A 90,000-nucleotide genomic window follows, 5' to 3' on the forward strand; every position below is an offset into this window, starting at 1 on the left:
GTTGGTGCCCCGGCGTTTTCAACCGAAGCATGATTTCACCAAAAGACAAAAATTCAGCCATGGGGAGGAGCTTTCATTCAGCGAGTGGCCTGCGCGATTGCCAAAGCCTCGCTCGCAAGGGTTGTGATTTGGGAGTAGTCGCCGATGGCAACCGCCTCCTTGGGTGTGAGCCAGCTGCCGCCACAGGCGAGCACACTTGGCAATTCGAGGAATTCGGAAAGGTTTGCCGCTGAAACGCCGCCGGTGGGCATAAACCGCATTTCGCGGAATACCGAGCTAAGCGCTTTGATCATGGGCACACCGCCTGCAAGCGATGCCGGGAAGAATTTCACGTCGCGAAGGCCAAGAGCATAGGCCCGCTGCACTTCGCCCGCTGTCATTGTGCCGGGGAAGAAGGGGATGTTTTCGGCCAGACAATATTCGGCGATTTCATCCACCAGACCCGGCGACACGATAAACTCAGCGCCGCTCGCCCGGACCGATTTCGCCTGATCCAGCGTTAGCACTGTGCCAGCGCCCACGATCAACCCTTCGGTCTGGGCAAGGATCGCTTCCATGCCCTTTTGCGCGTCCGAACTGCGCATAACCACTTCGATCACGGTCAAACCGCCCGCGCCCAATGCGCGTGCGGTTTTAACGGCCCGGTCCGCATCATTCTCGCCAATAAGCGGAACAACCGGAGCCGATGCAAGACGCTCTGAAAGCGAGATGCTCATGGGTATAGCCTTCTTCCAACTTCGCTTACGAAAAGGCGAGACCGCCGTTGATATCGACATTTGCACCCGTGATGAAGGACGCTTCGTCAGAGGCGAGATATGCCACAAGATCAGCGGTTTCCTCAGGCCTGCCCTGGCGGCGCAAAGGCGTTGAGTTAGCGACGTTTTCGCGCGCTGCATCAGGTGTAAACTTGTCATGGAACGAGGTCGCGATCATGCCGGGACAAAGCGCGTTTACCCGGATACCCTTGGGGCCAAGCTCTTTTGCAAGACCGCGCGTCATGGTCGAAACTGCGCCTTTTGATGTGGCATAAGCAATCGCGCCCCCGCCGCCGCCATCGCGGCCAGCAAGCGAGGCAAGGTTCACAATCGCAGCCCCCTCTGCCATGAACGGCACAGCAGCCTTACAGGCAAGGAACGTAGATGTGACATTGAGCTGCATCACGAAGTTGAAGAACTCTTCATCCATCTCGCCAAGCGTTTTGCGAGCGACAAGGCCGCCCGCATTATTGACAAGCACGTGGATCTCGTCGCCAAACGCTTCCCGTGTGGCTGCGATAAGAGCGTCGACATCGGCGGGTTTGGTCACATCCGCCTTTACCGCGACCGCTTTGCCACCGGCCGCTTCAACGGCTGCAACGGTGGCATCGGCATCGGCCTGATTGCTGTTGTAGTTGACGACAACGCTTGCCCCTTCGGAGCCCAGCTTGACGCAAACTGCGCGGCCAATGTCTCGGCTACCGCCGGTGACCACGGCCACTTTGCCTGCAAATTTCATTTTCGTTTCCCCTTATTAGGAATGTTATTGGCCAATGGCCGATTTCGGTTTTAAAGGTTTGATGTCCGGGCACAGGATCAGGATTGACAGGACTGTCATGATCGCGAGCCCTGCACCGACCAGGAAGGCCGGCACGTAGCTGTTCACGGTGATAATCGGGATCAGGAAGTTCAGCAGAACCACCGCCAACTTGGCAGCTGTTCCGGCGAACCCTGCAAGCGAACCGACCGATTGACCGCTGTAAAAATCGCTTGGCAGGGTCTGAATGTTGCCAATCGCCGTTTGGAAACCAAACAGGATGACCCCCATGATAAGCACGGCGACCAGAGGCGTTGATGCCTGCGTTGTCGCAAGCAGCGAGATCAGCATGATTGCGCCGCCAAGCGTGATAACCGACTTACGCGTCCGGTTGACTGTCCAGCCAGCCTTCAAACGGTTGCCCGCAAGCAATCCGCCGAACCAGGCACCAAACATAGCGCCCACGTAAGGGATCCATGCGTAAACCGCGATTTCCTCTACGCCAAAGCCGTAAGTGTTCAGCAAATAAATCGGCAACCAACCGACAAACAGCCACCAGATCGGGTCGATAAAGAAGCTTGCAGCGATAACGCCCCAGCTTTCCTTGCGCGAGAGGATTTCCTTTGAAGTCGGCGCATATTCGGCAACTTCATTGGTTTCGGCATTGCGTTGACCTGTCAGGATAAACTCGCGCTCTTCAGCGCTGATCCAGGGGTGCGCATCCGGGCCGCTTTTGTAGACGATCAACCAAGGGATCAGCCACAAGAAGCCAAGCGCCCCAACAGCGACGAAAGTCGCCTGCCAGCTGCCAAGAAAGACGAAAAGCAGCCCGATAATGGGCGCAGAGACGATCCCGCCAACAGCTGCGCCTGAATTGAAGATGCCTTGTGCAAGAGCACGCTCGTTAATCGGGAACCATTCGGCATTGGCTTTGGTTGCGCCGGGCCAGTTGCCCGCTTCCGACACGCCCAGAACCGCGCGGAAAATCGCAAAGCTCAAAAGGCCCTGAGCCGCCGCATGCAGCATGGTCGCCGCCGACCAGACAACGATGGAAAGGACAAAGCCGAGCCGCGTACCAATCCAGTCGAAAATCTTGCCAAAAATGCTCTGACCAAAAGCATAGGCCAAGGTGAACACATTGAGGATGATCGCATAATCAAATTCGCTGAGTTCAAGGTCTTTGGAAATTTCAGGCCAAAGGAAACCAAGCGCGCCGCGATCAATGTAATTGATGACGGTCGCCACTGCGACCAGCAGGACGATCCAATAGCGAAGCTTATTGCGAAACATGGATCACGCCCCCTCGCCAAGAAAGTCTTCGAGTAGCGGGTTGAAGCTGTCGCTCAGAACGCCGGACTCAAGGCGCACGGCCCCGTGGTCCAAATGCGGTGCGATGCAGAAGCTGTCTCCGGCCCCAAGATCCTCTTTTGGCGTTTCCTTCGCGACCACGAAGGACGAGCTTTGCTCCTTTAATATCGTTGCCAATTTCAGCTATCCTCTCCAGAAAGTGCGACCACGCTCGCAAATCCAGTCCAGGCGATTGTCTCGCCGTTCAATGTCACGCTGTGCGCGCCTTCTGGATCGGGATTGTGCGAAACTGCGATCGCGTAGCGCTGCCCTGATTTCAGGGTCAGTCGCACTATATCAAAACCACCAATAGACACGTGGTCGAGATCAGAAACGAGGCTGCGGCTGTCGAGCGTTTGCTCTGCTGCGCCGTCGTAACTTCCATGCGCCTCTAACAGGCTTGCAAAGCTTGCCTCGCCGTTGCGCTGAGCGCGCAAGATGATGAGCGGTTCGCGGCGCAGATTGAACTCAGGGTCGTTTGCCCCGCTCTCGCCCAAAATGGCGCGAAGCGGCCCGTTTCCGGCAAAGCGATAGGTGTAGAACCGCCCGTCCAAAATCCATGTCAGCGCGCCTTTGCCCGCCTCTAAATCAGCTTCGGCATCGACCCATATGTGCTGGTAGCCATTGTCATTCCCAAGCACTGGGCGAACATCGACATTCACGCTTGCATCAAAGTCATATTCCATGATGTGACCGGAATAATGCAGCGGCAGATCGTACAGGTGCGATGCCTCGCTTTGCGCATTCACAAGGTCGATCACCAAGGGCGCTTCGAGCCCGGGGATCATGGGCATCAACATGGTGCGTTTGATGCTGACGCCGGGATAAGCGCTATCGATTACCCCGCTGGAGACTTGCAGCGAGGGTGCGTCGGAGAAATAGAGTTGTTCTGGCCATTTGGTGTCTGCAAACTGTGCATCACCATCAAAATGGCTTGTCTCATCCACGACCAGCGCGTTGTGAGCGACCGTGCTTTTTGCCCAAGTGGTGTTTTCGGGCAGATACCGTCCGCCGCGCTTTGCCTCGATATTGAGGAAGCGCGCCGCGCCATAATCGCGCACAATCTCATTGCCATTGTCGTAAAGCTGCCATGCAAGCTTGTCGAAATGGCCGTGGCCCATCCCTTGCGAGCTGTTCTTTGCGATGAGAACGGTGTGGCTGGGTCCTTCACCTTGGCGAAGAATGGCAACAGCGCCCCGCGTGCCTTCCGGCCCATCGCTGAGTAGCATTGAACGAAAATCAAACGGTTGCGCCTTGCCCGCAGCAAGATCACGCGACAGCGCAAGGCCATTCTCGGTTAGCACTGTGCGGCCCTGGAAATCGGCAATGGATAGCAGCGCCGGGTCGCCCGTCTGGCCATAGGCAATCGCCACGCCTTCATACAATTCCGCCGTGCGCAGGCTCTTGTCCCTGATCGCGTCATTGAACGGGAAGAAATATCCCTGATAGCTCAGTTGAACCGTGGTGCGCAGCGCCTTCAGCAAGATCCCATCGCGGTGTTCGAAAACCTTGCGCTCTGGCTGATTGCGTTCAATCGCATCGGCAAAAACCATGAAAGGAAGCAGCGCAAACCGCTGATAATATGGCCCTTCGGTGTAATAACCGTCTGGCGAGAACAACAGATCAGCCTGCCGCAAAAAGCCAGTCTTGCCGCTTTTATCAGAACCCATCAGCGCACGCTCAACCATGTCAGCATCGCCGAGCAGATAGCCGGTCATCCCGACCCCGGCCGTTGCCCAGGTCGCGTGGTTGTGAATGCGATCAAAGGTGATGACCTGATCCTGCGACAGAAAGTTTGCCGCGCGGCGAAACACATCGTCGTCGATCCGCTTACGGTCCGCTGCGCTCAACGTGTCGCGAATGTCGCGGTATCCTTGAACCGCGTGGACCAGCCACATCGCATCGTTCAACACCTGCCAGAAAAGACGGCCCGAATACTGGTTGGCTTTCGCAGGATGCTCACCCAGCGTTGGATAAAGCGCAGCGTATTGAAGGAGCATTTCGCGCAGAAAATCGCGGTATTTTGCCTCACCAGTGATGCGATACAGCTGTCCGCCTTGATGCAGCGCGCGAAAATTGCGCTTGTGCTGTTCGTGGGTGTAGCCCCCGCCCGGATCTTTCGGCTGAGGCACAACAACACCTTCAGCCATCATCGCATCGACAAAGGCGCGCGAGCGCTCCAATTCAGCGGCATATAGCGGCGGAAGAGAAGAGGCCGCCTCACGCCCCTCAGTTGAGGCGACCTCTTGGGATACAGCAGCACACACAGCCTGCGGCATAGCCGAAACCGCGAGAGCCGCTGTGAGAAGAACAAAGGACCTCATTGCGCAGGCGCATCCTCAAAGATATTGCCTGTCCGATCGGAGCGGTGCTCGCCCTCAAAGACCAGCTCATCAAGAACCATCTCAGGCGTATCGGCAAAGGCATTGTTCAAGAATTGGGTCTTGGGCGTGCCGACGGTGTGGACCACGCGAAGCGGCGCTGAACTGCGGACCGCGTTTTGTTTGATCGCAGCGATTTGCACACCGTGGAGATTGACAGAGGCACCCGACGAATTGGTAGGCGCAAGACCGACATCCAAAATCGCATTGTTGGCAATCGTCACATCGGGACCAAAGGTGCTTTCATCGCGGCCACCGCGATAAATATCGGCAATTGGGCCGCCAATGCGAGCAAAGGCGTTCTCGCTCATGTCGAGATATTCGACATTGTATTGGCCGTAGTCTTCTGTCTCGGCCTTGGCGGATACGATAGTCCCGGTGATGTCGGCAAATGCGCTGTTTCGGATGACAACACGCTCCGCCAGCGTGCTTTTCCCAAGGGTCAGAACATTGAAGCTTTTGTTGACGACAAGGCCACGCACTTCGACACCGTGCATCTCGACCGAGAAATTCGATTTGATCGGAAAAGTGGTGGTGCGGATAACCGAATTGCCGACCGAATCCGGCGCCAACGCCCCGTCGATGACGACGTTTTCCAGCTTGAGATTGCCGCCTTCGCGAAGCTCGAACAAGGATGGGCGACCAAAGGTGATGACAGGCCTTTCATCCGCCTCGCTTGGCGCGGCCTGAATTGTGAGCGCAACCTCCACCGGGATCGTGCGCTCAACCGTGTATTCGCCTGGCGAAAGCTGCAACACATCGCCGCTTTCAGCCGACAGGATCGCATCAACCAGAGTGTCATTGCCCGGCTCAACCGCGATCACTTTGCCCGAAAAGTCAAAAACCGGGCCATCCTTGGGCTTGGGGTAATAGGGCGCACCAACCTGATCGAGAGTTACCGGCGCAAGATCATGTGAGACACCGATTTGGGCAAGAGCGGGATCGACCGGGTAAAGCAGACCATTTTCAGCGCGCTCCATTGCAAAGGCACGCTGCTCAAAACTGGAAAGCTGTCCAGCAACACCACCTGCGCCCACAACATTGTTTGAAAAGGCGATTTTGGAGATATCGCCATAAACCTCAAGGAAGGAATCCCCTTCAAGTCCCGCCATCAAATTGTTCGCAAATGTCGTATTGCTTGGCGCTGCTGAACGCTCTTCATCGGCGCCAACATTGAAGGCAAGCCTGCGACTATCGACTATAGTATTGCCTTCGATAACCGCGCCTTCGACCTCGACATAGCGGTTGACCGGTGAATTGGGCACGCCATTCATAATCGCAAGCGCGCTGGAAAAGGCTTCGCCGCGAAGCCCCTCCATATAATTGCCGCGTACCGTCTGGCCGCGATTGATCACCCGGATGCCGCCTGTGTGGTCCGCACCTCCACCCAAAAAGACATTGCCCTCAACGACATTGTTGTCGCCATGACGCAGCGTCAGCGTGCCGCGTGACCGCAAGAAAACGTTGCCTCGAAAGACATTGCCACCCGACTTGGAAGAGATGATCTCCACCTCGCCGCTGGTCCGGTCGAAGATATTGTTTGCCACCACTGTGTTCGAATTGAACATCGAATAATGGCTGGTGCCGATCCGAAGGGTCTCCCCGCCGTTTGAGCCAAGCACGGGGCGCGGCCCGAAATAATTGAATTCAATGCGGTGATCGTTCTCGCGGCTGCTTTCGCTATCAAGCCGGACCGCCAGCGTCACACCCTTGTTGGTCTTGCCAATCAAACTGTTGTGATCGAACCGATTGTTCTGGCCGTAAATGCCAACCCAATAATCGCTTTCATACCGGTCAGGTTTGCTAAAGCCGTCGATCACGACCTCACTCACCCGGGAATGGCGCGCCAGATCCTGCTTGTTGCGGCGGAATGAAATGACCTCGCCGCGCGGACTATATCCATCGCGGAAGACGAGGCCGGAGACGTGGATGTATTCACCGCCGATGCGCAGGCTCGATTGCCCGGTCAAAACGACTTTGCCTGCGTCTTGCGATGTCACGATGATCGGATCAGCAGCAGTGCCCTGTCCGGTTATCACGAGGTCAAAATCGCGCCACTCACCGTTGGCAAGCACGATTTCATCACCAGCTTCGACAGCCTTTGCAGCGTCAGAGAATTGGTCTTGGTTGTGAACGAGGATGCGCTCAGCAGCAGCCGGGCTGTGAGCCAGCCAAAGCACAGCGGTCACAAGGCTAAGCCTTGCAAGCATACCAACAATCCCCTCGTCCAAACTCTTATCGCACGACTATAGGCTCGCGCCTTCGTGTGTCAATCAATCTGGCATATTATTTTAGGGCTTTTGTCGCACCAATTTGGTTAGCCAATTTTCGAGGCAGCTGCAAAGCGCTCGCGGCTCTTGGAGGCCTTTTCCTGAAGCTCCTGCATCGCCATGCGCTCGGTTGCATCAAGCATCGCCTCGATCAGGCGATGGAAGTGTTCGCGCATGGCAGCTCGGGCCGCAGATGGATCACGATCACGCAGCGCAAAGAAAATCGCCTCATGCTCCTCCGTCCGCGTTTCTGCATCGTGCACACAGACCGCTTCGTACGTGGCCTTCACCTCAGGGATTTCTTCGCGCATTCGCCATAGTTCCCCGACGGTGTGAACCAGTGCCGCATTGTTTGACGCAGCAGCAATGGTGCGGTGAAACTCTTCGTCCGCAGCATTCGCGGCTTCCTCATCGCCTGTGCGCATCTGCTCAATCAGACTGGAGAGGTGCTGAACCACGGCATCGGTCATATTGTGTGCCGCCAAAGCAGCGGTTTCAGACTCGACCAGAAGGCGCGCCTCCGTCACCTCAAACGCGCTCACCGATGGCAGCGCGGCGACGCTTTCGGGCGGCGCCTCACTCACATACACACCCGAGCCGGTTTTGATTTCCAGACGGCCAACAGCCTGAAGCGCGATTTCAGCCTCGCGAATGGTAACACGGCTTACACCGAGCCGCTCGGCCAGTTCTCGTTCACCTGGCAAACGGGTTCCTGGCGGGAATGCCCCTGCATCAATAAGTTCAGAGATTTGCTCAGCCACAGACTGGAAAAGGCGCTTACTGGTCATTCTAACTTCCAATACTCTCTAAGCTCTGGTCTCCGTACCTTGGCACTTCATAGATAAGACAGCCCTATCGGTCAAAAGGACCGGGCCACCGTGCGGGCTTTGCGCACGGCGGCTCTCGATCGTCAGAAACGCGCCCTTACACCAGCAAAGAAGCGAGGGCCGTAAACCAGGACCTGGCCCAAGTCGTCAGGGGCACCGCGGAAGTCGGTTCGCGGCTCGTTAAACAAGTTCAACCCTTCAAGGCTGAAGCGCACATTGTCATTCAACTTATAAGTGATGCGGGCCTCAAACACGGAAACATCATCGACATAGCGGATACGCCCCGGTGTCGCGATGAATTGCTGGAAGTAATTGCTACGATATTTGTAGATGCCTTGAAAATCGAACGGGCCAATTTCGTAATAGGCTTGCGCTGACAAGACATGCTTTGAAAAGCCGAACAGGTTTGATGGCGGGATGAGGCCGTTGACGGTGGTAGAAGTCCGGTCGTCAACTGGTGTTGAAATCGCCCCCAACACATCATCTTCAAATTCGAAGTCAGAATCGGCGTAGTTGTAGCTCAACTTGAAGCCCAGCCCATCCAATGGTGCCGGCAGATAGCTTAGGCGATGCGCAGCGGTGACCTCGATGCCGTAGATCGTGCTTGTTTCATCAGTTACATCGATTGACGTGACAAGCAGATCAGCTGCCGCCCCGCCAACCGTGAATGTTTCGAAAATCCCGGTGGTTTCAAAACCGCCGTCAAAGCTTTTATAATAGGCGTTGAATGCAAGAATGGTGTCATCATTAGGATACCATTCAAGGCCTACATCAACATTCCAGGACAGCAATGGATCGGTCGCAGGATTGCCTGTTGCAGACACGTTGTTCACACCACTGACAAGCGCCTCTTGCGGGGTTGCAAAATCGTCTTCGTCGTTGACGTTCAAAATCCGGCCATCCCCAAGGCTGGAGGGGTCTGGCCGCGACAACGAACGATAGAGCGCGAAACGACCAAGCAGATCGGGCTGCAATTCGGCAACAAGGTTCACGCTCGGCAAGAACTCGGTGTACGACGCCCTGCTGTTGACAACGCTCAGGTTATTGGGGTCTTCTACAAGCGCGAAACCTTCGTCGCCATTGCCGTCCTGATCAACCAACTCGATGGAAAGCGCAGTGCGGAAAGCGCGTGAACGCACCGATGTGTTTACCACCCGCAAGCCAACATTGCCGCGGATCGGCATTTCACCAAGCAAGCTGTCAAAATCGGCCTGAACATAACCGGCCCATGTGCGCTCGGTCACGTCGGTGTTCTGGATCGAATCAAAGTCACCCGTGGGATAAATCGGCACACCGTCTGAATCGAAGGCCAGCCCTTGCGGATCTTCACGCTCCAACACCTGTGCAACACACAAGGCATCAAACGAGGCAAACGAGTTCGCCGTGCCGATCGTCGCCCCTGTCGCATCGATATTTGTTACAAGCGGGTTGCCGCCTGAAATCGAGGACAGAAAACCACTTTCCGCAAAGTCAAAGCGGCATTCCTGGTTGGCAACGGCTAAGGCTGCGCTGCTGTAGTTTTCCTCAAACCGGCTTGTTCCATTGGAGGCGCCAGGAACATCGCGATAGACCAATTCTTGATAGCGCGTGCCTGCCTGGAACAGATTGAAGAACCCATCCATTTCATAGGCGGCATCTCCGCGCAGAGCCCAAACCCGGTTAAAACGGTCCTGCTCAAGATCGGCCCGCAAACGCGCAGCATCGCTAAACAGGTCGGGGTTGGTGACATCGAAGTCGCGAACGATGAAATTCAAGCCTTGCGAGCCGTTCTGGAAAATTTGGATCACCGATTCAGGACGATCAGGGCGCGACGAACCATCGTTTTCCTGGCCGCCTGTAAACGCGCCATCATTGCCAAAGATGTCTTCTTCATTATTGCTGCGGAAACGAATTTGCACAGCCTCTTCAATACGCTGCGTCTGCGAATATGATGCATCAAGAGAAACGGTCAGCCGGTCCATCGGACGAAAATCAACCGAAAGGCCGCCGCCATAGTACTTTTCATCGCGCTCAATATACTCGCTCACCGCCTCAATACGCTGCTCGCTGGTAAATTGACGTAGAGCGCCCGACTCTGTGAAGATAAGATCAAATCCCTCGATCCGGTTCGGCGCACCCTGCGCGTCAATCCGGCGCCCTTCGGCAAAGTTCAGGTCCGAACGCCGCTCTTTTGTGGCACGGCTCGAATATTGGAAGTCGGCGTTGATATCGACATCCGGATTTGGCTGATATTGAACCGCACCAAAGAACGCATTGCGCACATCTGCCGTACTGTTTTGACGAAACGCATAGCTGTTGCGAGCAATGACGAAGGGCAGATCAATGCTCCCATCGCGCAGGCCATTGATCGTACTGGCGTTGGTGTCGCAGTTGCCGTCATCGTTCAGACCATCGGAGCTGTTGCCGATAGGCAATGATGGATCAACCACACAGGCACGGATCGTGTTGGAGACGTTCGCCTCCTGCTCTGGATTGTTGGAATCGCGGCGCTCAAAGCCAAGCGAGATACCAAACTCACCATCGCCGACATCGAATTGGTCAATGTAACTCAACGAGCCGCGATAACCGAGGTCATTGAGGCGCTGGTCTGATGCGATGTCAAAGTTGTCGGGGTTGTATTCGGCCTTAAGTTCGCCTTGAACCCGGCGTTTCCCATAATCGACAGGACGCGTTGTCTCGAGCACGATCTGACCTGCGACACCGCCCTCGATGTAGCTAGCGGCCTGGGTTTTATAGATCCCGATCTTGGTGAAAAGCTCAGAAGGAAATTGACTGAAGTTGACAGAGCGATCGCCGCTTCCGTTAGTGGCAATCCGGCCATTGATCACAGTCGAGCTTAGGAACGGGCCAAGGCCACGGATCGAAATCTCGGTCGCACCACCATTTTCACGGTGAGACCCCGCACCCGTCAAGGTTTCCAACGCTTCGCCAATGGACAATGCTGGCAGGTCACCGATCTCATCGGCCGTCAATGCATCAAACACTTCGGTTGAGTTGCGCTTTTCATCGATAGAATTTTGGATGACCGCCCGGAAACCCTCGACAACGATGCCCTCACCTTCACCGTCGGTTACATCAACTTGCTCATCCTGAGCAATCGCGGGCGTCGCTAACAGCGAGGCTCCTGCAAGCAATCCAGCTGACAAAGAAATGCGCGATGACGCGCGGCGACCAATTACGCAAGCTCCCATGTGCCCCTCCCTAAAGGCTTATTTCCACCTATTGGGATACCCCCAAAGCACTTTGTGTCAACCTTTGACGCATACCAAAAATTACCATTTGACCTAACCAATTTAATCTCGACAGGGTCGCATGAAGATTGACGCAAGCCCACGGTATAGATCTATCTATCTGTTATAAGGCGCTTTTTAAAGCCACTGCTTCATCTGCATGAGTGTTGCGCGGATGGAAGGCCATACGCCAGTGAGTGGTACATTTTTGATACAAAGGGATGAATATCGCGCCGCTCTGAAAGGCATTCCGCGAAAGCCGACCGCCCGAAAACCCCAGCATTCCGGGCTTTTTGAAGCAAGTATCTAAATTGGCATTACAGGCTATTGATTATAGGTATGTCAATTTGGTTGACTCTGATTTTCGAATCCCTAGCCTATTGTGTGATCAGCCAAAATAACTTGGCGGTGGGAGAGAGAAATGAGACATGAAGAAGGGGGCGCAAGCCTTCTCGCTGGACGATCACGCCTTATGAGCGGCCTTCTCGTCGGTTCAGCCCTTGCATTGATACCATCAACCGCAATCGCACAGGACACAGGCGCTGAAGATGCGGTCTCCGAAGGCGAAGGCAACGCGATCGTCGTCACTGGCATTCGCAGTTCGCTCCAGAGCGCATTGAACGAAAAGCGCAACGCAGACAGCCTCATCGAAGTCATTCAAGCAGAAGACATCGGTAAGCTCCCCGACCAAAACCTCGCAGAAGTTCTTGAGAACGTAACCGGCGTTCAGATTACCCGTACAGCGGGCGTGGGCACAGGCGTTCAAATTCGCGGTACATCGGCCAACCGTGTGGAAATCAACGGTGTTGGCACACTGGGTTCCGGGTCGGGCCGTGGCGGGATCAACTTTGAAGATGTGAACGCAGCTATCATCGGTTCGGTCGAGGTCATCAAGGCGCCAACCGCCGATACGATCGAAGGATCTGTTGGGGGTACCATCAATCTTCGCACAATCCGTCCGCTCGACATCAACGACCGCATTCTGACCGTCCGCGCACAAGGCGAATACAGTGAGTTGTCGGAAACGGTGACACCGCGCATCGCTGCAAGCTTTGGCAATCGCTGGGATGTTGGCGACGGCGAATTTGGCGTCGTTCTGGCTGGAAGTTATACTAAGCAAGAAGCCACTTCGTTGCGGCCACGTGTCGACCGCGATGGCGGCCTAGTTGAAAACGTGAATGCCGATGTCATTCGTGGAGGCAACCTGCAAGATCCTGCAGATCGTCCATCTGCACAAGATTTCGATTTCGTCGGGGTCCAGTTTCTTAACCAGGAACGTGAGAACTTCGAATTCACAACCATCAATATCGCTGGCTCACTTGAATATGCGCCAAATAGTGATCTCAAATTCTTCATCGACGGGTTTTACAACGATCAGGAGCGCCGTCAGGACAGTTCGCGCGTACAGGGTTCTGGCGTAAGCAACCTGCTTGATTTCGCTGTGCCGGCGACGTTTGACACTGTCAATTTTGGCGCTTTGGACGGGGTTCAGCTAGGAAGCATTCAGGTCGCAACGTCGGGCGTTATTCCGGTTAACCTTGCCGCCGATCCTGATGATCCAAACCTGCGTTTTTCAAGCGACACCGGCGCGCGTGTCACGGAAAACTCGCTTTTCCGGGCTGGGTTTGAATGGCAAGCCGACAAATTGTCAGTTCGCGCCGAAGTCTCGACGACAAGCTCTGATACGGTCAATCCGAATTTCAGCACGACTGTAAACTTCATCAATCCCAACGCACCGCTCAATGCGCTTGATGCCAATGGCAATCCAACAAGCAGCACGCTTAATGAGAACGCCGTGCCGTTTATCTACGATCTGCGCGGCAATTCGTTGACGTTCGGGATCGATTTTGCATCACCTTTCGCGCCAACGGTTGCGGATTTGCTCAATCCAAACAACGTCGCGTTTGAAGCGCTTCAGATCGGCCGTGACACGACCGAAAACTCCGAAGATGCCTTCCGTCTCGACCTTTCGTACGACACGAGCGATTTCGTCAGCTTCATCACCTCGGTCGATACAGGCTATCGTTACAGCAAAACGTCGAGCGCATTCCAGGATGTGAACTTCAGCCGTAGCTTTGGTCGTCTTCTGGACGTGCCGACAGGCGAATTCTTTGCAGATTTGCTTGTTCCTGGACCGGACAATTTCGACAGCTTTGACGGCCGCGAACTGGCAGTGAACAATTTCCTTGTGATTGATCCGGACCGCGCGTTCAGCGACCCGGATGGAACCTTGGCGATCCTTCAGCAGGCGTTCGTCGATTCAGGGGCGAACGGTTCCATCGGTGATGCGGTTGCAAGCGATCAAGGCTTCTTCGACATCGATGAAAAAACGCATGCCTTTTATGCGCAGGCCAATTTCGAATTCGGAGCAATACGCGGCAACGTTGGCTTCCGTTACATCGACACGTCGATTGACTCGCTGGGTAACAATGTCGATTCGGTAACCGGCGCAGTCACCCAAGTCGTTACCTCGGGCAGTTACAGCCAGTTCCTGCCCCGGATAAACCTCATCGCAGACGTGACCGATGATCTGGTCTTCCGCGCAAGCTTTGGTGAAGACGTCAACCGGCCCAGCTTCACCGATCTTTCAACCTCGGTTACCTTTGGTACGAGCGAGAACGCAGCGGTCAGGTTTGGTAACCCGGGTCTTGCCCCTGAAACCGTCCAATCCTTCGATGCCTCGATCGACTGGTATTTTGCGCCAGCAGCGGTGCTCAGCATTGGTGTGTTCCACAAGGATCGTTCAAACCTGTTCGTAGAGCAGCTTGAAGACGTGGCCCTCGATGCCAACGGTTTTGCGGACATCACCGACCCGTGTGAAGGTGGCGGTATCTTTAACCCGATTGCACAGCGCAACACGCTGTCCGATCAGGTTGGCCAAGGCATCTGTGTGCCAATCATTACCCAGGTGAATGACACCGACAACACGACCCAGACCGGAATCGAAGTTGCATTCCAATACGATCTGGCCCGGTTCGAGGACACTCTTGGTTTTGCCTCTGGCTTCGGCATTCTGGCAAACTACACCTACCAAGATTTCGGTGGCGGCGATGCAGTCAACACTTCTGCATCACGCGGGACCGACATCTTCAATGCGATCAACGGCATCTACGATGACGCAAACTTCGTTCCTGTCACCGCAGCTCAAGGTTTGTTGGACTTCTCCAAGAACGCCTACAACGTCACGTTGTTCTACGAGAAATACGGCATTTCGGCTCGCGCACGCTATACGTGGCGTGACGCATTCCGGACGCTTGATACAGCGGCAGGTGCCTCGCTTAACTCAACTCTGGGCTTCCCGGTTGTAACCGCAGCGCGCGGCCAGCTTAACGGCAGCATCACCTATGATCTGACAGAGAACATTGTTCTGGGCGTCGAAGGGGTGAACCTTACCAAATCGAACATCCAGCAGTTTTGTGTGAACGATGATGCGCTGCTGTGCTTTGAAGGGCTGCCGGATCGCCGGCTTACCTTCGGCGCCACCGTACGCTTCTAACTCCTCCTTCAAGGAGGCGATTTTTGAAAACCGAACAGGGCGCTTCGTTTGTGCGGGGCGCCCTTTTCATATCTAGCATTGAACCTCGCGATTGTTCAGCCTGTGTTGGTATGAAATCCCTTATGAACAAGGCACTTGGATCAAGGAGTGACTAAAGTGAATATCTCTAAACAGCTTCGAACAAGCAGTCTGGCCGTCACCGCAAGCATCCTTGCATTGGCGATCCCAGCCGCGTCGTTGACTGCAGATGATAATTCCGCTGCGCCCGGTAGTGTATTTGACCTGAGCTATTGGAAGATCACTCTTCCAACGGACGATGATGGCGACAGTAAACCGGACGAAATTTCGGTGAAGGCGATACAGGATTACTTCCATTCTGATTTCTTCTACCTAAACGATGAAGGGCGCATGGTCTTTGCCGCGCCCAACAAGGCCCCAACCACGGCGAATTCCACCAATACCCGCAGCGAACTGCGCCAAATGTTGCGCGGGGCGAACACCCGGATCGGGACGCATGAGCCGGGCAACAACTTTGCTGTTGAGGCGCGCAAAAGCTCTGACAAATTCGGCGCGATTGGCGGCAAAATGGAAGCCACCTTGCGCGTCGACCATGTTTCAATGAACGCAGGCGACCCTTCCAAGCGCCCTGCCTACTCTGCCGTTGTCGGGCAAATCCACGCGCTCAAATACAAAAGCACGCGAAGCGGGTTTGGGTACGGCAATGAACCAATCAAAATCTACTACAAGAAGTTTCCAGACCATGAGACCGGCTCGGTCTTCTGGACCTATGAACGCAACCTTGAAAAAGACGATCCTGATCGCACCGACCTTGTTGTGCCGGTGTTTGGATATACGTGGGACAATCGGGAAGACCCGGGCGCAAATGGCATCGCTCTTGGCGAAGACTTTAGCTACACGATCAATGTCCATCGCAATACGATGTACCTGACCTTCCATAACGAGCGGCTTGGCACGGTTCAGCAAACGCGCAGCCTTGTGAGAGGGGCCGATGCGAAGGACAATCCCTATTCCTACGGCGGAGACTCGCTCTATTTCAAGGCCGGTATCTACAACCAGTGCAGCACGCGAACGGGTACATCGATGTGGTATGCTGGGTGTCCTGGAACGGGCAATTGGGAACAGGACAAGGCCGATGGCAATTATGCGCAGGCAAGTTTCTCAAAGCTGGTCATCGACCCCTCTACACCGCCCGAATAACCCTCAATACTACCCTAACAAAAGCGCCCCGATCTCGTGTGAGACCGGGGCGCTTTTGTGGTGGTTTGCCGGGAATTAGAACCCGATTGTGATCCGCGCAAAGCCTGCGTGCGTTTGCGATTTGTCCCCATAGAACCCATCGTACGCGATGCTGATCTCACTGTGCTGTGACAGCTCAAAGCCTGCTTCGATCTGGGCAAACACACCGTGCTGCGACTGAGGGGCGCCCGCCACCGTGAACGCATTGCCTGTGTCAAAGCGCGCCGTGGCACGCGGCTCTTGCTCGCGCAGACCATATTGATAGCCAGCATTGCCGCGCATTTGGAACGCGCCCTCGTCCGAATTTGCGAACCGCATGCCAAGGATTGCAGCGCCAGAGTTTTCGCCGCCATCATCAAAGCTCAGAGCAGCAGCGCCCCCTGCTTCTGTAAAGGCATCGGTGTTCGCTTCGCCAAAGTTGAAGCCAACATATGGTTCTGCCTGTCCGCCGCCAAGCTCGATCGGATACCCTGCTTCGAGGAAGCCGAAGGTTACCGAACCGTCGTAGTCTGAAGCAAGCGTGTCAGTGAAATTGGCAAAGGCGACACTGCGGTCAACTGATACATCGGTTGTGCCATAACCGCCGCCCGCCCGGATCCGGAGGCCCAGCGCGTCCACACCGATATAGGCGAGAACCGAGAGCGTTTGCGCTGTGCCAACGCCGCGCGTTGCCGCATCAAGCTCAAGATCGGTTTCCTGATAGCTTGCCGCGATACCAAGGCTCGCATTGTCGCCAAGGCCCACGTCAGCGCCAAGCAGCATGCCAAAGCCATCGCGATCAACGCCGCTGGCATTGCCGTCGCTGTCATTGCTTCCAGTAAAGCCCCAAGCCTGGCCCCAGATGTGGCCGCCGCTAAGATCGCTGGCAATGTGGCTTAGCACTGCGTTACGGACCAGGCGTTGGTCTTCGGTCAGAACACTGCGCACACTGGCGTGCACTTCGCCTGAGAGTTGATCGAACGCCGCAGCGGCTGATGCTGCATCAAGGTTGATCAAGCTGTCTGCAAGAGCGCCACCGCCCTGACTGTCAAGCGCTTCGCCAACCGCAATCTGGTTGGCTGTCACACCTGCTGCGGCAAAGTCGATGTCATTGCGGGTAAGTGTCAGAAGGACCGATGCGTCTTCGTAGCTGAGGGTCGGGGTAAGGAAAGCAAGGTTGCTTGTCACCCCGTCAAACTCGCCCGTGACACTGCCCCCAGTGGTCAGGATCGTATAGTCGGTCGAAATACTGTAATCCGTGCCGCCTGCAAGAACGTTGACCGTGCCGCCGGTGATGGTTGCGTCACCTGTGGCCGCGACCAGATCGCTCGACCCATCTGGCAGGACTTCAACCTCAAAGACGGAGCCCGCAGCAAAGCTGATATCGCCAGTAACATTGAGCGTCCCGATGCTGTTACCAGGGGTAAGCGTGCCGGTGACATCGATACCGCCCAATTGGCCATCACCGCCAAGACTTGCGCCCGCATTCACGGTGACTGCCGAAGCGATGCTGCCGTTGACGATAAGCAGACCGCCATCGACAACCGTATCACCGGTGTATGTGTGGTCACCGTCAAGGACGAGCGTGCCTTCATCAAGCTTGTTCAGCCCGCCTGCACCGCCAATCGGCGCCCCAATCGTGGCAGTCAGGCTCGGATCGACACGAACAGCTGTAAGAGCTTGCCCAATCGTCAAAGCCCCACTTCCCGCAGCAATAGTGTAGCCGTCGGTCACAAATTGCAGACCTGTGAACGCGATCACATCATCAACCGTGACCGTGCCGCCAGCCGCGCCGCCGAACACTGCAAAATTGTTGTTCCACGCCGCATTGAATGCGCCGTTGGCATCGGTGAAGTTGGTATCCGCAAGGGTCCAGCTTCCGCTGCCGCCATCAATCGTGCCATTGCCAGCCAGATCGCCGCCGTCCCAGAATTGAATAGCAGGGATCGCCCGGTCAATGATGAGGTTGACCTGTCCCGCCTCGGTGACCTGGATGGTGCCTTGTGCCGCGTCAAACCCTTCGGGCAGAACGTCCACCAACAGGCCATTGTCGGTCAGTGATCCGGTGTAGTTGATCAAGCGATAAACGCCGATCCCGAACCCGCCCGCATTGCTTGCATTCAAAAGGCCATCAAGCGTCAGGTCGCCGTTCACTTGGATAAGGTCGCTGCCCATCGCGCTATCAGGCGCGCCAAGGTCAAACGCCAGATTTGTATTGGCACCCAGCACAAGATCACCCGTGGTCAAAGTGCCCACGGTGCCATTTGTGCCCGGCGCAAGGGTTGCACCATCGCTAGCGGTCACACCAGCCGCAGTGCCTGAACCGGCAAGGGTTGCCCCTGCGCCCACCGAAGTATCGCTAACCAGCGAACCATCGAGTTGAAGAGTGCCACCTGAAACAGAAGTCGCGCCAGTGTAAGCGTTGTCGCCCGACAGAACGAGTGTGCCGCCTTCAACCTTCTCGAGCCCCCCATCACCAGTGACGGGTGCATCGATTTCAGCTGAGATACCGCTGCCTACGCGAACAACACTGACATCATCGACAAGCACGAGAGAGGCAGGTCCATTTTCGCCGCCTTCGCCTGCTTCGATCGAATACCCATCGACCAGGAATTGCAGCCCGATCGTTTCAACCGCATCCTGAAGCGTGACAACCCCTCCGGCCTCGCCGCCAAATACAGCAAACGAGCCATTCCAGAGGGAATTGACGGTGCCATCGGCATTAGTGAAGTTGTTTGTGACGTTGTCCCAAACGCCTGCGCCTCCATCAATTACGCCATCGCCTGCAACGTCGGCCCCGTCAAAGAACAGAACCAGATCGTCCGAAATGGTGTTGAGCGAAGTGACAACGAAATTGACTTGCCCGCCCACTGCGGTTTGCACCTCGCCCTGAGAGGCTTCAAAGCCCATCGGCAAAGAGCCCACATCAAGGCCATTGTCGGTCAGCGTTCCGGTGTAATTGATCAAGGTATAAACTCCCAGACCAAACCCGCCCACATCAGTCACATTAAGCGTACCATCAAGGGTCAGATCGCCCCCAACGGTGAGCAGATCGCTTTCAGAAGCGACGCCTGGTGTGCCAAGATCAAAGTTGAGGAATGACCCTTGCGAAAGGATCAATGAATCCAGGGACAATATATCAGCATCGCCCGCATTACCGGGGTTGATCGCCCCGCCACTGCCGACGATTGTATCGCCTGCACTGCCGTTTCCGCCCAAGACACCGCCATCGCCCACGGTGATTGACCCCACGCCGCCTGCGTTGACGAACAATGTGCCCGAATTGAGAGCAACCGAGCCGATACCGGTCGAAAGCGACGACAGGTTAAAGACACCGCCATCGACATTGACCTGTGCAAAATCAAACGCCTGAACAAAACTGGAATTTTCCGAAGAGCCGCTAAGGTTCAGGATATTGACTGCTGCCCCGTCCGCGCTGCCTTGGAGATCGCCTGTAACAGAAGCGCCAGCGATGACATTCAGAGTATTTGTGCCTGACCCTTCGAATTGGACGGCTTGGCTGGTGCCGGTGGTAGTGCTGGTTGCGCCCAAGGTGACGCTTGCATCCTGAGTGCCTGACATGCGGATACCATCGCCGTCCGCGCCAGCAATCGTGCCATTGTTGATGACCGTCCCGCCGGTTGCCGATTGGATACCATCATTGCCAAGGATTGAACCGGTCGCATTGTTGGTGATGATCGCGCCGATAGCGTCATCATTGACGAGGATACCATCTGCCCCGCCCTCGATTGTGCCAGAGTTTGTGATGACAGTATCGGTGGGCGCTGTGTCTTCGCTGATGTCAATTCCACCCAAAAGGCGAACTGTGATTGTATCACCGTCGAGGCGGATGCCTTCATCGTCACCAATGATCATGCCGCCTTCTTCGTTGACGACAGTCACACCGCTGCCACCGATCAAAATTCCAGCCTCGGACTGACCATTGATCGTACCCGCATTGGAGATGGTGACGCTGTGATCTGCGTGCGCGCCGTTGATCCGAATAGCGTTGCTTGCCCCGGTAATCATGCCGCCCGCTTCGTTCGTAATCGTCCCGCGCAATACGGCATCACTTTCGGAACGGATCGCTGCGTTTGACGAGTTATCGCGGGCAGCAGAGATTGTGCCGCTGTTGGTGACATCAACTTCGATGACGCAGTTGATCCGGTCATCCTCGCGGCAACCACGGTCTTCGCCGCCGCTTGAACCGGGGTCGCCGTTGAAATGCAATGCATCGGCGTCGCTGTCAGAGCCAGTGTTGGAAATGATCCCGGTGTTTACCAATCTGAACCGGGCAATCCCTTCTTCATCACCCACCGTACCCGACGATGGATCAGTACCCAGAAGCGAATCCACGCCAATCGTGGCCCCGCCAACGCTGGTGATGGTGCCATTATTCGTCAGTGAGTTAAGCTCACCATCGGCATCGCGGTCAAAATAGACAACCGCTTCGCTTGCCTCGCCGGTGCCTTCAATCAGGCCATCATTGGTAATAACGGCCGCATCGCCTTCGTAAAAGACGACCCCATCCACGCCCTGAAGCACGCCGGTCGAAGCGATGTTGATGATCACGTCATCTTCAGAGTTGTCGACAAAGATGACAACATCCTCGTCATCGCCGTCATTGTTTATGTGCGTGCCCGCAAGGGTGATGACCGTCCCATCGTTGGTGTTGTCCTCAAGCTCGATATTGTCACCGCTGTTGACGGTTTGCGTGACGCCCACGGCTGAAGTTACCGTTTGACCGCCTGGGTTATCAACCGGCGTGTCATCGACGATCACAATTTGCGCATGAGCAGGGGCGGCAAACATACTCGCCAGCGCAATGCTCGACATTGATGCCCCCACGAACAGACCTGCAAGAGAACGCTGCGGTGCCTTATCTTTGCTGGATTGCGCTACAAACTTGCCTGAACACTGGTCGCCAGCACGCGTTGCTTTGTCAGCCATCTCTCTTCCCCTCATGTCCGGCCCGCCTTTTGGCTGGGCCCGGTGTCCTCGGGCATAAATCTTTGCACGCACCGAACGCGCGCTGCCCCTTCGGAGTGTTATGAAGGTTGTTCAGACCAATTCAACCCTTTTCATAATACCTGTTGGTAAATCCTGCATCGCACGACAACATATCGCCAACATTGGTTCAATCGTCCTTTGAGCGGCTCACCTAATCATGGATATTTTCCAACCGATAGAATGTCGCTTGATCAAAGTCGGTGGGGTCGCCTGTATTGTTCTGGGTGTAGACACCAGCCTTGAAATAGTTCCACTCGTCAATTGTGTCGTATCCGCTGTTCTCGGCGGCCATATCGACGAAGTTGTGACCGATAATCTCACCGTCCTCATCGCCGCGGCGGATAATCACATCGATGCGTGAACCTGCATTGGTGATTTCATAAGAGAATACTTCATCAAGCGCGATGCCATTGAAGGGGTCATCCCTCACCTCCGGCTGACTGTCCCGGTCGCCAACTTCAGGGCCGACGACCATGAAATAAATGTCGTCCCCGCCCCGGATTTCATGGGCGAAATAGATATATCCGCGATCATTCTCAGGGTATTTGCGATAATACAACCGGATGGGTTCATCGCTTGATGCGTGGATTTGTCCAAACACCATGCGGCCAATATGAAAATCGGTGCCCGAGGTGCTGACATGGTTGATCGCAAGGGTGCCTTTGAGCACGCCGCCGCGCCCGCCAATGGGCACGCCAGGATCGGGCTGGTAGCCCAGCACCCAATTGTTGCGATTGACGCCTTGCGTGCTGATACTGCGATCACCATTGCGCAGCATCTCGCGCAGCTCGGAACGGGTGAACCGCGAGTTGGCCGACGTCGTTGCCCCTGCAATCGTGGACCGGAAAGTCATGCCTCCATCGGGCGCGGTAAAGAAGAATTCATCGGAGAAACCTTCCAAATCGCGGTCTTGAGTGCGCTGCGCAAAACCATCGGATGGGTCAACGGCAGGCGTATCAAGCGCCCAATCAAGGAGCGTGAAATTGCGCCCGGGGGGGACCGATGGATCAAGCCCGAAAATGCGGGTGTCAAACGGCTGTGCAACAACAGGCGTTGGCGTGCCATCAGAGCATCCAAAAACCGCAGCTTCAACAATTCCAAAGGGATTGCTATCCGAAGTGCTTTCCGCAGAAATCCGTACAAATCGCGCCGATGTATCGGTTACATCGAACCGCTCAAAACTAAGCGTATCGCCCGATGACTCGAGACTTGCACCAAGGTTTGTAAAGTTGGTCCCGTCGCTCGACACATCAAGCGAGAATGTCGATCTGCGCACATCGCCCAGATGAAATGCAAGGCCAACTTCGCGAACGAGAAACTCGGCTCCCAGATCAAGGGTCAGTGTCGCCGGAAGCGCGGATGCGCTCCAACGCGAATTTGCGCCAAGCCCATCATCAATCGCATTGTCCGCCTCAAAGCCGCCAGCCGATGACTGGCTCGCCTCAGCCGATGAAATATTGAGGAAGTTCAAACCGTTGCACGATACAACAGGTGTCGGTGTCGGTGTAGGTGCGGGCGTCGCCGTAGCGCTTGGCATGGGCGACGGCGCCGAAGTAGCCGTTGGTGCAGGCGATCCGCCGCCCCCACCGCAAGCCGTGATGAGCATACAGGTCGAAAGAGCGACAAAGCCTGATGAAAGGGCATGACTGAAATTCGGCGGCCTAAAATGCAAAGGAAACATCCTTCATCCAGTGTGATGAGCCCATTGGTACGTAAAGCTGGCAAGAAAGCAACCAAGTTGCATGCCAAATTGGTATGACAGTTTTTGCCGTCACACTTGGAAACCGCACCATTTGCGCCGCCCGCCGATAACGGTCGAGCAATGAAGGCTGCAATGCTCTGGCTGAGCAGGAAACGTATGGCTGGGCAGGAATCGCCAGGTTCGCGCAGCATTCTCAGCTTGCCCAAAAACTGTTCCCGGGCTTAGGCATTCAAAACAAGAGTTGCGCTTTGCCAATTCATTGGCCAGCATATCGGCAACGGTCGCAGTGTTAGGAATGCCAGCGATTTGGGTTGGCGGGGGAAATGCGTGAGCGGCAACAATTCCACTCCAGAAGGTTTGGCCTCGATTTTCGTGAGCTATTCGCGCGCTGACCGCGAGGATGTCCTGCCGATCATCGACGCGCTGAGTGAGCGCGGACATCGGGTCTGGTGGGATGGTTTGCTCGAAGGAGGCGACCGCTTCTCTCAGGTAACTGAAACGGCGCTTGAGACGAGCGACGTTGTCCTGGTGGTGTGGACCCAAACTTCGATCAATTCAGATTGGGTGCGCGATGAAGCCACCCGTGGCCGCGACCGGGGGCGGATGTTGTCGGTCTCGCTCGACGGAACACAGCCGCCGCTCGGCTTTCGGCAAATCCAGTATATCGACCTTACCGGCAGCGGTAGTGCTGCCAAACGGGCGCGCTTTGCCGATGTGGTCGCGGCATTGGACAAAGTCGAAGAGAGGGCAGGCGGAGAGCCAATTTTTGCAGCGTCACATGTGGCCAGTGGCACCAGCGGACTGTCCCGGCGCGCCGCAATCGCCCTTGGAGGGGGAGGCATTCTCGCTGCCGGAGCGGGCCTTGCGTTATGGCAAAGCGGAGCGTTCAGTGCTGGAGGCACGCCGGGTAGCCTTGCGGTAATTACTTTTGAGGACCTCACCGGAAATGCCTCACGCGGTTATCTGTCAGCAGGCCTATCAGAGGAGCTGCGCGCAATCCTGAGCCGCAATCGACAGCTGGCCGTCGCTGCGCAAACGTCTTCGGACAAGTTCAAGGACAGCGATCAAACCGCCAGCGAAATTGCAGCAACGCTTGGCGTTCAGCACGTGCTCGAAGGCAGCGTGCGCAGCGAAGGCGAAGAATTGCGAGTGACGGCGCGGCTGATCGACGGGCAAAGCGATCTTGACGTGTGGTCAGACGTTTTCACGAGCCAGATCGACAACGTTCTATCCGTCCAGAACAGGATCGCGACTTTGGTCGTCGATTCGCTCCTTGCCAGCTTTTCCGCAGGCGAAATCGCAGGCGCAGAACGGATCGGCGGGACCAAAAACGCGCAGGCGCTTGATCATTATCTTCGCGGGATCGGCCTCTATCAACAGGTCAGTTCAAAAGAAGAGACAGACCGGGCCGCGCTTGCCGCGCTTGATGAAGCGATCGCAGTCGATCCACAATATGCCGCCGCGCACGCATTCCGGTCGCGCGTATTGACCGCTTTGGGCAATCGCTATGCGAGCGGCAGTGAGCTTGCATCCTATTACGAACAAGCGATGGAGGCGGCGCGAACATCGATTGAGCTGGAGCCCGATCTTGCCCAAGGGTATGATTCGCTGGGCTCTGTGCTGGCCAATGGAAAGCTCGATCTTGCCTCTGCACGCCAACCTTATCAGCGCAGTTTCGAACTTGGGTATGGCAATGCCGATATTCTCACAGGATACACCTTCTTCGCTTCTTACATCGGCGATTTCGAAGGCGGACGCGATGCAATTGAGCGGGCCGAAAGGCTTGATCCCCTTAATGGCGGAGTGTTTCGGGCAGATGCCGTTCTGGAATTCGCCGCACGCGACTATCCCGCGGCTACCCGCGCAGCGCAAAGAGCGCTCGCGCTCAATGAGGAGATTAGCATCGCCAACCGCATTCTTGGCGATATTGCGCGGTTCGATGGCCGCATTGATGATGCGCGCGCGCTTTACGAACGCGAACCCAGCACACTTTCGCGCTTGCCAAGCCTGGCAATCCTTGAGGCGCAGGACGGCAACCGCGAGGCTGCCGATCAAGCTTTTGCCGAAATGGTTGAACGCTTCGGCGACAACAGCCTCTATCAACAAGCGCAGGTTCTGGCTCAATGGGGTCAGGGGGGCGAGGCTATTGCCGCTTTGGAAAAGGCTTTGGCTTTTGGGGATGCGGGGCTAGTCCTGTCACGATCAGACCAGAACCTTGATCCCATTCGACAGGATCAAGCCTTTGAGTCTATACAGAAGCGGCTCGGATTTGAGTTAGGATAAACAAGGGGCAAATTATGAGAAAACACGTTGCAATTGGATCGGCTTTTGCGGTTGCGCTTGGACTTGCGGCCTGCACGCCGCCTGCGGAAAGTGAAGGTGCAACTGAAGAAGCGGCGGAAGCTGTTGAAGCAGCGGACGCGGACGCAGTAGCCGATGGCACCATGACAGGAGAAGCCAGCGCCGAAGAGGCAGAAGGCGAAGGTAGCGATGCTACTGGAACCGACCAAGATGGCAATCCAATCCACGACTGATCACACGCAAACAGCAGTCAGGCCCGTAAGCACTTGTCTTTCGGGCCTGCTGGTGTTTTTAGCGGCGTGTCTGAGCGCGTTCTTGGCGGCGCCCGTGCAGGCACAATCCCCCCTTTCTCCCGAGCAGAGTTACGAACGCATTGTCGGCGAACTCTATCCGGATGAGATCGCTCCTTTCTACGATTTCTATGCAGAATTGGACGTTTACGACCGGTACGCATTGGCGCGCGTGATCGGACATCTTGACGAAGGCGAACGGGGAATGTTCGCACAGCTACTGGTCGAAACTGATCGGCCGACCGCAATCAAGACATTGCGATTGTTCGCTGGATACGATGATCAGCAACTTGGCCGCGTGACGGCTTTGCTGAAAGAGCGGGAATATGATCGCTGGCAAGCCATTCCGGTCCTTGTTCGTGCTGAAAGCTACGCCAATGCGCGCGATATGTTGCTGGGACGCGATGCGGGCAACCCTTGCAAGTTCTTTTCCGATGGCAATCCCATTGGTGATGGTACCGACCCCGATGCGTCCGCCGTGCGCTATTGCAGCGATGCCGAGAAACAATTTCTAGAGACCTTTTTCCGCGGGGATACCGGCTATGTCAGCAGGGGTTTACTCGCTCTTGAGGGAGAAATCCCGTGGCAGGCGCAGTTTTCGCTGCACGGCGCAAGCACCAGCGCATATTACAAGCGCAGCGAGCGCGACGCGCAAATTGAACGGTTCGGACGCGAGCTCAAAGACTGGGAAATCAACCACACTTGCGGCGCGGTTTATCTGGGCGCGAAGTTCCTGCTAACCGCTGCGCACTGCATCGGGAACCTTGAAGACGCAAAGTTTTTTGCCGGGCGCCGGGTTCATCTTGGATCGATCAATATCAACGGTCGGCGCAACCTGTTCGAAATCAGGAATGTGTTGGTCCATGGCGACTTTCGAAGCGACACGCTTCAGCACGATATCGCCCTCATTCAGCTGAACGCCGTGCCAACTGGATTTGGCAGTCGTCTGCGTTCGGTCAAACCAGCGCGCACCCCGGCACAGCCTTCAGGCAGCGTTCCACTGCTCCTCAGCGGTTGGGGCTACAACAAGCCCGCAACCAGTTCGAGCAACATTTTCGCGCTGGATGGACAGCGGCAAACTCCGGCGCAACCCTCCCTTTTGAAAGGCGAGGTATGGGTTCAGAAAAACTCGGTTTGCAGGTACAATCGCCACTTCATCCGCCGCCAAATTCAGCTTTCCCCTGGTCAGATTTGCGTAGGCTCCCCTACTGGGATCGACAGTTGCCGGGGGGATAGCGGTGGCCCACTGGTCGACACGCGCACAGAAACCCTGATCGGACTGGTTTCGGGAAGCGCTGGATGCGGGCTGACCAACACACCGTCGATTTTTACAGACGTTGGATATTACCGTGATTGGATCGACCGAGCGAAAGCTTCTGCCCCGAGCATGCGCGCTAACCGCAAACACCTTTTTCGGTAGACCGCCGATTTCAACTGGGTTTTGCAGTTGTGCTTGATCTTTCCCATGGATAGCATGAGATCAACGCGTTGCCGGCGGGGGGTGTATTGAGCGGGGGTGTATTGAAATTTCAACCAAAGTGAACTTGTCCGCCGGCCCGACCGCGACGCAATTGCCAATCCCCAAGTTTGCCGTCGGCGTCACAGGGCACCGCGCCGCGCACGCGTCTTTTCCGAAAAATCCGTCTGACCTCAGCGATGTGATTCAGGGGATTTTCTCGCTGATTGAGGCAAGCTTGGCCAAATCAAACGCCGCAGACCATTCACCAAGGCTCCTCACGCTATTATCCGATGGCACCGACCATCTTGCAGCCGGATTAGCGCTGGACCGCGAATGGGAACTGGTTGTCCCGCTCCCCTTTGGTCGCAGGCTAAACACTGCGATTAATTCCGGGGCCAGTGATCCAGGAACTGTCCGCTCGATCCTTGCCGGAAAAACCCCTGATGACCCAAGGACCAAGGCGAAGGTCGCTGCAATCGAAGCGCTGGCCAATCGAGGCGCAATCTTCGAATTGGCCGATAACGATGCAAGAGTGGAAGAGCTTTTGCTCAACGCAGTCGCCCTCAACGCCGATCAGACCGCGCACGATGAATTGGCTGCTGCCACGGCACTGCGAGCAGCGCTTGCAGGCCAAATCCTGATCGAGCAATCAGATGTGTTGGTCGCGGTCTGGGATGGCCAATCCACTGCCAATATCGGCGGGACAGGACACACCGCATTAATGGCCCTTGAGCAAGGCGCTCCGGTGCTTTGGATTGATCCGACCCAACCGAATGAATGGCAAATCCTCTCGTCGCCTGAGGAGCTGTCGGGGGGCCGAGTACCGCTTGATCAATCAGCCGTTCACACCCGTCTGGATCAGCTCGTTGCCGAAACCAGCACTCCGCTCGACGAAAAGACGAGCGCAATGCTGGCAGACCTCGAACTGAGGAAACAAAGCAGCCTCAAAAGCCACGCTTTCAGGCGCGTTCAGGTGCTGTTTGGCGAGCGCGGGATTGGCCGAAAGCTGGGCTCCATCCGGCAACGGTATGAGCAGCCCTCTGAAGTGTCGCAAGGAATGAGCGAGCCTGTTCTGAAAGCGCTTGCCTCGCTCACGCCCAAGGATGATCGACTGTCGCAGCGTATCACTTCGCAAATCATTGAGCGGCACATTTGGCTTGATGGTATCGCGTCGGACTATTCGGACCGTCATCGCTCCGGCATGGTTCTGAATTTTCTGCTGGGTGCAGGCGCAATCATTATGGGCGTGTCTTATCTGCCCGTGGTCGATCCCTCGTATAAGTGGATTTTTGCCAGCATCGAATTGGTTTTGCTGCTTGTTATCGTAGTCAACACCGCCATTGGCAGGAGGCGAGAGCTGCACACTCGCTGGTTCGAAACCCGCCGAGCGGCAGAGTATTTGCGCCACACCCCGATCCTGGCCGCACTGGGAGTGGCTCGGTCAAAGGGCGAATGGCCGCAAACAATCGAAAACGCATGGCCTGAAAGATACGTTCAGCATGTCGCGCGCGCGGTGAGTTTACCTCAAGCGCGCGTTGACGAGGCCTATCTTCGAACCGCCCTTAAAGCTCTTCGCACTCACCACATCGAAGAACAGCGCCAGTACCACAAATACAAAGCCGAATATCTTGAACGCGTGCACCATGGCCTCGATCATTTGTCCGAACGTCTGTTTGTCGGCGCGATTGTGATGGTGGCGACCTTTTTAGCGCTTACCGCTGCCGGGCATTTGGGCTGGATCAGTGAGGCGTTTGTGGCAGGATCAGCCAAGTGGTTCACTGTCCTTGCCGTGGCGCTGCCGACCCTGGGCGGTGCGTTCGCTGGCATACGTTACTTTGGTGATTTTGAACGCTTTGCAGATATTTCAAAAGTGACTGCGGCAAAGCTTGATGCGATTGCTGAACGCATTGATCTTTCATTGAATGCGCCAGAGGGGGCAGTGACTTACGACAAGGTCGCCGATCTTGCCAAAGCCACCGACCAGATCGTGTTTGACGAGATCCAAAGCTGGCAATCGGTCTTCAGCAGCAAGATCATGACCGTCCCTGCATAGTGCGCGCCAGCCAGGAAAGCGGCGCATCTGATGCTGCCAGTCTAATCGCATCCCGTCTGTAGTGGGCGTAGCCAGCCCTTATCCACCTTCATTTCAGGCGATGAGATATTACTCGGGCTTTGGTGGTTCTGGTGATGCAAATTGGAAGTCTGGCAGAGACTGAAAGGCGCCTCGCAGTGCCTCGCCCCAGCCGTTGGTAATCTGCTGGAAATAGGGGTCTGTGCGATGAATTCGTTGCTGCGCTGTAACGACGAAGCTGTCAGCCTCATAGACTTGTACATCGAGCGGCAAGTCGACCGCAAGGTTCGCTCTGATGGTTGAATCGAATGAGACAAGCATCAATTTGACGGCATCTTCAAACGACATTTCAGGATCGTAGGCCCGCACAAGGATTGGGCGGCCATATTTGGTTTCGCCGCTCTGGAAGAAGGGGGCATCATCGCTGGCTTCGATAAAGTTTCCTTCTGGATAAATCAGGAAAAGCCGCGGTTCGCTGCCTTTGATCTGACCACCCAAAATCAACGTTGCACCAAATGGCGATGCAGCTTCTTGGCCATCGGGCGCATAAGTTTTCACAACCTCGCGCAGTGTATCTCCCACAATCGAGGCAATCTGAAACATCGAGGGTGCCTCGAGTATCGACGGGCTGCGATCTTCTGGTGCTTTGCTGCGTTCATCAAGCAGGCTGACCACCGCCTGAGTAGTCGCCAGATTTCCGGCCGTGAGCAGCGTCACGACGCGCTCGCCCGGTTTTTGCCAGGTCTTCAATTTGCACACCTGAGAAATGTCATCGACGCCCGCGTTCGTGCGGGTGTCAGACATGAAGACGAGGCCCTTTTTGAGCCGAAGTCCAATACAATATGTCATTTTGAAATACCTTGCGGCTGCGAATTGCCCGCGTTCATCCGAGTTACTGCTGCACCTGTAATTGCACAACCATATTCTCGATTGTGTCACCATATCGCATACCGGAAATCGGCGAAGCATCGCGATAATCGAGCCCGGTCGCGACGCAGACATATCGTTCGTCGGGCGAATACCCGTTCGAAACGTCGAACCCGACCCAGCCGATGCCGTCAAAATGCGCCTCAGCCCATGCGTGGGTGGCGTCCTGATCAACCCGGTCATTCATCATCAGATAACCCGAGGCATAGCGTGCCGGAAAGCCGAGCGAACGCATCGCTGAGAGGAAAATGTGGGCGTGATCCTGGCACACGCCAGCGCCAATATTGAGTGCCCCTTCAGCGCTGGTTTCTGCGTTGGTCTGGCTGATTTGATAGGGAACACGTTCGACGATCAAAGCCGATAAAGCATGGGCCATGGCAATGTCGTTGGTGTGGCCACCCCCCAACTTTTCAAGCAGCGCCGCGATGTGCGGGCCGCTTTGGGTGAGCGGGGTTTCCCGGGTGAAATTCCAGAGCGCCATATGGCCTCTATGCTGGCCGACAACGCCGCTGCTTGCGGTCACGTCAACCTCGCCGCGACAATGAATGGTGATGCGTTGGCTACCCGGTTCAATGCTGATCAGTTCGACATGATTGTTGAACTGGTCAGTGAAGGAGAGCTCTTTCTTGCCGCCCTTGACAGTCAGGTCCCAAACACGGGTTTGCTGACCCTCGCGCGATTTAGGGGTCAGCCGAACCTGCAACAGGCCATAATCGACCGGCGCGTCATAGTGGTATTGTGTGGTATGATTGATGATCAGTTGCATGGGTTATTCCAGAAACCGGTAATCATGTTCAATCTGCGCAGCGAGCCGGCTGTTCTGCGCAGTGAATTCCTGAATGAATTCATGCAGGCCCTGATCGAATATCTGGTCAATTGAGGCTTTGCGCAGACGTTGTGTCGACGCTTTTGCCGCCTCATGCGAAGCCAAGCTCACTCCATAATCCTGTTCAAGATAGCCGAGATTGTCGGAAATCTTCTGGCTGCAGAAGATCAAAGACCGCGGCATCTTGCTGTATAAGATCAAGAACTCGGCGATGTTTGATGGGCTGATTTCAGCGCCATTGAGCCAGCGATATGCGCGCTGGGCCGACACGGTCCGCAAGATCGTTTCCCACTGCATGACGTCAATCGCCGAGCCGACTTGCGCAATCGACGGCAGGAGCAAGTAATACTTCACATCGAGAATACGCGCCGTGTTGTCAGCGCGCTCAATAAATGTGCCAAGGCGGATGAAATTGAAAACATCATTGCGCAGCATCGTTCCGGCAGTGGCACCGCGGACCTGCGCGCTCATCCTGCGGATACTCGCAAGCACGTCTGGCAAATCCTGCTCGGCCACTGGAGCGGCCAGAATCTGTTTCAAGGTCATCCAACTTTCATTGGTCGCCTCCCAAACCTCCCGGGTGAGCGCGGTTCGCACCAACCGGGCATTGTCCCGTGCCTGTTTCATGGTCGAGATTACGCTCGATGGATTGGTCGGATCGCGCAACATGAAATCGACCACCTCGGCAGAGCTATAGTCGTCATGGCGGTCATCATAATCCGCCAGTGAGCCTGCCGTTGTGAGGATCGACTTCCACTCGGATTTGGCTGTTGCTGAACGCGTCAGGGCGATCCGAAAGCCTGCGTCAATAAGCCGGGCATTGTTCTCGCAGCGCTCAAGATAACGGAACATCCAGAACAGACCGCCTGCTGTTTTTCCTAGCATCGTCTACTCCTCCAGCACCCAGGTGTCTTTGGTGCCGCCTCCCTGACTGGAGTTCACTACCAGTGATCCTTCGGTCATCGCGACCCGCGTAAGGCCACCGGGCGTGATGTCGATCCTTTCTGGCGACACCAGTACAAAAGGCCGCAGATCGACGTGCCGCGGAGCCAAGCCCTTCTCGGTAAAGATCGGCACAGTCGAGAGCGCCAAGGTTGGTTGCGCAATATAGTTTGCAGCGTTTTCGAGCAGTTTTGCGCGAAAATCCTCGATCTCTTGCTTGCTCGCAGCAGGACCAACCAGCATTCCGTAGCCGCCTGAGCCATGCACCTCTTTCACAACCAGCTCTGCCAGATTGTCGAGGACATATTGCAACTGATCCGGTTCGCTGCATCGCCATGTCTGCACATTGTTCAATATTGGCTTTTCGCCCGTATAAAATTCCACAATGTCAGGCATATAGCTGTAGATCGCTTTGTCATCTGCGATCCCTGTCCCCGGGGCATTGGCAATGGTTATGCCGCCTGATCGGTACACATCCATGATCCCGGGCACGCCCAGCATGGAGTCCGGATTAAAGTTCAAGGGGTCGAGATATTCGTCATCAACGCGCCGATAAATGACATCAATGGGCGTGTATCCTTGCGTGGTGCGCATGGCGATGCGGCCATCGACGACCCGCAAGTCATGCCCCTCAACCAGCTCTGCACCCATCTGGTCAGCCAGATAGCTGTGCTCAAAATAGGCGGAGTTGTGAATGCCCGGCGTCAGCACCGCAACGACCGGTTTTCCAGCACAGGCGGCCGGCGCTGATGCGGCGAGCGACCGGCGCAGATTTGTCGGGTAATCACTGACCTGCTGAACCGCGATACGCGAAAACAGCTCGGGGAACATTTGCAGCATCGTCTCACGATTTTCCAGCATGTAAGAAACGCCAGAAGGGGTGCGGGCATTATCTTCCAGAACGAAAAATTCGTCCGGCCCGGTGCGCACAATATCTGTGCCAACTATATGCGTGTAGACACCGCCCGGCGGATTGACGCCCACCATCTGCGGCAAGAATGCCTCGTTATTCGCAATCAGCTCAAACGGGACGCGGCCAGCCCGCAATATCTCCTGACGATGGTAGATATCGTGAAGAAACGCATTGATGGCGCGCACGCGCTGTTCAATCCCACGTGATAATCTGCGCCATTCCGACGCAGAGATGATCCGCGGTATCACATCAAAGGGAATGAGCCGCTCATCAGCATCCTCTTCGCCATAGACGTTGAAGGTAATGCCAGTCGTGCGGAAGAAAGCTTCTGCCTGCGCGGATTTTTTCAGAATGCGTTTGGGTTCTTCATTGTCAAGCCATTCCCCATATGCAGCGAACGGCTCTCGAAATGAAGCGCCTTGCGCGCCATTAGAATCGCCAAGCATCTCGTCGAAGAAATCGATCGCAAACCCCCTTAGGATGTAAATCAGATCGAAGGTAAATCCCGCGATCCACGGAATGGCCACAAGCAGCCGATGATATGCTGCTTATTGTCCTCCTCCCTGCCATCAAAGCTAGCCGAAGCCAGACAAGTTGTGAAGGGTGATACCCAACTGTCGACTTAGAGTTGGACGTCACATCGAGCGCCATATATTTATGGGCCGCCCCTTTAATGCTTACTGAAGCCAGCGATGTCAAAGGTCCTGATAATCAGTGAGTTCTTCGTTTGGGGGAAGCTATCGTCATTGGCGCTTGCGCGCCGGACGGCTTGCTCGGACCTGTTGAGCCGGGCACCGCAAGGTCCACGCCGGAACCGAGTAGGCCGCGCAATCCTAGGTTTTCAGGGGTTTTCGCGAAAATCAGCGAACGGCTGGAAAAGGGTGATTGGCGGAGAGACAGGGATTCGAACCCTGGGTACTCGTGAGAGCACAACGGTTTTCGAGACCGCCCCGTTCGACCACTCCGGCATCTCTCCGCATGTCCTTGGCGTTTCGCAGAGGTCTAAATTGCACAAGGAGGGCGCCCGTTAGACCACGTATGCGCAAATGCCAAGCCCCTTGGCAGCGTTAGGTTGCAACAAAAACGGGCATATCTGGGACGCTGGCCCGCAAATCGCTTGTTTTGCCCGGGTAAGGGTCCATATTATGGCTGTTATGGAACGCTCTCATTTCTTCTCCAGTCAAGCAGGACGCAGCATCAATGCGCCGCGCCTGACCAAAAGCCGCTTTGGCATTGGCGAAGTGGTTCGGCACAGGCTGCTCGATTTCCGGGGTGTCGTCTTCGACATCGACCCGGTCTTTGCCAACAGCGAAGAATGGTACGAGGCCATCCCTGAAGACATGCGCCCGCCGCGCGAACAGCCGTTCTATCACCTGCTCGCAGAGAATGAAGAATCAAGCTACGTCGCTTATGTCAGCCAAGGCAATCTGATTGACGACAGCATCGGTGGGCCGGTTGATCACCCAACCGTGCCGCAACTGTTTGAGCAATTCCAGAACGGCCGCTATCGTATGCGCCGCTCGCTCACCCACTAATCTTCAGCGAGCGCGCACCTTGCCTAGTTCTTAAGGGCCTAGCTCTTAAGGGCCTAGCTCTTGAGGCGCCAGCCAGAACGCAGCACCCAATACACCGCCAAAGCAAAGACTGCGTTTAGCAACGCAAGCCCGATTGCAGCGAGCATAACCGCATCGCTCGAACCGATGTCACTTTGCCCCAAAAAGCCATAGCGGAAGCCTGAAATCACGTAGAAAAACGGGTTTGCAAGGCTCACCGCCTGGAAGGCAGGCGCAAGGTTGTCGATTACATAAAAGGTGCCCGAGAGCAGCGATAGCGGGGCAACAATGAAATTGCTGATCGCGGCATTGTGGTCGAATTTTTCAGCCCAGATCGACGTCGCCAAGCCAATGAGCCCAAGCATCACGCTTCCCATCAGACCGAACCAGATCACCGCCCAGATGTGGGCAACCCCAAGTGAAACCCCCGGCCACAGCAGCATGGCGAGCGCAACCGCCCCGCCAACCATGATCGCACGCGTTACAGCAGCGCCGACGATTGCCGCCATAAGCTCACCCGGTGATAGCGGGGGCATCAGGTAATCGATGATCGTCCCTTGGATCTTTCCACCGAGCAGCGAAAAGGAGGAATTGGCAAAGGCATTTTGCATCATTCCCATCACAATGAGGCCTGGCGCCACAAAGCTTGCAAAGTCCACACCCAGTACTTCGCGCCCACCGCGGCCCAATGCGACCGTGAAAATCACCAGAAACAGCAGAGTTGTGACCGCAGGAGCCCAAATCGTCTGCGTCTGGACCTTGAGAAACCGGCGGACCTCCTTCATATAGAGGGCCAAGAGCCCGACGCGATTGATTCCGGTTATCATCGGGACACCGCGAGGGGGAAACCGGGTGCTCCCGGCTGCATTGCTGTCTTGGGAAGGTGTGGCACCTGTCGGTGTGGCTGAAAGATTTCTTTCCATAGCGCATGCGCCTAAGGCCTCTGGCACAATGTGACAAGCTGCCTATCTAAAGGTGGCAGATAACGAACGGACGATTTATGAGTTGGACTGACGAGCGGATCGATACGCTCAAAAAGATGTGGGAAGGCGGATCGACCGCAAGCCAGATCGCTGAAGAGCTTGGCGGGGTAAGCCGCAATGCTGTGATTGGCAAGGCGCACCGTCTGGGCCTGAAATCGCGGCCGTCGCCGGTAAAATCGGGCGACAAGAAGAAGAAAGCGGCAGCCAAAAAGCCCGCGACCAAGGCGGCAGCACCTCCAAAGAAAGCAGCACCCAAGCCTGCGGCGAAACCTGCGCCCGCAGCAGCAAGTGCGCCTGCCACCAAGGCAAGCGCCCCGGTTAACAGCCAGCCTGTCCCCAATCCTACACCTGATCTTCCCAAGATCGTATCGGTTGGTCCAGGCGGCTTCTTGCGTCAGGGGCCGGGTGATCAGCAACCGCCGATCCCCCCTGCTCCGCCGCGCCGCCTTGTCCCGGCAAAGCCTGATCCATCGATCAAAGACAAGACCAGCCTTCTGGATTTGTCGGACAAGGTTTGCCGCTGGCCCATGGGACACCCGGGCGAGCCTGACTTCCATTTCTGCGGCAATGCCGTGAACCCGGGCTTTCCTTACTGCGTTGAACATTGTGGCCGCGCCTATCAGGCACAGCTTCCGCGTGGTGCCCGCCGGCCCCCGCCGCCGCTGCCATTTGGCGGGCCGCGGGTACGCTAAAACGGGCGTGCTAGGGGCTTAACCAGTCTCGCCCTTGTGCATCACCTATTTGCCCCGCCGGACCGTCTGGCGGGGCATTTCCATTAGAACACATTTGCAAAAAAGGGCAGTTCATGCCGATCTCGCTTCACGCCAGTTTTGTCCCAAGCGGTCTCCAAATGATTGGAACAGCGAACCACCTCGTCGACAAAACCGAAAGCTGGTGCGGACAGCAGGGGTGCGATGCAAGCACAATCCTTAATGCGCGCCTCATCGATGACATGCTGCCTTTCACCTATCAGATCAAATGCGTTGCCGAGCACACGGCAGGCGCGCTGGCCGCAGTGAAAGAGGGCGTTTACAGCCCCGATCTCAACCCTCCCCCGGGAAGTTTTGATGGCCTGCGCGAAAAGCTTGCCGGTGCGAAGGCCGCGCTCGAAGCACTTAGCGAAGACGAGATGGAAAGCTGGATCGGGCGCGATATGCGCTTTGAGTTCAAAACCACGCGTATGGATTTCACGGTTGAGGATTTCCTTCTCAGCTTCAGCCAGCCCAACTTCTATTTCCACGCAAGCGCCGCCTATTCGATTGCGCGCCATCTCGGTGTCAGCATCGGCAAGACCGATTTCCTCGGGCGGATGCGCATCGCGAAGGCGTAATTTCATGACCAGATCAGTTTTCACATCGGCAGCCTTTGCCGCGCTCCTCCTTGTGCCCACACCAGCTCAGGCCCAATTGCCAGAGCCCGTGCGCGCCATGATCGATGCCGCCATCGCGACCGGTGACGAGGCGAAAGTGCGCACCGTCATCGACATCGCCCGCATTACCAATCCTGATGATGGCAAAGAGCTGGACACGATCCTTGCCGGTTTTGAGACCCGGCTTGCCGCGAACGAGGCCGCACAAGCCGCCGCCGAGGAAGCCGAGATCCGCTCCGCTGGCATCTTCGAGAACTGGTCAGGCAAAGGCGAACTTGGCGCGTTCATGTCGTCGGGCAATGCCGATAACACCGGCGTCACCGCCAGCCTTGCGCTTACCAAGGACGGCATCAACTGGCGCCACAAACTCGCAGGACGCGCCGATTACCAGCGCTCCGAAGGGGTCACCACCCGTGAGCAATTCCTCGCCGCCTACGAGCTCAACTACAAGATCAGCGACCGCCTCTACGCCTATGGCCTCACCCAATATGAGCGCGACCGGTTCCAGGGATTTGCCGCCCGCTATTCTGCCTCGGGCGGCCTTGGATATGACGTCCTCACCGCTGGCCCGACCCTCTCTGTTAAAGCAGGCCCCGCATGGCGGCGCACCGAGCTTATTGCCGGGACCACCACCAGCAATATCGCAGCCCTTGCCGCAGCAGACTTTGACTGGGAGCTTTCCGACAAACTCTCCTTCACACAAGATGCGAGCGCCTTCATCCAGAGCGGGTCGAGCACTTTGATCTCCGATACCGGCCTCCAGGCCTCCATCTCTGATGCGGTGTCATTGCGCCTGTCCTACACGGTTGAACACGACACCGATCCACCCGCCGGCGCGGTCAAAACCGATACACTAAGCCGCATCACGGTCATTTACGGGTTTTGAGCCGGAGATGCCCACCCCGCTGCGACTAATGCTCACTTAGCGGTTCGCAAAGTCTCGCTCCCCTCCCGCTTGCGGGAGGGGTTGGGGGTGGGCCCTACCCTCCCCGCGTCCTGCCAAACCAGATCACATGATGCGCGCCCTTGTTGTTCGGGCGTGAGCGCACACGGCGTTCCTCGACATCCAGGCGCGCCTCTTGCATGCGCCGCCTGAACCCGTGGTCGGGCGCGGCTGACCAGACAGAGACGATGCCGCCCGGCTTCAACGCATCGCGCGCTTTACCAAGGCCAGTGCGCGAATAGATGCGGTTGTTGTCCGCGCGCACCATGCCATCAGGCCCATTGTCCACGTCGAGCAGGATCGCATCGAACTTTGCGCAGGTTCCGTCATTGGCGTCGTCAATCAGCGCCGCCACATCGCAGATTTTGAGGTCAAGGCGCGGGTCTTCGAGGCAATTTCCCGTCAGCTCTGCCATAGGCCCCTTAGCCCATTCGATGATCTTCTCGGAAATCTCGGCCACCACAACTTGCGAATTTTCGGGCAACCTTGCAAGCGCGGCTCGCAAGGTGAACCCCATCCCATAACCACCAATCAGGATGCGCGGGCGAGGCGCCTCCAACCGGTCAAGCGTCAGTTCCGCCAGCTGCTCTTCGGAAAAGCGCATCCGCGTGCTCATCAGCTCATTATAGCCCAGCACAATCATGAAGTCGGAGCCATGGCTGAACAGCTCCAGCGTCTCGCCATCGTCGATTTGGACAGTGTCTATAAGCTCACGTTTCAGCATTCAGGATCGTCCTTTGGGGTTTTGCACTAAGGTATTGAAGGTCCAGAGTTTAACGCAAGTTTTGACACACTTGACACACTGTCCAGGGTTCAAAAACCTTTGGGGGAGAATGCGGGGGCGTCGCCGTTTGAGTCATCGCACGGCCATAGCCGATTTGGCGAATGTAGGAAATTGCCCACCCCCAGCCCCGATACCTGTCCTTGCGAAAGCAGGGCGCAAGCGGGAGGGGAGCAAGTTGGCGCGAAAACAATCCCCTCCCGTTTACGGGAGGGGCAGTGAGACTTGCGAGCTTGCTCGCTAGTCGCAGCGGGGTGGGCCAGTAGCACCCTATCCAAAACAAAACCCCGCCAAGATTGCTCCTGGCGGGGTTTCGTATGTCTTTCGCGAAAGGGCTTAGTCTTTCAGGAAGTCGGGCATTGCTGTTGGACCGCCGTCACCGCCCTTATCGCCGCCATCACGGCGACCACCACGGTCACCGCCGCGGCTGCGACTGCCGCGTGGGCCACGGCGATCACCACCACGATCACCGCGATCACCGCGATCACCGCGTGGTTTATTCTCACGCGGTGGGCGTGTGTCTTCGAGTTCTTCACCCGTTTCCTGGTCAACGACGCGCATCGACAGGCGGACTTTACCGCGCTGGTCGATTTCAAGGACTTTGACCTTCACCTCTTGGCCTTCGGAAACGACATCGGTGACTTTCTCAACGCGCTCGTTCTTCATTTCGGACACGTGGACAAGACCGTCCTTGCCGCCCATGAAGTTCACGAAAGCGCCAAAGTCGACGATGTTGACGACCTTACCGTTGTAGATTTTGCCGACTTCGGCCTCTTCAACGATGCCTTCGATCCATGCCCGTGCCGCTGCGATTTCATCGGCGTTGGAAGAGCTGATCTTGATCGTGCCTTCATCGTCAATGTCGACTTTCGCGCCGGTTTCGGCAACGATTTCGCGGATGACCTTACCGCCTGTACCGATGATGTCGCGGATCTTCGATTTGTCGATCTGCATAGTCTCGATACGCGGTGCGTGCTTGCTGACCTCGGTGCGGGCACCGGTGAGAGCTTTCGCCATTTCGCCAAGGATGTGCGCACGGCCAGCTTTCGCCTGCTCAAGCGCTTTGGTCATGATTTCCTGCGTGATGCCGGCAACCTTGATGTCCATTTGGAGCGAGGTGATGCCTTCTTCCGAACCTGCCACCTTGAAGTCCATGTCGCCAAGGTGATCTTCATCACCAAGGATGTCGGAGAGAACCGCAAAGTCCTCGCCTTCAAGGATAAGGCCCATGGCGATGCCCGATACCGGACGCGTCAATGGAACGCCTGCATCCATCATCGACAATGCGCCGCCGCAAACGGTGGCCATCGAAGATGAACCGTTGGACTCGGTGATGTCTGACAGAACGCGGATGGTGTAAGGGAAGTCCTCAACCGTTGGCAGAACCGGACGAAGCGCGCGGAATGCAAGCTTGCCGTGGCCGGTTTCGCGGCGGCTGGTGAAGCCGAAACGACCCACTTCGCCGACCGAATAAGGCGGGAAGTTATAGTGCAGCATGAAGTTGCTGTAAGACAGGCCTTCGAGACCATCGATCATCTGCTCAGCGTCTTTGGTGCCAAGCGTGGTGGTGCAGATTGCCTGCGTTTCACCGCGCGTGAACAGAGCCGAACCGTGGGTGCGCGGAAGCAGACCAACCATGGCTTCGATCGGGCGAACCTGATCAAGCTTACGGCCGTCGATGCGGGTGCCATCCTTGATGATCGCGCCGCGAACGATTTCGCTTTCCAGCTTCTTGACCGCTTTGTTGGCGACCATTTGCGTTTGTGGCTCTTCGTCTGCAAACGCTTCTTTCGCTTTGGCGCGCACTGCGTTGAGAGCGTCCGAGCGGGCCGATTTGTCGGTCAGCTTGTAAGCGGCTGCAATGTCATCGCCAACGATGCCGCGCAGCTTTTCCTTGATTTCGGATGTGTCGTCAGAAACGTCGACTTCCCAAGGCTCTTTCGCAGCTTTTTCAGCCAGATCGATGATCGCGCCGATAACCTTGCGGCTCTCTTCGTGAGCGAACAACACAGCGCCGAGCATTTGCTCTTCGGTAAGCTCTTTTGCTTCTGATTCCACCATCATCACAGCGTCTTGCGTCGCAGCAACAACAAGGTCCAAGCGGCCATCTTCGCCAAGCGCATCTTCAACCTTCGGGTTGAGGATGTATTCGCCGTCATTGTTAAAGCCAACGCGCGCTGCACCGATTGGGCCCATGAATGGAACGCCCGAAATGGTGAGAGCGGCAGAGGCTGCAATCATCGCAAGGATATCTGGCTCGGTCTCGCCGTCATAAGACAGGACCTGACAGATCACGTTGATTTCGTTGTAGAAACCTTCTGGGAAGAGCGGGCGGCAAGGACGGTCGATGAGACGCGATGTGAGCGTTTCTTTTTCCGTCGCGCGGCCTTCGCGCTTGAAGAAGCCACCCGGAATACGGCCAGCTGCTGAGAATTTTTCCTGATAGTGTACGGTCAGCGGGAAGAAGTCCTGGCCTTCTTTAACTGACTTGGCGGCGGTCACGGCGCACAGCACCACGGTTTCGCCATAGGTTGCCAAAACGGCGCCATCTGCCTGACGGGCAATACGGCCTGTTTCCAGAGTGAGGGTTTTTCCGCCCCACTCCAGCGATACGGTTTTCGTGTCGAACATGGATTTTCCTTAAATGACCCGCTTGGCCTTATTGCTCAGGCGGGGCCTACAGTTTTTCCGGGTTTAACCGCCCGGATGGCGGTGTGTGGGGCTTTTGAAACATATGCCCCAGAGCTCAGCCTTGCCGAATTGCAAAGCCTTGCCCCCATTCAAATCGTCACCCTGACTTTTACAGGGATGACGCCTTAATAGCAAAACGGCCCCCGTTTGGGAGCCGTTCGCTTGAATTATTTACGCAGACCCAATTTCGCGATCAATGCGTTGTAACGCTCGACGTCTTTCTTCTTGAGATAGGCGAGGAGGTTGCGGCGCTTGTTCACCATCATAAGGAGGCCACGACGTGAGTGGTTGTCCTTGTGGTTGGCTTTGAAGTGCTCGGTGAGGTTTTTGATACGCTCGGTAAGGATCGCGACCTGTACTTCTGGCGAACCGGTGTCGCCCTTGGCTTGCGCGTTGTCCTGGATGATCTCTGTTTTACGCTCGGGTGCTACCGACATAGTATTCTCTTTCTACTCAGCGACATCGGGAAGGTTGAAACCCCTGACCACTTTGGTCGCACCATCCGAAATCTGAACCAGCGCCACCGGAACATTGTCCAGCATCGCACAATACAGCCCGGATGGTTGGGGCAATCCAGACACGACCCGGCCCTGTTGGACCGCCTGCGCGTCTGTCTGGGTGAGGTGAAGGGCCGGGATGTCGTCCAGCCCTGCCTCTAACGGCAGGAGGAGGTCAGATAGTTGCGCGCCATTAGCGATTTCGTTCAACTTGTCCAGCGAAATCGCTTGGGTCTCGGTGAAAGGCCCGGCTTTGCTGCGACGCAAATAGGTAACATGACCGCAAGTTCCAAGGGCACGGGCGATATCGCGGGCAAGGCTGCGGATATAGGTGCCTTTGGAGACATGGGCTGTGAGGGTGATTGCATTCACTGCGTCACCCCGGCGCAGGCCGGGGTCCAGTTTAGCTGGATCAGCGCCTTGCGGCTCTGGATCCCGGCCTTCGCCGGGATGACGGACTGAAAGAGAATGGATGGTGACCGCCCTTGTCTTCATCTCCACAACCTCCCCCGCCCGCGCCAGATCATAGGCGCGCTTGCCGTCCACTTTGAGCGCGGAGTATGCCGGAGGAACTTGCTCAATGGGTCCGGTGAACTGGGGCAGAACCGCTTCGATTTCGGCAAGGCTGGGGCGCACATCGGACCGGTCAACCACCTCGCCCTCGGTATCGAGCGTCGCGGTTTCTTCCCCGAACTTCACCGTAAACTCGTATATCTTGCTCGCATCGAGCATCCGCCCAGCCAGCTTCGTCGCCTCACCCAAGGCAATCGGCAGAACCCCTTCAGCAAGCGGATCAAGCGTACCGCCGTGCCCTACCTTGGTCTTGCTAAAGCCCCCTTGGCGCAAATTGCGCTTCACCGCCGCCACGGCCTGCGTCGAGCCTAGCCCGCGCGGTTTGTCGAGGATGATCCAGCCGTTTGGTGCCGGAAGCTTGGGGGGCGTCGGATCACCCATGCCACTCATCCTTGAGAAGGCCAAACACCGCCGTGTCGCGGCGATATCCGGTCCAGGTCACCATATTCTGGCGCATGACACCCTCTTGCTGCGCGCCCAGTTTGAGCACGGCTGCTTGCGAGCGCTTATTGCGGGTATCTACCCTGAACTCGATCTTGTGAAAGCCGCATTCAAACGCGTGTTCGATCATCAGCTTTTTCATCGCCCGGTTGAAAGCACCGCCGCGCACCTCTGGCACGATATACGTCCCGCCGATTTCGACCACACCATACTGCGTTGGCCGGATATAATTGGTCAGCCCCGCCAATTCACCAGAACGTGCGTCGATCACTGCGAAATTCACCCATTCAGGCGAGCTGCGAAACATCGCCAGCGCGTCATCAAACCCGTCACCGCCAAGGTTGACCGGATAAATGCCCCAGATCTCCTGATCCAAACGGCAGGCGGCGCGCAAAGGCTCGATATGCTCATCGGCCAGCGGCTCCAGCCGCACGGGCGCGTGCTCCAAAATGGTCGACAATGCCGTCATGGGCGCAGCCTTTACGCCAGCCTTTACGCAAGCGCCACCCAATTGGCGACACCTTCGTAAAAGCTCATCACCGCCGCCACGAGGGGCAGCACCGTGACTTCGAGCCATCCGGTTCCGAACACCCAGCTAAAGCCGATCACGCCAAGGATAAGCACCATGCCAAAGCGTTGCAGCTTCTCCCAATGCTTGCGCAAGGGTTTGGGCAAAAGCCCACCCAAGATATGGGAGCCATCAAACGGCGGGATGGGAAGCAGGTTGAACATACCCAGGAACACATTGATCAGCATGAACAGGTAAAGCCCCGTTGCCACCGGCAATGTCGTCCCGTCAGGCGCGATCAGCATGGGGAAGCCCGCGCCGCCCTCTGCCCAGCCTGCGCCCGGTGTGCCGATGATGCCGAACGCAACCGCCCCCACAAATGCGAGCGCGAAATTCATCGCTGGCCCCGCGGCTGCAACCGCCATCATGCCAAAACGCGGGTTGGCTAGCCGCCATTTGTTGACCGGCACAGGCTTTGCCCAGCCGAACGCTGGCGCTCCCATCAAGAGCAATCCACCCGGCACCAACAATGTGCCAATCGGGTCAACATGGCGAATGGGGTTGAGCGTCAGCCTTCCGCGCTCGCTTGCGGTGGGATCGCCCAAGGCTTTGGCCGCAAGCCCGTGCGCCACTTCGTGAAACACGATGGCGATGACAAGGCACGGGATAAAGACGGCTGCGAAGCTGAGAGTATCGAACATTGCCGCCTATGTAGGGACGCTGGCGACCGCCTGCTAGCCCGGCCTGCTACCCAAGCGCGCCCGCTTCGCCGCGCAAGGCTGCGCTGAAATGCTTGCGGCACAGCGCCACATAACGATCATTGCCGCCGATCTCGGTCTGCTCGCCCTCTTTCACAGGCGCCCCGCTCGCATCGACGCGCAAGTTCATCGACGCCTTGCGCCCGCACCAGCACACCGCCTTCATCTCAACCAAGCTATCTGCAATACCCAAAAGCACCGCAGAGCCGGGGAAAAGCTCCCCCTGAAAATCGGTGCGAAGGCCATAGCACAGCACCGGAATCCCGTGTTCATCGGCTAATGCTGCCAATTGCCACACCTGATCCGGCGTCAGGAATTGCGCTTCATCCACCATCACACAGTCAAGCTTTGCGCGCCCATGCTGTTCAAGAATGGCGGATTTCAAATCGGTGTCTGTTTCATACAGATGCGCGCCTGCTTTCAATCCGATGCGGCTTTTCACCTGCCCCGCAGAGCGCGTATCAAGCCTTGCGGTCCACACCATGGTCGCCTGCCCGCGTTCACGGTAGTTGAAGTCCGCCTGTAGCAGCGAGGAGCTTTTGCCCGCATTCATGCTGGCATAGTAAAAATAGAGCTTGGCCATATGCTGATTGTAACCCTCTGATCCCGTTCGTCCTGAGCTTGTCGAAGGGCGCGCGCTGTGGCTCATCCTTCGGAGTCGAAGACGGCGCGAAGCGCCACCAGCTCAGGACGAACGGTGATGGGTTAATGTCTGTGACATAATGAAATTGCAATGCTAGCTCTGAAGCAATTGCAATATCGACTATCAGGGGATCACACACATGGCATCGGCTGCCGAGGCGAACACTCATCAAAGCATGACCGGCTTTCTCGGCTGGGTTGAACGCTCAGGCAACAAATTGCCCGACCCCGTATTCCTGTTTTTCTATTTGATCTTCGCACTGGTTGCGATTTCGGTTCTGCTCGCGGCCCTTGGCGTTTCCGCTCTGCATCCAACGCAAGTTGACGAGGCCGGAAACCCGGCTGTGATAAGCGCGGTGAGCCTGCTCTCGCCCGATAATATTCAGAAACTCTGGGTCGAAATGCCCAAGACTTTCACCCACTTCCACCCGCTGGGATATGTCCTTGTGGTGATGCTGGGCGCTGGCGTGGCGGAGCGTTCAGGCTTTTTCGCGGCAGGCATGTCGAGCGCTGTTAAATCTGCGCCGACCAGCCTTTTGACCCCTGTGGTGGCTCTGGTCGCGATGATCGGCAACCACGCAGCGGACGCTGGCTATGTGGTGTTGATCCCGCTCGCAGGCATTCTGTTTGCGGCCGCTGGCCGTCACCCCTTGGCCGGGATCGCAGCCGCATTCGCGGGCGTTTCTGGGGGGTTCTCGGCCAATATCTCGCCGGGTCAACTTGACGCCCTGTTGTTTGGCATCACCGAAGAGGCTGTTGGCGCGAGCGCGCTTGACCCATCATGGGGCGCGAATTTGGCGGGCAATTGGTACTTCATCGCCGCGATGACCGTGCTTTATCTGCCGATCATCTGGTACGTTACCGATAAGGTGATCGAACCCAGGCTCGGGCCCTGGACCGGCGGCGTGAAGGCAGGTGCCAGCGAAGACAATGCTATTGTCGAGGCTTCACCTGAAAACGCAGGGCGCGGCCTTCGCAATGCAGGGCTCGCGGCGCTTGGCGTGGTGGTGCTTTGGGCCGTAATGGTGTTTGCGCCGGGCACCCCGCTTATCGATGAAGCGGCCTGCCTGACAGAGGCGGGGACGCGCATTCCCGATTGTTCAATCCACGGCGAACTGCGCCCGTTCTACCAATCGCTGGTGGCGGCGTTCTTCATCCTTTTCCTGGCGTGCGGCTGGGCGTACGGGAAAGCGGTTGGAACGATCAAGGACCACCGCGACCTTGTGAACATGATGGCCGAGGCGATGAAGGACATGGGTTATTACCTCGTCCTTGCCTTTGCAGCGGCGCACTTTGTGGCGATGTTTGCATGGTCTAACCTTGGCCTGATTTCCGCAGTCCACGGCGCAGCGGCCATTCAGGCGACCGGCCTGCCCTTGCCGATTGTACTTGGCCTGATGGTAATCTTTACCGGCGCCTTGAACCTGTTCGTGGGCTCAGCCAGCGCCAAATGGGCGCTGCTCGCGCCTATCCTTGTGCCAATGCTGATGCTGCTTGGGATCAGCCCGGAAGGCGCAACCGCGGCTTACCGTGTGGGGGATAGCGCGACCAATATCATCACCCCTCTGATGGTGTATTTCCCGCTGATCCTGATCTTTGCGCAGCGCTGGGTGCCGAGTTTCGGGCTGGGTAGTCTGACGGCAACGATGCTGCCGTATTCGGTGTGGCTGCTGATTTCGGGCACGTTGCTGATCGTGATCTGGTTCTACCTTGGCATTCCGCTGGGGCCAGATGCACCGGTTTCCTACATGCTCCCCAGCACAGGTTAGCCCAGCACAGGTTCATCTGCGATATGTGAAACCAATCGCATGAAACAGGCGTATTACGCGCTAGGAGATCCCAAATGACGACCTTGCTCAAACGCCTTTTCCTGCTTCCGATTTTCGCAGCCCTGCTGGCCGCGAATGCCAGCGCGCCGGTGCAATACAGGCTTGATGAAAGCAATTCCTTGCTCAGCGCCAAAGTCCCCTTCTTCGGCCTGTCGAGCAAAACCGCGACCTTCCCCAAGATGAGCGGCACCGCGACGATTATCGGGAATGACCCGTCCAAGGCCGAGATTGACGTGACCTTTGATGCAACCGCATTGACCGCGCCGGACAGCGTGACTTTGGGGCGCCTCAAGGGTGAGAAATTCTTTTGGGTGGAACAGCACCCGCGCATCCGTTTCAAAGGTCGCGGGCTTACCATGACAAGCGCGACCAAGGGCACAATCACCGGCCAGCTGACCGCGCGCGGCGTAACCCGCAATCAATCCTTGAGCGTCAAATTCGACCGCAATCCTTTGACGGCGGGCGCTAATGCGCCGATTGCTTTCACAGCAAATGCAACGATTGATCGGCGCAATTACGGGATGAAAAGCTTTCAGCTGATCGTGGGCAACAAGGTGGACATCACCTTCGATGCGCGGATTGTGCCGACCTAGGCCCTGCTAACAAACTCCCTCGGGATCACGGTTTGAAGCAAAATTCGCATCTCACAAGGCACCATCAAGCAGGAAGTGCGGCGCACTTTCAATTGATTGTAACGCTGCGAAGGCGAATTTTTGGTCAAATCCCCCCGGGACGACACAAGAACTGGCCAGCTAAGCGTCGCTCGTCCTTGAATATGCGAGAGCATGTCATGCGTCCTCACTCCTTTATCTGGCCAGTTCTTGTGTCGCCGTGACCCGAAGGAGTTTGTCAGCAGGGCCTAATCCTCGAGCTCGTCGCCCAAGTCCCGCGCCACTTTCGGATCGCGCAGCAGCGTCTCGATCCGGTCTGCCTCAGCAAAGCTTTCATCTTTCCGAAATTTCAGCTTAGGCGCGAATTTAAGCCCCAAACGCTTGGCGACCTCGCGTTGCAAAAACGCCGTGTTCTGACGCAGCGCCTTCACCACGTCATCCTCGGCATTACCCAACAGCGGCTTCACATAAGCGGTCGCATTGCGAAGGTCGGGCGTCATGCGCACTTCGGTCACCGCGATGTTGGACGCGCTCACCACGTCATCGTGCACTTCCTGCCGCGCAAGAAGCTCTGACAGGATATGGCGCACGCGCTCGCCCACTTTAAGGACGCGCACGGATTGCTGCTCGGCGGTGTGATCTTGTCGTTTAGCCATGCGCGCCCCCTTAGCGAACTGCCCCCAAGCATGCGAGCGATTCCTTGGGCGCAGGGCCCCGGACGCATATTTCTGGCGCGATCCCGAGGGATGACCTACGCCAGACGGCCTATTGAGAACGCCTCGCATATTCCGATATTGTGCCAATCATAAAACAAAAACCAACATCAAAAAAACATCCGCAGGAAATATCAATGAACAAACTGACTTCGATTATCGTCGCAGCCGCTCTCATTGCGCCAGCTGCCGTCGCCGCACACTCGGGCAACCGGGTGGCAACCCCTGGCACTGAGACACGCCACGAGGCCAATCTTTCCGAGGCAAAAGCCGAAACCACTTCATCGTCAGCGGCCCGGACATATCAGTCCGCAACCGAGGAACGCGCAAACGAGGAAAATACAAAGCGCCGGCCACGCGCAGCGCTTGCCGGCAAGGTCAACGTGGCAGCGCGTTCAAGACACCAATGATTTTTGAGTTAGAGTGCCGCAGCCCAAAACTTGGCTAATGGGCGCTCGCTGGACGGGCGGGTGATAGGGATCATCACCCGCCCATTTTGCCAAGAATATTCTTGAGGCTGTTCATATTGCGCGCCGTGCCTTTGACCTTGATGCGCCGTTCAAGAAACTTGTTCGACAGGTCCGACACCCCCACGCCGTAAACGTAATCGAGGAACAATACGCGGTCGCCAATGGCGAGGCGCTCGCTCCCCTTCGAGCGGTGCTCTTCGATCAGCGCATCGACCGCGGTTTGCTCGGGCTGCTGGCTGAGGAAGATGGAGTGCACCATCTTGTCGCTGCCATGCTGCGGCCCGGTGCCGTGAAAGGGATTTTCCTCGATAGCAGCGCGCACTGCATCGCGCGTGCGCACCATCACACACGAATTGAACCCGAAGCGGGTTTTGATGAGGTCCTCTAACGCGATTTCGAGCATGGCGGGGTCAGCATCGCTGTCCAGCACCACATTCCCGCTCGCCGCGATGGTGGTGACATCCCCATATCCCGCATCGGCAAAAGCGGCCTTCACATCGACCATTTTGACGCGGTTGCCGCCGATGTTGATCGAGCCAAGCAGGGCGAGGTAGCGCTGGTGACCGGTAGAACTCAAATGTCGAGCCCGGTGTTGGTAGAGCTTGGCCGCGATGTCGGAAGCGCTGTCGATGTTGCCCGCGCCATGAGCTTGCCGTCTTCGGAGTAAAGCTCACCTTCAAGGATCACGACCTTGCGACCACCCTTCACCACGCGGCCTCTACCGATCAGCGGGCCTTCGAGGATGAGGCGGATAAGGCTCATCGAAATCTCAAGGTTGAGCGGCGCCATTGCGCCGCCCGTGGCCGCGACATAGGCATAGCCCATCACATCATCGAGATAGCCTGCAACGAGCCCGCCCTGCACGCCGCCGCGCCAAGTGGTCATTTCTTTGCGCACCGTAAAGTGCATGGTCGCGGTTTGGGTTTCCGCGTCATAGGAGACGAACTGCGAGCCAAGAAGCGCGGTGTGCGGTGATGTGTCCGCATCTTCGGGGTGGATGTATTTATCGGTCATTTGGCTCCCCAATCCCCTCCCGTTCACGGGAGGGGCAGTGAGACTTGGCAGCTTGTCTGCCTAGTCGCAGCGGGGTGGGCCTTGCGGCCCAGCGCTACGCGCACCCACCCCCAACCCCTCCCAAGCCCCGTCCTGAGCGGCCGGCCTACCGGCCAGCCGAAGGGCGGGAGGGGAGTTTAGTTACCCAACCTCCAGCGTCCGCTCGCGAAGCTCGACTTCGAAGACTTCAAGCTGGTCGCCCGGCTGGATGTCGTTCGTGTCTTCCAGAACAACACCGCATTCGAGGCCCGAGCGCACTTCGTCCACGTCGTCCTTGAAGCGGCGCAAGCTTGCGATGGTGGTCGCCGAAACGATAACGTCGTCGCGGGTGAGACGTGCAAACAGGCCTTTGCGGATAACGCCCTCTTCGACGAGAAGACCCGCCGCCTTGTCGCGCTTGCCCGAACGGAACACTTCCTTGACGTGGGCACGGCCAACGACGGTCTCGATCCGCTCTGGACCAAGCTCGCCTGCCATTTCCTTCGCCACATCTGCGGTGAGGTGATAGATCACATCGTAATACATCATCCGCACGCCGTCGCGTTTGATAAGCTCACGCGCTTTTGCATTGGGACGAACGCCAAAGCCGATGATCGGCGCATTGGACGCCGCCGCCAGTGTCACATCGCTTTCCGTGATCGCGCCAACGCCTGCGTGCAGGACGCGGGCCTTGATGTCATCGGTAGAGATGTTGTGGAGCGCGTTGACGATTGCTTCGACCGAACCTTGCACGTCCGCCTTGACCAGAACCGGCCATTCGATGAGGTCCGATGCGAGGTTGTTGAACATCGTATCGAAGGAGGTCGGGGCAAGCGCTGTACGCTTCTCGGTTGCCTTTTCCTTACGATAGCCAGCCACTTCGCGCGCACGCTGCTCGTTTTCAACCACGGTCAGACGGTCGCCCGCTGATGGCACACCGCCAAGGCCAAGAACCTCAACCGGCATGGATGGGCCAGCTTCCTTGATCTGCTTGCCCGCATCATTGACGATTGCACGCACACGCCCGCTCTGGGTGCCGACAACAAAGGTGTCGCCGCGCTTCAGAGTGCCGCGTGTGACCAGCACAGTCGCAACAGGACCACGGCCCTTATCAAGCTGCGCTTCGATCACGGTTGCATCCGCCTCACGGTCAGGACGCGCTTTCAATTCAAGCAATTCAGCCTGAACATTGATCGCATCAAGCAGGTCATCAAGACCCGTCTTCTTGATCGCAGAGATCTCAACATCCTGAACATCGCCCGAAAGCTTCTCCACGATCACTTCGTGTTCAAGCAGGCGGTTGCGAATGTTGTCCGGGTTTGCCTCTGGCTTATCCATCTTGTTGATCGCAACGATCATCGGAACGCCAGCAGCTTTCGTGTGCTTAATCGCCTCAATCGTCTGGGGCATGATACCATCATCGGCGGCCACAACCAGAACAACGATATCAGTCACATTGGCACCGCGTTGACGCATCTCGGCAAAGGCTGCGTGGCCCGGCGTATCAAGGAAGGTGATCTTCTGCTTTTCCTTGCCAGAGCCTTTGGTCGTGATCTGGTAGCTGCCGATGTGCTGCGTAATGCCGCCCGCTTCGCCCTTGGTGACATTGGCACCGCGAAGAGCGTCAAGCAGAGAAGTTTTGCCGTGGTCGACGTGGCCCATAATGGTCACAACCGGCGGACGCGGTTTCAGCGTTTCTGCTGGATCGACATCCTGTTCGTCCTGAATATCGACGTCGGCCTCTGAGACCTTCTCGATATTGTGGCCGAATTGTTCGACGAGCAGCTCGGCTGTATCCTGGTCAATGGTCTGGTTGACCGTGACCATCATATCAAGGTTGAACAGCTCTTTGACGAGGTCTGCGCCTTTTTCGCCCATCCGCTTGGCAAGCTCGCCAACGGTAATGGCTTCGGGCACGATCACGTCGCGGATTTGTTTTTCGCGCGGCTTTGATGAACCACCACCTTGCAGGCGGCGCTCTTTTTCGCGGGCGCGTTTGAGCGCGGCGAGTGAACGTGCTCGCCGGCCCTCATCCTCGTTCAAGGCCTTGGTAACGGTCAGCTTGCCAGAGCGGCGCTTGTCCTTGCCCCCGCCAGTGTTGGCAGGCGCACCCTTGTCGTCCTTCTTCTTTGCGGCCTTTTTCTCAGGGCGCTTGGGTTCGGGACGGGCAACAGGGGTGAATTTGCGCGCAGCTGGCGCAGGTGTACCCTTGGACGCGGGAGCAGCAGGTGCTTCCGCTTCAGCGTCCGCAGACGCATCTTCCGCCTGTACAGCGGCCTCTGCCTCCTGTTTCGCGCGCTCTTCGGCCTCAGCCTTGGCCTTGCGGTTGTTCTCTTCGCGCTTTTTCGTCTCTTCAGCGTCTTGCTTTGCGCGCTGTTCGTCGCGCTTGCGGTTTTCTTCCACCATGCGCAGCCGTTCTTCTTCGGCCTCACGCTGGAGACGGGCGACGCGCTCTTGCGGCGTTTCATCAGACGCTGCGGGCTTTTTGGGCGCAGGCGCCTTTGCCACCGGGGCTGGCGTTGGCGCAGGTGTCGGGGCCGGCGCAGGCGTTGGTTCAGGCGCAGGGGCGGGCGTCTCGCCGGGCTTCAAAAGCTTGCGGCGGCGCTTGACCTCGACCGCCACCTTATTGGTGCGGCCGTGGCTAAAGGTCTGCTTGACCTCGCCAGCTTCCACCGCCTTTTTGAGGCCAAGTGGTTTGCGTGCTGGTTTTTTCTCTTCGTCGCTCATCTAGCTTAATAGTCCTTCAAAAATCTCATATTCTGGCGCGCTTGGATCGCGCCTTAGTCGTGTCAGCGTTTACCCTTTGATCAGGGCAGTCAGGTTGGAGGGTCATTCCCCAGAAACCGCGAAAGGCGCGTGACATCGCGCCCCACCCGGCCCCAAGCTGACTTGGTGACCGATTTTTTCGATTGCGGCCCCATACCGCGCCCGCCTGAGAGGGCCGAAACCCCCAAATGCACGACATTTTCACGGCCCAATGCCACAGACAACGCATCGCGGTCCAGTGGCAAGACTGTCCCACGCACACCAGTGCCTTCCTGGTCAGTGCCCACGCGCCACGCCTGATCCAATTTCTTGCGACCATCTTCGCTGCTGTCGCTTGCGTGGAGCAACAGGGCAATTCGGCCCGAACGGGCGTGTTCTTCGATTTTGGCAGAGCCTAGCACGATGTTGCCACCGCGAAGTTCCAGCCCCAATCGATCCAGCAGAGTGCGCTTGAGTGCATCTGCGACCTGTTGCGGTAGATTATCGCTGTAGGAAAGCGCGATGCGATTTCCGTCTTGCGGGGCAGGCCCACCCTTGAACGCGCGAAGCAGCGCCTTTTTCAAATGGCCATCGCGCACCGCAGTTTCAAGCGCTGCCCTGTCAGGCGCAATCCAGGCGCCGCGTCCAGGGGCCTTGGCTTGCGGATCAGGCAACACTTCGCCAGCCGGTGATACAGCCAGCCGGATCAGCTCGTCGCGCGGGAAGCTCTCACCCGAAAGGACACAGCGGCGCTCGGAACTGGAGGGCGCACAGGACTTGGCGCTCCCGGAATTGCTCCCGGGAGTTTCGCCTTCAACGATGTCGGAGCTTACGCACTCATTGTGGGGAGTCCGCATCGGCGGCCTCCTGACTTGCGGAGTCAGCTTCAACAGCTGGCTCCTCATCTTCGAGCCCCGAAGAGGCCGCCTGCGGCTCTTCGTCCTCGAACCAATGCGCACGCGCAGCCATGATGATTTCGTTGCCCTGCTCTTCGGTCAAACCATACTCACCAAGAACCCCGCCTTTGTCCTGCTCGCGTTGAGGGGGACGGCGCATAGGCGGTCCATCAGGATTGTTGCGGCGACGCGGTGCTTCGCGCTTCTTGGCGATCAGCTCGTCAGTGGCAAGGTCAGCAAGGTCATCAAGCGTCTTGATCCCTGCCTTGCCCAGCACCACCAACATCGCTTCGGTAAGGTGCGGGATTTCGGCAAGCGCATCTTCCACACCAAGTTCGCGGCGGGTGATACGGTGGCCTTCTTCGGCACGCTCAATCGCTTCAAGCGCACGGCTTTGAAGCTCTTCGGCAAGCTCTTCGTCAAAGCCTTCGATGGAGGCAAGCTCGGCCAATTCAACGTAAGCGACTTCTTCAAGCTCGGCGAAGCCTTCGGCGACGAGCAGCTGTGACAGCGTTTCATCAACGTCGAGCTCTTCTTCGAACATCTTGGAACGCTCGGCAAACTCCTTGGAGCGCTTCTCGGAAGCTTCTTCCTCGGTCATGATGTCGATCTGTTGACCGGTCAGCTGGCTTGCGAGGCGCACGTTTTGACCGCGGCGACCAATGGCAAGCGAAAGCTGATCGTCAGGGACAACCACTTCGATACGGCCATCGTCTTCGTCAAGAACCACGCGGGCAACCGTCGCAGGCTGAAGCGCGTTCACGATGAAGGTCGCGGTGTCATCGGACCATGGAATGATGTCGATCTTCTCGCCCTGGAGCTCTTGCACCACGGCTTGAACGCGTGAACCCTTCATACCGACACAGGCACCGACGGGATCGATACTGCTGTCGTGGCTGATCACGCCGATCTTGGCGCGCGAACCCGGATCACGGGCAGCGGCTTTGATCTCGATAATGCCGTCGTAAATCTCTGGCACTTCCTGCGCGAACAGCTTGCGCATGAAATCAGGCGCGGCGCGGGAAAGGAAGATTTGCGGCCCGCGATTGTTACGCTCAACCTTGGTGATGAGAGCGCGAACACGCTCGCCCACACGCGCCGCTTCGCGCGGAATTTGCTGATCGCGGCGGATGACACCTTCTGCGCGGCCAAGGTTCACGATCACATGGCCGAATTCGACCGATTTGATCACGCCGGTGATGACTTCACCTGCGCGGTCCTTGAACTCTTCAAACTGACGCTCACGCTCTGCATCGCGGACCTTTTGGAAGATCACCTGCTTTGCCGACTGCGCATCGATACGGCCAAGATCAACCGGAGGCAGCGGATCAACAATAAAGTCGCCAACAGCCGCGCCCTCTTGCAGTTTTTGACCCTGTTTCAGGTCCACCTGCTTGAAGTAGTCTTCGACCTCTTCCACAACCTCAACCACACGCCACAGCGTCAGGTCACCGGTGACCGGATCAAGCTTTGCCCGGATGTCGTTTTCCGCACCATAACGGTTGCGCGCGCTTTTTTGAATCGCCTCTTCCATCGCTTCGATCACGATGGATTTGTCGATCATCTTTTCCGATGCAACAGCGTTCGCAATTGCAAGCAGTTCAGCCTTATTGGCGGAAATGGCACTGGCCATCAGTCGTCTGCCTTCTCTTCAGTTTCTTCTTCGAGTTCGTCTGCACCGCTTGTATCAAGCGGCTTTGTCGCAGCGATCAGCGCGTCTGTAAGGACAAGCTTAGCACTGTGAATTTGGTCGCGGGGGAGAGAAACCTCGCCCGTCTTGGAGTCGGTAAGCGCCACTATACCAGCTTCGATGCCGTTTAGCTCGCCTTTAAACACCCGTTTGCCCGCTTCATCGCCGGACCAACCTTTGGTCATGACAATGCGCGCCTCGTGCCCTGCCCAATTGGTAAAGTCCTTTTCGCGGGTCAGCGGGCGGTCGATACCGGGCGATGACACCTCAAGGTGATACGCGCCCTCGATCAAGACTTCGCCTGCCTCTTCGCGGGCGTCCATCATTTCGGACACACGGCGCGAAAGCGCGGCGCATTGCTCGATAATGAGCTGCCCCGTCGCAGGGTCTTCGGCCATGATTTGCAAAGCCTCACCGCCGTCACCTGCCTCGGACGGCATCATCGCCACGCGCACCAGCTCAAAACCCAGAGCGGATGCTTCGGGTTCAATAAGAGAGGTAAGGCGGGCAAGATCAGTCATATTAGCGGCGTCGATACTCGATGAGTGTTACAATTCAAACAGACATGGCCAATTAGCGCCGGCCCCCGTTGGCGCCAGCCCCTTGTTGTGTTCGACAATGTCGGGATGGCGCTCATCTAGGCGCAAAGATCCTGTTTGGCAAGGCCTCGATTTAACAAGGCTTTGCCGATCAACAATCGCCTTGAGGGAAAGCTTGCAAGGGGTTTAGACCGAGCCGTCCACCCAAGCTCTCACCTCAGAGCGGATCGCTCGAAGCTCGTCTGCTTTATAGGTCTCGGAAAAGCGTCGCACGTGGAGCACGTCCTCGTCTTCTAACGGGGGGTCAAACATGACGCCATTAATTCCCCCATGCGGCCCCCGAGCCATACGCACGATGTCGCAGAAAAGCTCTTTCCCGGCGATTTCAAGGATAGCATTGTCGCTTGTCGCCAAGGGGATCTCCAACCCCAATTGCGCCCCGGTGATCGACATATCGATCAGAATACAGCGATGCGTCCCGTAAAGCGATATGAGCCTTGCCGGAAGCGCCAGCCTTAACCGGGCTGCGGCCCTTCGGCCGATCGGAACGCCCGTTGTTGTGGTGTAATGGGACTGGGATTGACCGGTTCGCTCACAACCTGGCTCGTGTCCGCCGGGAGATTGGAAGCCAGCCCGCCCGCCAACTGGGCCTCCGATTGGGCCGCCGACTGGGCCGCCAGTGCTTCCCTTGCGGAGATCACCGGCATCGTCTGAGCCGAGGTTTGATAAGGGGCGCGCCGCACTCATGGTTGAGGACGTTAACCACAAGCTGTCACACCGCGCTTTAAACGGTTACCCGGAAAACTGCTTAGCCAGGTGCAGCAAGACCCCGCACTTGCGAGGGTTCGAGCACCGCCCATTGCTGAGCCGTCCACCCCATGTGATCGAGCTCATCTTTTGGCAAAGCTGCGCGCTAACGCCGCGTGCTGGGTCAAACGGGCTTTGCCAGATTAGCGGGCGTCATCGCCCCAGCCACCATCGCCAGAGCCACCATCGCCAGAGCCACCTTTGCTCGAACCGCCGCTATCACCGCTGTCATAGCCCCAACCCTCGCGCGCCAAATCGCGTTCGCGCCGTGCATCGCGCGCTTCTTCGATTGCCAATTCGCCCAATTGTGCCGCGCGCTCAGTTGCGCCTTCGGCCACTTTTGGGGCGACATAGGATACGCCCGCAGTCAGCATGAGGCCGATGGCAAGACCGACAAGCATCATCGCCACGATGATAAACCGCACCATCCCGGTGAAACTGTCAACCAGATCGACAAGAGCACGCATTTTGGCTTCCCTCACAAACGCCGACGCCAAACGCAGCCGGTCACAATTGCCAAGACAATACAGCTCACCCGTAAACGACGGGTAAAAAGGCGCGATTTTCTAACGCGCTAAGGTTTGAGGAGGCTCAGTTGGCTCTGCCAAGCGCAAGACCTATTCCTGCTCTTCCATCAAACAGTGCTTCTTGATGGCATGGCGCAGCTGGTCATAACTTAGGCCAAGCGCTTTGGCCGTCTGGCGCTGGTTCCAGCGGTGTTTGCCAAGCGAATGCTCAAGGATGGCGCGTTCGTGGGCGTCGACCGCTGAACGCAGATCATCGACCGTATCAAACTGGACACTTGGCGGTGCAGGCTCTTGAGAAGGAGGGGGCGCTGCTGCCGGAGACGCGGCTGCTGATGCAACGGAGCGCCTATGCGATGGTGTGACCGGTTTCCAAGGGCTGTCGAATGGATCAAACTGGACATGGGCGATGGGCCTTTCCGGATCATCCCAGCGATAAACCGCACGCTCGACCACGTTCCTCAATTCGCGCACATTCCCTGGCCATGCGTAATTCTCAAACTGCTCCATCACATGGTTCGCAAATCCGGGCCAGCTGAACCACTCCAACTCGGTCGCCATGCGCCGGGCGAAATAGTCAGCCAGAACCGCCACGTCCCCTTCGCGCACGCGCAATGGGGGTAAAGTGATAACTTCAAAACTCAGCCGGTCGAGCAGGTCGGCGCGAAATTCGCCGCATTTGGCAAGGGCGGGCAAATCATCATTGGTCGCCGCCACAATGCGCACATCAACCCGGATGGGCCGCGAAGACCCAATGCGGGTGACCTCGCCATATTCAACCGCCCTTAGCAATCGTTCCTGTGCGCCCATGGAAAGCGTCCCAAGCTCGTCAAGGAAGAGCGTCCCCTTGTCCGCCTCTTCAAACCGGCCCACGCGCGCTTTGGTCGCGCCAGTAAAGGCGCCCGCCTCATGGCCGAAAAGCTCCGCTTCGATCAGGGTTTCAGGAAGCGCTGCACAGTTCATGGTGACGAGCGGTTCGTCCCAGCGATTGGACAGACGGTGAAGACGTTCAGCGATCAGCTCTTTACCCGTGCCGCGTTCGCCGATCACAAGGACCGGGCGGCTCATGGGGGCAGCTCTTGAGGCACGCTCGACCGCGTCGAGGAAGGCGCCTGACTGGCCAATAAACTGGTTCTCGCGCTCCACCGGTTCCCTCTTACAAAACGCAAGGCCCAAGATGCAGGTTTGGGCCATTCACCCAACATATAGGAATTTTTCCCAATGCTTGGCAATGCGCACTATCTGTAAAATCGGGGAAGGTGCAAATTATCTCTATTTTTCATCGTGTTATCAAGTTTGGCACGGCCTCTGCAGAGTGGATCGCAACACCGAAACAGACACCAACAGGGTAATCACAATGTACGATAAAGCCTTTTTCCGCACCAAACTTGGCCAAGCATCACTTGCCAGCATTGCTGCCATGACCGCGATGATTGCTCTTTCAACACAAATGAGCCTCGGCCTGCAAGATGCGCACTTCGCACAGCCCGCACCAGGCGCAACTTCTGCTGCTTTCATTGAGATGGCTTGAGGCTGACTTAGTGAGCAAGCGAGACGATCTTACCCCAGGGCACGAAAGCCCAACCGGGCCGGAGCGCGATGCGAAAAAAGCAGGTTCCTCCCAGAAACCTGCTGAAACGCAACCTGCTAAAACGCGGTCTGCTAAGTCTCAGGTCGATGACGACATCCTCGATGCCGTATTCGACGACGTGGTATCCCCTAACCGCGGTGAGACATCCAGCAGCGCTTCGGCCCACTCTTTTTCTGGCCCGTTTGCCGGTAGGAAGAACGTCTCACGCCTCGACGCTGAAATCGAAGCCTTGCGTCAGAGCCCCACTCCGACGCAAAGTCAGCGCAGGGCGTATGGCGAGGACGACTCGCCAGCGCAGAGCATCGCAAACACATTCCTTGATGGAGCAGCCTTTATGGGCATTTTCAGCCGCACCCGCGATATTATCGCTGCGAACTTCACCGACATGCTGGACAAGGCGGACGACCCGCAAAAAATGATCCGCATGATCATCCTCGAAATGGAGGAGACGCTGGTCGAAGTCCGCGCGAGTGCAGCGCGTACAATCGCAGACCAGAAAGAAATGCACCGCCATGTGGTGAAGCTTGACCGGCTCCAGGCCGATTGGGCGGACAAGGCCCAGCTTGCGCTGTCGAAAGATCGCGAAGATCTGGCGCGCGCGGCTCTGGTTGAGAAAAAGAAAGCCGTCGGAACCGCTGACCAGTTGAAGCAAGAGATTGCCGTGCTCGACGATGCTCTGCGGGCGTATGAACAGGACATTCAAAAGCTGCAGCATCGCCTTCGCGAAGCGCGCAGCCGCCAGACGCAGATCGCAGCGCGCCTCGAAAGCGCAGAGAACCGCGTGAAACTGCGCTCGCTTATGAGCACAGAACGCACGGACGAAGCTTTGAGCAAATTCGACCAGCTCGAACGCCGCGTCGATTACGCCGAAGGGCGCGCCGATGCGATTGCGATTGGCAATGAAGGTCCGCCTTCGCTGTCAGACGAGATTGCCGCTCTCGAAGGCCAGGACGCCATCGACGATGAGCTTGCAGAGATGAAGAAACTGCTCGGCAAGCCCGACGCAAAAGATTGATAGAGACGAAAGGGAACGACAATGCCTGGTGAAGTAGTCATGCTGCTCCTTGTTCTGTTTGTAGGCCTGCCATGGCTGATCCTGCATTACACGACCAAGTGGAAAACCGCCGCGACCATCACTTCGGATGACGAAGTGCTTCTGGAAGAGCTCTATAACCTCGCCAAGCGGCTTGATGAGCGGATGGACACCGTTGAGCGCCTGGTGGCGCATGACGACCCTTCCTTCAATCCGGTCAAGCGCCTTCAGGCCGACCAGGAAACCGACAACCAGCAATTGCGCGAGCTTGAACAGCTTATCGCAGAGAAAAAAGGAACAGGCGCATGAACAGCCGCACCACGCTTTACCGCGACAAGCACAACGCAAAGATTCTTGGCGTCTGCTCCGGGATAGCCGACTACACGGGCGTCAATGTCTTCTGGGTGCGTCTGGCCGCCTTCTTTTCGATCTTCCTTACACAGGGTTTGTCGCTTCTTGGCTATTTCGTTGCTGGCTTTGCGCTTCAGAAAAAGCCGCCGCATCTCTACACTGACAGCCAGGAAGAGAAGTACTGGCAGCGCGTTCGTCAGAGCCCGCAGCGCACGGCCCGCGAAATCCGTTCACGCTTTCGCGATATCGACCGCCGCCTGGCCGATGTGGAAACCTACTACGTCAGCAACAATCCGCGGCTAACCGCCGAAATCGAAGAGCTGCGCTAAGCCAGGCTTTCATAAGGGGGACCGATACGTCATGCCTTTAGAGGAAATGTTCCTGAACGCGCTGTTGGTGGTGTTGGCTTTTTCGGGGATCATGGGATTGACCAGCATGTTTCTTTCCCATCGCCGAAGCATGGCCGAAATCAAATATGGCAAGTCCGACCGCGAGGTGGCTTTGACCGAAGAAAACGGCGAGCTGCGCGAAACGGTCAGCCTGATGCAGGACCGCCTCGCCGTGCTTGAACAAATCGCAACCGACCCCGCCCGCCGCACTGCGGACGAGATCGAGAAACTACGTTAACTCAAGAAGAAAGGGGCGACCCATGGACCCAATAATGATCCCTATCCTTGGCATTGTCTTTGGTTGCACCATTCCCGTGGTCGCCATTTGGGCAAAGCACCAACAAAAACTGGCCAAGATTCAGGGCGAAACCACCGCCCACGCAACCGCTGAAAAAGCGGCGCAATATGCAGCGCAAGTCGCCAAGCTCGAAGACCGCGTCCAGGTGCTTGAACGCATCGTGACAGATCGCGGCTACGACATTGCGACCCAGATCGAAGCGCTGCGTGACACCCGCGAAGTTGAAAGTGACGGTGCCATTACAAGTGATTTGGGTGTCCCGCTCAACATTGGAAACAAGGAAAAAGCATAATGGACTGGGGCGGCCCTTCTTTTGTGATTGCAATCATAGCGGTGAGCTATGGCGCTTGGATCATCAACAACTGGATCCGCGCAAAGCACGGCTATGAGCTCGAAGATGAGTGGGGCGGAAAATCCAAGCCCACAAACGCGTCCAAGGCCAACGAAGCGGAGACCGCTCGGCTGAAGGCTGAAAACCGCGAACTCAATGACAAGCTCGATACGATGCAGGATCGCATGATCGTGCTGGAAAAAATCGTGACCGATCGCGGCTATTCACTGTCGGAAGAGATCGAGGCGCTGCGCGATATTCCAACCAAGGCTGACCCTGGCACACCGTTAAACTTCAAAACCAAGGAAACCAAAACATGAGCGTCGATGCTGCCGCAATTATTGTCCCCAATCTGCCGTGGATCATTGGCGGGGGGCTGGCATTGGGTGCCGCCGGGATTTTCGGCTGGATCCACACCACCCGCCTTCGCATCAAGCACGGCTATCCGCTTGAAGGCGCATGGGGCCAGGCGATCAAGCCTGCGACCGATCACGAAGCGAAACAGCGCGTGACCCTGCTCACCCAAGAGAACGCCGAACTTCGCGCAGAATTGGGCGCGGTCAAAGACCGGCTCGCCAATGTCGAGCGGATCGTGACCGACGGCAGCTATCAGCTTTCAAGCGAAATCGATGGATTGCGCGCGCTGGAAAAACAGAAAGATGCTGGAACCGCCTGATGGGTAGCGATTTTCTCATAATTGCCATCATGGTGGTTACGATTATTGCGACCGCCGGCCTGACCGTGAACGGCATTATCTCCAAGGCGACCGCCTATTATCTTGAAAAAGATGCGCGGGCCCGGGGGTCCGACGCGGGCAACTCCAATTCACGGCAGCTTGCTGAGCGCACCGAGATGATCGAGGAACGCCTGGCGGTGCTTGAAAGGCTTGCGACAGATCGCGGCACGCTGCTGTCCGACGAGATTGAGGCGTTGCGCCTGGATGTAAGCGCACGCCGTGAGAAGGAGAACGGCTGATGTTTGGGGCCGACACCGCTCTTGTTTTTGATGCATTGCAAATGTCGGCTGTGATCGCTGCGGTGACGGGCGGCGCGGTCTATGCTGCGATGCGTTTGCGCCGCAAATCGAAGAACCGGCGCGCGGTCGATCAAGTGGCAGGATCGGACCTTGAAGAGCGCGTGCGCGTGCTTGAACGGATCGCAACCGATCGCTCGATTGATCTGGCTGAGGAAATCGAGGCGCTGCGCAGGCCACAAGAGCAGCAGTATAAGGAGGCGTCACAATGAGCGGCTGGGCTATTGTCGCGATTATAGCAATCGTGGTGTGGGGCATCGTTCAGACGGCCAAAGCACGCGCTGGCATCATTTCGGACGAAGACGGCAATGAGACGTATGTCGGCAGACCTGATGACGCCAATGTGCGCGCCGAGAATGAAGAGATGCGCCGCGAAATGAAGCAATTGCGCGAACGGCTGCAAGTGCTGGAGCGCATTGCCACGGACAATAACAGCCTCGATGCACGCGAAAGGGCCCGGATTTCAGCTGAGATCGAAGCGCTTCGTGGGACGCAGGACAATGGGGTACCCCTCCCGACGTCCGCAAGTAAGAAGGAGCAGAGCCAATGATTATGGACCCCACCCTTGTCATCACCGCTGCTTGTCTTGTCGGGATTTGCGTGGTCGCCTTTGCCCTTCTGCGCGCATGGCAAGGCTGGCTGGAATTGAAGCGTCAGGAGCTTGAGCGTGCTTCGAACAAAATCACTTCTGGTCCCGAGATCGAAGGCGGCGCGAGTGCTGGCGCAGCGCGGATCGAGCTTGCCGATATGAAAGAGCGGATCAAGAAATTGGAAGCGATTGCCAGTGGTGTAGAGCTTTAGGCGCTATGGAACTCCAAGCAGGGTTGAGCTTTGGAGCGCTGTGCCTACATGCACCTGCATGCGCACACTTGATGACATTTTAGAAGAATACGAATTTCTCGAAGGCGATGAGCGTTACTCATTGCTGATCGAGCTGGGCCGTGAGCTTGAGGCCATGCCCGATGCTCTCAAAACCGATGCGACATTGGTGCGCGGGTGTTCTGCTGCGGTTTGGGTCTATCCAACCGATACCGCTGGTAAAGGCGCGCTGCATTTCCTCGCAGACAGCAACGCTGCGATCACCAAAGGCATTGTCGCGCTCGTGATTTCAGCGGTTCAGGACAAGCCTGCCGAGGAAGTCGCCAAGATGGATGTGGTGGGGGCGCTCGCACCCTTTGACCTTAAGAATCAGCTTTCCAGCAACCGTACACAGGGCGTTCCCAATATGATTGCGCTTGTGCAACAGCACGCGGCCCGACTGGCCACAGCGGGATAGCGGCGCTTGCGAGGCCTCTACCTCGCGGGCGGGATCGTCAGCACCGCGCTTGGCGCAATCGGCGCGGTTCTGCCGATTGTGCCGACCGTTCCCTTCCTCTTGCTTGCTGCCTTCTGCTTTGCGCGCAGCAATGAAGAATGGGAGCGCAAAATCATCGAGCACCCAACCTGGGGCCCGCAAATCATGGACTGGCGCGAGCGAAGAGCAATTTCGCGAAAAGCCAAGATCAGCGCGATTGCGACATTGGTCGCAGGCGTTGTCTTTACCGGAATTACCCTTGGTCACCCGTGGGTTTGGATTTCGGTTGGTGCTTTGGTGATTATCGGCGGCTGGATCGCAACACGCGCTGAGTAGGTGAGAGGCTAAAGCTCCGCTTCAACGCCGACCTTTTGTTCCACCGCTTCGACGGCTCCTTGGGAACGGGTCATCTCGAAGACACCCGACCACGACCCAATATTCCATACCCCGCTGATGACTTGCCCATCGCCGCTCATCGTCCCGCGATATTGCACCGTTGACTGGTAAGAATGGTCGACTGCCTCGTAATCCTTTGAGAAACTGACGCGATGCCCCTGTCTTGATCCGTGAATGATCGCCTGCATCGTCCTGCTTCCGATCCGGTGAGGCTCGGTCACTGTTCCCGAAAATAGGCCGCTGGTCTCATTAATCGTCGCCAGAAACGGTGTCTTGGGTCCGCCGCGAACTTCTTTGTAGGAAAACGTCCCATCCCAAGTGCCAGTCAGGTCCAGAGTATCATCGGTCATTTGCGGGAAAGGGATGTCCAAGGGTCAATTCAGGGTCGTGATCCGGTTGGCCGCATCCTCGCGCGCGCTGGCGCTATCGCGCACCACCGCAACGCCCGCCTTGGCCTGCTTTTTCAGCTCAGCCTTAAGCTTGGCCGGATCGCGGGCAATGACAAAGCCAAAGCTTACGCCGCCCTCTTTACCGATGGTCGCATGGTGCAGCTTGTGGGCCTGCACCAAACGCTTGGCATAGCCTTTCTTGGGGACCCATTTGAAAAAGCGTTGGTGAACAAGGCCATCGTGCACAATCGCATAGATGACACCATACAGGTTCACGCCAAGCGCTGCCCACCAAAGCCACTCCCAATAGAGCGATCCGAAGATATACATCGACGCGTTGATCGTGCCGAAAACGGTGGCGTAGAGGTCGTTCTTTTCAAAGGTGTTGGTGTGCGGTTCGTGATGGTCGCGGTGCCATCCCCAGCCCCATCCGTGCATGATGTATTTGTGCGCCCACCACGCAAAAAACTCCATAAAGACGAGCGCGCCAAGCGTTACTGCGATGGCTTCGAGCCAAGTCATACCGAGGCCTGCTCCTTTACAGCCTTGTTGTCGGGCATATTTCCAATCCCGGCTTTACGCGCAGCCGGAAGCGCCCACCACGGCACATCGGGCCTGCGGTGATGTTCCAGATGATAGCCGAAATGAAAACAGGTGGCGAGGCTTGCCAGAGTTCCAAAACCATCGCTTCGCGCATTGTGATCGTCGGCAAAAGATTTGCCATCAATGTGGGCATGGGGACGGTAGGTGCCAAAGTAAAACAGCTGCAAGGAGGAAAGCAGCGCTGGCGCACCGTAAAGCAGCACGATCTGCACCATCGGAATGCCGATGATAAGCCAGTAAATCCCCACAACCGTGTGCACGAACAAGAGCGATTGCCAACCGAAATAGCGCTTGAAGAAAGTCCAATACCACTTGGCAAAGTGCGCAGGGTTGTCTTCGTCAAAATCGGGATCGCCCGCATGACCCGCAAGCCGGTGGTGCGTGTGGTGCGCATCGCGCAGGTTTTTCCACCCGAACCCTGCGTAAAGCAACAGGAGCACTGTCGCGATTGCTCCGCCAAGCTTGGGGCGCGAGGGCACAAGCGTTCCGTGCATCGCGTCATGGCATACGATAAACACACCCACCGACAGCCAGCATTGGACAATCGCCATACCAATCGCAAATGGCAGGTTTTGCCAGCTTAGCTCGAACACGAACATCGCATAGGCGTGGATACCCAGCCACCCGCCTGCGATCAGCGCGGCAAGCGCCAATCCCACAACACCTTGGACGGTTTGCGAGGGCAGAGAAAGGGATGCGGGCGTCATGCCGGAAGATACGCTGGGAGAGAGCATTTAGCTTCGTATAGGCGCATGGGGCCATCCGCGCAAAGCCGAAGATCAATCAATCTTCGGCGAAAAAGAACTCGCGCAAATGTTCGCCAATGCGCGCGGGGCGCAGTGTCTCGGCATCGATGCAGCACCAGCTCGATTGCACTTCGGCGAGCACATCTTCGCCCCGGCTGATCACCGTGCGGTAAAATGCCCGCGCGCCATTGTAGCGTTCGAGCACCGTTTGCGCGATCACGGCATCGTCGAGAAACGCCGGTTTGCGATACGTGATCTCGTGCTTCAACGCGACCCACGCCTTGGCGGCCACCTCTTCAGCGGGCGCAACCTTTTGCCAATGGGCCAGCACCGCATCCTGCACCCAATTGAGGTAACGCGCGTTGTTTACGTGCCCCATAAAGTCGATGTCTTCGGGGAGGACTTTGATCGGAAACTGGAACGGGGTTGCTGACATTATTGTCAGTTAGCACAGCCTTGTGAAATTTCCAGCGCAATTGTGCCCGCAAATGCACCTAATCTTGCAAGTGTGGTCTTATGGCGGCTATCGGCTGTGACAAAGAGAAACAAGAGACCCCCTTCATGTCCAGCACCCCTCGCACCCTGTATCAAAAAATCTGGGACGACCATGTCGTCGAAACCCGCGATGATGGCACCGCGATCATCTATATCGACCGGCATCTGGTCCATGAAGTGACCAGCCCGCAGGCGTTCGAGGCACTGCGTCTGGCGGGTCGCAATGTGCGCCGTCCCGAGCTGACTTTGGCGGTGCCCGATCACAATTTGCCAACGACCGCGCGCCGCGATGCAAATGGCAGCAAGATCGCGATTGAAGACCCGCAAAGCGCCGCGCAATTGGCAGCGCTCGAAAAGAACGCGCCCGAATTTGGCATCCGCTACATCGGCGATGCGGATGCGGAACAGGGCATTGTCCACGTGGTCGGCCCGGAACAAGGCTTCTCGCTTCCCGGCACCACGATTGTCTGTGGCGACTCGCACACCGCCTCGCACGGCGGCCTTGGCGCGCTTGCGTTCGGGATCGGTACGAGCGAGGTCGAGCACGTGCTCGCCACGCAAACGCTGCTGCTTCAGCAATCCAAGTCGATGGAAGTTCGCGTCACAGGCAATGTCGGCCCCGGCGTCACGGCCAAGGATGTCGTCATGCACATCATCGGTGTGATCGGAGCAGCTGGCGGCACAGGCCATGTGATCGAATATCGCGGCGACGTGTTCGATGCGATGAGCGTCGAAGAACGGCTGACTGTCTGCAACATGAGCATCGAAGGCGGCGCGCGAGCCGGGCTGATTGCGCCTGATGAAACCACCTTTGCGTACCTCAAAGGCCGCCCGATGGCTCCGAGGGGTGAGGCGTGGGATGCGGCGCTTGCCTATTGGAAGACATTGCACACCGATGAAGGCGCGGTCTTCGACAAAAGCGTAGAGATCAACGCTGCCGAAATCGCGCCAAGCGTCACTTGGGGCACCAGCCCCGAGGATGTCCTGCCCATCACTGGCGTGGTGCCAGCGCCGGACAGTTTTGCCGACGCAAACAAGCAGGCAGCGGCGGCCAAAAGCCTTGAGTACATGGGGCTAAGCCCCGGCACGCCTCTCACCGAGATTCCGGTTGAAAACATCTTTATCGGGTCATGCACCAACAGCCGGATCGAAGATCTGCGCGCCGCGGCTGAAGTGCTCAAAGGCAAGCGCAAAGCGGACAATGTGCGTTGGGCCATCGTTGTACCGGGCTCTGGCCTTGTGAAGCGACAAGCTGAGGATGAAGGGCTCGATAAGGTCTTCATCGAAGCAGGCTTTGAATGGCGCGAGCCGGGGTGTTCGGCGTGTCTGGGCATGAACCCCGACAAGGTACCCGCCGGCGAACGCTGTGCCTCGACCAGCAACCGCAACTTCGTAGGCCGCCAAGGCCCCGGCGCACGCACCCACCTCGTCTCCCCCGCCATGGCCGCAGCCGCAGCGGTCAAGGGGCGGCTGGCGGATGTGAGGGAGATGTAGGGAGGCCAAATATCCCCCATCGCTGATAAAAATGGGACAAGACGAGAGATGCTCTCTTGCAAACAGCGCAAGGGCGGCTCATGTGAGTATTATGACAGACAAAACCCCTCCCCCCGAAAACACCGACGCGAAGCCTGAAGAGGGTAAATCCTCAAACGGGCGCAAAGCCGCCATCGGCGCTGCTGCCACTATCGGTTCTGCTGCGATTGCGGCGGCGCTGCTCTATGCTGGCAAGCGGTTCCGCAATAAGCCCAAGGATAGTGCGATTGGCGAAGGCCAAGCCGACACAGCGCCTTCCGGCGAGCCGCCCGAAACCGACTGATCGGCGCAAAGGATATGCCCATGCAGCCCCTCTCGAAGGTCGAAGGCCGCGCTATTCCCTTCGGCGCGAAGAATGTCGACACCGACATCATCATCCCTGCCAAATGGCTTAAAACCATCACCCGCGAAGGGCTTGGTGAAGGAGCTTTCGAGACCTTGCGCGAAGACCCCGGCAACGTCTTTGATGCGCCCGAGAACAAGGGTGCGCCCATCCTTATCGCAGGCGACAATTTCGGTTGCGGGTCGAGCCGCGAGCACGCCGCATGGGCCATTGGCGACCTTGGCATTCGCGCTGTGATTGCGCCCAGCTATTCCGACATTTTCTCTGGCAATGCGGTGAAAAACGGCATTCTGCCCGTGGTCCTGCCTCAGAAAGCCGTGGACCGATTGATGGAAGTCGCGCGCGGCGGGGATGAGATTTGCATCGACCTCGAAGCGCAGACCGTCACCACCCAATTCCAGGACCGCTTCACCTTCGAAATCGATCCGTTTCGCAAGCATTGCCTGCTTGGCGGGCTAGACGAGGTTTCGCTGACGCTTGAAAGCAGTGCATCCATCGGCACCTATGAAGAGCGACGCACCAACACACAAAACTGGGTCATGGCGGGTACCAACGCCGCCTGACGCCGGATAACTCAGGGAGAGAACACAAAATGAAAGCCATCCAGACCCATGAAGTGGGCGGACCGGAAACGCTGAAGCTTGACGAAATCGACACACCCAGCCCAAGCAAAGGCGAAGTGCTGGTCGATGTGAAGGCCTGCGCGATCAACTATCCGGACACTTTGATGATCCGCGATCTGTATCAGTTTAAGCCAGAGCGCCCCTATTCCCCCGGCGGCGAGATTGCGGGCGTGGTGGAAAGCGTTGGCGAAGGCGTCACCAACTGGAAGCCCGGCGACCGCGTGATCGGTATGCTTGGCAATGGCGGTCTTCGCGAAAAGGCCATCGTGGCGGCGAACCGCTTGTTCCCGATCCCAGACGGTGTGCCTTTCGAAAAAGCGGCATCGCTTTTGATGACTTACGGCACAACCATCCACGGTTTCAAAGACCGAGGACACATCAAGGAAGGCGACGTCGTCCTCATCCTTGGCGCAGCAGGCGGCGTTGGCCTCTCGGCCGTAGAGCTTGCCAAGGCGTATGGTGCAAGGGTGATTGCCGCAGTTTCCTCCGAAGCGAAGGCCGAGGTTGCCCGGAACGCAGGCGCAGACGATGTTGTGATCTACCCGCGCGATGAAATGGACAAGGCGGCTTCCAAGGAATTGGCCAATGCGTTCAAGGCGGCGTGTGGCCCAACCGGCGCCAACATCGTTTATGACATTGTCGGCGGCCAATATTCAGAGCCCGCGCTGCGTTCTATCGCGTGGGAGGGTAAGTTCCTTGTTGTCGGCTTCCCGGCTGGCATTCCCAAGCTTCCGCTGAACCTCACGCTCCTTAAATCCTGCGATGTTTGCGGCGTATTCTGGGGCGCATTCACCGCGCGCGAGCCAGCGAAATTCGTTGAACAGGTGCAAGAACTCTTTGCCCTTATGAAAGAAGGCAAGATCGACCCGCTTGTCTCCGAAACCTTCCCGCTTGAACGCGCAGGCGAGGCAATTGCCAAGCTTGAGGCGCGCGAGGCCGTGGGTAAGGTCGTCGTGACGATGGATTGATAGTCGGGGAGGCGCTTGCGACCTGCGCCCCTCCGCTCTATCTGGCTCAAGACTACACTTTCCAAAGGGACCTGCCCAATGACCGATTTTAAAGACCGTGAACGCGCCGAAGAAGCCAAATTCGCGATGGACGAAGAAAACGCCTTCAAGATCGCCGCGCGCCGCAACCGCCTTCTGGGCGAATGGGCAGCGGGCGAAATGAAGCTGACCGCAGAAGAAACCGAAGCCTATAAAAAGGCTGTCGTTCAAGCTGACTTTGAAGAAGCAGGCGATGAAGACGTCATCCGCAAGCTTTTGGGTGACCTTACCGCTGCTGAGACCGACATCACCGAGGCGGACATCCGCGCAAAGCTTGAAGAAATGGCTATCGAGGCCAAGCGCCAATTCATGAGCCAGAGCTAAGCTTCATGCCCATGCCCGGACATGAAATCGAGGCAGCGATCATAGCTGCCCTTCCCGGCGCCATAGTCGAGCTTACCGATCTGGCGGGCGATGACGACCATTGGGCCGCCAAGGTCACAGCGCCTCAGTTTGCTGGCAAAAGCCGGGTGCAACAGCACAAGATGGTCTATGCCGCCTTTGGCGATAAAATGGGCGGTGAACTGCACGCCTTGCAAGTGACCACGGTTGTTCCCAAATAACCAAACATAACACGAGATTTTTGAAGGTTCTTTGTAATGTCTGATGCTGACACCCGTATCGCTTCTGTTGTTGGTGAGAACGATGTGGTTCTCTTCATGAAGGGCACACCGCTTTTCCCGCAATGTGGCTTTTCCAGCCGCGCCGTCGCGATCCTCGATCATTGCGGCGTCCAATATGAAAGCGTCGATGTGCTGCAGGACATGGAAATCCGCCAGGGCATCAAGACCTATTCAGAGTGGCCCACCATCCCGCAGCTTTACGTCAAAGGCGAATTCGTCGGTGGCAGCGACATCATGATGGAAATGTTTGAAGCCGGCGAGCTTCAACAGATGTTGGACGACAACAAGGTCGCCAAGATCGAAGGGTAAGAAGCTTCTTTCCTTGCGAAGACGCATCCGCCTCTTCGCCCAAATACACCCGCCCAACAAAAAACCGCCTCGCACCGGGTAAATGCGAGACGGCTTTTTAAAACGGGGAGGCGATACCCAGAGACCAGGAAGGGATCGCCTCAACTCGAAGACCACATTCTTCGATGTAACATATGCATCCCCCGTGCCAAAAACGCGATTTCGAGGATTTGTGCGCCATACGATGGTTACCCCTTCGTTAACCCAAATCGACTTGTAAGGTTTTCCGACAAACATCCACCAAGATCACACCGTCTGCGGGCAGATGGTCTTGGCAAGTGAGCGCCAAGCCTGCATCATCGCGTATGATGACAGACGAATCTTCCAACTCACCTTCACAATCCCCAAACGGCATTCCAGCTGCCACCATCATCATCTTTCGCAATTGCCCGGACGGGCGCGCGCCAGAGATTTTGATGACGGTTCGCTCGCGCAATATGACCTTTGCGAGCGGGATGGCCGTCTTCCCCGGAGGACGCGTCGATGAGGCGGACTTTGCACTTGGCGAAGAGGTCGCAGCCGCAAGCGGCGGCGCAATGACCGCTGACGAAGCCGGGCACCAGGTTGCAGCGGTCAGAGAAACGCTTGAAGAAACCGGCCTTGCCTTGGGTCTGAAGGGTGAAATTGACGCCGCGCGCGCCAGACAAGCGCGGGCCATGCTTGACGAAACAAAGACTCTGGCGCCTGTGCTCAAGGCATTTGATTGGGAGCTCGACCTTGATCAGATCGTGCCGTTTGCCCGCTGGTATCCCAAGAATGAGAACATCCCGCGCGTTTATGACACCCGGTTCTACCTTGCCAACCTTGGCACAGGCGACGTGGATGTCTCCACCGATGAGGCTGAAAACACGCGGCTTTTCTGGGTCAGCGCACAAGGTGCAATTGATATGGCGGCGCACGGGGAAATCAAGTTGATCTTCCCAACCAGACGCAATCTTGAACGCCTTGCCCTGTTTGCAAGCTTTGAAGAAGCACGCGCGCAGGCAGAGGCCATTCCGGTCAAAACCATCATCCCCAAAATCGACGCCAGCGGTCCGCAGCCGATGCTGACGATCATGCAGGATGCGGGATACCCTGTGACCGCTGAGCTGCTTGAAACAGTGGCACGAGGATAAATCGCTAATGCTGAGCGAACACGATATTCAGGCATTCAAGAAGCAAGGCTATATCGTGCTGGAAGATTTCAAGCCGCGCGAAGAGCTTGAAGAATTGCGCAAAGCCGCCGGGGCGATCATCGATGATTTTGACGCAGAAGGGCAAAGGTCGATCTTTACGACCAAGGAAGAAACGCGCCCGCGCGATGATTATTTCCTGACCTCTGGCGATAAGGTGCGGTGCTTTTTCGAGGAAGAAGCGTTTGATGCCGATGGCCAGCTGGCTCAGGAAAAGGCGTTATCTATCAATAAGATCGGTCATGCGATGCACGATCTTGATCCGGTGTTTGCACGTTTCTCACGCGATCCCAAATGCGGCGCAGTGGCCAAGGCGTTGGGTCAAAAGACCCCACAAATCTGGCAGTCGATGTATATTTTCAAACAGCCGCGCATCGGGGGCGAGGTGCATTGGCACCAGGACGCGACGTTTTTCTACACCACTCCCATTTCCGTGCTCACATTCTGGTTTGCGATCGATGATGCGACGATTGAAAATGGCTGCCTTTGGGTCAGCAAGGATGGCATCGATACCCCTTTGCGGCAAAGGTTTTGCCTGAAAGATGGGGCCACGCAGATGGATGATCTGTCCGATGACCCTTGGCCAGATGATATGTGCGCGATGCCGCTTGAGGTGAAAGCGGGGACGCTGGTGCTTTTCCATGGTCTTTTGCCGCATTACAGCCCGCCCAACCGGTCCGATAAACCGCGTCATGCCTTTACGCTCCATGTGACCGACGGCGCGTGCGACTATTCAAAGCTGAATTGGATCCAGCGCTCGCCAGATTTTCCCGTGCGCGGTTTTGAATAGCCGCGATGGGTTTCGGCTTGGGCGATCAGGCCAGGCCAGCCGACGACCATACAAGCGCAGACAAGGCGAGCCATGTTGTAAACATGATCGAATAGGTCCATCGGCGCGGCCATAAATAGGTGACGAGCAAGGTTGCCGCAGCAGTTCCCAAGAGCGCCGCCATTGCAGCGAAGGCCTGCGCGGTGAAATTGCCGCCAAGGGCCGATTGCAGGGCGATACTGGCCCATTGCGCGGGCAGCAGAGCAAGGAGCCAGTCCGGCAAGGCGCCCGGTCGGACAAAGGCGGTGACCAAAATCGCCGCCTCGCCTGCAACAACGCCCACTGCGACCAACCAGCCGAGCGGAGATGCGCTGCGGGTGAAAAGCGCGCCTCGCGCCGAAAAGCTGAAACCGGCGATCGAAACAGCGGCGATCACGGTTATCATTGCAGCCGCGGAAAAAGGCGCTGAAATCAGCCCAAGGGCGATGGCCAGGATAGCAAGAAAAGCAGCATTTGCAGCGGCCAGCGCTGTGCCCACCCATAATCGTCCCGTCACGGCCGCCCCAATCATGCCGACCCCCATCATGCCAAGCGAAAGGAGCGGCGCCAACGCAGGTGCAATGGCTCCTTCATAAGACACCTCCGCATTCGCCCCCGCCCCCAGTTGCGCCCCCGCTTGCGCCCCGGCTTGCGCCAAAACCCAAAGAACGATCAGCGGCGCAGCAACCCCCGCGATGGCCGCCGTCGACCAGCCAAGAAAAGGCCAGCGCGGTGGATCAAAAGGATGAGAAAGCTTCATGCGAGCACCTTCCTCTATCGGCAAAGGATTGTCGAACAAGACCCGCATCTAGATCAAAAGCTCCAGCAGCGGATTGGGGAATTTGCGCTCGACCGTAACGCCGTAAAAACTCTCGGTGATACTGGGCAATTGCGCGCATTCGATAAGTTCACCGCGCGCAAGCTCATCGCGGACCACAATCGGGGGAAGCGGGGCCAAGCCCACGCCTTCGCGGGCAAGCAATCGCATCATCGCCATGTCATCCACTTCCGCTGCAATCTGAGGCTTGATCCCCAGCCGGTCCGTCAAAGCATCAAACCCGATCCTGAGCGCAGAGCCCGTCGTCGTCAGGACTACCGGATATTGGCTTAGCCGCTGTTTCAGGCTGAGATCGCCAGTCGCAAGAGCGGGCGTCGCGATCAGGCTGATCGGTTGTTCATCAAGCGCGCGGACCACATAATGGGTCAATCTGTCAGCGGGCGGTTGCTGATTGGTGAGCACAAGGTCGAGATGAAGGTCGGCAAGCGCGCCGAACAATTCGCCCTCGCTGCCAGAGCGCAAGATAACCTCGACATCGGGCCTTCCCAATAGCGGGCGCAGAAACTTCAACTGAAAGTTGCGTGACAGCGTTGCAAGGGACCCCACCCGCAAAGCTTTGCGCTGTTGGCCACTTGCCTGAAGGGTGGCGATCAATTCATCACCGCTTGCGAAGATCGAATTGGCATAATCCAGCGCGATACGCCCCGCCTCTGTTAGCAGCAACGCGCGGCCACGCCGTTCGAACAATTGCTGACCCAGCCGCTCTTCCAGCAGGCGAATCTGCGTTGAAACGGCGGATTGCGACACATTGAGGTGAGCCGCAGCGCGCGTCAGGTTTCCCTCAACCGCGACCGCCTGAAAGTAACGCAGATGGTGATAATTGAGCTCATTCATATCGTTCGTTAAAACAGAACATAATGTAATGAACAATGTATTTTTATTAATTTTCTGATCCGCCTATCCGGCTCCTCACGTCTTAATCCGACCCTTGCGGAGCCCCCATGATCCATCCCCTCTTGCCGTTTGCAGCGCCACTCCTGATTGCATTGGTCGCAATTCTTGCGCCGTTTAGTCCAGGTCAACGCCCGGCGTGGCTCTTGCGCGCAGCTCAAGCAGCCGCCCTGACAGCCATCGCCGTCTCCTTTGCCAGCATCGCGCAGTTGATTTTTGGTGGACCGATGACCTCGCAAGTCTTGGGTTTTGGCGAGATCGGATTGTCAGCACGGCTCGACACGGTAAGCGTCACAATGCTCACGATGATCTCGGTCATCGGCTGGGTCGTGCTGCGGTATTCTGCAACCTATCTTGATGGTGAGGAGCGGCAGGGCGCGTTCATCGGCTGGATGTGTGCAACGCTTGCGGCAGTTTTGCTGTTTGTTCTGGCGGGCAATCTTGTCCACCTTGCATTGTCATGGGTCGGGATCAGCCTTTGCCTTCACCGCTTGCTTTTGTTCTATCCAGAGCGGCTTCAAGCGGTTCGCGGCGCGCGCAAGAAGTTCATCGTCGCACGCGCCAGCGATATCGCTCTGCTTGGCGCGATTGCCTTGTTGTGGGCAAGCTTTGGCACGGTTGACCTTGGAAGCATCCTTGCCGATGCCCGCGCCAATGCTGGTGCAGGTGCAGGATCTGGCGCGGTCGTGGGCGCGGCGGCATTGCTGGCGATAGCAGCGGTCCTCAAATCGGTTCAATTCCCTATGCACGGCTGGCTGACGGAAGTGGTCGATACACCCACGCCCGTATCCGCGCTGCTGCACGCAGGCGTTGTGAACGGCGGCGGCTTCTTGCTCATACGTTTTGCCGATGTGATGCTATTGTCCCCCGGAGTGCTCGCCGTTCTGGTGATGGTCGGCGGCTTTAGCGCGCTGCTGGGCGGGCTTGCCATGCTCAGCCAGTCGGCGGTTAAAAACTCGCTCGCATGGTCAACCATTGCGCAGATGGGTTTCATGATCATGCAGTGTGGTCTGGCACTGTTCCCACTTGCGCTGCTCCATATTGTTGCGCACTCTTTTTACAAGGCGCACGCGTTCCTTTCATCGGGTTCTGCGGTCGATGTGGTGACCTCTATTCGCAGGCCCGGACCCATCGCCGTGCCAAGCGGGCTTAATGTTGGCATGGCCTTCGCATTGGCACTTGGCATTTACGCCGTCATCGGAGCCCTTTTTGGCCTTGCGGATAAAAGCCCGCAGGCCATCGGACTTGGCGCGATCCTTGTATTCGGGGTTGCCTATCTGCTGGCTCAGGGGCTTGCCGACAAGGCCCCGCGCGAACTGACATTCAAAACCGCGCTCTATTCCCTCTTCACCTCGCTGGGCTATTTCATTCTTCAGCGTGGTTCAGAGTGGCTTACGGCTGGCACATTGCCAGATACTCCGGCACCCGGCGCACTTGAATGGACCCTCATCATTCTGGCGGTGGCAAGCTTTGGGCTGACCGCGGTTGCGCAGGCGTTTTTCCCGCGCTGGGCTGGCCATCCCGCCGCCGCTGGCCTGCGCGTTCATCTTTCCAACGGCCTATATGCGAACGCCGTGTTCGACCGGTTGGTTGGCAATTGGTCAACCCGCACGCCCCGTTGAAATCCTTCAAGAAAGCACCCTTGCCATGAACGCACCGACCAAAGTCACGCCGCTTGACGCCGCTGTTCTTGCCACCAGCGTCGAAGAAGCGATCGAACACGCCGTGCGCCAGATCCCGCCCGTGTGGCCGCTCGCATCCTCTGTCGCGGTGAACCCCTTTCTGGGGCAGACGGGTCAGACCCTTGCTCAAACCGCTGCGCAGCTGCGCTCTGTTGCAGGCGTACCGGTCACAATGCCGCGCGCATATTACCGCGACAAGATTGAAAGCGGCGAGATTGCAGAGGCGGATTTGGCACAGGCCCTGCTTTCATCGGTACACAAAGACACGCCGGATAATCTGGAGGCTTTGCGCGCTTCGATCAAAAGTGATCGGTCAAATCCTGCCGCTTTGCCTGATATTGCCACTCTGGCCGCCGGGGCGAACGGCACAGACTGGCCGTGCATTATCGCTGATCGAATCGGCACATGGGCAAGCAGCCATTTCGACCAGGGCCAAGCGCTCTGGCCTGCAATCGCTGGGCGTTCGGCCTGGGCAGCGTGGCGCACCCATGCGATGCATGATCTGACCCCGGAAATTATGGGGCTTTCAGGCTTTGCCCGCTTTGTTGCCGAAGCCCCGCAGAACCCGCACGCGCTTATCATGCGCGCGGTCGATACGCTGGGTCTTTCATCACAAGCACTGCCGGGCTTCTTCCATCAAATGTTGTTTTCGCTTGGCGGTTGGGCACAGTTTGCCCGTTATCAGCTATGGCAGGCCGAACTTGCCGGAACGAACACTGCCGTGGTGTCTGACCTGCTCGCCATTCGTCTGGTGTGGGAAGAGGCGCTCTATCTCCAGAACCGAGCCGCAATTGATGAGGAGTGGGGCACGGTGCGCGCGGCCCATGCACAAGATACAGGCGCAAGATCAGTCGCCGATCAGGACGATGTGATCGACGAAATCCTCCAAGAAGCTTGCGAACGCGCAGCGCAGCGGGAATTGAGCGCCACCCTTCTTGAGACGGGCACTGCGTCCAGCGCCGAGCGTCCCGCGCTTCAAGCAGCCTTTTGTATCGACGTTCGCTCCGAAGTGTTCCGCCGGGCGCTCGAGAGTGCCGATCCTGCAATCCAGACGCTTGGCTTTGCAGGGTTCTTTGGCCTTGCCGCAGAGCACCGCAGCTTTGCCTCTGACATTGCGGAACACCGATTGCCGGTGCTGCTTAACCCATCGGTGACAACCGTTTCGGGCACGCACGCGGATGCAGATGAAGACCGCGCCACGCGTTTTAGCCTGCGAGCAAAGCGGGCATGGGGGCGCTTCAAATTTGCGGCAGTCTCCTCTTTCGCCTTTGTCGAGGCGACGGGACCTGTCTACGTTATGAAGCTTTTGCGCGATGCGATGGGCCTGAAAGGGACGAACGCGCCGGGTGGACCGGCACCGCGTCTTGATCCTGAATTGTCTCTGGATGCCAGAATTGACGCAGCGCAAACGATCCTGCGCGCGATGTCCCTGACGACCAATTTCGCCTCAGTCGTCCTGATCGCGGGGCATGGCGCAAACGTCACCAACAACCCCCATGCCAGCGGGCTGCATTGCGGTGCGTGCGGCGGGTATTCGGGCGAGGTCAACGCGCGCCTGCTCGCAGGGCTTTTGAACGACACACAAGTTCGAAGCGGGCTTGCTGAGCGCGGCATTCAAGTGCCCAGCGACACCGTTTTCATCGGTGCATTGCACGATACGACCACTGACAAAGTGACGATTTACGACGGCGACCTTGGGGAGAATGCCCCCGCTGATCTTGGACAGGTTCGCCGTTGGCTTGATGCAGCGGGCGCTCTTGCACGGGCAGAGCGTGCGCCGCGATTGCCGCACGCGGCAAATGCCTCTGACATTGCCCGGCGCGCGCGCGACTGGGCCGAAGTTCGCCCGGAATGGGGACTTGCCGGATGCAAGGCCTTTATCGCTGCCCCTCGCCACCGCACCAGCGGGCGTGCGCTTCAAGGGCGGGCGTTTCTGCACGATTACGATTGGCGCCAGGACGAAGCCAATGGCTTTCCCGTGCTTGAGCTTATCATGACGGCACCTGTCGTTGTCGCGAGCTGGATCAGCCTGCAGTATTACGGGTCAAGCGTTGCCCCCGATGCATTTGGCGCTGGCAACAAGCTGCTCCATAATGTCGTGGGCGGGATCGGCGTGTTCGAAGGCAATGGCGGCAACATGCGCGCAGGGCTTTCGTGGCAATCCGTCCATGATGGCGAAAATCTGGTCCATGAGCCGCTAAGGCTGTCAGTATGTGTCGAAGCACCCGCCGCGGCCGTCACCGCCGTTTTGGAAAAGCACCCCCAAGTTCGCGAGCTTTTCGACAATCGTTGGCTGCACCTGCTTTTGATCGATGAAGGCGGAAAGCTGTCGCATCGTTATGCGGGCGATCTCAACTGGACCACCGGGCAATAGCTTTGATCCGTGCGCTGGACAGGCGCTGGACACCAAGCCTGCACAGCCTGATGTCCAGCGCTTTCCACTATGCCTTTGCCGCCTAGGCTCAGGACCTATTAATCCCACCTTCGAGGTTTGAAGCAAAATGGCCTTGCGCAAGGAGTAAAGGTGCAGGAATACCGGCGGTCTTTCAAACCTTTATGACGCAGCACGGGGCCATTTTCGCGCTTTCGCCCGATATGTTCGTCATTCCGGCGCCTCGATGGAGGGATTAATAGGTCCTGAGCCTAGAATTCGCTCCAGTCCTGATCGTCTTCTTTGCTGTCATATTCCGGCTTAAGCGCCAGATTGCCTGAGACTGGAAGAGATGCCGCTTTGCGCGCTGAGTGGGTGGAGCTTGCCGGGCGGTTTTGATGTCCGCTTGCCCGACCAGAAGGCGCCTCGTGAACCAATTGGTGCGAGGCTTGCCTCCCAGAATTGCGCATCGCCAGATACACGCTCTCATCTTGTGCATTCGGCCCATCGCGGGGGGATTTTCGCCGATCTGTGCGGAACTGGAGAACCAAAGAACCAAGCCCTTGCGCCTGCTCGGACAGATTACGCGCGGTTGCCGCGGTTTCTTCGACCATGGCCGCGTTTTGCTGGGTCATTTTGTCCATATTGTTCACTGCACCGCTCACTTGCTCGATATTGGTCGCTTGGACTTCGGCGCTGTCGGCAATCTTCTGAATCTGTGAGTTAACCTCGCCAATTCGCGTGACAATCCCTTCCAGCAGCACTCCCGTCTCGCCGACCAGGGACACGCCTTCATCAACGAGGTTTGTCGAAGTAGAAATGAGCTGTTTGATGTCATTGGCGGCCTCGGCGCTGCGCTGTGCCAGCGCGCGCACTTCGGTTGCAACCACAGCAAAACCTTTGCCCGCCTCGCCAGCGCGTGCCGCCTCAACACCGGCATTCAGAGCAAGCAAGTTTGTCTGAAACGCGATCCCGTCAATCACATCGATGATCTGCGTGATCTCTTTGGATGAGGTCTCGATCGAATCCATCGCTTTGACGGCATCCTTGACCACGTCCCCGCCTTTGCGGGCCTCCTTGTGGGTTTCGTCAATCGACTGCTTCGCTTCAGAAGCGTTGCTGGCCGTTTGACGCACAAGTTCGGTCACCTGGTTCATTGCGGCCGCACTTTCCTCAAGGCTGGCGGCTTGCGTCTCATTACGCTGGGAGAGGTCATCGGTAGCAAAACTGATCTCGCTGGCGCCTTGCTTTACGTTTTCAACCGACAAACGCACCTGTTCGATCAGCGCTTCGACTTGTTTGGCCGAATTGTTGTATCCATGGCGCAGCGCCTCGTATTTTGGATCAAGTTCTTTGACCATTCGGAATGCCAGGTCGCCTTTGGCAAGACGCTGGAGAGCGGCGAAGACCACATCGACCACCTCTTCTTGTTTGATGCCGTCTTCGACCTGCTGCTTGCTGCCTTTTCTGAAGACTTCGATTGCGCGGGTCATAGTGCCAATTTCGTCTTCGCGGTGCTCGGATCGGATGCCTGCATCAAGATCTCCCGCAGCCATCGCCGCCATCGTTTCAGCGGTTTCGCCCAAAGGCGTGAGCACTTTCCTGCGTAGCACATACAAAGTGCCGATAATCGTGGCGAGGATCGCGAGGCCCGTGAGCCCAAGCATAACTTTAACCAAGGCCACAGTCGAACTTGAGCTCTCAGCAAGGTTATCCGAAAGCGCATCCGCACCGATAACCAATGCGTCGATCGTCTCCCGGTGCGAGCCGTAGTGCTCTCCAAGGCGGCGAAGCGAAGCTTGCGCAGCGCTTTCATCGCCGCTTCGAACCGCCGGGATCAGGCCACGGTCAATCTCGCGCCAGAACGCGGTGCCGTCGGTTGCTACAGTTTGGGCAATGCCCGACTTTAACTCATCATCAAGATCAGAAACGGCCCAGTAATCTGCACGCTCGCGCCACTCGCCTTTGAGCCGCGCAAGGGTTGTGACATGATCATCGAAATTGCGCCGTTCGCGCACCAGCAGGTTCGCTACAAGATAGCTTTCGACCAGATATTCGGGCGGAGGCAAAATGTCCGCCTTGAATTCATTGACCTGGCTATCACGGCGATCCATTTCGCCGCCGAACCTGATTTCGTTGATGCCAAACACCGCTACAACAGCGGCCAAAAGCATGATCGCGATAACACCCGTACCTAAGCGGCGGCTTGCCTGATTGATCGTCACACCTGTTCCTCATTTGCTTGAGCAATACGTCTGGGGAGGACAAGTCATAGTCAGTTGTTCAGTAAGCCTTGCTTCTGAACAGCTAGGTATCTCGCCTAGGGAAAATCACCGATTGTGCGTTAAGGGAGGTCTGGGATCGACGTCGATCTTTGTCGCGCCCCGAGGCGGACTGAGCGGCGACAACACCTTCTGGGCCGGGCCGCACGCGCTTCTAGGAGGCCAGCCATAAAGGTCGAGTTAAACCGGACCATCACCCTTCTGATCGCCCATCGGCTCGCCCATCCGCTCGCCTAAGCGCACTGGACGTTCTGGCGCCCAACCCTCGTTGAATGCGATTGTGTCCTGCTCGAACAGCATGACCACAGTGGAACCCAAGAGAAACCGTCCCATCTCCTCCCCCTTGTTCAACACGACATCGTGATCATCGTAGGCCCAGCTTGAAACCTGATTGCTTCGGCTTGAATTGACCACGCCATGCCACACAGTAGCCATGCTGCCGACTATAGTTGCACCGACCAGCACCATCGCGAAAAGCCCGTGTTCTGGCGATTCGAAGATACACACCACACGCTCGTTGCGCGCAAACAGGTTCGGCACACCGCGCGCTGTGACCGGGTTTACCGAAAGCAAGGCCCCCGGAACATAAGTCATCTGCCTGAGCTTTCCAGCGCACGGCATGTGGATACGGTGATAGTCTTTTGGCGACAGATATATATTGGCAAAACTGCCGTCACGAAAATGCTCGGCCAATTCAGGATCGCCGCCAATAAGGTCAGTGGCGGTGAAGCGGTGTCCCTTGGCTTGGACCATATGACCATCCTCTATCGCGCCAAGCTGACTAATCGCGCCGTCTACCGGGCAGATGAAATCAGAGGGAGCCAGCGGGCGTGCGCCAGCCTTCAGTGGCCGGGTAAAGAAGTCGTTGAAGCTGGCGTAACTGTGGATGTCCGGGTTTTGCGCCTCGGTCATGTCGACGCCATATCTGCCGATGAACCAGCGTATCATCCGCGTCGTCATTACCCCGCCATGTGCCCGAGCAAAGCGGCCCGCAGTTGCCGTGAGCAGGCGCTTGGGAAGCGCGTATTGCAAGAGCACCTTCGTGCGATCCATCTTTTCATCCTCGAATGATGCTTTAGCCGTTGAGATGAACCGCGATACAATATCCTTGCGAAAAGACACCCTTTGACTGTGTTGGAGATGATCTTGCGCAAGGGCAATCAGGCAGACAGCGTGTTTGGCCCTTGCTCGGTCGCGCTCTCGCTATCTTCGATAGTCAACAGTCCGGCTGCTATCGCCTTGCTTATCATATGGACGCGATTCTTGGCGCGCATCTTGAGGCGCGTGTTTTCAATGTGTCGTTCCACAGTGCTTGGAGCAATCTCCGCCCTTTGAGCCATTTCCTTCGTCGTCAGTCCGAGAGCAGCAAGCTGCAGAATCTCTGTTTCGCGAAGTGTTAAACGCAAGGGTTCATCATCGTCATCAATAATCACAAGTCTTTCCTCCTACCGCAAGACTTTCTCTATCGCAGACCCAAGGATTGTGATTGTATAGCAGGCGATCTCTGATCTCGATATTGCGTATCGCTAAGATCAAGACTTCCGTTATCGGCTAATGACGAGTCGCCCCCGAGAAATATTACAATACATCAACACCAGTAGGCGCGGCTACCAATAAAAGCAGGAGAACTCCTGTTCGGCGCGCGTCTGGACCTATGATGCTGTTTTATGGTCGGGAAATCTTTGGAAGAACATTGATATCGATCAATCAGTAGCGAGAAACCTTTGCTGACTTCACGTACACTGGGTATTTTCCAGTAGGGATTTTTGCTCACATAGAATCACCTCGGCGATTCGACCTTGGAACAAGGCTCAGGGGATTCGCTCGGATAGCTTTCCCTCTCCAGCTCATGCATTCTCTCTATCGCAATGGGGGGATGGGACAGTTGTTCCTTCCCCAAAAAGTGGGAGAGGGATCATGCATCGCAATCTGCGAAGCAATCAACTGCGTCCTCTTGGCGCAGCTGGCCGACTTTCGATTTTCGCCGCGCTGGTTTCGGTCGCTTGGCCGATGAGCCTCGCAGCCCAAACTGCGCAAGCCGGTGGTGAACCATCTCCGGGAAGCCTGCTAATCACTCGCGAAGTGCCAACCAGGCCAGCGCAAGCGACTGGGTCGGGCGACATTCTCGAAGTGTCTCTGATCCCCAATCAGGCATTTGAGGGTGCAATCAGACTCGGGATATCCGAGCTTGATGACGCTCAGGCTGCGCAGATTACTTCGTCAGCACTCGATGGGATCGACCAGTTCTCGCAGATTGCTTCCGCAACTCGTTCCTCCAACGCCTTGGTATCCGGTGCGCTGGAGCGAAACGGATTGGTGTCGCCAAATGGCATTACCGAAACGGGAGGAGGGTCAGTCGTTGCCAGCTCGATTGGATCAGGCCTTGGTTCAGCAAACGCGGCAGTTAACAGCGCGCTGGGCTCGCTTTCACGCGCAATCGGCGCGGCCGGTAGTTCAAATGGTGGCGGCCAATGACTGGTATCGCCCGCCTTGTAGGCCATGCCGCCTGCACCTTGGCACTCTTTCAAGCCTGGCCGGCGGTCGCGCAGGATACAGGCGATACGCCATCCGCCAAGCCTGGTGATTATGTCGTCATCGACAGCGAAGTGGGCGGATTTGAAGGTGTAAGACACCTCAACATTGCCGCCGGAGACGGCAACCAACAGGCCAATATTGCATCAATCGCCACAGGGGATGTCGCGATAAATACAGCAGCCATTTCTCAGCTTGGTGAGAACACTGGTCCAGTGCCTGGTCGTCGCTACGAAGCAAGAATTTCAGAGAATGCCTTTGCTGGCAGCCACGGCTTAACCGCAATCAATATCGTGGCGGGCGCCAACAACCAACAAGCCAATATCGCAATGATCACAACAGGATTGGAAGGGCGGGTCGCATCGGCGGCGATCCTGTCGCAGACCCGCGCTTCCTCCGAACCGTTGAGCATAAGCGACGGCCCCGCAAAGTCGGAACATATCGCCCGGATCGATCCGGGCGCGTTCCGCGACAGCAGCGGGATCGTCCAAGTCAGCCTCATCGGTGGCACGGGGAATTCCTCGGCCAATGTCGCTGTGCTGTCCATGGAGGCCGGCACGAACTGAAGCACTATGAAGGAGAAAGACAATGCGTAAACATGTGCTCCTGACGGGAGTAGCGGCAGCAGCCGTAGCCTTCGCACCGACATCCGTTCTTGCGCAGGATATCGTCGATGACATCGTTGATGAACTGGGTGACTCACTCGAGGAGCGGCCAGCCCCCGGTGTCGAACTTGGTCTCGAGGGTACTGTGGAAGTGCACTACGAGAATGAGATCGAAACGGAGATTGAAACCGATATCGATTTCACCAAGGATGTGACCCTTGCGGGTACCGTCAATCTTAATGGTGACATCAATGTCGATGCAGCGGCTGTCGCCGTGGTCGACAACAAGCAATCTCTAGTTGGCAACACGCTGTGGTTCAACGAAGAGAATGAGCTCAATGGTGAAAACGGCTTTGTTGATGAGGTCTTCGGTCCCGGCATCAGCGAAGCCGGTCAGGATCCGAACGACGGGCTCACCGATGGCGTAGTCCAACCACAGATCCGAGCTGGCTTCTTTGCCCCACTGATCAACACGATCGCAGGTTTCTCGGTCGATGTTGAAGGCAATGTCGGGATGAACCTGTCGGCAGGTAACTTCAATATCCAGGACAACATTGCTGCCCTCGCGGTTTCAAACTTCGAAGGTGACGATGATGATACGGGCGGCATGGCAGAAGCATCGCTCACCGCGCTGCAGCTCACCACGCTGAACAACATCAACGATGATCCGAATACGCTGGAGGAAGATGACAAGAACAACTTCCGCACCCGCAACACGGTATTTGATGGTGATGCTACGATCAATGCTAACGGTAACCTTGGCTTGAACGCGGCTGCTGGCAACATGAACTTGCAGAAAAATGCCCTGGTTCTTGCTGTCGCAACAGATGCGGCAATGGCCGAGGCAACGGCTGGCGTGATCCAGGCAAGTGTCGGGAACTTCGCCAATATTCAGGATGAGACGAACATCATCAATGCTGGAACCTACACAGGATCGGGCAATCTTGGTGTGAACCTCGCCGCTGGCAACTTCAACCAGCAGATGAACTCGCTGGTTGCAGCAGTCGGTGAAGCCGGCGCCGGAAACGGCGGCGGTGGTGGCGGCGGCGACTCGTAAAGGCCCCCGCGACGGCCCCTGAAGGAGCCGTCCTAGGACAGGGGGCCTCTATCCAAGCGGTCCCCTGTCCCCCCTTTCACAATGCACGAGGCATTACGAAATGCGGCAACTTACTTCCTTGATAATAGGCTCCTTGTGCCTTGCCAGCCTGTCCGGCTGTGCGACCGCTCCAGAGGGGATACAGCCTTTCGCCGTCGGTCAGGAAGGGTTGCGCACGCAGCCTCTCTACAAGAACGTCTCAAGTTGGCGGACGCGCAAATTCACCAATCTGGTGCGTCAGCAAACCGACTTCAGCTGCGGGGCTGCTGCGCTCGCGACGATCTTCAACTTTGCATACGACAAGAACACGAGCGAACAGCAAGTGCTAGTCAATATGCTCAAGATTGCTGACCCTGACGTGATCCGTGAAAAGGGTTTCTCGCTTCTCGACATGAAGAATTACGTGCTCGCCGTTGGAATGACCGGGCAAGGCTACGAGGTTGAGTACGACGCTCTTCAGAGACTGAAGGTCCCTGGAATAGCTTTGATAGATATCAAGAATTACAAGCACTTCGTCGTGGTTCGCAAAGTCAGCAAGGACTTCATTCAAATCGGGGACCCTGCGCTCGGCAACAGAACGATGTCGCGCCGCGAATTCGAAGAGGCTTGGAACAATGTGATCTTCGTCATTGTGGGCGAGGGATTTGATCCTGACACCGTACTTCTTGATCCACCCCCACCCCTTTCTGCCGCGCGCCTCTACAAAATGCGCTCACCGGTTCCGAACGCTGAAATCTATGACCAGGGTCTTGGGCCCACTTACAGCTTCGTTTTCTAGGAGACCTAAAGATGCAACGCTCCAACTATCATCACTGCAACCCAGGCAGAACGATGCCGGGACGTGCTCACCGACTTACGGGCTGTCTCATGTTGAGCATCGCCTCATTGAGCCTGATTGCAGCCGCGCCGCCCGCAACCGGGCTGGAAGGTTTAGGCCGCGAGGTTTCCGACGAAGAACTCTCCAAAATGCGTGGAAAATTCGTGCGGGCAAACAACATTCATTTCTTCGGCGTCGAGCTTCTTCAGAGTTGGCAAAGCGCCGATGGGGTGACAGTCCTTGCGACATTGCAGTTCACAGTCGACTTCGCGAATGGAGCGGGAAATCTGGACGGTGCATTACCGATGATCCAGATCTCTTGGGACCGTACCTGTGAGGATTGCGGCGATGCGACAATGGACGTAGGCGGCCTGCAAACCGGGAGCAGTTTTGGCCTCGCTTCAGATGCGATGAACTCAACATTCTCGATTGGCCGCCTGGAAGGTGTTGAGGGCCTGGTCCAGACACAGGAAATCGCCGGATCGGGCAACAGCGTACTCAATACACTCAGTGTATCCGTAGTCCCCAATGGATCGATTCAGTCGCCCTCAATGGGCGACGTCTCGTCAATTGATTCCAGCGCTACCCTCGTGACAGATGGTGGTGAATTCATCGACTTTCAGGTGGCCCGAAATCAGCTGGGCATTGCGATGACGCGTGGCAATGATTCGGTCCGACAAGGAATAAGCGGCGAGATGAATCAGGCCGCCCAGCACGTAATCCTCCAAAGCAGCCTCAATTCGATACGCAATGAGATGGCGATCACAATCGGGGTGGATGATCTGCGCCGCGCACAGCAGCACAACGTTCAGACTGCCCTGTCGGCGATGAAAGGGAGGGGAATGTGACGGACTATTTCAGAGCAAACCAAAGTTCATATGATCGTACGAGATCGTGGGTGGCTGGATTGATGCTGGCAATCGTCATCTTCTGCCTTCTCTTTGGAACCGCAATGGCGCGGGCTGAAACGGCTGATCGGCAATTCGCCGTAGAAGGTGCGGGACGCGCGAGCTGCGCGGCCTATACTGAGGCCCGGGATAATAACCCTCAGCAGGCGGCTCGCTATCTTGGCTTTATCGAAGGATACCTCACTGCTGCCAACCGCTATGAACCCAATACTTTTGACTTGGCTCCGTGGCACACAGTTGAGGCTTTTGCGCTCATCCTTGATCAACATTGCATGCAGTCAAGCGATGATCGCCTTGCGATGGTCGCGCAGAGACTCGTCGTATCGATGATGCCGCATCGTTTGGCGAGCGAGTCAGAATTGGTGGAACTGCGTCAAGGTGACAAGAGCGTGCTCGTCTATGAGAAGATCATTCGACGCACGCAAAACCAGTTGGCGTTGCGCGGCCTTTTCGCGGGCGAGCGCGATGGGAAGGATTCGCCGGAATACCGCGAGGCTCTGAGCCGCTTTCAACAAATTGCCAGATTGGATCAGAGCGGCATCCCCGATGTCGCCACCTTGTGGGTGCTGCTCCATCCATAAATGCGCAGAACGAACGAGAAGGATTTGATTGACGGGAGGGGAGAAATCAAATGTCGAACACGAAAAGAATGCGCAGCGTGACGCTAATGATTGCGACCGCATTGCCGCTCATTGTCACTGCACAGGCCCGTGCCCAGGAGCTAGGTCAAGCCCTGTCAGATACCCCGCAAATCGGATACGAAGCAGTCGACCTGGACGATCAGGTGATCGACAGCAGTGCAACGGAAGCTGAGATCGCAGGCCTGCGCGCACGTGACGTTCTAGCACAAAAACGCATCACCGAGCTTGAAGAGCGGCTGGAAAGGCTAGAGAGAGTTGCTGGCTTAGCCGGCGCATATCCGCTCAACGCTAAGGAGCAGGCAGCCCTGAGAGGCTGCGGTTTTGGCACGAACCTTATGGCTCCCACTTATCATGGTGACCAAGTCGAATTGCAGAGGGGGCCAAGGCAGTTCGTCAGCACGGCTGTTCAGGATCAGGCAGGCGCTCCGGAAGACACCGAACCCGGGCGTAGGCGCGAACCAGCTCCATCACAGTCGGTCACCGACATCACTGAGGACACCCAAGGCTATTTCGGGAGACGGTTCAGTTTCGAGGCAGGGGTCAATTACACCCATTTCGACGATGCGCGGATAAATCTCAGTGGCTTTCTCGCGCTAGACGCAATCTTTCTGGGCCGTATCAGCGTTGACGAGCAAAGCTCGGACATCATCACAACGGATTTCACTGGACGTTTCGCCCCCACTGACCGGTTGCAGTTCGATGTCAGTGTTCCCTTGATCTACCGGTCGTCGGTTTTTCAATCCGGGGGCGCTGGAGGCAATGCAGCGGGGCTGGCTGACGCTCGAGTTGAAGAGTTCGGTATCGGAGATATCAGTTTGGGCGCAAGTTACCGCTTATTGCAGGAAACCGTGCGCAGGCCCGACGTCGTTCTAAACGCGAGGGTTAAGCCTCCTACGGGCCGGGACCCTTTTGGAATCGAGCTTGTCGAGATTGCAGGCACAGAGGGCAATCTTGAAGTCCCAGCTGCTCTATCAACCGGTAGCGGTGTCTGGGCTGGCTCCGTCGGGGCTTCTGTCCTTAAGACGCTGGACCCGATGATTGTGTTTGGCAACGTCACCTATTTCCACAATTTCCCTCGGAGTTTTCCCGATATTGACGAAATTGAAGGCGACCAGCCCGGCCGCGTGGACATTGGCAATTCGATCCAGTTCGGCGCCGGGCTGGCCTTCGCACTGAATGAAAAGTCGAGCCTCTCAAGCAGTTTTACGGTGCGCTTCGGGGATGAAACGCGTTTGCGCTTTGTCGATGAGGAATACAGCGATGTCATCGGTAGCGGATCGACCGTAGGCCTCCTCAATCTGGGAGCGACCTTCGCGTTGACCGAGAGAGCTTCGCTACTCACAAGTGTGGGTGTGGGCATGACCACGGACGCGCCGGATTTCACAATAAGTGCAAGGGTGCCATTCCGGTTCTAGAGAAGAGCATGAACATGGGAGCATGATTATGGACAGGGCCACTAGGCCTGTCGGGTTGGAGCCATTGCGCTAATCCTAATCCATCAGGATGTTGAACCAGAACACCGGACTGCCTCACATCCCGCGAGTGTTTAGTGAGGTAACACTTGGCAGCAAGGCTTGGCCGGTCAGTCCCGACATCTCTCGCCGCTTTCGGTTTTCTAGACTGGCATCGGTTCTAAGCCGTGGAGAGCGTCATTTTTTGGGTTGTTAGCAGAACGGCGGCTTTGCGCCCTTCCTTCGCCCGGAGCGGATGGTCAGCAACCGGCCCAAAGGCCCCACTCACGCACTCAGCTGATTGCAGTTTCTGCTTTAAATGCTTGTACTAGGTGGTTGCGGGAGTTGGATTTGAACCAACGACCTTCAGGTTATGAGCCTGACGAGCTACCGGACTGCTCCATCCCGCGCTACCTAGCTAGGCGTCTGTGATCTAGACCACGGACCACAAGGGCCATAGAGACGCCAAAAGGGCTATCCTAAATAAGGAGAGCCCTTTGACAAGTGAATGGGTTATTTCCCGCACACCCTGCATAAGGGCTTCCACAAGCTGCAATGCCTGGCGGCGACCTACTCTTCCATGCCTTAAGACATAGTACCATCGGCGCTAACTGGTTTCACGGCCGAGTTCGAGATGGGATCGGGTGGGTCACAGTCGCTAGGACCACCAAGCAATGAAGCTTGTGGATGTGCGGGTTTTAAATCGATGTAGTTTAGTGATTGAGCGTCTGGCCGGAGTATTTCTCCACCGCAAGACGGACACTGCGCAAGCAGGCCTGTCATTGACAGTGCGAATTCTCAAGCACGAATAAATCATTAGTACCAGTTAGCTCCACACATTACTGCGCTTCCACACCTGGCCTATCAACGTCATGGTCTCTGACGGATCTAAAATACCTTATCTTAAGGGAGGCTTCCCGCTTAGATGCTTTCAGCGGTTATCCCGTCCATACATAGCTACTCTGCGGCACTCCTGGCGGAATGACAGATACACCAGAGGTATGTTCACCCCGGTCCTCTCGTACTAGGGGCAACTCCTTTCAAGTATCGACGCCCACGGCAGATAGGGACCAAACTGTCTCGCGACGTTCTGAACCCAGCTCACGTACCACTTTAATTGGCGAACAGCCAAACCCTTGGGACCTGCTCCAGCCCCAGGATGTGATGAGCCGACATCGAGGTGCCAAACACTGCCGTCGATATGAGCTCTTGGGCAGTATCAGCCTGTTATCCCCGGCGTACCTTTTATCCGTTGAGCGATGGCCCTTCCACGAGGGACCACCGGATCACTATGACCGACTTTCGTCTCTGCTCGACCTGTCGGTCTCGCAGTCAGGCATGCTTATGCCATTGCACTCTTGCAGCCGGTTTCCAACCGGCCTGAGCATACCATCGCGCGCCTCCGTTACTCTTTAGGAGGCGACCGCCCCAGTCAAACTACCCGCCATAGAGGGTCCCTGGTCCGGATAACGGACCTAGGTTAGACATCAGAAAACAACAGGGTGGTATTTCACAGGTTGGCTCCACTCGGACTGGCGCCCAAGTTTCAAAGCCTCCCACCTATTCTACACAGTTCTTTCCTAATGCCACTCTAAAGCTGCAGTAAAGGTGCACGGGGTCTTTCCGTCTAACCGCGGGTACTCCGCATCTTCACGGAGAATTCAATTTCGCTGAGCATATCCTGGAGACAGTGGGGAAGTCGTTACGCCATTCGTGCAGGTCGGAACTTACCCGACAAGGAATTTCGCTACCTTAGGACCGTTATAGTTACGGCCGCCGTTTACTTGGGCTTCAATTCGGAGCTTGCACTCCTCCTCTTAACCTTCAAGCACCGGGCAGGCGTCAGACCCTATACGTCGTCTTGAAGCCGACTTAGCAGAGTCCTGTGTTTTTGATAAACAGTCGCTACCCCCTGGCCTGTGCCCCCTCCACACTGGTTGCCCAGTGAGAGGGCCTCCTTCTTCCGAAGGTACGGAGGCAATTTGCCGAGTTCCTTCAGGATACTTCTCTCAAGCGCCTTGGTATACTCTACCTGACCACCTGTGTCGGTTTCGGGTACGGTCTATATGAAGAGGCTATTTCCTGGAACGACTTGGCAGCATGCCCA

General features: G+C 56.9%; 87 protein-coding genes, 2 tRNA genes and 2 rRNA genes (1 of these 91 only partly in view). 46 read left to right on the top strand and 45 right to left on the bottom strand.

Annotated features, from left to right (window positions below; translation table 11 throughout):
- Positions 1 to 77: 77 nt before the first annotated feature.
- The 8 genes from EH31_RS12195 to EH31_RS12230 form a co-directional block, all read right to left on the bottom strand.
- A complete protein-coding gene (locus EH31_RS12195; protein ID WP_034960744.1) occupies positions 78 to 716 on the bottom strand; it encodes a bifunctional 4-hydroxy-2-oxoglutarate aldolase/2-dehydro-3-deoxy-phosphogluconate aldolase in 639 nt (212 codons plus the stop codon).
- 25 nt (positions 717 to 741) lie between these two features.
- Complete coding sequence (locus EH31_RS12200) at positions 742 to 1,494, bottom strand: SDR family NAD(P)-dependent oxidoreductase (RefSeq protein WP_034960745.1); 753 nt, start codon at positions 1,492 to 1,494, stop codon at positions 742 to 744.
- 24 nt (positions 1,495 to 1,518) lie between these two features.
- Positions 1,519 to 2,802 (bottom strand): MFS transporter, encoded by a 1,284-nt coding sequence (locus tag EH31_RS12205; protein ID WP_034960746.1) that lies wholly within the window; start codon positions 2,800 to 2,802, stop codon positions 1,519 to 1,521.
- Positions 2,803 to 2,805: 3 nt separating this feature from the next.
- Entirely contained in the window at positions 2,806 to 2,997 is a 192-nt protein-coding gene (locus EH31_RS12210; protein WP_034960748.1) for a cupin domain-containing protein, read from the bottom strand.
- Positions 2,998 to 2,999: 2 nt separating this feature from the next.
- Positions 3,000 to 5,183, bottom strand: coding sequence for an alginate lyase family protein (locus EH31_RS12215; protein WP_051699230.1), 2,184 nt, complete (start codon positions 5,181 to 5,183; stop codon positions 3,000 to 3,002).
- On the bottom strand, positions 5,180 to 7,471 hold the full coding sequence (locus EH31_RS12220) for a polysaccharide lyase 6 family protein (protein WP_206742032.1): 2,292 nt from the start codon (positions 7,469 to 7,471) through the stop codon (positions 5,180 to 5,182). Before EH31_RS12220 ends, EH31_RS12215 begins: the two co-directional genes overlap by 4 nt.
- Before the next feature lie 86 nt (positions 7,472 to 7,557).
- Positions 7,558 to 8,298 carry a FadR/GntR family transcriptional regulator gene (locus tag EH31_RS12225; protein WP_034960749.1) on the bottom strand — a complete coding sequence of 247 codons (741 nt, stop codon included), beginning with the start codon at positions 8,296 to 8,298 and terminating at the stop codon, positions 7,558 to 7,560.
- Between the two features lie 122 nt (positions 8,299 to 8,420).
- Complete coding sequence (locus tag EH31_RS12230) at positions 8,421 to 11,528, bottom strand: TonB-dependent receptor (protein ID WP_051699232.1); 3,108 nt, start codon at positions 11,526 to 11,528, stop codon at positions 8,421 to 8,423.
- 460 nt (positions 11,529 to 11,988) lie between these two features.
- Here EH31_RS12230 and EH31_RS12235 point away from each other — a divergent pair, with 460 nt between their 5' ends.
- Positions 11,989 to 15,063 carry a TonB-dependent receptor gene (locus EH31_RS12235; protein ID WP_199797037.1) on the top strand — a complete coding sequence of 1,025 codons (3,075 nt, stop codon included), beginning with the start codon at positions 11,989 to 11,991 and terminating at the stop codon, positions 15,061 to 15,063.
- A 156-nt stretch (positions 15,064 to 15,219) separates the two neighbouring features.
- Positions 15,220 to 16,281 (top strand): polysaccharide lyase family 7 protein, encoded by a 1,062-nt coding sequence (locus EH31_RS12240; protein ID WP_034960750.1) that lies wholly within the window; start codon positions 15,220 to 15,222, stop codon positions 16,279 to 16,281.
- Between the two features lie 75 nt (positions 16,282 to 16,356).
- Here EH31_RS12240 and EH31_RS12245 read toward each other — a convergent pair whose 3' ends face one another.
- Positions 16,357 to 21,249, bottom strand: a complete 4,893-nt coding sequence (locus tag EH31_RS12245) for an autotransporter domain-containing protein (RefSeq protein WP_034960751.1) — start codon at positions 21,247 to 21,249, stop codon at positions 16,357 to 16,359.
- 211 nt (positions 21,250 to 21,460) lie between these two features.
- Positions 21,461 to 22,780, bottom strand: coding sequence for a polysaccharide lyase family 7 protein (locus tag EH31_RS12250; protein ID WP_051699233.1), 1,320 nt, complete (start codon positions 22,778 to 22,780; stop codon positions 21,461 to 21,463).
- A 4-nt stretch (positions 22,781 to 22,784) separates the two neighbouring features.
- Here EH31_RS12250 and EH31_RS17875 point away from each other — a divergent pair, with 4 nt between their 5' ends.
- The 5 genes from EH31_RS17875 (at position 22,785) to EH31_RS12270 (ending at position 29,114) form a co-directional block, all read left to right on the top strand.
- Positions 22,785 to 22,955: a hypothetical protein gene (locus EH31_RS17875; RefSeq protein WP_206742033.1), complete on the top strand. Its 171-nt coding sequence runs from the start codon at positions 22,785 to 22,787 to the stop codon at positions 22,953 to 22,955.
- Positions 22,956 to 23,338: 383 nt separating this feature from the next.
- The gene (locus tag EH31_RS12255) at positions 23,339 to 25,294 is read left to right on the top strand and encodes a TIR domain-containing protein (RefSeq protein WP_034960753.1); all 1,956 of its coding nucleotides are present in this window, start codon (positions 23,339 to 23,341) and stop codon (positions 25,292 to 25,294) included.
- Between the two features lie 14 nt (positions 25,295 to 25,308).
- Complete coding sequence (locus tag EH31_RS12260) at positions 25,309 to 25,545, top strand: hypothetical protein (protein ID WP_034960754.1); 237 nt, start codon at positions 25,309 to 25,311, stop codon at positions 25,543 to 25,545.
- 94 nt (positions 25,546 to 25,639) lie between these two features.
- Positions 25,640 to 27,022, top strand: coding sequence for a serine protease (locus EH31_RS12265; protein WP_206742034.1), 1,383 nt, complete (start codon positions 25,640 to 25,642; stop codon positions 27,020 to 27,022).
- 118 nt (positions 27,023 to 27,140) lie between these two features.
- Entirely contained in the window at positions 27,141 to 29,114 is a 1,974-nt protein-coding gene (locus tag EH31_RS12270; protein ID WP_051699234.1) for a hypothetical protein, read from the top strand.
- A gap of 108 nt (positions 29,115 to 29,222) precedes the next feature.
- Here the strand turns inward: EH31_RS12270 and EH31_RS12275 are convergent, their stop codons facing one another.
- From EH31_RS12275 to EH31_RS12295, 5 genes are all read right to left on the bottom strand, one after another.
- A complete protein-coding gene (locus EH31_RS12275) occupies positions 29,223 to 29,981 on the bottom strand; it encodes a proteasome-type protease (protein WP_034960756.1) in 759 nt (252 codons plus the stop codon).
- Positions 29,982 to 30,024: 43 nt separating this feature from the next.
- The gene (locus EH31_RS12280) at positions 30,025 to 30,825 is read right to left on the bottom strand and encodes a transglutaminase family protein (RefSeq protein WP_034960757.1); all 801 of its coding nucleotides are present in this window, start codon (positions 30,823 to 30,825) and stop codon (positions 30,025 to 30,027) included.
- 3 nt (positions 30,826 to 30,828) lie between these two features.
- Entirely contained in the window at positions 30,829 to 31,770 is a 942-nt protein-coding gene (locus tag EH31_RS12285) for an alpha-E domain-containing protein (protein WP_034960758.1), read from the bottom strand.
- A 3-nt stretch (positions 31,771 to 31,773) separates the two neighbouring features.
- Complete coding sequence (locus EH31_RS12290; RefSeq protein WP_081853419.1) at positions 31,774 to 33,186, bottom strand: circularly permuted type 2 ATP-grasp protein; 1,413 nt, start codon at positions 33,184 to 33,186, stop codon at positions 31,774 to 31,776.
- A 440-nt stretch (positions 33,187 to 33,626) separates the two neighbouring features.
- Positions 33,627 to 33,716: transfer RNA gene (locus EH31_RS12295), tRNA-Ser, on the bottom strand.
- 178 nt (positions 33,717 to 33,894) lie between these two features.
- Between EH31_RS12295 and hspQ the strand changes: the two genes are divergently transcribed.
- Complete coding sequence (gene hspQ, locus EH31_RS12300) at positions 33,895 to 34,275, top strand: heat shock protein HspQ (protein WP_034961227.1); 381 nt, start codon at positions 33,895 to 33,897, stop codon at positions 34,273 to 34,275.
- 53 nt (positions 34,276 to 34,328) lie between these two features.
- Here hspQ and EH31_RS12305 read toward each other — a convergent pair whose 3' ends face one another.
- Positions 34,329 to 35,120 carry an ABC transporter permease gene (locus EH31_RS12305; protein WP_034961229.1) on the bottom strand — a complete coding sequence of 264 codons (792 nt, stop codon included), beginning with the start codon at positions 35,118 to 35,120 and terminating at the stop codon, positions 34,329 to 34,331.
- 173 nt (positions 35,121 to 35,293) lie between these two features.
- On the opposite strand from EH31_RS12305, the gene EH31_RS12310 reads away from it, so the two are divergent.
- The 3 genes from EH31_RS12310 (at position 35,294) to EH31_RS12320 (ending at position 37,531) form a co-directional block, all read left to right on the top strand.
- Positions 35,294 to 35,968, top strand: coding sequence for a GcrA family cell cycle regulator (locus tag EH31_RS12310; protein ID WP_034960759.1), 675 nt, complete (start codon positions 35,294 to 35,296; stop codon positions 35,966 to 35,968).
- Positions 35,969 to 36,081: 113 nt separating this feature from the next.
- Positions 36,082 to 36,606 (top strand): DUF1993 domain-containing protein, encoded by a 525-nt coding sequence (locus EH31_RS12315; RefSeq protein ID WP_034960760.1) that lies wholly within the window; start codon positions 36,082 to 36,084, stop codon positions 36,604 to 36,606.
- Between the two features lie 4 nt (positions 36,607 to 36,610).
- A complete protein-coding gene (locus EH31_RS12320; protein WP_034960761.1) occupies positions 36,611 to 37,531 on the top strand; it encodes a DUF481 domain-containing protein in 921 nt (306 codons plus the stop codon).
- A 94-nt stretch (positions 37,532 to 37,625) separates the two neighbouring features.
- Here EH31_RS12320 and EH31_RS12325 read toward each other — a convergent pair whose 3' ends face one another.
- From EH31_RS12325 to EH31_RS12355, 7 genes are all read right to left on the bottom strand, one after another.
- On the bottom strand, positions 37,626 to 38,312 hold the full coding sequence (locus EH31_RS12325) for a spermidine synthase (RefSeq protein ID WP_034960763.1): 687 nt from the start codon (positions 38,310 to 38,312) through the stop codon (positions 37,626 to 37,628).
- A 393-nt stretch (positions 38,313 to 38,705) separates the two neighbouring features.
- A complete protein-coding gene (gene pnp, locus EH31_RS12330; RefSeq protein ID WP_034960764.1) occupies positions 38,706 to 41,000 on the bottom strand; it encodes a polyribonucleotide nucleotidyltransferase in 2,295 nt (764 codons plus the stop codon).
- Between the two features lie 227 nt (positions 41,001 to 41,227).
- On the bottom strand, positions 41,228 to 41,497 hold the full coding sequence (rpsO, locus tag EH31_RS12335) for a 30S ribosomal protein S15 (protein WP_034960766.1): 270 nt from the start codon (positions 41,495 to 41,497) through the stop codon (positions 41,228 to 41,230).
- Between the two features lie 12 nt (positions 41,498 to 41,509).
- A complete protein-coding gene (gene truB, locus EH31_RS12340; RefSeq protein WP_034960767.1) occupies positions 41,510 to 42,511 on the bottom strand; it encodes a tRNA pseudouridine(55) synthase TruB in 1,002 nt (333 codons plus the stop codon).
- Positions 42,504 to 43,040 (bottom strand): GNAT family N-acetyltransferase, encoded by a 537-nt coding sequence (locus tag EH31_RS12345; RefSeq protein ID WP_034960768.1) that lies wholly within the window; start codon positions 43,038 to 43,040, stop codon positions 42,504 to 42,506. The genes truB and EH31_RS12345 overlap by 8 nt, the downstream gene beginning before the upstream one ends.
- A 23-nt stretch (positions 43,041 to 43,063) precedes the next feature.
- On the bottom strand, positions 43,064 to 43,780 hold the full coding sequence (locus EH31_RS12350) for a site-2 protease family protein (RefSeq protein ID WP_034960769.1): 717 nt from the start codon (positions 43,778 to 43,780) through the stop codon (positions 43,064 to 43,066).
- Positions 43,781 to 43,826: 46 nt separating this feature from the next.
- Complete coding sequence (locus EH31_RS12355) at positions 43,827 to 44,420, bottom strand: thymidine kinase (protein ID WP_034960770.1); 594 nt, start codon at positions 44,418 to 44,420, stop codon at positions 43,827 to 43,829.
- A gap of 199 nt (positions 44,421 to 44,619) precedes the next feature.
- Between EH31_RS12355 and EH31_RS12360 the strand changes: the two genes are divergently transcribed.
- Together EH31_RS12360 and EH31_RS12365 are read left to right on the top strand one after the other, a co-directional pair.
- Complete coding sequence (locus tag EH31_RS12360; RefSeq protein WP_034960771.1) at positions 44,620 to 46,248, top strand: AbgT family transporter; 1,629 nt, start codon at positions 44,620 to 44,622, stop codon at positions 46,246 to 46,248.
- A gap of 74 nt (positions 46,249 to 46,322) precedes the next feature.
- Positions 46,323 to 46,901, top strand: a complete 579-nt coding sequence (locus EH31_RS12365) for a YceI family protein (RefSeq protein ID WP_034960772.1) — start codon at positions 46,323 to 46,325, stop codon at positions 46,899 to 46,901.
- A 266-nt stretch (positions 46,902 to 47,167) separates the two neighbouring features.
- On the opposite strand, the gene rbfA is transcribed toward EH31_RS12365, so the two are convergent.
- Complete coding sequence (gene rbfA / locus EH31_RS12370) at positions 47,168 to 47,575, bottom strand: 30S ribosome-binding factor RbfA (protein ID WP_034960775.1); 408 nt, start codon at positions 47,573 to 47,575, stop codon at positions 47,168 to 47,170.
- A 194-nt stretch (positions 47,576 to 47,769) separates the two neighbouring features.
- Between rbfA and EH31_RS12375 the strand changes: the two genes are divergently transcribed.
- On the top strand, positions 47,770 to 48,042 hold the full coding sequence (locus EH31_RS12375) for a hypothetical protein (protein ID WP_034960776.1): 273 nt from the start codon (positions 47,770 to 47,772) through the stop codon (positions 48,040 to 48,042).
- A 73-nt stretch (positions 48,043 to 48,115) separates the two neighbouring features.
- Here the strand turns inward: EH31_RS12375 and EH31_RS12380 are convergent, their stop codons facing one another.
- The 9 genes from EH31_RS12380 to pspF form a co-directional block, all read right to left on the bottom strand.
- A complete protein-coding gene (locus tag EH31_RS12380) occupies positions 48,116 to 48,679 on the bottom strand; it encodes a DUF1697 domain-containing protein (RefSeq protein ID WP_034960777.1) in 564 nt (187 codons plus the stop codon).
- On the bottom strand, positions 48,676 to 49,116 hold the full coding sequence (locus EH31_RS12385; RefSeq protein WP_034960778.1) for a PaaI family thioesterase: 441 nt from the start codon (positions 49,114 to 49,116) through the stop codon (positions 48,676 to 48,678). The genes EH31_RS12380 and EH31_RS12385 overlap by 4 nt, the downstream gene beginning before the upstream one ends.
- Before the next feature lie 180 nt (positions 49,117 to 49,296).
- Positions 49,297 to 51,861, bottom strand: a complete 2,565-nt coding sequence (infB, locus tag EH31_RS12390; protein WP_034960779.1) for a translation initiation factor IF-2 — start codon at positions 51,859 to 51,861, stop codon at positions 49,297 to 49,299.
- A gap of 89 nt (positions 51,862 to 51,950) precedes the next feature.
- Positions 51,951 to 52,736: a DUF448 domain-containing protein gene (locus EH31_RS12395; protein ID WP_034960780.1), complete on the bottom strand. Its 786-nt coding sequence runs from the start codon at positions 52,734 to 52,736 to the stop codon at positions 51,951 to 51,953.
- Positions 52,717 to 54,408, bottom strand: coding sequence for a transcription termination factor NusA (gene nusA, locus EH31_RS12400; RefSeq protein ID WP_034960783.1), 1,692 nt, complete (start codon positions 54,406 to 54,408; stop codon positions 52,717 to 52,719). The genes EH31_RS12395 and nusA overlap by 20 nt, the downstream gene beginning before the upstream one ends.
- Positions 54,408 to 54,986 (bottom strand): ribosome maturation protein RimP, encoded by a 579-nt coding sequence (rimP, locus tag EH31_RS12405; protein WP_034960785.1) that lies wholly within the window; start codon positions 54,984 to 54,986, stop codon positions 54,408 to 54,410. The genes nusA and rimP overlap by 1 nt, the downstream gene beginning before the upstream one ends.
- 204 nt (positions 54,987 to 55,190) lie before the next feature.
- The gene (locus EH31_RS16980) at positions 55,191 to 55,751 is read right to left on the bottom strand and encodes a PilZ domain-containing protein (RefSeq protein ID WP_051699235.1); all 561 of its coding nucleotides are present in this window, start codon (positions 55,749 to 55,751) and stop codon (positions 55,191 to 55,193) included.
- A 203-nt stretch (positions 55,752 to 55,954) separates the two neighbouring features.
- A complete protein-coding gene (locus tag EH31_RS12415; RefSeq protein ID WP_034960786.1) occupies positions 55,955 to 56,278 on the bottom strand; it encodes a hypothetical protein in 324 nt (107 codons plus the stop codon).
- Between the two features lie 150 nt (positions 56,279 to 56,428).
- Positions 56,429 to 57,481, bottom strand: a complete 1,053-nt coding sequence (gene pspF / locus EH31_RS12420) for a phage shock protein operon transcriptional activator (RefSeq protein ID WP_034961232.1) — start codon at positions 57,479 to 57,481, stop codon at positions 56,429 to 56,431.
- An 85-nt stretch (positions 57,482 to 57,566) separates the two neighbouring features.
- On the opposite strand from pspF, the gene EH31_RS17735 reads away from it, so the two are divergent.
- From EH31_RS17735 to EH31_RS12490, 14 genes are all read left to right on the top strand, one after another.
- The gene (locus EH31_RS17735; RefSeq protein WP_206742035.1) at positions 57,567 to 57,866 is read left to right on the top strand and encodes a hypothetical protein; all 300 of its coding nucleotides are present in this window, start codon (positions 57,567 to 57,569) and stop codon (positions 57,864 to 57,866) included.
- A 280-nt stretch (positions 57,867 to 58,146) separates the two neighbouring features.
- A complete protein-coding gene (pspA, locus tag EH31_RS12430; protein WP_422110930.1) occupies positions 58,147 to 58,941 on the top strand; it encodes a phage shock protein PspA in 795 nt (264 codons plus the stop codon).
- A gap of 21 nt (positions 58,942 to 58,962) precedes the next feature.
- Entirely contained in the window at positions 58,963 to 59,268 is a 306-nt protein-coding gene (gene pspB / locus EH31_RS12435; protein ID WP_034960790.1) for an envelope stress response membrane protein PspB, read from the top strand.
- Positions 59,265 to 59,639, top strand: coding sequence for an envelope stress response membrane protein PspC (gene pspC / locus EH31_RS12440; protein ID WP_034960793.1), 375 nt, complete (start codon positions 59,265 to 59,267; stop codon positions 59,637 to 59,639). The genes pspB and pspC overlap by 4 nt, the downstream gene beginning before the upstream one ends.
- A 31-nt stretch (positions 59,640 to 59,670) precedes the next feature.
- Positions 59,671 to 59,937 (top strand): hypothetical protein, encoded by a 267-nt coding sequence (locus tag EH31_RS12445; RefSeq protein ID WP_206742036.1) that lies wholly within the window; start codon positions 59,671 to 59,673, stop codon positions 59,935 to 59,937.
- A 22-nt stretch (positions 59,938 to 59,959) separates the two neighbouring features.
- Positions 59,960 to 60,289 carry a hypothetical protein gene (locus EH31_RS12450; RefSeq protein ID WP_034960798.1) on the top strand — a complete coding sequence of 110 codons (330 nt, stop codon included), beginning with the start codon at positions 59,960 to 59,962 and terminating at the stop codon, positions 60,287 to 60,289.
- A complete protein-coding gene (locus EH31_RS12455; protein WP_034960800.1) occupies positions 60,289 to 60,648 on the top strand; it encodes a hypothetical protein in 360 nt (119 codons plus the stop codon). The genes EH31_RS12450 and EH31_RS12455 overlap by 1 nt, the downstream gene beginning before the upstream one ends.
- Positions 60,645 to 61,004, top strand: a complete 360-nt coding sequence (locus EH31_RS12460) for a hypothetical protein (RefSeq protein ID WP_034960802.1) — start codon at positions 60,645 to 60,647, stop codon at positions 61,002 to 61,004. The genes EH31_RS12455 and EH31_RS12460 overlap by 4 nt, the downstream gene beginning before the upstream one ends.
- Positions 61,004 to 61,303: a hypothetical protein gene (locus tag EH31_RS12465; protein WP_034960804.1), complete on the top strand. Its 300-nt coding sequence runs from the start codon at positions 61,004 to 61,006 to the stop codon at positions 61,301 to 61,303. The genes EH31_RS12460 and EH31_RS12465 overlap by 1 nt, the downstream gene beginning before the upstream one ends.
- The gene (locus EH31_RS17740) at positions 61,303 to 61,572 is read left to right on the top strand and encodes a hypothetical protein (RefSeq protein WP_034960806.1); all 270 of its coding nucleotides are present in this window, start codon (positions 61,303 to 61,305) and stop codon (positions 61,570 to 61,572) included. The genes EH31_RS12465 and EH31_RS17740 overlap by 1 nt, the downstream gene beginning before the upstream one ends.
- Positions 61,569 to 61,910, top strand: coding sequence for a hypothetical protein (locus EH31_RS12475; RefSeq protein WP_034960808.1), 342 nt, complete (start codon positions 61,569 to 61,571; stop codon positions 61,908 to 61,910). The genes EH31_RS17740 and EH31_RS12475 overlap by 4 nt, the downstream gene beginning before the upstream one ends.
- On the top strand, positions 61,910 to 62,161 hold the full coding sequence (locus tag EH31_RS12480) for a hypothetical protein (protein WP_034961238.1): 252 nt from the start codon (positions 61,910 to 61,912) through the stop codon (positions 62,159 to 62,161). The genes EH31_RS12475 and EH31_RS12480 overlap by 1 nt, the downstream gene beginning before the upstream one ends.
- A gap of 58 nt (positions 62,162 to 62,219) precedes the next feature.
- Positions 62,220 to 62,636: a SufE family protein gene (locus tag EH31_RS12485; RefSeq protein WP_034960810.1), complete on the top strand. Its 417-nt coding sequence runs from the start codon at positions 62,220 to 62,222 to the stop codon at positions 62,634 to 62,636.
- Positions 62,637 to 62,642: 6 nt separating this feature from the next.
- Positions 62,643 to 62,990, top strand: coding sequence for a YbaN family protein (locus tag EH31_RS12490; protein WP_034960812.1), 348 nt, complete (start codon positions 62,643 to 62,645; stop codon positions 62,988 to 62,990).
- A gap of 8 nt (positions 62,991 to 62,998) precedes the next feature.
- Here the strand turns inward: EH31_RS12490 and EH31_RS12495 are convergent, their stop codons facing one another.
- Genes EH31_RS12495 through EH31_RS12510 form a run of 4 tightly spaced genes read right to left on the bottom strand, consistent with a single transcriptional unit; the run spans position 62,999 to position 65,224 of the window.
- Positions 62,999 to 63,400, bottom strand: a complete 402-nt coding sequence (locus EH31_RS12495) for a hypothetical protein (protein ID WP_034960814.1) — start codon at positions 63,398 to 63,400, stop codon at positions 62,999 to 63,001.
- A 24-nt stretch (positions 63,401 to 63,424) separates the two neighbouring features.
- Positions 63,425 to 63,961: a sterol desaturase family protein gene (locus EH31_RS12500; RefSeq protein WP_034960817.1), complete on the bottom strand. Its 537-nt coding sequence runs from the start codon at positions 63,959 to 63,961 to the stop codon at positions 63,425 to 63,427.
- Entirely contained in the window at positions 63,958 to 64,776 is an 819-nt protein-coding gene (locus tag EH31_RS12505; protein ID WP_241765920.1) for a fatty acid desaturase, read from the bottom strand. The genes EH31_RS12500 and EH31_RS12505 overlap by 4 nt, the downstream gene beginning before the upstream one ends.
- Before the next feature lie 49 nt (positions 64,777 to 64,825).
- On the bottom strand, positions 64,826 to 65,224 hold the full coding sequence (locus EH31_RS12510) for an acyl-CoA thioesterase (protein ID WP_034960819.1): 399 nt from the start codon (positions 65,222 to 65,224) through the stop codon (positions 64,826 to 64,828).
- 125 nt (positions 65,225 to 65,349) lie between these two features.
- Between EH31_RS12510 and leuC the strand changes: the two genes are divergently transcribed.
- The 9 genes from leuC to EH31_RS12555 all read left to right on the top strand — a co-directional run bounded on the left by leuC (position 65,350) and on the right by EH31_RS12555 (position 71,761).
- Complete coding sequence (gene leuC / locus EH31_RS12515) at positions 65,350 to 66,777, top strand: 3-isopropylmalate dehydratase large subunit (protein ID WP_034961242.1); 1,428 nt, start codon at positions 65,350 to 65,352, stop codon at positions 66,775 to 66,777.
- A gap of 91 nt (positions 66,778 to 66,868) precedes the next feature.
- Positions 66,869 to 67,099 (top strand): hypothetical protein, encoded by a 231-nt coding sequence (locus tag EH31_RS17985; RefSeq protein ID WP_034960821.1) that lies wholly within the window; start codon positions 66,869 to 66,871, stop codon positions 67,097 to 67,099.
- 20 nt (positions 67,100 to 67,119) lie between these two features.
- Positions 67,120 to 67,722 carry a 3-isopropylmalate dehydratase small subunit gene (gene leuD / locus EH31_RS12525; protein WP_034960824.1) on the top strand — a complete coding sequence of 201 codons (603 nt, stop codon included), beginning with the start codon at positions 67,120 to 67,122 and terminating at the stop codon, positions 67,720 to 67,722.
- A gap of 29 nt (positions 67,723 to 67,751) precedes the next feature.
- The gene (locus EH31_RS12530; RefSeq protein ID WP_034960826.1) at positions 67,752 to 68,750 is read left to right on the top strand and encodes an NADPH:quinone oxidoreductase family protein; all 999 of its coding nucleotides are present in this window, start codon (positions 67,752 to 67,754) and stop codon (positions 68,748 to 68,750) included.
- A 78-nt stretch (positions 68,751 to 68,828) separates the two neighbouring features.
- The gene (locus EH31_RS12535; RefSeq protein ID WP_034960828.1) at positions 68,829 to 69,152 is read left to right on the top strand and encodes a DUF1476 domain-containing protein; all 324 of its coding nucleotides are present in this window, start codon (positions 68,829 to 68,831) and stop codon (positions 69,150 to 69,152) included.
- A gap of 5 nt (positions 69,153 to 69,157) precedes the next feature.
- Positions 69,158 to 69,391: a BolA/IbaG family iron-sulfur metabolism protein gene (locus EH31_RS12540; RefSeq protein ID WP_034960831.1), complete on the top strand. Its 234-nt coding sequence runs from the start codon at positions 69,158 to 69,160 to the stop codon at positions 69,389 to 69,391.
- A gap of 36 nt (positions 69,392 to 69,427) precedes the next feature.
- On the top strand, positions 69,428 to 69,760 hold the full coding sequence (gene grxD / locus EH31_RS12545; protein ID WP_034960834.1) for a Grx4 family monothiol glutaredoxin: 333 nt from the start codon (positions 69,428 to 69,430) through the stop codon (positions 69,758 to 69,760).
- Between the two features lie 347 nt (positions 69,761 to 70,107).
- The gene (locus EH31_RS12550) at positions 70,108 to 70,914 is read left to right on the top strand and encodes an NUDIX hydrolase (RefSeq protein WP_034961243.1); all 807 of its coding nucleotides are present in this window, start codon (positions 70,108 to 70,110) and stop codon (positions 70,912 to 70,914) included.
- Positions 70,915 to 70,921: 7 nt separating this feature from the next.
- Entirely contained in the window at positions 70,922 to 71,761 is an 840-nt protein-coding gene (locus EH31_RS12555; RefSeq protein ID WP_034960836.1) for a phytanoyl-CoA dioxygenase family protein, read from the top strand.
- A gap of 25 nt (positions 71,762 to 71,786) precedes the next feature.
- Here the strand turns inward: EH31_RS12555 and EH31_RS12560 are convergent, their stop codons facing one another.
- Both EH31_RS12560 and EH31_RS12565 read right to left on the bottom strand, forming a co-directional pair.
- Positions 71,787 to 72,539: a hypothetical protein gene (locus EH31_RS12560; RefSeq protein ID WP_241765921.1), complete on the bottom strand. Its 753-nt coding sequence runs from the start codon at positions 72,537 to 72,539 to the stop codon at positions 71,787 to 71,789.
- A 48-nt stretch (positions 72,540 to 72,587) separates the two neighbouring features.
- Positions 72,588 to 73,451 carry a LysR family transcriptional regulator gene (locus EH31_RS12565; protein WP_034960838.1) on the bottom strand — a complete coding sequence of 288 codons (864 nt, stop codon included), beginning with the start codon at positions 73,449 to 73,451 and terminating at the stop codon, positions 72,588 to 72,590.
- Positions 73,452 to 73,558: 107 nt separating this feature from the next.
- Here EH31_RS12565 and EH31_RS12570 point away from each other — a divergent pair, with 107 nt between their 5' ends.
- Together EH31_RS12570 and EH31_RS12575 are read left to right on the top strand one after the other, a co-directional pair.
- Complete coding sequence (locus EH31_RS12570; RefSeq protein WP_034960840.1) at positions 73,559 to 75,130, top strand: proton-conducting transporter transmembrane domain-containing protein; 1,572 nt, start codon at positions 73,559 to 73,561, stop codon at positions 75,128 to 75,130.
- 25 nt (positions 75,131 to 75,155) lie between these two features.
- Positions 75,156 to 77,564, top strand: a complete 2,409-nt coding sequence (locus EH31_RS12575) for a YbcC family protein (RefSeq protein ID WP_051699279.1) — start codon at positions 75,156 to 75,158, stop codon at positions 77,562 to 77,564.
- Between the two features lie 269 nt (positions 77,565 to 77,833).
- Here EH31_RS12575 and EH31_RS12580 read toward each other — a convergent pair whose 3' ends face one another.
- The 3 genes from EH31_RS12580 to EH31_RS12590 all read right to left on the bottom strand — a co-directional run bounded on the left by EH31_RS12580 (position 77,834) and on the right by EH31_RS12590 (position 81,276).
- On the bottom strand, positions 77,834 to 79,786 hold the full coding sequence (locus EH31_RS12580) for a methyl-accepting chemotaxis protein (protein WP_051699236.1): 1,953 nt from the start codon (positions 79,784 to 79,786) through the stop codon (positions 77,834 to 77,836).
- A 237-nt stretch (positions 79,787 to 80,023) separates the two neighbouring features.
- Positions 80,024 to 80,896: an archaetidylserine decarboxylase gene (gene asd, locus EH31_RS12585; RefSeq protein ID WP_034961251.1), complete on the bottom strand. Its 873-nt coding sequence runs from the start codon at positions 80,894 to 80,896 to the stop codon at positions 80,024 to 80,026.
- Positions 80,897 to 81,003: 107 nt separating this feature from the next.
- Entirely contained in the window at positions 81,004 to 81,276 is a 273-nt protein-coding gene (locus tag EH31_RS12590; RefSeq protein ID WP_051699237.1) for a helix-turn-helix domain-containing protein, read from the bottom strand.
- Between the two features lie 484 nt (positions 81,277 to 81,760).
- Here EH31_RS12590 and EH31_RS12595 point away from each other — a divergent pair, with 484 nt between their 5' ends.
- The 7 genes from EH31_RS12595 to EH31_RS12625 all read left to right on the top strand — a co-directional run bounded on the left by EH31_RS12595 (position 81,761) and on the right by EH31_RS12625 (position 87,857).
- On the top strand, positions 81,761 to 82,318 hold the full coding sequence (locus EH31_RS12595; RefSeq protein WP_034960841.1) for a hypothetical protein: 558 nt from the start codon (positions 81,761 to 81,763) through the stop codon (positions 82,316 to 82,318).
- On the top strand, positions 82,315 to 82,941 hold the full coding sequence (locus EH31_RS12600) for a hypothetical protein (protein WP_034960843.1): 627 nt from the start codon (positions 82,315 to 82,317) through the stop codon (positions 82,939 to 82,941). The genes EH31_RS12595 and EH31_RS12600 overlap by 4 nt, the downstream gene beginning before the upstream one ends.
- 22 nt (positions 82,942 to 82,963) lie before the next feature.
- Entirely contained in the window at positions 82,964 to 84,037 is a 1,074-nt protein-coding gene (locus tag EH31_RS16985; RefSeq protein ID WP_051699238.1) for a hypothetical protein, read from the top strand.
- A 100-nt stretch (positions 84,038 to 84,137) separates the two neighbouring features.
- Positions 84,138 to 84,854 (top strand): C39 family peptidase, encoded by a 717-nt coding sequence (locus tag EH31_RS12610; protein WP_034960844.1) that lies wholly within the window; start codon positions 84,138 to 84,140, stop codon positions 84,852 to 84,854.
- An 89-nt stretch (positions 84,855 to 84,943) separates the two neighbouring features.
- The gene (locus tag EH31_RS12615; RefSeq protein ID WP_034960846.1) at positions 84,944 to 85,741 is read left to right on the top strand and encodes a hypothetical protein; all 798 of its coding nucleotides are present in this window, start codon (positions 84,944 to 84,946) and stop codon (positions 85,739 to 85,741) included.
- Between the two features lie 50 nt (positions 85,742 to 85,791).
- Entirely contained in the window at positions 85,792 to 86,382 is a 591-nt protein-coding gene (locus EH31_RS12620; protein ID WP_152553565.1) for a peptidoglycan-binding domain-containing protein, read from the top strand.
- 50 nt (positions 86,383 to 86,432) lie between these two features.
- A complete protein-coding gene (locus EH31_RS12625; protein WP_152553566.1) occupies positions 86,433 to 87,857 on the top strand; it encodes a transporter family protein in 1,425 nt (474 codons plus the stop codon).
- A 369-nt stretch (positions 87,858 to 88,226) separates the two neighbouring features.
- Here EH31_RS12625 and EH31_RS12630 read toward each other — a convergent pair.
- The 3 genes from EH31_RS12630 to EH31_RS12640 form a co-directional block, all read right to left on the bottom strand.
- Positions 88,227 to 88,303, bottom strand: a tRNA-Met gene (locus tag EH31_RS12630).
- A 147-nt stretch (positions 88,304 to 88,450) separates the two neighbouring features.
- A 5S ribosomal RNA gene (gene rrf, locus EH31_RS12635) occupies positions 88,451 to 88,565 on the bottom strand.
- A 122-nt stretch (positions 88,566 to 88,687) separates the two neighbouring features.
- Positions 88,688 to 90,000: ribosomal RNA gene (locus tag EH31_RS12640) — 23S ribosomal RNA — on the bottom strand (it continues 1,500 nt past the right edge of the window).

This window comes from Erythrobacter longus (assembly GCF_000715015.1).
GTDB lineage: Bacteria > Pseudomonadota > Alphaproteobacteria > Sphingomonadales > Sphingomonadaceae > Erythrobacter > Erythrobacter longus.

Bases quoted from the DNA above. Each gene is read 5' to 3' on its own strand.
- EH31_RS12195 (WP_034960744.1), bottom strand. From the start codon at position 716: ATGAGCATCTCGCTTTCAGAGCGTCTTGCATCGGCTCCGGTTGTTCCG.
- EH31_RS12200 (WP_034960745.1), bottom strand. From the start codon at position 1,494: ATGAAATTTGCAGGCAAAGTGGCCGTGGTCACCGGCGGTAGCCGAGAC.
- EH31_RS12205 (WP_034960746.1), bottom strand. From the start codon at position 2,802: ATGTTTCGCAATAAGCTTCGCTATTGGATCGTCCTGCTGGTCGCAGTG.
- EH31_RS12215 (WP_051699230.1), bottom strand. From the start codon at position 5,183: ATGAGGTCCTTTGTTCTTCTCACAGCGGCTCTCGCGGTTTCGGCTATG.
- EH31_RS12225 (WP_034960749.1), bottom strand. From the start codon at position 8,298: ATGACCAGTAAGCGCCTTTTCCAGTCTGTGGCTGAGCAAATCTCTGAA.
- EH31_RS12230 (WP_051699232.1), bottom strand. From the start codon at position 11,528: ATGGGAGCTTGCGTAATTGGTCGCCGCGCGTCATCGCGCATTTCTTTG.
- EH31_RS12235 (WP_199797037.1), top strand. From the start codon at position 11,989: ATGAGACATGAAGAAGGGGGCGCAAGCCTTCTCGCTGGACGATCACGC.
- EH31_RS12245 (WP_034960751.1), bottom strand. From the start codon at position 21,249: ATGGCTGACAAAGCAACGCGTGCTGGCGACCAGTGTTCAGGCAAGTTT.
- EH31_RS12260 (WP_034960754.1), top strand. From the start codon at position 25,309: ATGAGAAAACACGTTGCAATTGGATCGGCTTTTGCGGTTGCGCTTGGA.
- EH31_RS12275 (WP_034960756.1), bottom strand. From the start codon at position 29,981: ATGACATATTGTATTGGACTTCGGCTCAAAAAGGGCCTCGTCTTCATG.
- EH31_RS12280 (WP_034960757.1), bottom strand. From the start codon at position 30,825: ATGCAACTGATCATCAATCATACCACACAATACCACTATGACGCGCCG.
- EH31_RS12285 (WP_034960758.1), bottom strand. From the start codon at position 31,770: ATGCTAGGAAAAACAGCAGGCGGTCTGTTCTGGATGTTCCGTTATCTT.
- EH31_RS12290 (WP_081853419.1), bottom strand. From the start codon at position 33,186: ATGCTTGGCGATTCTAATGGCGCGCAAGGCGCTTCATTTCGAGAGCCG.
- hspQ (WP_034961227.1), top strand. From the start codon at position 33,895: ATGGAACGCTCTCATTTCTTCTCCAGTCAAGCAGGACGCAGCATCAAT.
- EH31_RS12305 (WP_034961229.1), bottom strand. From the start codon at position 35,120: ATGATAACCGGAATCAATCGCGTCGGGCTCTTGGCCCTCTATATGAAG.
- EH31_RS12310 (WP_034960759.1), top strand. From the start codon at position 35,294: ATGAGTTGGACTGACGAGCGGATCGATACGCTCAAAAAGATGTGGGAA.
- EH31_RS12315 (WP_034960760.1), top strand. From the start codon at position 36,082: ATGCCGATCTCGCTTCACGCCAGTTTTGTCCCAAGCGGTCTCCAAATG.
- EH31_RS12320 (WP_034960761.1), top strand. From the start codon at position 36,611: ATGACCAGATCAGTTTTCACATCGGCAGCCTTTGCCGCGCTCCTCCTT.
- EH31_RS12325 (WP_034960763.1), bottom strand. From the start codon at position 38,312: ATGCTGAAACGTGAGCTTATAGACACTGTCCAAATCGACGATGGCGAG.
- pnp (WP_034960764.1), bottom strand. From the start codon at position 41,000: ATGTTCGACACGAAAACCGTATCGCTGGAGTGGGGCGGAAAAACCCTC.
- rpsO (WP_034960766.1), bottom strand. From the start codon at position 41,497: ATGTCGGTAGCACCCGAGCGTAAAACAGAGATCATCCAGGACAACGCG.
- truB (WP_034960767.1), bottom strand. From the start codon at position 42,511: ATGGGTGATCCGACGCCCCCCAAGCTTCCGGCACCAAACGGCTGGATC.
- EH31_RS12345 (WP_034960768.1), bottom strand. From the start codon at position 43,040: ATGACGGCATTGTCGACCATTTTGGAGCACGCGCCCGTGCGGCTGGAG.
- EH31_RS12350 (WP_034960769.1), bottom strand. From the start codon at position 43,780: ATGTTCGATACTCTCAGCTTCGCAGCCGTCTTTATCCCGTGCCTTGTC.
- EH31_RS12355 (WP_034960770.1), bottom strand. From the start codon at position 44,420: ATGGCCAAGCTCTATTTTTACTATGCCAGCATGAATGCGGGCAAAAGC.
- EH31_RS12360 (WP_034960771.1), top strand. From the start codon at position 44,620: ATGGCATCGGCTGCCGAGGCGAACACTCATCAAAGCATGACCGGCTTT.
- EH31_RS12365 (WP_034960772.1), top strand. From the start codon at position 46,323: ATGACGACCTTGCTCAAACGCCTTTTCCTGCTTCCGATTTTCGCAGCC.
- rbfA (WP_034960775.1), bottom strand. From the start codon at position 47,575: ATGGCTAAACGACAAGATCACACCGCCGAGCAGCAATCCGTGCGCGTC.
- EH31_RS12375 (WP_034960776.1), top strand. From the start codon at position 47,770: ATGAACAAACTGACTTCGATTATCGTCGCAGCCGCTCTCATTGCGCCA.
- EH31_RS12385 (WP_034960778.1), bottom strand. From the start codon at position 49,116: ATGACCGATAAATACATCCACCCCGAAGATGCGGACACATCACCGCAC.
- infB (WP_034960779.1), bottom strand. From the start codon at position 51,861: ATGAGCGACGAAGAGAAAAAACCAGCACGCAAACCACTTGGCCTCAAA.
- EH31_RS12395 (WP_034960780.1), bottom strand. From the start codon at position 52,736: ATGCGGACTCCCCACAATGAGTGCGTAAGCTCCGACATCGTTGAAGGC.
- nusA (WP_034960783.1), bottom strand. From the start codon at position 54,408: ATGGCCAGTGCCATTTCCGCCAATAAGGCTGAACTGCTTGCAATTGCG.
- rimP (WP_034960785.1), bottom strand. From the start codon at position 54,986: ATGACTGATCTTGCCCGCCTTACCTCTCTTATTGAACCCGAAGCATCC.
- EH31_RS16980 (WP_051699235.1), bottom strand. From the start codon at position 55,751: ATGAGTGCGGCGCGCCCCTTATCAAACCTCGGCTCAGACGATGCCGGT.
- EH31_RS12415 (WP_034960786.1), bottom strand. From the start codon at position 56,278: ATGCGTGCTCTTGTCGATCTGGTTGACAGTTTCACCGGGATGGTGCGG.
- EH31_RS17735 (WP_206742035.1), top strand. From the start codon at position 57,567: ATGCGCACTATCTGTAAAATCGGGGAAGGTGCAAATTATCTCTATTTT.
- pspB (WP_034960790.1), top strand. From the start codon at position 58,963: ATGCCTGGTGAAGTAGTCATGCTGCTCCTTGTTCTGTTTGTAGGCCTG.
- pspC (WP_034960793.1), top strand. From the start codon at position 59,265: ATGAACAGCCGCACCACGCTTTACCGCGACAAGCACAACGCAAAGATT.
- EH31_RS12445 (WP_206742036.1), top strand. From the start codon at position 59,671: ATGCCTTTAGAGGAAATGTTCCTGAACGCGCTGTTGGTGGTGTTGGCT.
- EH31_RS12450 (WP_034960798.1), top strand. From the start codon at position 59,960: ATGGACCCAATAATGATCCCTATCCTTGGCATTGTCTTTGGTTGCACC.
- EH31_RS12455 (WP_034960800.1), top strand. From the start codon at position 60,289: ATGGACTGGGGCGGCCCTTCTTTTGTGATTGCAATCATAGCGGTGAGC.
- EH31_RS12460 (WP_034960802.1), top strand. From the start codon at position 60,645: ATGAGCGTCGATGCTGCCGCAATTATTGTCCCCAATCTGCCGTGGATC.
- EH31_RS12465 (WP_034960804.1), top strand. From the start codon at position 61,004: ATGGGTAGCGATTTTCTCATAATTGCCATCATGGTGGTTACGATTATT.
- EH31_RS17740 (WP_034960806.1), top strand. From the start codon at position 61,303: ATGTTTGGGGCCGACACCGCTCTTGTTTTTGATGCATTGCAAATGTCG.
- EH31_RS12475 (WP_034960808.1), top strand. From the start codon at position 61,569: ATGAGCGGCTGGGCTATTGTCGCGATTATAGCAATCGTGGTGTGGGGC.
- EH31_RS12485 (WP_034960810.1), top strand. From the start codon at position 62,220: ATGCGCACACTTGATGACATTTTAGAAGAATACGAATTTCTCGAAGGC.
- EH31_RS12495 (WP_034960814.1), bottom strand. From the start codon at position 63,400: ATGACCGATGATACTCTGGACCTGACTGGCACTTGGGATGGGACGTTT.
- EH31_RS12500 (WP_034960817.1), bottom strand. From the start codon at position 63,961: ATGACTTGGCTCGAAGCCATCGCAGTAACGCTTGGCGCGCTCGTCTTT.
- EH31_RS12505 (WP_241765920.1), bottom strand. From the start codon at position 64,776: ATGCTCTCTCCCAGCGTATCTTCCGGCATGACGCCCGCATCCCTTTCT.
- EH31_RS12510 (WP_034960819.1), bottom strand. From the start codon at position 65,224: ATGTCAGCAACCCCGTTCCAGTTTCCGATCAAAGTCCTCCCCGAAGAC.
- leuC (WP_034961242.1), top strand. From the start codon at position 65,350: ATGTCCAGCACCCCTCGCACCCTGTATCAAAAAATCTGGGACGACCAT.
- EH31_RS17985 (WP_034960821.1), top strand. From the start codon at position 66,869: ATGACAGACAAAACCCCTCCCCCCGAAAACACCGACGCGAAGCCTGAA.
- leuD (WP_034960824.1), top strand. From the start codon at position 67,120: ATGCAGCCCCTCTCGAAGGTCGAAGGCCGCGCTATTCCCTTCGGCGCG.
- EH31_RS12530 (WP_034960826.1), top strand. From the start codon at position 67,752: ATGAAAGCCATCCAGACCCATGAAGTGGGCGGACCGGAAACGCTGAAG.
- EH31_RS12535 (WP_034960828.1), top strand. From the start codon at position 68,829: ATGACCGATTTTAAAGACCGTGAACGCGCCGAAGAAGCCAAATTCGCG.
- EH31_RS12540 (WP_034960831.1), top strand. From the start codon at position 69,158: ATGCCCATGCCCGGACATGAAATCGAGGCAGCGATCATAGCTGCCCTT.
- grxD (WP_034960834.1), top strand. From the start codon at position 69,428: ATGTCTGATGCTGACACCCGTATCGCTTCTGTTGTTGGTGAGAACGAT.
- EH31_RS12550 (WP_034961243.1), top strand. From the start codon at position 70,108: ATGACAGACGAATCTTCCAACTCACCTTCACAATCCCCAAACGGCATT.
- EH31_RS12555 (WP_034960836.1), top strand. From the start codon at position 70,922: ATGCTGAGCGAACACGATATTCAGGCATTCAAGAAGCAAGGCTATATC.
- EH31_RS12560 (WP_241765921.1), bottom strand. From the start codon at position 72,539: ATGAAGCTTTCTCATCCTTTTGATCCACCGCGCTGGCCTTTTCTTGGC.
- EH31_RS12565 (WP_034960838.1), bottom strand. From the start codon at position 73,451: ATGAATGAGCTCAATTATCACCATCTGCGTTACTTTCAGGCGGTCGCG.
- EH31_RS12570 (WP_034960840.1), top strand. From the start codon at position 73,559: ATGATCCATCCCCTCTTGCCGTTTGCAGCGCCACTCCTGATTGCATTG.
- EH31_RS12575 (WP_051699279.1), top strand. From the start codon at position 75,156: ATGAACGCACCGACCAAAGTCACGCCGCTTGACGCCGCTGTTCTTGCC.
- asd (WP_034961251.1), bottom strand. From the start codon at position 80,896: ATGGATCGCACGAAGGTGCTCTTGCAATACGCGCTTCCCAAGCGCCTG.
- EH31_RS12595 (WP_034960841.1), top strand. From the start codon at position 81,761: ATGCATCGCAATCTGCGAAGCAATCAACTGCGTCCTCTTGGCGCAGCT.
- EH31_RS12600 (WP_034960843.1), top strand. From the start codon at position 82,315: ATGACTGGTATCGCCCGCCTTGTAGGCCATGCCGCCTGCACCTTGGCA.
- EH31_RS16985 (WP_051699238.1), top strand. From the start codon at position 82,964: ATGCGTAAACATGTGCTCCTGACGGGAGTAGCGGCAGCAGCCGTAGCC.
- EH31_RS12610 (WP_034960844.1), top strand. From the start codon at position 84,138: ATGCGGCAACTTACTTCCTTGATAATAGGCTCCTTGTGCCTTGCCAGC.
- EH31_RS12615 (WP_034960846.1), top strand. From the start codon at position 84,944: ATGTTGAGCATCGCCTCATTGAGCCTGATTGCAGCCGCGCCGCCCGCA.
- EH31_RS12625 (WP_152553566.1), top strand. From the start codon at position 86,433: ATGTCGAACACGAAAAGAATGCGCAGCGTGACGCTAATGATTGCGACC.